This window comes from Photobacterium sp. GSS17, from assembly GCF_028621875.1.
Taxonomy (GTDB): domain Bacteria; phylum Pseudomonadota; class Gammaproteobacteria; order Enterobacterales; family Vibrionaceae; genus Photobacterium; species Photobacterium ganghwense.
In genome coordinates, this window is the sequence record NZ_CP117518.1 from 1,153,154 (window position 1) to 1,268,496 (window position 115,343).

The 115,343-nt window shown below is 49.5% G+C and carries 107 protein-coding genes and 1 pseudogene (2 of these 108 running past the window's edge); 62 read left to right on the forward strand and 46 right to left on the reverse strand.

The genetic code is table 11. The annotated features are described in order from the left end of the window. On the forward strand, positions 1-225 hold the 3' portion of the coding sequence (locus PGW97_RS21685; protein WP_273860644.1) for an alpha-amylase family glycosyl hydrolase. 1,206 nt of this gene lie to the left of the window's left edge; the window shows 225 of its 1,431 coding nt (coding positions 1,207-1,431); its start codon lies off the left edge, out of view; the stop codon is at positions 223-225. 196 nt (positions 226-421) lie between these two features. Here the strand turns inward: PGW97_RS21685 and PGW97_RS21690 are convergent, their stop codons facing one another. Next, positions 422-694, reverse strand: coding sequence for a PepSY domain-containing protein (locus tag PGW97_RS21690; protein ID WP_047886372.1), 273 nt, complete (start codon positions 692-694; stop codon positions 422-424). Positions 695-1,094: 400 nt separating this feature from the next. On the opposite strand from PGW97_RS21690, the gene PGW97_RS21695 reads away from it, so the two are divergent. Beyond that, positions 1,095-2,489 carry a class II fumarate hydratase gene (locus tag PGW97_RS21695; protein ID WP_273859796.1) on the forward strand — a complete coding sequence of 465 codons (1,395 nt, stop codon included), beginning with the start codon at positions 1,095-1,097 and terminating at the stop codon, positions 2,487-2,489. A 263-nt stretch (positions 2,490-2,752) separates the two neighbouring features. On the opposite strand, the gene PGW97_RS21700 is transcribed toward PGW97_RS21695, so the two are convergent. Beyond that, positions 2,753-3,640 (reverse strand): EAL domain-containing protein, encoded by an 888-nt coding sequence (locus PGW97_RS21700; RefSeq protein WP_273859797.1) that lies wholly within the window; start codon positions 3,638-3,640, stop codon positions 2,753-2,755. Positions 3,641-3,972: 332 nt separating this feature from the next. Between PGW97_RS21700 and PGW97_RS21705 the strand changes: the two genes are divergently transcribed. Next, a complete protein-coding gene (locus PGW97_RS21705) occupies positions 3,973-5,652 on the forward strand; it encodes an RluA family pseudouridine synthase (protein ID WP_273859798.1) in 1,680 nt (559 codons plus the stop codon). Positions 5,653-5,891: 239 nt separating this feature from the next. Here PGW97_RS21705 and PGW97_RS21710 read toward each other — a convergent pair whose 3' ends face one another. The 5 genes from PGW97_RS21710 to PGW97_RS21730 form a co-directional block, all read right to left on the reverse strand. Beyond that, complete coding sequence (locus PGW97_RS21710; RefSeq protein WP_273859799.1) at positions 5,892-6,869, reverse strand: D-2-hydroxyacid dehydrogenase family protein; 978 nt, start codon at positions 6,867-6,869, stop codon at positions 5,892-5,894. Between the two features lie 205 nt (positions 6,870-7,074). Continuing rightward, positions 7,075-7,626, reverse strand: coding sequence for a hypothetical protein (locus PGW97_RS21715; RefSeq protein WP_217391668.1), 552 nt, complete (start codon positions 7,624-7,626; stop codon positions 7,075-7,077). Positions 7,627-8,026: 400 nt separating this feature from the next. After that, positions 8,027-8,311 (reverse strand): MazG nucleotide pyrophosphohydrolase domain-containing protein, encoded by a 285-nt coding sequence (locus PGW97_RS21720; protein ID WP_047886044.1) that lies wholly within the window; start codon positions 8,309-8,311, stop codon positions 8,027-8,029. Positions 8,312-8,517: 206 nt separating this feature from the next. Further along, positions 8,518-9,873, reverse strand: coding sequence for an MBL fold metallo-hydrolase (locus tag PGW97_RS21725; RefSeq protein WP_273859800.1), 1,356 nt, complete (start codon positions 9,871-9,873; stop codon positions 8,518-8,520). A 186-nt stretch (positions 9,874-10,059) separates the two neighbouring features. Further along, complete coding sequence (locus PGW97_RS21730) at positions 10,060-10,575, reverse strand: macro domain-containing protein (RefSeq protein ID WP_273859801.1); 516 nt, start codon at positions 10,573-10,575, stop codon at positions 10,060-10,062. 333 nt (positions 10,576-10,908) lie between these two features. Here PGW97_RS21730 and PGW97_RS21735 point away from each other — a divergent pair, with 333 nt between their 5' ends. After that, positions 10,909-11,475 carry a type II secretion system protein gene (locus PGW97_RS21735; RefSeq protein ID WP_217391671.1) on the forward strand — a complete coding sequence of 189 codons (567 nt, stop codon included), beginning with the start codon at positions 10,909-10,911 and terminating at the stop codon, positions 11,473-11,475. 156 nt (positions 11,476-11,631) lie between these two features. Next, entirely contained in the window at positions 11,632-12,513 is an 882-nt protein-coding gene (locus tag PGW97_RS21740; protein WP_273859802.1) for a patatin-like phospholipase family protein, read from the forward strand. 111 nt (positions 12,514-12,624) lie between these two features. Here the strand turns inward: PGW97_RS21740 and PGW97_RS21745 are convergent, their stop codons facing one another. Then, a complete protein-coding gene (locus tag PGW97_RS21745) occupies positions 12,625-13,083 on the reverse strand; it encodes a dCMP deaminase family protein (RefSeq protein WP_047886048.1) in 459 nt (152 codons plus the stop codon). Positions 13,084-13,283: 200 nt separating this feature from the next. Here PGW97_RS21745 and PGW97_RS21750 point away from each other — a divergent pair, with 200 nt between their 5' ends. The 7 genes from PGW97_RS21750 (at position 13,284) to PGW97_RS21780 (ending at position 22,464) form a co-directional block, all read left to right on the forward strand. After that, the gene (locus tag PGW97_RS21750; RefSeq protein ID WP_047886049.1) at positions 13,284-13,961 is read left to right on the forward strand and encodes a type 1 glutamine amidotransferase domain-containing protein; all 678 of its coding nucleotides are present in this window, start codon (positions 13,284-13,286) and stop codon (positions 13,959-13,961) included. Between the two features lie 35 nt (positions 13,962-13,996). Next, entirely contained in the window at positions 13,997-14,437 is a 441-nt protein-coding gene (locus PGW97_RS21755; RefSeq protein WP_273859803.1) for a VOC family protein, read from the forward strand. Positions 14,438-15,037: 600 nt separating this feature from the next. Then, positions 15,038-15,565 (forward strand): hypothetical protein, encoded by a 528-nt coding sequence (locus tag PGW97_RS21760; protein ID WP_273859804.1) that lies wholly within the window; start codon positions 15,038-15,040, stop codon positions 15,563-15,565. Continuing rightward, complete coding sequence (bcsA, locus tag PGW97_RS21765; protein ID WP_273859805.1) at positions 15,562-17,859, forward strand: UDP-forming cellulose synthase catalytic subunit; 2,298 nt, start codon at positions 15,562-15,564, stop codon at positions 17,857-17,859. Before PGW97_RS21760 ends, bcsA begins: the two co-directional genes overlap by 4 nt. Further along, entirely contained in the window at positions 17,856-19,973 is a 2,118-nt protein-coding gene (locus PGW97_RS21770; protein ID WP_273859806.1) for a hypothetical protein, read from the forward strand. The genes bcsA and PGW97_RS21770 overlap by 4 nt, the downstream gene beginning before the upstream one ends. Continuing rightward, a complete protein-coding gene (locus PGW97_RS21775) occupies positions 19,970-20,995 on the forward strand; it encodes a glycosyl hydrolase family 8 (protein WP_273859807.1) in 1,026 nt (341 codons plus the stop codon). The genes PGW97_RS21770 and PGW97_RS21775 overlap by 4 nt, the downstream gene beginning before the upstream one ends. Next, the gene (locus PGW97_RS21780) at positions 20,992-22,464 is read left to right on the forward strand and encodes a tetratricopeptide repeat protein (protein WP_273859808.1); all 1,473 of its coding nucleotides are present in this window, start codon (positions 20,992-20,994) and stop codon (positions 22,462-22,464) included. The genes PGW97_RS21775 and PGW97_RS21780 overlap by 4 nt, the downstream gene beginning before the upstream one ends. Positions 22,465-22,598: 134 nt before the next feature. Here the strand turns inward: PGW97_RS21780 and PGW97_RS21785 are convergent, their stop codons facing one another. Next, on the reverse strand, positions 22,599-23,507 hold the full coding sequence (locus PGW97_RS21785) for an aldo/keto reductase (RefSeq protein WP_273859809.1): 909 nt from the start codon (positions 23,505-23,507) through the stop codon (positions 22,599-22,601). A gap of 138 nt (positions 23,508-23,645) precedes the next feature. Between PGW97_RS21785 and PGW97_RS21790 the strand changes: the two genes are divergently transcribed. From PGW97_RS21790 to PGW97_RS21820, 7 genes are all read left to right on the forward strand, one after another. Next, the gene (locus PGW97_RS21790) at positions 23,646-24,053 is read left to right on the forward strand and encodes a helix-turn-helix domain-containing protein (RefSeq protein WP_273859810.1); all 408 of its coding nucleotides are present in this window, start codon (positions 23,646-23,648) and stop codon (positions 24,051-24,053) included. Positions 24,054-24,197: 144 nt separating this feature from the next. Continuing rightward, positions 24,198-24,551 carry a tRNA-binding protein gene (locus PGW97_RS21795; protein ID WP_273860645.1) on the forward strand — a complete coding sequence of 118 codons (354 nt, stop codon included), beginning with the start codon at positions 24,198-24,200 and terminating at the stop codon, positions 24,549-24,551. An 85-nt stretch (positions 24,552-24,636) separates the two neighbouring features. Next, a complete protein-coding gene (locus tag PGW97_RS21800; protein WP_047886058.1) occupies positions 24,637-25,005 on the forward strand; it encodes a RidA family protein in 369 nt (122 codons plus the stop codon). A gap of 46 nt (positions 25,006-25,051) precedes the next feature. Next, positions 25,052-25,453 (forward strand): NUDIX hydrolase, encoded by a 402-nt coding sequence (locus PGW97_RS21805; protein ID WP_273859811.1) that lies wholly within the window; start codon positions 25,052-25,054, stop codon positions 25,451-25,453. Positions 25,454-25,976: 523 nt separating this feature from the next. Next, positions 25,977-26,213, forward strand: coding sequence for a hypothetical protein (locus PGW97_RS21810; protein WP_217391682.1), 237 nt, complete (start codon positions 25,977-25,979; stop codon positions 26,211-26,213). Between the two features lie 65 nt (positions 26,214-26,278). Continuing rightward, positions 26,279-26,770: a GNAT family N-acetyltransferase gene (locus PGW97_RS21815; protein WP_273859812.1), complete on the forward strand. Its 492-nt coding sequence runs from the start codon at positions 26,279-26,281 to the stop codon at positions 26,768-26,770. A 38-nt stretch (positions 26,771-26,808) separates the two neighbouring features. Beyond that, positions 26,809-27,405 carry a class I SAM-dependent methyltransferase gene (locus PGW97_RS21820; protein ID WP_273859813.1) on the forward strand — a complete coding sequence of 199 codons (597 nt, stop codon included), beginning with the start codon at positions 26,809-26,811 and terminating at the stop codon, positions 27,403-27,405. A 135-nt stretch (positions 27,406-27,540) separates the two neighbouring features. Here PGW97_RS21820 and PGW97_RS21825 read toward each other — a convergent pair whose 3' ends face one another. Together PGW97_RS21825 and PGW97_RS21830 are read right to left on the reverse strand one after the other, a co-directional pair. Then, complete coding sequence (locus tag PGW97_RS21825; protein ID WP_047886061.1) at positions 27,541-27,996, reverse strand: NfeD family protein; 456 nt, start codon at positions 27,994-27,996, stop codon at positions 27,541-27,543. Between the two features lie 16 nt (positions 27,997-28,012). Beyond that, a complete protein-coding gene (locus tag PGW97_RS21830; RefSeq protein WP_047886062.1) occupies positions 28,013-28,966 on the reverse strand; it encodes an SPFH domain-containing protein in 954 nt (317 codons plus the stop codon). A gap of 357 nt (positions 28,967-29,323) precedes the next feature. Between PGW97_RS21830 and PGW97_RS21835 the strand changes: the two genes are divergently transcribed. Next, complete coding sequence (locus PGW97_RS21835; RefSeq protein ID WP_169776047.1) at positions 29,324-29,476, forward strand: hypothetical protein; 153 nt, start codon at positions 29,324-29,326, stop codon at positions 29,474-29,476. Positions 29,477-29,734: 258 nt separating this feature from the next. Continuing rightward, positions 29,735-30,100: a GFA family protein gene (locus PGW97_RS25220; RefSeq protein ID WP_443147141.1), complete on the forward strand. Its 366-nt coding sequence runs from the start codon at positions 29,735-29,737 to the stop codon at positions 30,098-30,100. Positions 30,101-30,262: 162 nt separating this feature from the next. Here PGW97_RS25220 and PGW97_RS21840 read toward each other — a convergent pair whose 3' ends face one another. Beyond that, positions 30,263-32,638: a Lon protease family protein gene (locus PGW97_RS21840; RefSeq protein WP_273859814.1), complete on the reverse strand. Its 2,376-nt coding sequence runs from the start codon at positions 32,636-32,638 to the stop codon at positions 30,263-30,265. Positions 32,639-33,014: 376 nt separating this feature from the next. On the opposite strand from PGW97_RS21840, the gene PGW97_RS21845 reads away from it, so the two are divergent. Together PGW97_RS21845 and PGW97_RS21850 are read left to right on the forward strand one after the other, a co-directional pair. After that, positions 33,015-33,530: a GNAT family N-acetyltransferase gene (locus PGW97_RS21845; protein ID WP_273859815.1), complete on the forward strand. Its 516-nt coding sequence runs from the start codon at positions 33,015-33,017 to the stop codon at positions 33,528-33,530. Between the two features lie 304 nt (positions 33,531-33,834). Then, positions 33,835-34,560, forward strand: coding sequence for a UTRA domain-containing protein (locus PGW97_RS21850; RefSeq protein ID WP_273859816.1), 726 nt, complete (start codon positions 33,835-33,837; stop codon positions 34,558-34,560). A 144-nt stretch (positions 34,561-34,704) separates the two neighbouring features. Here the strand turns inward: PGW97_RS21850 and PGW97_RS21855 are convergent, their stop codons facing one another. From PGW97_RS21855 to PGW97_RS21865, 3 genes are all read right to left on the reverse strand, one after another. After that, entirely contained in the window at positions 34,705-35,094 is a 390-nt protein-coding gene (locus PGW97_RS21855; RefSeq protein WP_053061886.1) for a hypothetical protein, read from the reverse strand. A gap of 97 nt (positions 35,095-35,191) precedes the next feature. After that, complete coding sequence (locus tag PGW97_RS21860; RefSeq protein ID WP_217391688.1) at positions 35,192-35,614, reverse strand: GFA family protein; 423 nt, start codon at positions 35,612-35,614, stop codon at positions 35,192-35,194. A 385-nt stretch (positions 35,615-35,999) separates the two neighbouring features. Then, on the reverse strand, positions 36,000-39,329 hold the full coding sequence (locus PGW97_RS21865; RefSeq protein ID WP_273859817.1) for an ImpA family metalloprotease: 3,330 nt from the start codon (positions 39,327-39,329) through the stop codon (positions 36,000-36,002). Positions 39,330-39,540: 211 nt separating this feature from the next. Between PGW97_RS21865 and PGW97_RS21870 the strand changes: the two genes are divergently transcribed. After that, positions 39,541-40,035 carry a hypothetical protein gene (locus PGW97_RS21870; protein WP_273859818.1) on the forward strand — a complete coding sequence of 165 codons (495 nt, stop codon included), beginning with the start codon at positions 39,541-39,543 and terminating at the stop codon, positions 40,033-40,035. Between the two features lie 347 nt (positions 40,036-40,382). Beyond that, positions 40,383-41,330, forward strand: coding sequence for a CorA family divalent cation transporter (locus PGW97_RS21875; protein WP_047886069.1), 948 nt, complete (start codon positions 40,383-40,385; stop codon positions 41,328-41,330). On the opposite strand, the gene PGW97_RS21880 is transcribed toward PGW97_RS21875, so the two are convergent. Then, a complete protein-coding gene (locus PGW97_RS21880) occupies positions 41,323-41,925 on the reverse strand; it encodes a GNAT family N-acetyltransferase (RefSeq protein ID WP_273859819.1) in 603 nt (200 codons plus the stop codon). The genes PGW97_RS21875 and PGW97_RS21880 overlap by 8 nt on opposite strands. 41 nt (positions 41,926-41,966) lie before the next feature. Continuing rightward, positions 41,967-42,182: a TIGR02450 family Trp-rich protein gene (locus PGW97_RS21885; protein ID WP_047886070.1), complete on the reverse strand. Its 216-nt coding sequence runs from the start codon at positions 42,180-42,182 to the stop codon at positions 41,967-41,969. A 154-nt stretch (positions 42,183-42,336) separates the two neighbouring features. Between PGW97_RS21885 and PGW97_RS21890 the strand changes: the two genes are divergently transcribed. Next, positions 42,337-43,290: a hypothetical protein gene (locus PGW97_RS21890; RefSeq protein ID WP_273859820.1), complete on the forward strand. Its 954-nt coding sequence runs from the start codon at positions 42,337-42,339 to the stop codon at positions 43,288-43,290. A 221-nt stretch (positions 43,291-43,511) separates the two neighbouring features. On the opposite strand, the gene PGW97_RS21895 is transcribed toward PGW97_RS21890, so the two are convergent. Then, positions 43,512-43,712, reverse strand: coding sequence for a hypothetical protein (locus PGW97_RS21895; RefSeq protein ID WP_047886072.1), 201 nt, complete (start codon positions 43,710-43,712; stop codon positions 43,512-43,514). A 552-nt stretch (positions 43,713-44,264) separates the two neighbouring features. Here PGW97_RS21895 and lhgO point away from each other — a divergent pair. Further along, positions 44,265-45,461: pseudogene (gene lhgO, locus PGW97_RS21900) on the forward strand (L-2-hydroxyglutarate oxidase); the annotation flags it as partial. A gap of 654 nt (positions 45,462-46,115) precedes the next feature. On the opposite strand, the gene PGW97_RS21905 reads toward lhgO, so the two are convergent. The 5 genes from PGW97_RS21905 to PGW97_RS21925 form a co-directional block, all read right to left on the reverse strand. Then, complete coding sequence (locus PGW97_RS21905; protein ID WP_047886073.1) at positions 46,116-46,388, reverse strand: hypothetical protein; 273 nt, start codon at positions 46,386-46,388, stop codon at positions 46,116-46,118. 301 nt (positions 46,389-46,689) lie between these two features. Next, positions 46,690-47,457, reverse strand: coding sequence for a hypothetical protein (locus tag PGW97_RS21910; RefSeq protein ID WP_217391694.1), 768 nt, complete (start codon positions 47,455-47,457; stop codon positions 46,690-46,692). A gap of 124 nt (positions 47,458-47,581) precedes the next feature. Beyond that, entirely contained in the window at positions 47,582-48,115 is a 534-nt protein-coding gene (mog, locus tag PGW97_RS21915) for a molybdopterin adenylyltransferase (protein ID WP_217391695.1), read from the reverse strand. Positions 48,116-48,264: 149 nt separating this feature from the next. Next, the gene (locus PGW97_RS21920; protein ID WP_273859822.1) at positions 48,265-49,713 is read right to left on the reverse strand and encodes an NAD-dependent succinate-semialdehyde dehydrogenase; all 1,449 of its coding nucleotides are present in this window, start codon (positions 49,711-49,713) and stop codon (positions 48,265-48,267) included. Positions 49,714-49,978: 265 nt separating this feature from the next. After that, positions 49,979-50,797 (reverse strand): siderophore-interacting protein, encoded by an 819-nt coding sequence (locus PGW97_RS21925; protein WP_273859823.1) that lies wholly within the window; start codon positions 50,795-50,797, stop codon positions 49,979-49,981. A gap of 455 nt (positions 50,798-51,252) precedes the next feature. On the opposite strand from PGW97_RS21925, the gene PGW97_RS21930 reads away from it, so the two are divergent. Next, positions 51,253-51,687, forward strand: coding sequence for a MarR family winged helix-turn-helix transcriptional regulator (locus PGW97_RS21930; protein WP_273859824.1), 435 nt, complete (start codon positions 51,253-51,255; stop codon positions 51,685-51,687). A gap of 209 nt (positions 51,688-51,896) precedes the next feature. Further along, a complete protein-coding gene (locus PGW97_RS21935) occupies positions 51,897-52,499 on the forward strand; it encodes a GNAT family N-acetyltransferase (protein WP_273859825.1) in 603 nt (200 codons plus the stop codon). 7 nt (positions 52,500-52,506) lie between these two features. Here the strand turns inward: PGW97_RS21935 and PGW97_RS21940 are convergent, their stop codons facing one another. After that, positions 52,507-52,911 carry an NUDIX hydrolase gene (locus PGW97_RS21940; protein ID WP_047886079.1) on the reverse strand — a complete coding sequence of 135 codons (405 nt, stop codon included), beginning with the start codon at positions 52,909-52,911 and terminating at the stop codon, positions 52,507-52,509. 258 nt (positions 52,912-53,169) lie between these two features. Here PGW97_RS21940 and PGW97_RS21945 point away from each other — a divergent pair, with 258 nt between their 5' ends. The 3 genes from PGW97_RS21945 (at position 53,170) to PGW97_RS21955 (ending at position 57,345) form a co-directional block, all read left to right on the forward strand. Further along, positions 53,170-54,093 (forward strand): M14 family metallopeptidase, encoded by a 924-nt coding sequence (locus PGW97_RS21945; RefSeq protein ID WP_217391275.1) that lies wholly within the window; start codon positions 53,170-53,172, stop codon positions 54,091-54,093. Between the two features lie 259 nt (positions 54,094-54,352). Further along, the gene (locus PGW97_RS21950; RefSeq protein ID WP_273859826.1) at positions 54,353-55,990 is read left to right on the forward strand and encodes a hypothetical protein; all 1,638 of its coding nucleotides are present in this window, start codon (positions 54,353-54,355) and stop codon (positions 55,988-55,990) included. Between the two features lie 59 nt (positions 55,991-56,049). Further along, entirely contained in the window at positions 56,050-57,345 is a 1,296-nt protein-coding gene (locus PGW97_RS21955) for an alpha/beta fold hydrolase (RefSeq protein ID WP_273859827.1), read from the forward strand. A 186-nt stretch (positions 57,346-57,531) separates the two neighbouring features. Here PGW97_RS21955 and PGW97_RS21960 read toward each other — a convergent pair whose 3' ends face one another. Further along, a complete protein-coding gene (locus PGW97_RS21960; protein ID WP_047886083.1) occupies positions 57,532-58,629 on the reverse strand; it encodes a YdcF family protein in 1,098 nt (365 codons plus the stop codon). Between the two features lie 327 nt (positions 58,630-58,956). Continuing rightward, on the reverse strand, positions 58,957-59,598 hold the full coding sequence (gene leuE, locus PGW97_RS21965; RefSeq protein WP_047886084.1) for a leucine efflux protein LeuE: 642 nt from the start codon (positions 59,596-59,598) through the stop codon (positions 58,957-58,959). A gap of 295 nt (positions 59,599-59,893) precedes the next feature. On the opposite strand from leuE, the gene PGW97_RS21970 reads away from it, so the two are divergent. Next, a complete protein-coding gene (locus PGW97_RS21970) occupies positions 59,894-60,799 on the forward strand; it encodes a LysR family transcriptional regulator (protein WP_273859828.1) in 906 nt (301 codons plus the stop codon). 89 nt (positions 60,800-60,888) lie between these two features. Here the strand turns inward: PGW97_RS21970 and PGW97_RS21975 are convergent, their stop codons facing one another. From PGW97_RS21975 to PGW97_RS22000, 6 genes are all read right to left on the reverse strand, one after another. Then, complete coding sequence (locus PGW97_RS21975; RefSeq protein ID WP_273859829.1) at positions 60,889-62,796, reverse strand: TRAP transporter permease; 1,908 nt, start codon at positions 62,794-62,796, stop codon at positions 60,889-60,891. A gap of 15 nt (positions 62,797-62,811) precedes the next feature. Continuing rightward, entirely contained in the window at positions 62,812-63,750 is a 939-nt protein-coding gene (locus PGW97_RS21980; protein WP_047886087.1) for a TAXI family TRAP transporter solute-binding subunit, read from the reverse strand. A gap of 575 nt (positions 63,751-64,325) precedes the next feature. Then, a complete protein-coding gene (locus PGW97_RS21985) occupies positions 64,326-64,763 on the reverse strand; it encodes a VOC family protein (protein ID WP_273860646.1) in 438 nt (145 codons plus the stop codon). A 218-nt stretch (positions 64,764-64,981) separates the two neighbouring features. After that, the gene (locus tag PGW97_RS21990) at positions 64,982-65,410 is read right to left on the reverse strand and encodes a DMT family transporter (RefSeq protein WP_273860647.1); all 429 of its coding nucleotides are present in this window, start codon (positions 65,408-65,410) and stop codon (positions 64,982-64,984) included. 5 nt (positions 65,411-65,415) lie between these two features. Beyond that, positions 65,416-65,928 (reverse strand): DMT family transporter, encoded by a 513-nt coding sequence (locus tag PGW97_RS21995; RefSeq protein ID WP_217391282.1) that lies wholly within the window; start codon positions 65,926-65,928, stop codon positions 65,416-65,418. 161 nt (positions 65,929-66,089) lie between these two features. Further along, positions 66,090-66,299 carry a hypothetical protein gene (locus tag PGW97_RS22000; protein ID WP_273860671.1) on the reverse strand — a complete coding sequence of 70 codons (210 nt, stop codon included), beginning with the start codon at positions 66,297-66,299 and terminating at the stop codon, positions 66,090-66,092. Here PGW97_RS22000 and PGW97_RS22005 point away from each other — a divergent pair. Next, positions 66,285-66,776, forward strand: a complete 492-nt coding sequence (locus PGW97_RS22005; protein WP_047886090.1) for a MarR family winged helix-turn-helix transcriptional regulator — start codon at positions 66,285-66,287, stop codon at positions 66,774-66,776. The genes PGW97_RS22000 and PGW97_RS22005 overlap by 15 nt on opposite strands. A gap of 86 nt (positions 66,777-66,862) precedes the next feature. On the opposite strand, the gene PGW97_RS22010 is transcribed toward PGW97_RS22005, so the two are convergent. Further along, the gene (locus tag PGW97_RS22010) at positions 66,863-67,804 is read right to left on the reverse strand and encodes a LysR family transcriptional regulator (RefSeq protein WP_047886091.1); all 942 of its coding nucleotides are present in this window, start codon (positions 67,802-67,804) and stop codon (positions 66,863-66,865) included. A 114-nt stretch (positions 67,805-67,918) separates the two neighbouring features. On the opposite strand from PGW97_RS22010, the gene PGW97_RS22015 reads away from it, so the two are divergent. Genes PGW97_RS22015 through PGW97_RS22045 form a run of 7 tightly spaced genes read left to right on the forward strand, consistent with a single transcriptional unit; the run spans position 67,919 to position 73,975 of the window. Beyond that, positions 67,919-68,401, forward strand: coding sequence for a TRAP transporter small permease (locus PGW97_RS22015; RefSeq protein ID WP_047886092.1), 483 nt, complete (start codon positions 67,919-67,921; stop codon positions 68,399-68,401). 2 nt (positions 68,402-68,403) lie between these two features. After that, positions 68,404-69,702, forward strand: coding sequence for a TRAP transporter large permease (locus PGW97_RS22020; RefSeq protein ID WP_047886093.1), 1,299 nt, complete (start codon positions 68,404-68,406; stop codon positions 69,700-69,702). 17 nt (positions 69,703-69,719) lie between these two features. Next, positions 69,720-70,745: a TRAP transporter substrate-binding protein DctP gene (gene dctP, locus PGW97_RS22025; RefSeq protein ID WP_273859830.1), complete on the forward strand. Its 1,026-nt coding sequence runs from the start codon at positions 69,720-69,722 to the stop codon at positions 70,743-70,745. Between the two features lie 58 nt (positions 70,746-70,803). Next, positions 70,804-71,916 carry an NAD(P)/FAD-dependent oxidoreductase gene (locus tag PGW97_RS22030; RefSeq protein WP_273859831.1) on the forward strand — a complete coding sequence of 371 codons (1,113 nt, stop codon included), beginning with the start codon at positions 70,804-70,806 and terminating at the stop codon, positions 71,914-71,916. Continuing rightward, the gene (locus PGW97_RS22035; RefSeq protein ID WP_047886095.1) at positions 71,885-72,184 is read left to right on the forward strand and encodes a (2Fe-2S)-binding protein; all 300 of its coding nucleotides are present in this window, start codon (positions 71,885-71,887) and stop codon (positions 72,182-72,184) included. Before PGW97_RS22030 ends, PGW97_RS22035 begins: the two co-directional genes overlap by 32 nt. Before the next feature lie 17 nt (positions 72,185-72,201). Beyond that, positions 72,202-73,665, forward strand: a complete 1,464-nt coding sequence (locus tag PGW97_RS22040) for an FAD/NAD(P)-dependent oxidoreductase (protein ID WP_273859832.1) — start codon at positions 72,202-72,204, stop codon at positions 73,663-73,665. Further along, positions 73,622-73,975, forward strand: coding sequence for a RidA family protein (locus PGW97_RS22045; RefSeq protein ID WP_047886097.1), 354 nt, complete (start codon positions 73,622-73,624; stop codon positions 73,973-73,975). Before PGW97_RS22040 ends, PGW97_RS22045 begins: the two co-directional genes overlap by 44 nt. A 103-nt stretch (positions 73,976-74,078) precedes the next feature. Here the strand turns inward: PGW97_RS22045 and PGW97_RS22050 are convergent, their stop codons facing one another. After that, positions 74,079-74,981, reverse strand: coding sequence for an N-acetyltransferase (locus tag PGW97_RS22050; RefSeq protein WP_273859833.1), 903 nt, complete (start codon positions 74,979-74,981; stop codon positions 74,079-74,081). Positions 74,982-75,454: 473 nt separating this feature from the next. On the opposite strand from PGW97_RS22050, the gene PGW97_RS22055 reads away from it, so the two are divergent. From PGW97_RS22055 to PGW97_RS22065, 3 genes are all read left to right on the forward strand, one after another. Further along, positions 75,455-79,069 carry a VWA domain-containing protein gene (locus tag PGW97_RS22055; protein ID WP_273859834.1) on the forward strand — a complete coding sequence of 1,205 codons (3,615 nt, stop codon included), beginning with the start codon at positions 75,455-75,457 and terminating at the stop codon, positions 79,067-79,069. A 17-nt stretch (positions 79,070-79,086) separates the two neighbouring features. Next, entirely contained in the window at positions 79,087-79,560 is a 474-nt protein-coding gene (locus PGW97_RS22060; RefSeq protein ID WP_047886100.1) for a hypothetical protein, read from the forward strand. A 154-nt stretch (positions 79,561-79,714) separates the two neighbouring features. Next, positions 79,715-80,266 carry a hypothetical protein gene (locus tag PGW97_RS22065; RefSeq protein ID WP_273859835.1) on the forward strand — a complete coding sequence of 184 codons (552 nt, stop codon included), beginning with the start codon at positions 79,715-79,717 and terminating at the stop codon, positions 80,264-80,266. A 54-nt stretch (positions 80,267-80,320) separates the two neighbouring features. Here the strand turns inward: PGW97_RS22065 and PGW97_RS22070 are convergent, their stop codons facing one another. Then, positions 80,321-81,733, reverse strand: a complete 1,413-nt coding sequence (locus PGW97_RS22070) for an aminotransferase-like domain-containing protein (RefSeq protein WP_273859836.1) — start codon at positions 81,731-81,733, stop codon at positions 80,321-80,323. A gap of 262 nt (positions 81,734-81,995) precedes the next feature. Here PGW97_RS22070 and PGW97_RS22075 point away from each other — a divergent pair, with 262 nt between their 5' ends. The 3 genes from PGW97_RS22075 to PGW97_RS25225 all read left to right on the forward strand — a co-directional run bounded on the left by PGW97_RS22075 (position 81,996) and on the right by PGW97_RS25225 (position 84,866). Then, positions 81,996-83,396, forward strand: a complete 1,401-nt coding sequence (locus PGW97_RS22075; RefSeq protein WP_273859837.1) for a cytochrome ubiquinol oxidase subunit I — start codon at positions 81,996-81,998, stop codon at positions 83,394-83,396. A gap of 29 nt (positions 83,397-83,425) precedes the next feature. Continuing rightward, on the forward strand, positions 83,426-84,433 hold the full coding sequence (gene cydB / locus PGW97_RS22080) for a cytochrome d ubiquinol oxidase subunit II (RefSeq protein WP_273859838.1): 1,008 nt from the start codon (positions 83,426-83,428) through the stop codon (positions 84,431-84,433). Between the two features lie 181 nt (positions 84,434-84,614). After that, a complete protein-coding gene (locus tag PGW97_RS25225) occupies positions 84,615-84,866 on the forward strand; it encodes a DUF2474 domain-containing protein (RefSeq protein WP_443147127.1) in 252 nt (83 codons plus the stop codon). Between the two features lie 124 nt (positions 84,867-84,990). Here the strand turns inward: PGW97_RS25225 and PGW97_RS22090 are convergent, their stop codons facing one another. Then, on the reverse strand, positions 84,991-86,091 hold the full coding sequence (locus PGW97_RS22090; RefSeq protein ID WP_273859839.1) for an alkene reductase: 1,101 nt from the start codon (positions 86,089-86,091) through the stop codon (positions 84,991-84,993). 231 nt (positions 86,092-86,322) lie between these two features. Here PGW97_RS22090 and PGW97_RS22095 point away from each other — a divergent pair, with 231 nt between their 5' ends. Further along, positions 86,323-87,285 carry a LysR family transcriptional regulator gene (locus tag PGW97_RS22095; RefSeq protein ID WP_273859840.1) on the forward strand — a complete coding sequence of 321 codons (963 nt, stop codon included), beginning with the start codon at positions 86,323-86,325 and terminating at the stop codon, positions 87,283-87,285. 157 nt (positions 87,286-87,442) lie between these two features. Here PGW97_RS22095 and PGW97_RS22100 read toward each other — a convergent pair whose 3' ends face one another. From PGW97_RS22100 to PGW97_RS22110, 3 genes are all read right to left on the reverse strand, one after another. Then, positions 87,443-87,916, reverse strand: a complete 474-nt coding sequence (locus PGW97_RS22100; RefSeq protein WP_047886108.1) for a peroxiredoxin — start codon at positions 87,914-87,916, stop codon at positions 87,443-87,445. 322 nt (positions 87,917-88,238) lie between these two features. Beyond that, positions 88,239-89,093, reverse strand: coding sequence for a DeoR/GlpR family DNA-binding transcription regulator (locus PGW97_RS22105; RefSeq protein ID WP_273859841.1), 855 nt, complete (start codon positions 89,091-89,093; stop codon positions 88,239-88,241). Between the two features lie 16 nt (positions 89,094-89,109). Further along, positions 89,110-89,244 (reverse strand): hypothetical protein, encoded by a 135-nt coding sequence (locus tag PGW97_RS22110; RefSeq protein WP_273859842.1) that lies wholly within the window; start codon positions 89,242-89,244, stop codon positions 89,110-89,112. A 183-nt stretch (positions 89,245-89,427) separates the two neighbouring features. Here PGW97_RS22110 and ugpB point away from each other — a divergent pair, with 183 nt between their 5' ends. The 5 genes from ugpB to PGW97_RS22135 all read left to right on the forward strand — a co-directional run bounded on the left by ugpB (position 89,428) and on the right by PGW97_RS22135 (position 94,737). Then, entirely contained in the window at positions 89,428-90,732 is a 1,305-nt protein-coding gene (ugpB, locus tag PGW97_RS22115; RefSeq protein WP_047886383.1) for a sn-glycerol-3-phosphate ABC transporter substrate-binding protein UgpB, read from the forward strand. 258 nt (positions 90,733-90,990) lie between these two features. Continuing rightward, a complete protein-coding gene (gene ugpA / locus PGW97_RS22120; protein WP_273859843.1) occupies positions 90,991-91,872 on the forward strand; it encodes a sn-glycerol-3-phosphate ABC transporter permease UgpA in 882 nt (293 codons plus the stop codon). Then, the gene (ugpE, locus tag PGW97_RS22125) at positions 91,872-92,720 is read left to right on the forward strand and encodes a sn-glycerol-3-phosphate ABC transporter permease UgpE (protein WP_273859844.1); all 849 of its coding nucleotides are present in this window, start codon (positions 91,872-91,874) and stop codon (positions 92,718-92,720) included. Before ugpA ends, ugpE begins: the two co-directional genes overlap by 1 nt. After that, on the forward strand, positions 92,721-93,869 hold the full coding sequence (locus PGW97_RS22130; protein ID WP_273859845.1) for a sn-glycerol-3-phosphate import ATP-binding protein UgpC: 1,149 nt from the start codon (positions 92,721-92,723) through the stop codon (positions 93,867-93,869). It begins immediately after the preceding gene. After that, a complete protein-coding gene (locus PGW97_RS22135) occupies positions 93,862-94,737 on the forward strand; it encodes an HAD hydrolase family protein (RefSeq protein WP_273859846.1) in 876 nt (291 codons plus the stop codon). Before PGW97_RS22130 ends, PGW97_RS22135 begins: the two co-directional genes overlap by 8 nt. A gap of 40 nt (positions 94,738-94,777) precedes the next feature. On the opposite strand, the gene PGW97_RS22140 is transcribed toward PGW97_RS22135, so the two are convergent. Next, a complete protein-coding gene (locus PGW97_RS22140) occupies positions 94,778-96,271 on the reverse strand; it encodes an EAL domain-containing protein (RefSeq protein ID WP_273859847.1) in 1,494 nt (497 codons plus the stop codon). A gap of 999 nt (positions 96,272-97,270) precedes the next feature. Between PGW97_RS22140 and PGW97_RS22145 the strand changes: the two genes are divergently transcribed. Beyond that, entirely contained in the window at positions 97,271-98,053 is a 783-nt protein-coding gene (locus tag PGW97_RS22145) for a TerC family protein (protein ID WP_047886113.1), read from the forward strand. 98 nt (positions 98,054-98,151) lie between these two features. Here the strand turns inward: PGW97_RS22145 and PGW97_RS22150 are convergent, their stop codons facing one another. Further along, complete coding sequence (locus tag PGW97_RS22150; protein ID WP_273859848.1) at positions 98,152-99,099, reverse strand: NADH:flavin oxidoreductase; 948 nt, start codon at positions 99,097-99,099, stop codon at positions 98,152-98,154. A 167-nt stretch (positions 99,100-99,266) separates the two neighbouring features. Here PGW97_RS22150 and PGW97_RS22155 point away from each other — a divergent pair, with 167 nt between their 5' ends. Further along, positions 99,267-100,148 carry a LysR family transcriptional regulator gene (locus PGW97_RS22155; protein WP_273859849.1) on the forward strand — a complete coding sequence of 294 codons (882 nt, stop codon included), beginning with the start codon at positions 99,267-99,269 and terminating at the stop codon, positions 100,146-100,148. Positions 100,149-100,700: 552 nt separating this feature from the next. Further along, on the forward strand, positions 100,701-101,954 hold the full coding sequence (locus PGW97_RS22160) for a YeeE/YedE family protein (RefSeq protein ID WP_273859850.1): 1,254 nt from the start codon (positions 100,701-100,703) through the stop codon (positions 101,952-101,954). Positions 101,955-102,063: 109 nt separating this feature from the next. Here PGW97_RS22160 and PGW97_RS22165 read toward each other — a convergent pair whose 3' ends face one another. After that, entirely contained in the window at positions 102,064-102,489 is a 426-nt protein-coding gene (locus tag PGW97_RS22165; RefSeq protein WP_047886117.1) for an organic hydroperoxide resistance protein, read from the reverse strand. A gap of 173 nt (positions 102,490-102,662) precedes the next feature. Next, on the reverse strand, positions 102,663-104,825 hold the full coding sequence (locus PGW97_RS22170) for a DUF6351 family protein (protein ID WP_217391302.1): 2,163 nt from the start codon (positions 104,823-104,825) through the stop codon (positions 102,663-102,665). A gap of 352 nt (positions 104,826-105,177) precedes the next feature. Between PGW97_RS22170 and PGW97_RS22175 the strand changes: the two genes are divergently transcribed. The 6 genes from PGW97_RS22175 to PGW97_RS22200 all read left to right on the forward strand — a co-directional run bounded on the left by PGW97_RS22175 (position 105,178) and on the right by PGW97_RS22200 (position 112,622). Then, positions 105,178-106,134: a LysR family transcriptional regulator gene (locus PGW97_RS22175; RefSeq protein ID WP_217391303.1), complete on the forward strand. Its 957-nt coding sequence runs from the start codon at positions 105,178-105,180 to the stop codon at positions 106,132-106,134. A 171-nt stretch (positions 106,135-106,305) separates the two neighbouring features. Then, a complete protein-coding gene (gene eat, locus PGW97_RS22180; protein ID WP_217391304.1) occupies positions 106,306-107,739 on the forward strand; it encodes an ethanolamine permease in 1,434 nt (477 codons plus the stop codon). A 122-nt stretch (positions 107,740-107,861) separates the two neighbouring features. Next, a complete protein-coding gene (locus PGW97_RS22185) occupies positions 107,862-109,229 on the forward strand; it encodes a glutamine synthetase family protein (RefSeq protein WP_273859851.1) in 1,368 nt (455 codons plus the stop codon). Between the two features lie 11 nt (positions 109,230-109,240). Beyond that, on the forward strand, positions 109,241-110,629 hold the full coding sequence (locus tag PGW97_RS22190; RefSeq protein WP_273859852.1) for an aldehyde dehydrogenase family protein: 1,389 nt from the start codon (positions 109,241-109,243) through the stop codon (positions 110,627-110,629). An 88-nt stretch (positions 110,630-110,717) separates the two neighbouring features. Beyond that, positions 110,718-111,887 carry an iron-containing alcohol dehydrogenase gene (locus PGW97_RS22195; protein WP_273859853.1) on the forward strand — a complete coding sequence of 390 codons (1,170 nt, stop codon included), beginning with the start codon at positions 110,718-110,720 and terminating at the stop codon, positions 111,885-111,887. A gap of 24 nt (positions 111,888-111,911) precedes the next feature. After that, positions 111,912-112,622: a glutamine amidotransferase-related protein gene (locus PGW97_RS22200; RefSeq protein WP_273859854.1), complete on the forward strand. Its 711-nt coding sequence runs from the start codon at positions 111,912-111,914 to the stop codon at positions 112,620-112,622. Positions 112,623-112,899: 277 nt separating this feature from the next. Here PGW97_RS22200 and PGW97_RS22205 read toward each other — a convergent pair whose 3' ends face one another. From PGW97_RS22205 to PGW97_RS22215, 3 genes are all read right to left on the reverse strand, one after another. Next, positions 112,900-113,655 (reverse strand): PEP-CTERM sorting domain-containing protein, encoded by a 756-nt coding sequence (locus PGW97_RS22205; RefSeq protein ID WP_273859855.1) that lies wholly within the window; start codon positions 113,653-113,655, stop codon positions 112,900-112,902. A 522-nt stretch (positions 113,656-114,177) separates the two neighbouring features. Next, the gene (locus PGW97_RS22210) at positions 114,178-114,918 is read right to left on the reverse strand and encodes a sulfite exporter TauE/SafE family protein (protein ID WP_047886125.1); all 741 of its coding nucleotides are present in this window, start codon (positions 114,916-114,918) and stop codon (positions 114,178-114,180) included. Further along, positions 114,908-115,343: the 3' portion of a GntR family transcriptional regulator gene (locus PGW97_RS22215; protein WP_047886126.1), read on the reverse strand. The gene runs 260 nt beyond the window's last position; 436 of the gene's 696 nt are visible here — the last part of the coding sequence; the start codon falls outside the window, past its right edge; it ends in the stop codon at positions 114,908-114,910. The genes PGW97_RS22210 and PGW97_RS22215 overlap by 11 nt, the downstream gene beginning before the upstream one ends.

Here is a 115,343-nt window from a genome sequence, read left to right on the forward strand (position 1 = left end):
AACCGAGGACAACAACCCGTTTGCGTTGAGTTACCGGAAGGCAACTATCTGGATTGCCTCTCATTGCCCGGAGTCGAAATGACAACATCGCAGGATCGACAAGCACAACTGACCAAAGAAGATAATTTACCCATAAAAACTGAAAGGTTTCTACAATCAACTGATAGTAAAAACGTTTTACTGCTTCCCGGTGGAAGCTGTACGATGCTGATGAAAAAGCAGTGAAACGCTATCTTCAGCACTGAATGCGGAGCGCCTGCGACCACAAAACCGGCGGGCCAACATAAAAGCTAAAGGCGAAAAAAAGCTGCGCCAAAGCGCAGCTTTTCAAAAGACTCAACGATCACAGACTTATACCAAAGCCAAAGCCGTGAATAGGAATACCGGAATACGCCCAGCACAACGTCATCATCGTTGCAGGCTAGTCGCTTTCTACAGCCAGAATTTTTCCGCTAAATAAATCCATCTCTATTTCGACACGTTTTCCCTCAGGGTTTCGTGCTTCGACCTCAATTTCATGGTCATCCCGCTCGATTTTGATCGAGCGAAAATCATGGTATCCCTGATTTTGTAGCAGTCTCATCGCTTTGGGTACCGTCAGCTCTGGTGCGACTGAAGGCTCAATCGGATCCGCCATGGCCGGTACCGCTACTATGCATGCAGAAATCAGGACGGGCATTACAACGTTCTTCATAGTCATGTTCCACCTGCATCCGTACTTCATGTCGCTTCATCATATCAAAATGAAAGCCAAATGTTGCTAAGCACGCACTTTCTTTGATTCGTATCACATCCATGTCCACTAAAAGGTTAATCCTTGACCCTTTATCCCTTTCATTCCCCCCTCACCTTTTCTTCAGCAGCTCCCTGCTGCAGAGGTATATTGATACAAAGCAGACAGTAATAGCATGGCTCGCATTGGTAACGACCAGTGATTTATTTCTTAGAACATGCATAAATAAACATGAACTCACTAAAATCGCTGTCAATAAAGCCAATTACTAAGACAAGCTTCTCTATTCAGGGCGATTTCCACTAAGCTCATGACAACCACCACAACATTGCCAAAGCGTTCACTTTGGCGGGGAGGCAACATGACATCCGGCTTTCGTACAGAAACTGACAGCATGGGTGATGTTCAGGTTCCGGAAAATGCCTTGTATAAAGCGCAAACTCAGCGTGCCATCAATAACTTCCCTATCAGCGGCATTCCCATGCCCGCCCGTTTTATTCAGGCATTGGCTTTTATCAAGCAGGCAGCCGCGCGCAGTAACCTGGAGTTGGCCCTGTTACCCCACGACACCGCGCACGCCATCATTGACAGTTGTCAGGAAATCATTGACGGACAATACGCAGATCAGTTCCCTATCGATGTCTTCCAAACCGGCTCGGGAACCAGCTCCAACATGAACATGAATGAAGTCGTCGCCACTCTGGCCGCTGAAAAACTCAACGCGCCGGTTAGCGCCAATGACGATGTCAACATGGGACAAAGCAGTAATGATGTGATTCCTACGGCCATTCAAGTCAGTGCGGCACTGGCTTGCCACCACCACCTGTTCCCGGCTTTTGAACACATCATTGCGACACTGGATAAAAAAATCTCGGACGTGGGCCATGTGGTCAAAACCGGGCGAACCCATTTAATGGATGCTATGCCGGTAACGCTGGGGCAAGAACTGGAAGGCTGGAAAACGCAGCTGGAAAAAGCGCAATACGGCATTTGCCAATCATTGGAATCGGTAAAGGCTCTTGCTCAGGGAGGCACAGCAGTGGGTACAGGAATCAATACCACCCCGGAATTTGCCGCGGTTTTTGCCAACAATATTTCAGTCTCAACGGAAGTTGATTTCACGGTCAGTGACAACTTCTTTTATAACCTGAGCAGCCAGGATGCCATCGTCAGTCTTTCTGGCCAGCTGAAAACAACGGCTACAGCTTTAATGAAAATTTCCAATGACTTACGCTGGATGAATTCTGGCCCTCTGGCCGGATTAGGAGAAATTGAACTGGAATCGTTACAGCCTGGTTCATCCATTATGCCGGGTAAGGTCAACCCCGTTGTTCCCGAAGCATCGGCCATGGTTGCAGCACAAGTGATTGGTAACGACATGACGATCACCATTGCTGGCCAGTCCGGTAACTTTCAGCTGAACGTGATGCTGCCGGTTATTGCAATGAACCTGCTGCAAAGCATTGAGTTACTGACCAGCGCACTGCATTTGCTGGCAGACAAAGCCATTGCCAGCTTTCGGGTTCGGGACGATAACCTGCAACGTGCCCTGGCGAAAAATCCGATTCTGGTGACGGCCCTGAATCCGTTAATCGGCTACCTGAAAGCGGCGGAGATTGCAAAAAAAGCCTACAAGGAACAACGGGATATTCTGGATGTGGCGGTTGAAGAGACCGAGTATTCACGGGAAGAACTTGAGCAGTGGCTGAATCCAACATTACTGACGCAAGGCGGGGTGAAAGACGGTAAGCATTAGCCATACAGCTGCCAATTTGACACCGTAAAGAAACCTCGGCATGTCGTCAGTTTCAGTGGCTTCGGTGACAGTATTAACATCAACACCATCAAGTAACTTCATTAACAGGCAGCGCGTAAGCTGCCTGTCTCATAGGTCTATTGTCTGCTTCTATTAGCACCTGCTCGTCACCATATGTACCAAACAGCGCGGCGATCCTCAACACAACGCGGTTATCCGGGTACTCGGGCTGCCTGGGTGACAGGAACCCATAAAAGCATCTGTCAGCAAGGATAGAACGGAGAATTTGGTACTGTTAACGATGAAACCGATCCCGTAACAGCCCCTTCTGAAACTGCTCCCGACGGCAAAAGTTTGCAGTCAGTTTGCGGACGATACGCCGGTATCGAGCACGGACGGCCGGTAAAATATCCTTGTAATAAATCGGCTCCCAATGCTTTCGCTAACTCACACGACGGTTGGTCTTCAATCCCTTCAATCAGTACTTGAGCCGATATCGCAGCCGCCACACTCAGGGCTTCGATCATCGGTTGCGTGTCTCCTGCCACGTAGCTATCAAGCAAAGGCTTACTGATTTTCAGCACATCCGGACGCATCGCTGTGGTTCGTGACATTGAGGAAGCGCCCATTCCATAATCATCCACCGCGACTTTCACACCATGACGGCGCAGTGAATGCAATATGCGAGTAAGGCAGTGTTCGTCATCACACGGATGTTCCAGAACCTCAAGGTAAATACACGACGGGCTAAGATTCATCGCAGACAATGTTGTCAGAAGAAGGGATTCAGTATCCTGCCTGGCTGCACTGTCGAGCAGCGCGATAGGCGTGACATTAATGAACAAATTGGTTGGCAGGCCAAGGCGGGCAAAGTTTCGGAGATGCACATTCCGTGACAGACGGTCAACGTTAATGAGATCAACGGTGTGCTCCAGATAGCTTTCAATCACGCTGCCGGTATCCAGACAAAAACCAGAAGCATGCTCAACGCGCAACAGTGCTTCGAAGGCAAAAATTTCACCATCAGGCGTTACGATTGGCTGAAACGCACTTTTTAACACAAAATCCTTGTAAGTGGCGAAAAAAGCACCGTCTTCGGAGCGCCGGATATAGGGGTCCAGTTCCTGACCGGCTCTTAGTATGTTATTCACTAAACATTCATTCCATGAACATAGTTAATCTAACCATAAACGCTACACCACACATAGGAAGTCTCACTCATCAACAGTATAGGACAGGTCACAATTTTTTGTGCCAAGGCCAACATTCCCACTGAATAGAAGCAGGATTTTCCATTATTTTATCTATTTATCAATAAAAAAGCAGAGTGTTTCGCTAACGTCTCACAAATGAGACACCTGTATTGTCCTCTGAGACATTAAAAATCTTTTGGTCATTTGGTGCCAATTTCTCATCTAAGCGGTAGAATGTGCACCTTTTAGTGCCTCACTCGCGGCTTTACGTCTCAGAATTCAGAAATCCTATGCATTCTCCGGAAAAACTGTTTACCCGATTTAAAACTTCCATTGCAGATTACCCCCTGCCTGAACGTTTTACCTTTCCGTTTTATTATCAGCCTCACCCTCTATGTGTGCTGGCTGCGGAAGAACTTCAGGCACATCTGGCCAACCAGACAGACTGGCAGCATAACTTTGGGCTGACGGGCGATACCGACACAGCCATCGGCAAAATGTTGGGGGTACTGCTGGTTGAAAATCAGGACGGAGAAATCGGCTATCTATCCGCGTTTTCCGGGAAAATGGCAGATCAGAATCTGCTGCCGGGTTTTGTCCCGCCGGTGTTCGACATGCTGGCCGAAGACAGTTTTTTCCTGACGGGTCAGAAGGAAATCAACCAACTGACGACGGAAATAAAAGCGCTGGAAGCAGACCCGGCGTTAGCGGAATGCAAGGCTCTACTTACTTCGGAAACGCAAGCTGCGGAGCAAGCTTTGCAGGCACATCGCAGCAACATGGTAGAAGGCAGAAAAGTCCGTAAAGCCAAACGCGCCGCCTCGGCGGAAATGACACCTGACGAACGCAATGCACTGAAAAAACAGTTGAGCCAGGAAAGTGTGATAGAAAAACTGCAACTGCGGGATCTCAAACTGTACTGGGAATCGCGACTGGCTGAGCTTCAGGCTGCATTGGATGCACATCTTGCTGTCATTTCCCCTCTGAAAGAGAAACGCAAGGCGATGTCTTCAGCCTTACAGCAGCAGCTGTTCGAGCAATACCGCTTTTCCAACATTAAAGGTGAAAGCAAAGGGCTGGGCACTCTATTTGCACCCACGACGCAGGGCATACCGCCTGCGGGTGCCGGTGAATGCGCAGCACCAAAACTGCTGCAATATGCGTTTATGAACAGGATGAAACCGCTGGCACTGGCAGAGTTCTGGTGGGGACAGTCACCTAAATCCGAAATTCGCCGCCACCAGCATTACTACCCGGCGTGCCAGGGTAAATGCCAGCCGATTCTGGCTCACATGCTTGACGGCATGGAGGTGGATGACAATCCCCTGCTAAACAATCCGGCAGAAGGTAAATCCATAGACATTATCTATCAGGACGAGCATATGGCGGTGATAAATAAGCCTGCCGAATTTCTGTCGGTACCGGGGAAAACCATTGATGACTCGGTCTTCACCAGAATGCAGCTGGCCTTTCCACACGCAACCGGTCCGCTTATCGTGCATCGGCTGGATATGTCGACCTCAGGGCTGATGGTGATTGCGCTGACCAAGCGTGCTAACAAGAGCCTACAGAAACAATTCATTCAGCGTACCGTTCAAAAGCGCTACACCGCGTTGATTGATGGGGTACTGACCGCCGACGAAGGTATGATCAACCTGCCAATGCGAGGTGATTTGCACGATCGCCCGCGCCAACTGGTCTGCTTCGAACACGGAAAACCGGCTGAAACAAAATGGGAAGTTATTGCTCGTACTGACCGCCATACTAAAGTTCATCTTTATCCAAAAACCGGCCGTACTCACCAGTTACGAGTACATTGTGCCCATAACCTGGGCTTGAATATGCCGATTATCGGCGATGATCTGTATGGCGTGAAAGCAAACCGCTTACACCTGCATGCGGAAACGCTTGAACTGGATCACCCAATCACCCACGATCGTATGCGATTTCAGGTAGAAGCGGATTTTTAAAAGGCCAGATTAATCACCCTTTCTTTTCTGTCCGCCCCCTCTACGCTCAGACGCTTTCCCATGCCATCTCTGGCCAGCGGGAAGGCGTCTGACAGCTAACGTCAAATAGCTGATGGTTAACAGTCGATGGTTAACAGCCGACACCTAGCACCTAGCACCTAGCACCTAGCACCTAGAATCAGTCATGCGAGTTGGCTCGCTGGCTATTCATTCGCTCAAATTGACTTTAGCGCCTGATTTCAGACAAGCACTTCGGAATTAGCAATATTTTCAGGGTGCCTATTCGCAAAGGCAATGACATTCTCAAACGCCTTACGGAAATACAGCTCGTAGCTATTTTGTTCAACGTATCCCAAATGAGGTGTACACAACACATTTGGCAACGCCAGCAGTGGTTCATTCGAAGGCAGGGCCGGTTCCTGCTCAAAAACATCAACCGCGGCACGACGTGAAGGATGGGCAGACAGCACGTTATGCAAGGCTCCGGGCTGAATCAGTTCGGCCCGAGATGTGTTCACCAGTAACGAGTCCGGTTTCATGACCAACAAATCCTCCTCTGTAACAATCCCACACGTTGCCGCATTGAGTCGTAAGTGCAATGACACAATATCAGAGGAAGCAAAGAACACCTTTTTCGAGTCTGCCGCTTTAAAACCGTCCTGTATCGCTCGGATACGCGATGACTCACTGCCCCATATCTGCACATCCATCCCGAATACCTGTGCATAACGAGCAATACGCTGGCCAATCTTTCCATACCCCCAAATCCCCATCACTTGGCCATGGAGGGTGCGACCTAATCCTAGCGTGCCAGATTGCTGCCATTGCCCAAGCTGCTGGTTGGCACTGTATTGCGGAATATAGCGCGACGCAGCCATCATCAGTCCCCAACATAATTCCGCAGGAGCCACCGGCGATCCAATCCCTTCTGCTACTGCCACACCGTGACGGGTACAAGCTTCCAGATCAAGATGATGACTGATCTTGCCCGTCTGGCTGATCAATTTCAGGTTTGGCAAGCGTGACAACAAAGCCTCATTGATTAGGGTACGTTCTCTGATTAACACCAGAGCATCAACATCAACCAGTAACGGAGCCAGTGACGCAGGATCAGCAATAGTACTGTTAAGCACTTTCACCTGATGTCCTTCAAGCATCGCAAAACAGGACAATCCTTTTACTGCATTCTGGTAATCATCAAGCACTGCAACTTTCATCTATCCCTATCCTTGCATCATCCTATTGTGATGAGCAGAAGGTAGCGTTGAAGCCGGATAAAATCCACCTAACCCGTTAAAAACTCAAACATATCGCCCAATAAACATCGCTTACTCCATGTTCGGCCTGTCAATTCAACGGATTGTCAGCACAAACAAAAACGCCCCGGGGAAACCGGGGCGTCATAGTAAGAAAAACCGTCAATTACGCTTGAGTCGCCTCAGCAGGCGCAGACTGCGATTCTTCAGGATTTTTGATCAACTTGTATGACATGATGCCAATCACCATCGCTTTGATGATCATCATTTGCGGATTACCGTAATATCCCACCATACCGACAAACCCGGAAATCAACATCAGCACCCGGTACTTACGCAGGGTCGTCATGTAAATCGCAGCCAGAATGACCGCCAGATCTGCGAACTGGAAGGCAACCGCCAACGAAGGCTCCGCGATGAACGCCGTGACCGCAAAGTACAAGATATAACCAATGCCGGCAGCCATGGCGGCTCCCAATGCAGCCAACCAAGACTTTGGCACATTCATAAAGTCTTTGGCGTAACGGTAGGCATTAATACTGGCGACAGACAAATTCAGGATCACCTTGGCATGCCAGCCCATCAGAACCGACCAGATGATGTCATTCGCTGCTGAAGCAAACGCGGCAAACCGCGTGGCTTTCATGCTGTTGAAAATAGTCAATGAGATATAGAAGGCAACACTGGTCCAGCCCAGCACTTCAGCAAGTACTTCCATTAAATTCACCCAGGAAAGAATTTTGTGCCAGATGGTAATGAGGATACGGTAAAAGCACAACCTAAAACCGTATTCCTATATATAAAAACCACCAAAAAGGAAGGGTAAAGCAGATAATTATCATTTACCGCTATAGTTAAGTGCCTTCGTCGGCCGTGACTTGTCCTGGAGTGACTCAGAATAATGAGGCTCACAGCTTTGAGTATAGAAAGGGCGAGCAAGACTCGTGCTTTTCTACGTCTTGCTGCAAAAAGAGATCGCGGAGAGCAAAGCGTGAGAACAAAGCGCGAGAGCTAAACCAGTGTGCGATGACAAACCAACTATCCCTTTTAACCATCGTGTTAAAGGTTGGATGGAATGCCGGATTTCGTTTTACTCACGCGCTTTTTACGATAGGCAATTAGCGGTTATATTTAGCTTTGTTTAAGACTTCTTTTAACTCGTGCGTCTTTTCCAAATTCACGTCATAGATATTGGCAAGCGCACAAACATAATAAAGAACATCATACAGTTCTTCAGCAATCGTTCCTTTTAATGCGGCCAAATCAGGCTGCCCACCCTTTCCGGCACGAATAGACTCAGCCAGTTCGCCCACTTCCTCGATTAACTTCAGAAAATAATGCTCAGAGTGCTCTGGGGCGTAATCAAATTCCTTAATGTGACTTTGTAGCTCAGATAGCTTCATAACATCCTTTTGTCTTTCAGCAGATTAAATAGCCCGTACCTGGACACTATATCTGCCAAATCAGAATATATTCAATCAATTAACACTAAAAAGTGCAGCTGTTATGAAGATAGAACAGAGGTGGCCAGACTTTCGCTCTCTCTGTTTTAGCTTACCCCTGAAGCGATAGATAAAAAGTAACTGGCACAACGCTCTGCACACATAAACTACAGGCGCAAAATATCCCAGTACCCCGCTACGCTGACATTAAATTTCGTATGCTCCTGCAAATACACCCGCAGGCTTTCAAGCGCTTCATGGTCACCATGAATCAACTTAATTTGCGTTTTCTTCGCCAGAGAGGATTCCTGCAGCCATTTGGTAAGCTCCAGGTAATCAGCATGGCCGGACAAACTGGATATCGCAGTGACCGAGGCTCGAAGCGGAATCCATTCACCATGAATTTTTACTGATTCCACCCCTTCAAGCATTTTCGCGCCGCGGGTCCCCCCCACCTGATACCCAGTGAACAGGACCGTACATTTCGGACTCGACAGCCAGCGCTTGAAGTGGTGTAAAATGCGCCCCCCTGTCGCCATGCCACTGCCGGCAATAATAATATGAGGAAACGCCTGCCCTTCGATTGCTTTCGACTCATCCACTGTGCGGATATAAATAATGGAATGGCTCATACGGTGACATTCATTATGACTCAGCTTGTGTTGATCGCTGAAGCGGCAAAATATATCTGACACTTCGATGGCCATCGGGCTGTCGAGATAGATCGGCATTCTGGGAATTTCCCCGTTATCCATCAGTTTTGCCAGCAAATGCTGAAAGGCCTGCGCCCTTCCCACGGCAAAAACGGGCACCAGTAACACTCCCCCGTTTTTAGCGACACGGTTTACCACCGCAGCAAGTTGCTCGGCAGGGTCCTGGTTGTCGTGCAGGCGATTACCATAGGTAGACTCCATCAATAACAAATCCAGAACCGGTAACGGCCGGGGGGGTCGCATCAACACATCGTTGTAACGCCCTACATCGCCGGAAAAGCCGACACGCTTTCCCTCTGCTTCCAGAATAATACTTGCCGCGCCAAGGATATGCCCGGCCGGTTGCAGATGAAATCGGATATCACCGACTTCCACCTGCTCATCGAAATCAACCGGCTGAAACAGTGTCATACACTCTTCGGCCGTTTGACGGTCGTAAAGCGGTTCAGGGTGTTCATGTTTACCGAGCTTGTGCTTGCTTAAATAACGGGCGTCTTCTTCCTGAATATGGCCGCTGTCAACCAGCAAGATTTGGCACAGTGCTTGTGTCGCATGATGAGTAAACACCGGACCACGAAAACCACGTTTATAGAGCACCGGAATATAGCCAGAATGATCCAGGTGCGCGTGCGTGAGGATGACGGCATCCAGCGAATTGATATCCATCGGCAGCGTTTGCCAGTTTCTTTCCCGTAACCATTTGTACCCCTGAAAAAGTCCACAATCGACCAGTACGCTCGTATTTTTGGTTTCGACAAGAAACTTGGATCCGGTTACGGTTTCAGTACCACCAAGAAACGTAATTCTCATCAGGTCTTCCTCATTTTTCGTCACACTTGATTTGTCTGACAGTCAGCACCACCAGCATTTTTCATCCGCGATGGTATACTCCGCGTTTCACCCACCTGCTGATTTAACCTCTTATACATTCAGGCTTTAAGGCCAATTCAGGTTCACCATGTCATAATACAAGCCTAACAACTGTCTGTTGTTTGTTCAGGGCTGCGAACTCAGGATCTGTTTCCAAAGTGATACCATCGATTTTCCCATCAAATAAAAATAGATTTGCAGATGACTGTACGCCTCACGACGACAGACGGAAAATGCCACTTCAGCGGCTTCATCGTGAGGATAACCATACACACCACAAGAAATCGCGGGAAAGGCGATGGTCTGGCACTGATGCTCCAGAGCCAGTTGAAGGCTGTGCTCGTAGGCGGCTCCCAGTAGCGCTGCAGGATTGGAGACACGGTCATAGACCGGACCAACGGTGTGAATCACGTACTTGGCAGATAAATTGCCGGCACTGGTAATGCGCGCCTCCCCGGTCGGGCATCGGACACCCCCATAGGCGGGCACTTGCAAGCAGGCTTGCCGCAATGCAGGGCCTGCAGCCTGATGAATCGCGTCATCAACTCCGCCTCCACCCAACATAACTGGATTCGCGGCATTGACGATGGCATCCACCTTCGCTTTGGTGATGTCTCCCTCAATGATCATGATTTGGCTCATCCACTCACCTTTCTCTGCCCTGCTTTCATTGTTATCCTGAATGTTTTGACATTAGCAGAAGCGACTCGCTAACAATGTCGGCAAGTTGGGAATCAGCTGGCATTTCCATCTACAAACACTTACTCAACCAATTAAATCAACTGGTTAACTTATCAGATCATCGGCCATCCCTCACTTTCATTCCGACGCTGCATATTTTGGCGTTAAAACCCAGTAAATACCGATATCTTGCATACAAAAGCGATTAAGTTCCTCTTAATACATATTTGATTGCCATATGGTATTTGTGGCGTATAATCCGGCCACTGATTTTTTGTATGATATAAACCCCGAATGAAAGCTAAAGGTTTCACATTAATAGAACTGGTCACTGTTGTTGTGATTCTCGGTATTGTTGCCGTAGTTGCCGCACCTAAATTTTTGGACGCACAAGACGATGCCAGAAACGCGGTACTTGCAAGCATGGCAGGAACCATCAAATCGACCGCTGAAACGACTTACGGAAAAATGGCTATCGAAGGGCTGGAAAATCACCCTTATGTCACAACCCATGACAATGCCGGGCATGAGAACGCATTGGTTACAGACCTACCTTTCAGCCTCTGCAAAATGACATCCAATACCTACTGTGTATTCCGGTTTGGTTACCCTGATTCCGACCCTGTGACCTTATCGAATCTGGTGAAAGGGATTCGAGATTACCGTTCAGACGATTATGATTTCGTCGCGATCTACGGCGACAGCCAAGATATAGAATCCGCCTACATTACCTTCCGTCATAATGTAGAAACAGATTCAAGTAACCAGGAAGTACTGAAAGAAAAGCGCTGTTACATCAAATACACCCGAGCAATGAAGGTGGGTGACCGCCCAACAACAGAAGTCATTCCTTGCGTGTAATACCGTTGAAAACTTTCTGATCCCCCCTCTTTTCTATAACAACAGCCATCGATTGATGGCTGTTTGTTTTTACCTATCAAATCAATAAACACGACCAATTTTTCCTGCCCGCAGTTCGTGCGTATTCTTCTCGCATTACAAGAATATGAGGTCAGTATGCAGTTTGAAAACAGCCGAGCGCTTATTGTCGAAGGTGGCGCAATGCGGGGAATTTTTGCCAGCGGCGTCCTGGATGCCTTTATGTCAGAAGGGCATCGTCCCTATGACTTTGCGATTGGTGTTTCAGCCGGGGCATCTAATCTGTTGGGCTATGTCGCCGATGCGCCTCAGCGCAGTTATCAGGTCATTACTGAACTGGCTATCAGTCGACGGTTCTACAATCCGCGTCGTTTTCTGAAAGGCGGCGATCTGGTGGACGTGGAATGGCTGTGGACAGAATCTAATCGCCGCTTTCCACTCGACAAGCAGCAACTGTTTAGCGCAATTCCATTCTGGGCAACCATGACAGATGTGAATACCGGTAAGGCCAACTACTACCGTATTACCGAGCACAACATGCACCAAGCCATGGTGGCGACAGCAGCGCTACCGATTGCTTTTAAAACGACACCCTGTTTTTCAGGGGGGTGTTTTACTGATGGGGGTGTCGCTGATTCTATTCCGGTTAAAGAAGCCTACCGACGCGGAGCACGAGATATCACCGTGGTGTTATCTCATCCGCTCAGTTATCACATGCCGCCGAACCGCCACCCGTGGGTCATGAAAACGCTGCTATCCCGGTATCCGGGTGTAGCGGAGGCTATGGCACACCGTGCAGAACGCTACAATGCATCACTGGAGTTTATTCGGACCCCGCCGCGAGACGCGACAGTCAGAGTCATTGCCCCGCCGGAAAACTTCGCCGTCAAACGCCTCACAATGAAACGTGAGCGACTCGATGAAGGCTACCAGATGGGAATAAAAGCCGGGCAGGATCACATCATGAACTTACGGGGAAAACACGGGCTGACCCGTGAAAACTGTCACTTTTGCTTCTAACAGCAGCAAAACAGTGCGACAAAAAAGCCACCTTTGCTACTGAGGCATAAGGTGGCTTTCATACTGACAAGAGATGGCTCAGTCATTTATCTGACCAAGCCCGAGAAACGTTTATTGCGGGCTCTTGAGTGCCAGTCCTTCCAGCGGCAGCCAGTCAATCGCGACACCCGCTTGCTGGAACATTTCTTCGCTGACTTTGATTTTCTCACCCCAGCGAGACAGGAAATCGTCCGTCTGCTCAGGACAATGCACCGTTGAAATCCCCGTCTGGATAATTTTGGCGGCGCAGTTCGGGCAAGGGAAATGCGTCACCCAGATATCACAACCGGCCAAATCCCGTTTCGCAAACAGAATTGCGTTCTCTTCGGCGTGCAGGGTTTTCAGGTACTTCATTTCGCGCTCATCGGTGTCGGCACTGTCTGAAATACCGTGCGGATAACCGTTGAAGCCAACAGAAACAATGCGATTTCCCTGGGTGATCACTGCACCAACCTGCGTCGAGGGATCTTTACTCCATGAACCAACCAGCTCGGCCATCTGAAAAAAGCGCACAGCCCACTTAGAAATCATGCTCGTTACCTTAATCATTCACTATGAGGGTATAAACTGGCTTTATTTTGCAAGACTTGCCCTTTCTTCTCAAGCATATCCTGATGATAAAGGTAAGTATTTACTTGCGTGATGTTCACAGAGTTCTCCTTCAAAGTAACGAACCCAGCCGTGATCAACTAAGCTTTCGCTGTATCTCACTCGAAGAAGGGATGTCAAACATGAAAAAAGCACTGATAGTCCTTACCAGCCATGCTCACATGGGCGATACCGGTACACAGACCGGCTTCTGGCTTTCTGAACTGACCCACCCTTACTATGCCATGGCCGATCAGGGGATTCGGGTCGATGTGGTCTCGATTGACGGCGGCGAAACACCGGTTGATCCCAAAAGCTGGGATGAAGAGGATCACGCCAATGCACGTTTTCTCGCCACGCCTGAACTGGTCGAACACCTGAAGAACAGCGACTCTCTTGCCAGTGTGGATATCGGCGAATATCAGGCGATTGTGTTCGCCGGTGGCCACGGCACCATGTGGGACTTTCCTGACAGCAGCACCGTCCAGCAAGCGGCGGTAAATATGGCTCAGCAAGGCGGCGTAGTCGCAGCCATCTGTCACGGGCCCGCCGCATTGGTGAATGTGACCCTCCCTGACGGAACGTACCTGATTGCCAACAAACGCGTGACCGGATTTACTAACGAGGAAGAAAAAGAGGTGGAGCTGACCGATGTGGTGCCTTTTCTCCTTGAAGATCAGCTGAAAGCAGCCAGCGCCGTGTTTGTCAAAACCAGCCCCTGGACCAAGAACGTGGTCGTGGATGGCAAACTGGTCACCGGCCAGAACCCACAGTCCGCTTTCGGAGTAGGTGAAGCAGTCGCCGAAATACTGTTAGAATAGACATCAAAACCATTTGGATAACCACAGGAAATACAATGGAATATCTACACACTATGGTGCGCGTCAGCGACCTTGACGCTTCTCTGGACTTTTACTGCAACAAGCTGGGATTGGTTGAAGTTAACCGAAAAGAGAGTGAGAAAGGCCGCTTCACACTGGTGTTTTTGGCTGCACCAGGTGACGCAGACCACGCAAAAGCACATCATGCGCCGCTACTTGAGCTGACCTACAACTGGGATCCTGAAGCGTACACCGGTGGCCGTAACTTTGGCCACCTGGCTTTCCGTGTCGATAATATTTACGACCTGTGCGCCCACCTTCAGGACAACGGTGTGACAATCAACCGTCCGCCGCGTGATGGCTACATGGCATTTGTCCGCTCTCCGGATGGCATTTCCATTGAGCTGCTGCAAAAAGGCGAAACACTGGCACCGGCTGAACCATGGGCATCCATGGAAAACACCGGCGAGTGGTGATCTGAGCGGTAATCAGGTTTTCCTGAGTCAGCTACAGTGACTTAAAGGCGTGTTTACAGGCCTCGAGCGTCTGTCCTTGAAACTCTGGCCTGGAAGTTCGGATTAGCAAGACGATTTGGTCACCAAGACGCTCTTGCGCGTCAGAAACTTCAGGTCAAACTCCAAACTGAGTACGCCTTACCCGGTACGGTACATGCCCGATGCGCCTGTCATTAGGCTGCTATCAGACTGGCTCTATCAAGCACCCGCCATCAGGCAGCTTTTAATACGTATTTTATTGAAGCTGCCTGTTATCTCTCTGCCTGCTGTTTCATCTCTCTGTTTTCTTTGAACCGTTTTGCATAAACTGTTTTGCTTGAACCATTTTGTTTAAACTGCTGTGTTTGAGCTGTTTTCTTGCTATCCACTTTTCGACTCGTTATGTTCCGTGGCTTTCGAGTTCCCCTCTCTCTACTGATTCAAATGTCAGTATCTTTTACACTTTCTTTCATCAACGTGTTCAGCCTTAAGAAAAATTCTCATAAATCAGTCGGCTAGTCAGGATTGAAAATATGGTGGCGTTCTTGCATAGCCCCGTTCAGGAGCATCAAGGAGGCACTTATGAGTTTACGCAGTATCCTTGGCATTGTTGTTGGGGCGCTCAGTCTGACCGGGTGTCAGCTGACTCAGTCCCAGACAGTCAGTCATACGTTCAATGATCCCGTCACAATCCATGACTATCAGCTACCTGTCTATCCAGAAGGGCAAAAACTGCTGACCAATTACCGGCAGCGCAGAAACGAAGAGCTATGGTTCTGGTCTGAGCTGGGCAATACAACTTTTCAGCGCGGTGAAAACCTGATCGTACAGGTGGTGTCGAAAAAACCACTGGAACAGCCTCCCTCGCTTTTCGCCTTTGCCATGCCGCCAAACCCCGGTGAGCGTAAGTACAACGCAGTCGGCCCCTACCAGCGTTGGGTCAACGTCATGCCCAACGGTGACCGCTGCGTTTATGCCCAACAGCACACCCGCAAGATGGAGCAGTGGTTATCCATTTTTATCCATTATTGCGCCCCTGAAAACCGTCACAGTCTCACCTGGCTGGATGAGCTGAAACCCAGTTTCTATCTGGAGGACTTTCCGTCATGAAAACCCCGAATGCACTGTCCGGAATGAAGTGGTTCACTGCCATTCTGCTGTTTGTCGCGATTACCGGCCTGGCAACCGTGAACGTCTCAACGGAAACTCACCTCTGGCTGTCAGCCTCTGCGTTTGTCATTGTGATGCTGGGGATGAACCGCAGCGACAGAAACATGCTGAACCTGATCATGTTGATCACAGGCGCGCTGATTTCGCTGCGCTATATCTGGTGGCGCTACGACCAAACTCTGCCATGGGAAAGCAGCATTGATATGCCTTTTGCGCTGGCGCTATTCATCACCGAAATTTACGGCATCACCATCTACCTGCTAGGTATGTTCGTAAACGTACGCCAGCGTGAGCGGGACATCGTACCAATTGACGAAAGCAAGCCTCTTCCCGTCATCGATGTATTCATTCCAACCTACAACGAATCGCCTCGCGTGGTACGGCCAACAATCTCGGCAGCGATGCAGCTTCGCTATCCGGGGACGGTTAATGTCTGGGTGTTGGACGATGGCGGCACGGCGCAAAAGCTGAACGACCCGAATCTTCAGCGTGCCAATGCGGCTCGTCAGCGGACCAATGACCTAAAACAACTGTGCCTGGAATTGGGAGCCAACTACCTGACCAGACCGGCTAACCTGAACGCCAAAGCCGGGAATATCAATCACGCGCTCAAACACAGCTCCGGAGAGCTGATTCTGATTCTGGACGCTGACCATGTGCCCACCCGTGATTTTCTGGTCAATACTGTCGGCATGTTTCAGCAGCAACCCCGTTTAGGATTTCTCCAGACACCGCATTTTTTTGTCACTCCAAATCCCATTGAGCGAAATCTGGGCATAGAGAACAAGGTGCCGGCAGAAAACGAAATGTTCTATAACCGCATTCTGAAAGGTATGGACTTCTGGAATGCCAGTTTCTTCTGTGGTTCAGCCGCCATCATTCGCCGCAAGGCACTGGTTGAAGCTGAGGGGATCTCAAGCAAAACCATCACTGAAGATGCCGATACCGCGATTAATATTCACGCCAACGGATGGGACAGCGCCTATATCAACAAGGCCATGATCGCAGGCCTCTCGCCTGACACATTCGGGGCGTATGTGGCCCAGCGTACCCGCTGGGCACAAGGCATGCTGCAAATTTTCATGCGCAACAACCCCCTTCTGAAGCGTGGGCTGAGCCTGCCGCAGAAGCTCTGCTACCTGAACTCAACCCTATTCTGGTTTTTCCCGCTATTCAGGGTCATTTACCTACTAGCCCCCTTGTGCTACCTGCTGTTTGACCTGCAAATTTTCGTGGGTAACGCGAACGACTTTATCGCTTACGCCATCCCTCATCTGATCATCAGCATGGCTATCAACCAGCACTTATTCGGCAACTCGCGTAACGCCTTTTTCTCCGAGCTGTACGAGACCATACTGGCGCTTTTCCTGCTGTTACCAGTGCTGTCGGTACTGGTGAACCCGAGAAAACCAAGCTTTACCGTAACTCCGAAAGGCGAAACCACTGACCATACCCACTTTTCGTCATTAACTCCTGTGGTACTGGCACTGATCGCGATCATCGGTACCGCAGAAGCCTGGGGGATTTATCGGATCTACCAGTACCCGGTCGAGCAAGGGCAACTCACAGTCGTACTGGTCTTCAACACCTTCAACCTGCTGATGTGCCTGGTCTGCCTTGGTGCCATGGTGGAAAAACGTCAGCGTCGTTTTGAACCCCGGACTCGCTGTGAAACCCGGGCATCGGTCAGCATCAACGGAGAATCATCCGATGCACTGATTGAAGACGCATCGATCAGCGGTGCCCGGCTGACCATTCCTTCGCTGAGTCAGCCGCTGCAACCGAACGATGTAATCCAGCTAGTTTGTCTGGCTGAGCAGCCGAAGTCTTCACCTCAGCCTGATACCGAGAGCTATCCGATAAGTGACAACATTCACGGCAACACCGCCGGTAAAAGCTCAGACAAAATGCACCTGAAACCGCATCGCCTGGCACTGCGGGTGCATCAAGTTCACGCCCTGGCAACCGGGCAAACCGTCAATTGCGAGTTGATGGATGCCGATGCCAAAGCCGCGCAGATTTTTACCAGCATGACCTTCGGCCACAGCCAACGCTGGGCGAAACGCCGCGAGTTTGAAGCTCAGCAGCGCAAAAGTCTGCCCCATGCGTTTGCCAGTTTCTGCAAGCTGGCCTTCCTCGGGCTCACCCAGGCCATCACTTCAGCAGGCAATCGTCAGGATTCTTCCGGCTCAGCAGCTCACCACGACAACCCAACACAGGATGTACGCCAATGAAACGCATATTGCTTTTTCTTGTCTGTTGCCTGATCACTGCCGCCAGTCAGGCTGAAACCATTCGGGTGCCGTTTCAATATCTGTTACCGGATGGCCGGGATCCGATGCTGCGCGGGCAATGGGATAAGATCAGTTTCCCGATCACGGTGCTGGATCACCAGCAAGCAAACGCCATTCAGCTATCGCTGACCCTCAGTCATTCGGGCAATATTGATCTGGCTAATTTATGGCTCAATCTTGGTGAGAAGCCACTTGCCAATATTCAGTTGCACCCCAGCGGCGAGCCACAGCAAATTAAGGTGACACTGCCACCCGAACTGCTGAGTCGGTATGGCAACATGATGACTATTTCGGTGCGCCACCAGCTACCTGCGTCACTGACAATGACCGAACAGCGAATTGATGCATCAGAAGCTGTAACCGAAATTCTGGCATCGCAGTCATTCTATGAACTGGATTACCGCGACACGAATAGCTCACCGACACTGGCCACGTTGGCCGGGCTGATAAAAAGCGGTCAGTTGCATGGCCAGACACTGACGATTGTCAATCTGCTGGAGGATAACCCGCAGGCCGCGCTTACTGTCGCGTCTCACTTGGTTCAGGGTTGGACACTACGCAGCGGTAGCGACCAGTACCAGTATGCCTACGACAACCTAATCGGCTCAGACTCTGGCCTGTCGAACAACAATTCAGCACTGTCAGACAGCGATAAAGTCCAGTTGATCTTCGGATTACCAGAAAACCTGCGACATCAGCATGCCATCCCGGATACCATGACTGACAGTATCCATGGGCCATTTCTGGCGGTTTTCCGCCAGCCTGAAACCCGCCAATGGCGGCTGATTATCTCTGGCCGCAATGCAACGGAGCTGTTACAGGCATCACGGTATTTCGCGACCCCTGACTACAACCTGCCCCCTCAGGTATTCACTCAGATCAGTGAACAGCCGCTGGTCCGCCCAATGCAAATGGCAAGTCAGGATCATTTCCGCATCGGCATGTTTACTCAGCAAAAACAGTTTGGGGACGAACCTTTAATGCTGCCCCTGATGATGCCGGCCAACATGCTGGTCAATCAGGACGAAAACGCGCAGATCAATCTGGTGCTGCGCCATCCGAAAGTTGATCCCGGTGAAGCCGCCATGATCATCCGGGTCAATGGTGAATATGCTAACAGCATGCCTATCCGTGCCAGTTTCTGGCGCCACACTCAGCACTATCGCCTGACGTTTCCAATGCGCCAGCTGCGTCCGGGACTCAACACTGTCAGCGTCGAGCTGTACGGCCCCGAACAACGGGTCACTTACAATCAGGGCTCAAGCTATACGCCGTTTATCGCGCAGATTGACAGCCATTCCACCCTGAAATTGGGTGCCTGGGTAAATTATCTGGCGGAGTATGAACATCAGCTGCCGCCGGAGCAACTGCTGTTTCTCAGTGCCAACAACGGTCGTGATGCACAATTCACCCTCCACTATGAACAAGACAGCACCCTGTCAGCGGTGTGGCAACTGCTGAGTCACCTGACCCATCAGGCACGGCAACCAATGACAGACTTGCTGCTGACCACCACGTTGCAACAAGTCCGCCCGGTGAACCTAACGTTTGATGTGGGCAGGGAAAACCGGGGCACTGAATCATCCGTTACAGATCAAACCGGTGTGTTCAGTCGTCTGCGCCAGTTCCTACTTCACACCATGAATGCAGATAGCACAGGGGAAGCCGACAGCGTTGATGCAGACAGCGTTGATGCAGACAATCGGGTTCAGCCTGCGGCCTTCTACCAGTTTTCGCAGTCGCAGCCAGCACTGAGTATGCAGGGACAAGCGGATTCCATGGCTCGTCTTACCACCGACATCAACGGCTGGCGCAACATTTTCTTCAGCGCAATGGATGAAGCGGCACTGAATGAAGAAATGGCGTTATATCTCAGCCAGGAACATCCGGCTTCATCTGGCAGTATTGAACTGGCCGTTCACCGCTATCAGGACGATCTGCAACTGGCGCGGGCCGGTTTCATTGCTTATCCGTACATGCTGCCACTGCTGTTGCTGCTGCTTATCCTGCCACTGGCATTGCTGATGCACCGTAGCCTGGAGAAGACGCGATGAAATGGTTTCCGCTTGTGCTGGCCACGTTACCGATGCTGACGCACTCATCGGTTGAAGCGAAGGTGCACGGTTGTAACATTCAGGGCGATCAAAAGCTCTGGACGTATTATAAGCAACGTTACATCACGCCTCAGGGACGAGTCGTGGATAACGGCAATGACAGTATCAGCCACAGCGAAAGCCAAGGATACGGCATGTTAATGGCCGCCTTCTTCCACGATCACGACACCTTTAAACAGCTCTGGCAGTGGACTCGTTCTACCTTGCAGCGTGATGAGGATGCCCTGTTTGCCTGGAAGTGGCAGCCTCAACCACCCCATGTCCCCGATCCGAACAATGCCAGTGATGGCGACATTTTTATCGCATGGGCATTGCTGAAAGCCGATGAAGCCTGGCCGGACTATCAATATCGGGAACAGGCCAAAGCCATCATTGATGCTCTGGCGAAAAGCCATATTGTGACACTGGATAATGAACTGGCTTTACTGCCGGCAAGCTACGGGTTTGCTCACCCGACCTCAACAGTGGTCAATCCGTCATACTGGATTTTCCCGGCATTTAATGCGTTCAGACAATTCAGCCCGCGCTGGTCCGCACTCAGCGAAGGTGGGTTGGCATTACTGGATAAAAATCAGTTCGGGAAGTATCACCTGCCGGCAGACTGGCTCGAATTTCAGAATGACAGCTGGCAACCGGCACAGCAGTTCCCGTCCCGGTTCAGCTATTCCAGCTATCGAATCCCCCTTTATCTCATTTGGGGCGGCTACGACAGCGCGATTAACGACCATTACCGCAGCTGGTTGCAACAAAATAACCGCGCCTGGGTAGATGTTAACTCCGCTCAGATGGCCGACTACAAAGCCCCTAACGGGGCCAATGCCATTGCAACGCTGGTGCAAATCAGCCAGGAGAAATACAAGCATCGCAACGCACTCCCCCATCCGGATGCGAATGACGATTATTACTCTGCCAGCCTGATCATTTTTTCTCATATCGCTTTTCACGAGAGGTATTGCCAATGAAACCTTTGACTTTCGCGTTGCTCGCGGCCACTCCGGTAATGGCCGCCGAGCAAGCTCAGGTCCAACTGCTGGAACGCCAGGTGTCGGTGGAAGTCGCCCCGCAGCGTACTCAATCCCAGTTTGATGAAACACCTATCTGGAAAATTCTGGAAAAAGAAGGTTGGCAGGCCGCACAGCAGGCAGCGGCAAACAATAAAACATCTGAAAAGCTGAACACTGAAATCAGCTATCAGGAGGCGCTTAACCAACTGACTCAGGCCGTCAAAACTCATCAGAATGAGCAAGCCCGCCAACTGCTGGCTGCCCATCCTGACTGGGCCAGCTGCCAGCGAATCCAATGGGCGTGGCTGGATCTGCAGCAGGAGGTCGCAACCGGATATGGCCCGAAAGCCAAACAGAAGTTCACCCAAATTCTGACGGCCTGCCCGGATCACGGCCTGAGTACCACACAAAAATTGCTCGGCTGGACCCGCAATACCCATGGCAGTGATATTCTGGCCCGCTACCGCCAAAGTGCTGGCTATCAACCCGAGGCGTACAACAAACTGGCCTATCAGGTGCATTTAACGCAACTCGGGCAGGCCAGACTCAGCACCGCAGATGCCGACGCGGCCGGAAAACAGATCACACAGCTCCGTGATGCAAAAGGCGCAGAAATGCTGGGCTGGCAGTATTACCGTCAGAAACAATACAGTCAGGCGCTGATGTGGTTTGACCAATCCATACAATGGACCCGGTCGGGTTCAGCGGGGACGGGACAACCCAACAAAAAGCAGATTGAAGGGAAAATTCTGACCCTGCAACAGCTGGGTCGCAGCGAAGACGCGTCCCGGTTGCAGCAACAATGGGCCAGCCGGTATCCGGCGTTGAAAAAGCTCAATGCTGGCGAGGGCTCACCACAACTCACCAAAGTGTGCAAAAGTGAACCTCAGGCTTGTCTGGAACTGCTGTATCAGCAACCGTCAATGACCGCCAGTCAGTACGCACTGGCCGGTTGGCAGTGGTACAAGCTCGATCGCCCGTTGACAGCCAAACGTGCTTTTGAACAAGCCCTTGAAGCGATGCCGGGCAGCGACAAACAGTTTCAAGATACACAATACGGCTACACGCTTGCCCTCAACAAAGCTGGCTTTGAGCAACATGCTGAGTTCCTTGCGAACAAACTGACAGATCCGCAGCGCAAGATGCTGTATGCCAAGCAGCGTGAATCCAAGGCCATTCTTAACGCGTACGAGCAGCAGAATTATCAGTTCGTAATAGAACACAGTGAAGCCTTTGAGGACAGTTTTGGCAAAGAAGTAGGACTGACTGAGATTAAAGGCTGGGCATATTACAACCAGAAGCAAAACACCAAAGCTGTAGAGACCTTCCGCAAACTGGTTGAGGCCTACCCTTACGATGAACGATTCCAGGATGCGTTAAAAACTGCTGAATGTGCGCAGAAGAAGAGTTACAAACTGTGTTATTGATGCTGCCACGAACACGCTGAAACCGCTCTCTTTGATTGACATAAATAAAAAGGGCCTGCTGCTGGCCCTTTTCTTTGTCCGGTCAGTTACCGGCATACTTAGACATCGGATTGGCCAACCGCCATGAATCAGGCTTAAGGCACACCATGGCCTTTAGAGGCCGCCCAGACGCGGAACCATTGCTCGCGGGTCAGCTCAATGTCGAGCGCATCCACGGCAGCCTGAACACGTTCAATTTTGCCCGAACCAATGATCGGTAACGGACGAGACGGCAGTCGACGTACCCAGGCAAAAATCACCTGATCGATACTGGCCGCACCGGTTTCTTCACGAATGGCTTCCAGTTCGTCACGCACCCGAATTTGTTGCTCAGTCTGGCCGGAGAAAATCGCACCGCCCCCCAGACAAGACCAGGCCATCGGTTTGATGCGCTTCATTTGCAATTGATCCAGCGTTCCGTCGTGGCACACCTCAAAATTCAGCGGATTAATTTCAACCTGATTAGTCACCAGAGGTGCATCCCAGCGTGATTGCAGCAGGTCAAACTGAGCGGGCGTAAAGTTAGACACACCAAAGTGGCTGACTTTCCCCTGCTGCATCAGTTCAGCAAACGCCTCAGCAACTTCATCCGCATCCATCAGCACATCCGGTCGATGAATAAGCAGCACATCGATGTGATCAACATTCAGACGGGATAACGAATTATCGACAGATGCCAGAATGTGCGCCTTGCTGGTGTCATAGTGATTAATTTTGCGCTCCGGAAACGCAGCACTGCACAGCTTGATATCGCATTTAGTCACGATCTCAATCTGATCACGCACTGACGGCTCTAACGCCAGCGCCTCACCAAACAGACGCTCACAGCTGTAGTCACCATAGATATCCGCATGATCAACAGTCGTAATGCCCAGCTCAATGTGTTGTTTTAAGAATGTCAGTCGCTCCTGAGGCGACATTCCCCATTCCGCCGTACGCCAGTAACCCTGCACCAGTTCAGAAAATTGCGGCCCCTGAGGCGCAATCTCAACCTTTGCTACCATGTTGGTAAACTCCTTGTCAGTGAGTCCACACCCGACCCTCTCGGGATGAACTCGCAGATAAATCTTGCCCTCATCCTAGGCTTGTTTCGGCCGTGTCGCAATGCTATAACCCTTCAGCTTCGAACCGGAGTACGAATTATGTCTTTTGCCGAACGCCTTAAATCCCTCATTGGTGAAGAAAGTGTCAGTGGCTTTGCCCGACGTGTGGATATCAGCGAAGCGCTGATCCGAAAATACCTAAAGGGCAGTGAGCCAAGCCTCGCCAAAGCCAACCAGATTGCCATGAAAGCCAATTGCTCCCTGGAGTGGCTGGCAACCGGCTGCGGGTATCTTTATCGTCAGGCTGAAGTGGTAGATAAAATCGCGCTGTATGCTGCCTTTTCGCACTTGTATGGCCGAGAGCCCAGCGAAACAGAAGCCGAAAAGCTAACAAAAATGGTGACCGGCTATCAGTATTTACGCACCCACAAGAAAGTCGATGGCTATCTCGATATTCAGGGCATGGCAACGTTTCTGCAACTGGCCAAACAGGACGAACCCGAGTGAGCCCGAGATCACACACCAAACATTATCATTGAAGTAAAGGTAAACGTTCGTTTTGTTCCAATTTGTACCGCAGGTCTTCTAACCGGCGCCCCATTGGGTATAAGATAATGGCGCATAATGCAATTTTGGAAGAAGGATATTCTGATGACACCCGCCCCGGTCAAACCCCTTGTTACCATCAATGACCTCGACAAGCTGGATATCCGCGTCGGTACAATCACCGCCGTCGCCGACGTTGCCAAATCAGACAAGCTGATGAAATTGACTGTCGATTTCGGCGATCACACCCGTTCGATTCTAGCCGGAATCAAACAAGAACGCGCCAATCCGGCAGAAATCACCGGTAAACAGGCATTGTTTGTGGTTAACCTACCGGAACGCAAAATGGCGGGGGAATTATCGCAGGGCATGCTTTTTGACATTGGGTATGCCGACGGTGTCATCCCTTGTCTGGCCATACCGGAATCCACCCTGCCAAACGGAACCCGGGCTGGTTGAATTATCCTTCTCCCCCTATTCAGAGATAAGCCGCTGATAAGTTTTGCCAAATTGGCGACATCTAAAAACACAAAAGGAAGTTCCCATGAAGATTCACCGTATTAACCCTTCAAAACGCTGGTCAGATATCACAGTCTATAACGGCATTGCTCACTTTGTAGAAGTGGCGGACTCTGACACCAGTGCCGACGTAAGCGGTCAGGCACAGCAAATTTTCCAGCAAGCAGAAGCAATGCTGGCCAAAATCGGCAGTGATAAATCTCGTATCCTGTCAGTTACTATTTACCTGACTGACTTTGCTAACTTTGATGCACTAAACGAAGCATGGGAAGCCTGGTTGCCGGAAGGCTGTGCGCCAAGCCGCGCTTGTGTGAAAGCCGAGCTGGCTGATCCGAACTATCTAGTAGAAATTGCTTTTGTTGCTGCAGCCGGTGAAGAATACCTGGCCGACTAAGTGCGGGTAACTGGCTGAAATATAAAAGAACGAGAAAAAACACACGATGAGTAAACTGATAGATAAACTGGCCTGGATCTTTATTCAGGACGGTAAATTACTGACAGTGCGATCTAAGGGCAAAACCCTCTTTTATCTGCCAGGCGGTAAACGCGAGCCAGGTGAAAGCGATGAGCAGGCGCTAATCCGTGAAATTCGCGAAGAACTGTCTGTTGAGTTGCTCCCAGATAGTATCCGTTATGCCGATACCTTTGTCGGTCCGGCCGACGGAAAAGCCGACGATGTTTCTGTTCAGCTGACCTGTTACTTTGCCGATTTCAGCGGCGAACTCAAGCCTGATGCTGAAATTGAAGAATTACGTTATCTGAGCTCTGCCGACGAAGCTGTCTTTTCCAAAGCAGCCTGGATTGCCGCTGAGTGGCTCAAAGAGAAATCATTGATTCACTGAGCGCGTTGTGCCTTTTCGCACAGCGCCAATATGGTGGTCTGATCCTGTTTTAGCGCTGCCTTTCAGCCCCTGTTCGCCACTTAAACAGGGGTTGTCTCCGCTTGGTGGCATCTCCCTTTATTTACAATTAGCGTAATAATTAAATTGGGGGACTGCCTCGATATAGGGAAATACGCCGACTAAGACTTACCGACTTACCAGTAGGCTGATACCTACTGGCCATCTAAAAAGCCTGACTCTCCTCTCCCATTTCAATAATATATAAATGCGCGGTTCCGCAGATGATTAAATGATCTAAACCGAAACTTCTCAGAGGTTTTATTGGCAACAGGTCAAGTTAATCACTATTTTTTGAAGTGGCTCTGCTAAGGTCTTTTTTATAATGACCAGCATCCGTTATTCCTGTATTACTGCTTACTGCCACACAAAAATTTAAATTATCGCCGATGGTCAGGCATCATTTTATGACAGGCGAATCGAGTGCAGTCGTCTAACCCATTTTATCTGTTCTTAAGGAGAGCATATGGCGTTTTCAGATGCCGAAAGAGAGGCACTATTAGCGGTCAAGGGCGTTGGCCCTACCGTATTGAAAAGATTTGAAGAAATTGGAATAGATACTCTTTCTGACTTAGCTACTTATCAGGCTGATGAAATTACAGAAAGAGTGGCGTCCATGTTGAGAACAACGTGTTGGAAAAATAGCCCGCAAGCTAAAGCAGCAATTGAAGCCGCTATTTCTCGGGCAAAAGAAGGGATGTAGCCACTATTGGCTGGCATATCTACCTCAAAGCCATTGAATACGGCCCCTGCTCCGGGAAGGAACAAATGGACATCGAAAAACAGAACATCAAAGAAATAAACATCGATGATACAAACATCGAGGCAGCAAAAATCTCAGATTTAGATTCAATCGTTGAGCTTGTCGAGCGGGTATCTAACTCAAACATCCTCCCGCATTTTAGTGAAGAAGGACGACTGTTTTTTACATCAAAAGTGCTCCCTGACATCAAAACGACTTTTGACGATACTCGATTTCAACGCTTCAAACTCACTGAACATAATCAACTAATCGGTTTTGGGGCAATGAGAGACCATGACTATATTACGCATTTGTTCATTGATGATGATTATCAGGGAACCGGGTTAGGTAAACGACTGCTTCACCACCTATTGAAACAGTCACCGTCCGGTGAAGTGCGGTTAAGGGCTTCCGTGAACGCCGTCAATTTTTATCAAGCTCAAGGTTTCGAAGCAACGGCTTCTGAATCTGAAGTTAATGGCATCAGGTTTGTGCCAATGCGATGGACATGCTCATAACGACAATGACGTCATGGTTAACTCAGGAATGTATTAACATGGATGAACATAGAGATAAATGGCGAAAGTTCTACGAAAAAGCTTTAAACCGTCCTCATTCAAAAAGAACTGAACAAGCGGTTAAATTGAATATGTCATCACAAAAGGTTGCCGTTGACTGCGGCTGTGGAACCGGCAGTGATATAGAATATTTGAACAGTCAGGGATATCTGGTTCATGGATTTGACCTCAATCCGGATTCAATAGCCATTTGTCGAGAACGCTTCGAGGGTAATTCACAAGTTCATCTTTATGAGTCATCATTCGATCGCTTCAACTACCCAAAGTCCGGAGCGGTAATCGCAAATGCCAGTCTGTTTTTCGTAGAGAAAGTGCATTTTCAAACTACTTGGAAAAAGATAACCTCATGCCTGGAAATAGGCGGTGTATTTGTCGGTGATTTTATGGGTAAAAATGACTCATGGTCTTCTCATTACAACCAGGCTATCACGTCACTCACTAAAGAAGATATCGCTGCACTCTTCACAAACTTTGATATTATTCAACTTCAAGAACGCGATGAGGACGGAACAACAATGTTAGGCGAATCAAAACATTGGCACATTTATTCCGTTGTCGCTATAAAACGTGCTTAATACGTTTCTAATAGACATAAAACTCCACATTCAGGTAGAGAAAACGTCCAAATCACTCCAGACTGTTTTCAAAAAGTAAATAAGCGCGTTAAAAATGTCTCTCTAACGCGCTTAATTACAATATCGGTTCAGGATTTACTTAGTCGCATCCACCCACATCACCCCCACCTCTTTTTTGATGACGGTGACCTGCGTTCCCGCTTTCAGAGGAGAACGGCTTTTCAGTTGCCAGTTAATGCCAGAGTAGGCGTAATGGCTCAGCCCTTTATCATCAACATCACTTTCCAGTGTAAAGGTCAACTCAGCAAAATCCGTTTGAATATCTTGTGTCCCCCGGTTCTCTTGCAGCCGTTTTAACGGTTTCCACAGAATCACAGCCAACACGGCGGTGATCACGGAATTGCTCCAGAGCGCTGTAGTCAATGAACTGTCTAGTACAGAGAAGTTCATCAGCAACCCGGATATAAGCAACGAGAGCCCGAGGAAAAGTAAGATAAAGGTCGACATACCCAGCACCGCTACCTCAATGATTAAGGCGATAACGCCCAAGATCATTAATACTTCGGGTAAATTGTTGGTTATGAATTCCATCGCTTACTCCAGAGACTTACTGTTTCTGTTTCTGATTAATCGAGTTAATGATCGACATACCTTGTGCCACTAGTGCGCTGGCGTCTGTGCCGCTATCTGGCAGCAGAACAACGGAAGACTCTTTGGCAATCGCTTCTTTCGCCGCAATCGCTTTGGTCGCGAGATCCAACTGAATCGCTTTCTGGCCTTCCTCTGTGTTAGCCGCTTCACCTACTTTTCGCAACGCATCCGCCTGAGCTTCAGCAACCGCAAGAATAGCTTTGGCTTCACCTTCTGCCCGCAGAATTTGCTCTGCTTTATCAGCCTCTGCCGCTAGCACTTGCGCCTGTTTCTTACCTTCAGCGACGTTAATAGCTGCTTGTCTGTCACCTTCTGATTCAAGAATTTGGGCACGTTTGACCCGCTCAGCTTTCATTTGCGCTTCCATGGCTTCCATAACTGAGTTTGGCGGCACTATATCTTTGATTTCATAACGCAATACCTGAATCCCCCAAGGCTCAGAGGCTGAGTTTATTGCTGTCACAATGTTGGTATTCAACATGTCACGTTCTTCAAAGGTTTTATCCAGTTCCATCTTACCCAACTCAGAACGCATCGTCGTTTGCGCCAGTTGCGTAACGGCAAACACATAATCGTCGACACCGTAAGTCGCTTTGTATGGGTCAAGCACTCGGAAATAGAGCACGCCATCGACGATCAGTGAAATGTTGTCTTTGGTGATTGCTGATTGCGACGGCACGTCCTGCGCCTGCTCTTTCAGGCTGCGGTCTGCGGCAACCCGGTCGATAAACGGTACAATGAAGTTTAGTCCGGCTTCCTTGGTCGACTGATACTTCCCGAAACGTTCGATTAACCATGCCCGGTTCTGTGGCACAAACTTAACGCTATTTTTTAGTAGAACTAAAACAAAAATTAATAGGAAAACCTCAACATTCAGAACAACGTCGAGAATTTGGAATACTGGATCCATATTACCTTCCTCAGTAACGACTAACCATCTTACTTTAGTAACGGTTAGTGCCTGTTATCATTGATATTTAATCATCTCACACCATACCACTAAGACACTGTGTACACTATAGAAAATGACAAAATACAGCGAAATTATGCTTCCCAGAAACAGCGAATATGTATTAATAAAGCTTTAAATTAATTAGAGCTCATCCTTTTATTACCGATTATTTTATTCATAAAAGACAAAAACAAAAATCAGATAAATTAATTTCATCACCGTGATAAATACATTGATTAGATAAGAAATATAACTTCTGATTAAATGCGCGAATAGATACTTCATATAATCTATTTTCTTAATCAAGGTGATAAAATGTTTTCTATTGATGAAGTTGTTGTTGCAACTAAAGGCGTTGATCTTGGTAAAATGGTTGTTGCTGGCCTGAGCAGTGGCGGCTACTACGTGCATGTTAATGTTGAAGGCATGACGCTGACTTATCCTGCAAAAGATCTACAGAAAGCATAATTTCATTACCTGCTTTATTTATTAAAGGTAGCCAAATGGCTGCCTTTTTTATTTTCAAACAAAGCAATATAATCATAGAAATTAACCAAACTCTGATCACACTTTATTTTTCATTTAAAAATTTGTGAGTAATATCTAAAAAAGCATGCCTAGACGTCGCTTTCTGCAATAGCTTTCTAATACTTATTTATCATGGGTGTTTAGACAGGAGGCAATTTGGTTCGTATAGCATATAAGGGTTCCTGTTTGTGCGGCGATGTGCAATTTGAAATAACGGGTAGCTTTCAGTCATTTTATCTTTGCTACTGTCAACATTGCCGGAAAGACACAGGCTCAGGGCATGCATCCAACTTATTTTCCAATACTGCCACGTTGAACTGGTTGCAAGGTGCTGACTCAACAACGACCTTTCAGCTGCCAGATACGCAACATATAAAGTGCTTTTGCCGTAGATGTGGCTCAGCGTTACCCTATCAATCTGAAACATTGGGCATTGTGGTTCCGGCGGGATGCCTTGACACAAATGTTGAGCTTCGGCCCACAGCGGCTATTTTTACCAGCAGTAAACCTGGCTGGGCGGCACATCTTGATGATTTACCGAGTTTTGACCTGTTTCCGTCTTAGAAATCTGAGCATAAAAGCTTATCATTTAACACTATTCAATTAACGCTATTCATAAATAGTCTTAGCTATCTGGCGGAAAGAAACATTAAAAAAGGTTCTGGATCACCTCCAGAACCTTTTCGTTTCATCTCACTCAGAGAAAGTCAGTGACGTACCAAAGGATCAACGTCTCAGAGCATTCAGTTTCATCTGTGCCTGCCCCAACACCGACTCGACCGGATAGGTGCCATCCAACGATGCCTGCCCCGCCTGTTTCCCGGTCATGATTTCAATAGCGTCAGTCACATGGCTGATTGCCCAAATATGGAACTCGCCTTTCTCTACAGCCTCAACCACATCCTTACGCAGCATTAAATTGTGCGCGTTCGACTGCGGAATAATGACGCCTTGTGCGGCATGTCGCCCTTTAATGGTACAAACATCAAAGAAGCCCTCAATCTTCTCATTTACGCCGCCAATTGGCTGAGCCTGACCAAACTGGTTCATCGAGCCGGTAATCGCCACATCCTGACGAAGCGGGATTTGCGAGTATGCTGACACAATTGCACACAGTTCTGCCATTGAGGCACTGTCACCGTCTACCCCACCATAAGACTGCTCAAACGTAAGGTGAGTCGTCAACGGCACCCGGCTGCTGCGGCCAAAAATAGAGGCCAGGTAAGCAGAGAGAATCATGACGCCTTTGGAGTGGATCCGCCCGCCAAGATCGACACTGCGTTCAATATCAAACACCCCGCCTTCACCGTAGGAGGTTGTTGCCGTGATCCGATTCGGTGCACCAAACTGATAGTCAGAGGTAGAAATAACAGACAAACCATTAATTTGCCCGACAACTGCCCCTTCCGTGTCAATCAGGGTGGTACCGTTGGTAAACGTCTGCATTACATGATCTTTAAGACGACTTACCCGCTTTTCCTGACTGTGCAACGCCTGTTCAACATGGTTCGCACGAATCATGGTGGCATTCGACGACTTCGCCGCATAGTTAGATTCGCGCAGCAGATTAGCAATATCTGCAGAATGCAGTGACAGTTTATTCTGATCATCCGCCTGACGAGAGCTGTACTCGATGATTCGGGCAATCGCTTTACGATCACAATGCAGCATGTTGTTGTCATTCACAATGCTGGAAATGAACTTCGCATATTGCGCTTCAGATTCATCAGTACGGCACATCTCATCTTCAAAATCCGCCGTGACCCGAAACAGTTCACTGAATTCCGGATCATAATGCTGCAGCAACTGGTAAGTCTGATAATCGCCGAACAGAATAATTTTTACCGACAGTGGAATAGGCTCAGGATCCAGAGAGATTGTACCGGACAATGTCACCTCTTTTTCCAACGAACTGACACTCAATTTACGCGAACGCAGCGCCCGTTTCAGGCCATCCCATACATACGGACGTTCCAGTACTTTTACTGCGTCCATCAGCAATACCCCACCATTTGCGCGGTGCAGACTGCCAGAGCGAATCAATGAAAAGTCCGTAAAAATGGTGCCTTTGTATGTCGCATTTTCCACATAACCAAAAATCGAGTGATAGTTCGGACTCTCTTCCACCACAATCGGGAATTTAGTTTCTGTATCATTCGCCACCAGCACATTCACCTGATAGCGCCGCGGCATTTTCTTATCCAGCGTTGCATACGCCAGTGCCACATCTTCCTCACTCTCTTCCAGGAAGATATCGAGGTTTTCCAGAATATCCTTACGCATCGCCTTGAGGTAGTTTTTCACCTCCGGTAAGGATTTGTATTCAATCAGCAAATCATGAATAAAGTGAGACACCACTTCCAGTGCGATTTCTTCATTTAGCTTTTGCATTTTCTCAGAGAAATCTTCTTCCAGTTCCGTCAGCTCTCGAACAATACTTCGCAGCTTTTTCTCCAGCGCGTTGATCGTGTCTTCAAACACCTTTTGCTCTTTATCTGACAGCTGGGCAAATGATTCTTCGGTATGCGGCTCTTCACCGTTCAGCGCAACCAGCTGGTATTCACCGGCCATAGTCACGGTCAGGCTGATACTGTGTTCCTTGGCTTCCTGAGTCAGGGCCAGCAATGCACCTTGTTGTTTCTGATCAAGCTGGTTTTTCAGCTTTTCAGAACGGCTATAGTACACCTCATTGTCGAATGCGAGCGGCAAAGCTTTTACCAGCTTGGTCATCATTTTTTCGACATCTTTTTTGAACTGCGTACCACGGCCAGCCGGCATCTTCAGGACTTTAGGATTGCGTGATTCTTCAAAGTTGGCGACATAACACCAATCATGCTGCGGATGACCGCTGCCGTTAGGATCGTGGCGATTGAGGTAACGCAGCACCATCGTACGCTTGCCCAGACCATTGCGCCCAATCGCGTAAATGTTGTAGCCCTTCTCCTTAATGGACATGGCAAACTCAACCGCTTGCTGCGCACGTTCCTGCCCGACTATCTCGTCCAGCGGCGTTAAATTCTTGGTCGACTTACAATCTTCAGGTAAGCCATGTAATTCTGATGCCCGATACAGTTTGTCACTGCTCAGTGTTTTAATTGTCATATGGCTCCCTCCATTACATTCTTTTCAATCAGTGTAGACAGCTAATTATTATTTTTTAGTGACTTAAACGACGTTTAGCAGGCAAAAATGCATCCCCGACCATCTAACCGCTGAAAAAACAACCAATAATTATGCAGTTTCCCTCTCTTTTATGATTGTTTTTTCAACTTACAGATGCCCGAAAACTGATCGGAGCCTGACTGTCTGCATGACCATTCTTTAAATAAGGTTTAATACACAACAATCATCGAGACACAAATTTAACGCCAAGATCAGAGACAAAGTCTTACTTTATTCCTGTCATTCGCTATGATAAATCCGCCTGGCGATTTCGCCATTTTGTTTCTGTGAATTAACTTTCGTGAAGAGGGAATCGATGCGCTTAGATGAGTTTACTGAACAGAATTTTGACCAACTCATTCAATGGATCAATTCAGAAGAATTAAATTATTTATGGGGCGGTCCAAACTATACATTCCCGCTGACCCATCAAAAAATCCGCCAGCATTGTAGCAAACAAGATGTTTTTCCTTTTCTGTGTACACTCAAAGGGCAAAACGTTGGCTTTGTGGAATTAATCAAAAAGACTGATCACCATTTTCGTATCTGCCGGGTATTCATCGCTCATCAATACCGCGGGCAAGGATTGTCGGCAAAAATGCTTAACCAACTCATAGCAAAGGCCAGAACAGAATTCAATGCAACGCACCTGAGTCTGGCTGTCTTTGAACATAATAAAGCCGCCAAACATTGTTATGAATCCTTGGGGTTCAAAACCGTATCCATTGAAAAAGGAACCCGATCATTTCGAGGTGAAAATTGGGATCTTGTCTTGATGGATAAGGCGCTGACGCAGAAAACATCTAAAGAAAATGCCTTAAAGGAAACATGACGTCAGAGTTGATTGTAATAACGGATTTTAAATGCGGTTAAGTTATGAGTGAGCGGCATCACCCCGAAAATAACGCAGGGTTCAATATAAATGTTGTCATACAACTGACATCCCTTCGTTACATTAAGCAGGTATAAGTAAGTCCCAATTTACGAATGAATAAAACGCTCTGGACTAGTCCACACACGCTTTTCTGCAGACACATTCGATTCCACGGTCTTTACAGCCGCACCACGGCTTCCTTTATGCGATGACCTTCCTGACTAAAGACAAAACCTTACCCTGAGCCACGCACGGAGACATGATGAAAATAAACGGCACGTCACAACTGGCCACGATTCGGGATACCTTAACGCAGCAAATCGACAGTGGTTTCTTCGCGGCAAGTGCTAAGCTGCCTTCGGAACGAGAGCTCAGCGATATATTCGAAACCAGCCGTATCACCGTCAAAGATGCACTGATGGCGCTTGAAGCCGAGGGTCGCATTTACCGGGAGGAACGACGCGGCTGGTTTGTGGCATCGTCAGAACGTCTTCGCTATAACCCGCTTAGCCGTTCTCACTTTCATAAGATGGTAACGGAACAAAACCGGGATGCCCGAACCGAGTTGCTTTCTGTCAGTTCATCCCCTGCTAACCAAGAGCTGATGACCGCGATGGAACTGAACGGGCTGACAAAAATTCACCATGTCCACCGGCTCCGTTTTCTCGACAATAGGCCGGTGCTGTATGTTGAAAACTGCCTGATTGCCAGCCACTTTCCCGATGTTCTGAATGAAGACCTGACCCGCTCACTGACTGAACTCTATCGGGAGCGATATGGCTATACGACCTGCCGTTCGCGATTTGACGTCTTCCCCACGGCTGCCAAAGGTATTGTTGCCAAAAAGCTGAACCTGGCCGAAGGGCAAATGGTACTGAAGATACGCCGTATCAACTACAACCAGCATGGCACAATCATTGACTGTGAATATGAGCATTGGCGCCATGACGCGGTCGCGATTTATATAGATAGCGAGTTTTACAGATAACAGATCACAAATGAAAACGCCCGGCTGATACCGGGCGTTGTTCATGCTGACGTTGTCTGTAGAGGCTGTCTGAAAAGACTGTTTCTAAAGAGCGATTTAAATAAGCTGTCTTTAAGAGATACCTTAAAAGAACGAGCTAAAAAATTATCTTGGGCGGTTTACGTACTCGTAATTGTCGCCACGTTTTTTGTAATAATGATTATCAATAATTGCGTAAGTGGCTCCGGCTATAATTGCAAATGTCGCAATTTCCGGTAAACGACTACGGTGATAGTGATAATGTCGTGGACGCTCTTTTACCACAATAACATCACGATGACGGTAGTGATCATGGTGACTATGATGGTAATTATGGTGGTGTTTTTTATGGTGCTTGTGGTGATGATTTCCTTTCGCCATCGCCTCACCAGGAACCGCTAAACCGAATGTCAGAATCATTGTGGCCAGCATACCGCCTTTCAGCACTGAGCGACCTGCAGAGCTGGATTTGCTCGGGTCATGCTGGCTCCGGTTGATAGTAAACCAAGGTTTCATACGACTACTCCTAACGTTATAACGATAGGATAGCGGCCCTAGTGAAAAACAATGTTTGCCCAATGTAAAACTACGTCAGGATTCTGCAAAATTTCCCTTAATTCGGGGCGAACTTGGCGAAAACTTCGGCTTCCGTCATGACCTCAGTTTCATTGCTAAATGTGTAATATTGCGGTTTTTTGTCGATGAAGATCTGATGATCCATGACAAGTTCCGGCTCTTGGTCTAATAACCCGGCAGACAAAATATGCTGACCATTTGCCTTCAATTTGTAAAAAAGGTGGGTACCACACTCCTTACAAAAAGCACGTTCTGCCCACTCTGACGAGGAATAACGGGTGATATACTCTTCTCCGGTGAGAGAAACATCCTGCCCGCCATCAACCGCCAGTAACGGACCACCGCCCCACTTACGGCACATACCACAATGACAAGCACCGACATGCAGTGTACCACTGCGCGTTGCAACCCCGACGTTTCCACACAAACAGCGGCCGCTCAGGTGTGTTTTTCCTTCCATTATCCTTTCTCCATCTGGTTCAACGGAGCTGGCTAGCTCCGAGAAAAAACGGGTGAATAGACAGTTAGCCTTGTCTTCCTATTCAGACATTTTAGCAGCATTTACTAATCAACTCGTGCCCACAAACCCTGTTTTGCAAATCCAGTTTTACAACAATGGCTAACATGTGTTGCCAGTATTCTGTTGCTCGCCAATATGAGTACGACTGTCTATTTACTCATACGTTCCCAGTTTTTGACTTGCCGCTACTTCCTTCCCGCGGATTAAAATCTGGTGCTTCTGCTACCCGACTCACTCTGCCTATCATTCGGTACAACATTACACAAAAAAGCCGGAAGAACACTTCCGGCTTTTTTCAAAATTTACAGACAGCTGAGGTACATTATCATAATTGACATTGCGTCGGAGATGACAGGTCACGCGGCCAGCGTGTTGTTCCGTCGGTAATGTTCAGCGGCAAAAACTCCAGGTCTGCGCTCATCCCTGCCGATGGCAGATCGGTTTCCAGCACGTACATTCCCGGTGTGACCGCCCCAGATTTCGCATTCAACGCAACCTGTGAGGCCGCCAGACTGCTGTAGCGCAAGCCGAACATGTCAAAATATGGCCGCCAATCCTGATCGGTCAGTTGACTCAGGGCCACCAGCATGAAGTCATTACCCGGTATCTCCTGCACCGTCTTATTACCGTAGGTCAGATGCCCCGAATACGGGAACAGACTGAATCCGAGGCGTTCACGGTTGGCCAGCCAGTCATTTTCGTTACCGGCAAACTGACCAAAAATACGGCTGTGCTGGTAGAGCAAAGTAAAGACATGGAAGCCGTTATCCAGACGGGCACCGCCTGTCAGCAATTGCTTATCAAGCCGCAGTGCCATCTGAATGTAGAAAGCCATCCGGTAGCCATTGTGAACGGCATAATCATTGCTTTGCCAAGGTACAGTGAACCGATCCGCTCCACTGTCCATGACTTGACAACGGCTATCCACAACCACTCGCTCACCCTGGGTATTCGTGACACCAGCAGCATCAGACATGAACACATAAAACAGGTCTTTATGATTCATGTGGCCATCAGTGATTGTCGTACTTTGCCCATCACGCTCGTAATGCGTTTTCCACTTCACGAAATAAGGAAAAATGTTGTTGGAGTTTTCACCGGCACGGGAACCATACTCCGACCAGGTATCACGATTTCCCTCAGTCACATAGTGCACATTGAGACGCTTGGTTTGCAGATTATGGCCGAGTTCATGGTTGTCACCCCAGCCGGTCGGATCAATCTCCCAAGCAGCATCCCACGGGTTGCCGCTACACCCACTGCCACAGTGCGCGTTCTGATCGTAGTTGGCATGCTGAATAATGGTGCGAGTATGCATTTTAGTGTCATAGCAATCATCGCGGCCAAACAGGGCTTCACAGTTCATACGTACGTCAACAGGTAACGACTGCTCCAATGTTTTCCCCTGTACCTTGTACCCTGCCAGTGTATAAACGGCATTGAGGTGATCTTCCTCAATCGCTTTGAGTAAGTCATCAACGGTTGGCATCTGGCCGCCCAAGGCATCAAGAAAACGATCTCGACGTAAATGCTGCTCTGCACCATCAGTACGCAGATCAACGTGCGGCAGTTCAGTCGTATTCAGCGTGTCATTGAAGCGGGCAATTTCGTGCGGATCACTGAAATCCATGATCGTCGGATGCTGTGCGACACCTTGCGCTGCAATTGTGACACTGACCGGAGAAGCCGAGCCTTCCAGATACAGGTAGACCGGACCACCGTAAGGTGTAGAAAAGGTGACAGTTTCACCGGCAGCAATGGACAGACGCTGCTGTGCCAGTTCTAGCGGACCACGGTACACTTTCTGCTGGTAAGCACGATTTGTATTGCTGCGGTGATAATTCAGCTTAATGCTGGCAGTAGCAGAAGAATTGTCCTGACGGGTCAGGGTAATTGTCTGCCCCGGCAGCGCGTACCAGCCTGTGGTTGTCCACTGTTTCGTATAAGGTACCGAAAAAGTTCGTTGGGTATTCACGACTGCAGGGTAGCGGTAATGAGCATTTGCACCTTTTACAACCTGACTTTTATCGGTGACAAACTCTCCCAGATCCGGTTGCGCCAGGTTATGGGCCCGTTTGTAGCTGACCACCCAGTCAGCGAACATTGCCTGTTGCCAGGCTCCCTGCTCTGACTGGTCAATCGGGTAATCAATCGATGCACGGTACTTATCGGCCAACAACAGCCCGGCACTGATCAACCGAAACTCGTCTTTGGAAAACGCATCCAGGCCATAGCTGTCCATGGCAGAGACCGACTGACGGTACCAGTCTGCTGCAGTTTTAAATGCCTGATTGAAGGCCACGTCATCACAGTACAGGAAGTTTTTGTTACAGCTATCCAGTACCGAGATATCAAACGCGCCCTGCTCCAGTCGCGGTAACAGTTCAGAGACTGCGCGAAGAGTTGCCGGCAGTGATTTTTGCTCTTCAACTGACGCGTTGGCCGCATGGTGCTCGCTCCAGTAATTCCCTTCCCCGGCAAGGCCCATGTAGCTGTATAGCGGCGAAGCCATCGGGCTAGCAAAGCGTTCATGGTTCACCACGATAATCGGGATCTGCCGCTGCTTGGCCTTTTCTATCGCCGCAGCCACGCCTGCGTAACCCCTGCCGTCCCGATCAATATCGCTGAAAATGATCATATCCGGTTGCTGGGTATCAATGCAGGCTGACAGCGCTTCATATTCGCAGCTGTTAGGCGTATTTATCGTGTGGTTATTCGGGTAAAACTCATTCAGCCATTTACGGATGTTCTCATTGTGCGGAAAGTACCAGCTGTCAGCACGGCTCGAAACGTGGCTGGTTATCACTTTCAACGGTTCGGTAGTCATTTCATTGCGACGAGTCAGCCAAACGACCAAATTATTCAGTAACGTATCGGTTTGCGCATTCCGGTCAACCGAAAACATGTTGCCAGCCATTGCCATATAGCGATGACCATTTTGCTCACCCGCATAAATCAGCCCTTTCGCTGAGGGCCTACCGGCTTCATTCTGCGTTGATCGCAATACTTCGACGTTAGACTCCGGCAGGAAAGAAGTGAAAGTAATACTGTCATGTGTCGGATGCCAAGAGATGGTGTCGCCGACACCTTGGTAAAACTGTGGAATCAGTGACGCCTGACGAGCCGTCGCAAGCTTTAGCTGGTCAAGGCTGTATTCAATCAATGCATCTGCCGATGCCAGCGTATGATCTTCCTGGGAAATCGCCTGTTCAACCAGCGATGTCAGTGAAGGGGGGATTTCACAATCACCGGCAATTGCACCGGTCACATACTGCTGGCTATCCGGTTGCCACTGACCGTTGCAGCCTGCAATACCATTCAGTTTGTAGCCTTCATCAACAGCAACATCAAACGTGTAGCGTTCTCCCGCTTTCGCCTTTACTAATTCCGGCGTGATAGTGACCTTATCAGACACCTTTACCGAGATCAGATAAGAGGGCTCTGGAGTGGTATCCGGATCAGGTGTAGTCTCAGGTTCTGATGGCGTTTCCGGCTGAATATCGCCCTGATTTTCTGACTCGTTACCGTTCTGAACAATTCCACCCGTTTCTTTATCCGTTGTCACCGGCTCGTCTCCACCCCCGCCACCACATGCGGCCAGAGGAGTCAGCGCCCCGAGAAGTAACAACTGCTTTATTGCCAACCTCAGTTGCATATTTGCTCCTGTATTTATAGTTATTTACTGTTTGATCAATATCACTGCTAATAGTGATGATTAGCCGTAATAAGTCAAAAAATTCAGGAGATTACTGGCTTAAGATAACAATTTTATGCTTTAACTAGACTGCCATTTAATTTGTCAGGCCCTCATGCCGCGTCCTGCCCTTTCATTCCTTGAAAGGCAATGGTAGATTATCCGCAAACATATGAAACTTATTTCAATTTTATTATCTGATTGGGAATCGGTTCAGGAGAGCAATATGCTAAAACCAATACGGTTAATAAAGCGGTCGAAACTTGCAACTACTGCCTTGCTGGCCAATGGGATACTGGCATCAGGTACCACCATAACGTCGGTTGCCATAATGGCTTCAAGCGCCGTGCAGGCCAATGAAATTACCCAAACACAGCAACTTTTTGAACGTCAGATTCAAGCTCTTATGACCAGTGACTACCAGCAATTTACTGACCAGACCACGCCTGAATTTAAAAAAGCGTTGGCAGAGTCCCGCTTCAACATGCTGACTAAAACCTACGGAAAAAAACTGACCGGCGGTTATCAGGTGGAATACCAAGGTGTGACTGAACAAAAAGGTTACGACGTATATTCCTGGAAAGTTTCTTATTTTCAAGGTGGCGCGAGCAATCAGTACCGCATAGTATTGGAAGGGGAAACACTGGCCGGATTCTGGATTCAGTAGCAGCCTGATGAACCGGGTTGATTCCAGCCGGTTGCACAATCAGGCTGGGGCACGCCGAATCTGAATTAACATTATTCAGCTCATACCCATGAGCTGTATCGGTTTTATTTCTCTGTTTTATCTATTACTCCCCATGCAATTCCCCGATGTTTATCTTCGTCTTCCGTGTTAAACCATTAACAAATGATTTTGCTAACCTGCTGTTATATGGTTAATTACGCAAATATATGGTTAATTACAAAAAGTCCGGTTTGATAACAACCTGAAGCCACAAACAATAATCCATCAAATATACCAAGCCATGTTGACCGTCAGTCATTGCGCCGCCACACTGCAAGGGAAGAACTATGAAAGACTTTATCATTGCGAGTTGGGACTTTACCCAATCGACACCCTCCCCGAATCAGGATGATTCCCCACAGCTCAAGCCCGGTATCTGGTTTCACTGTCAGCGTGACCACCCCGATTTGCCCGCCTGGCTGACCAGCTTACAAATTCCCGTGCCTCTTGTGCATACTTTGCTGGCCAATGACACCCGCCCTCGTTTTGAGAAAATCGACGAGGACGTCTTCTTAATCATCGTACGTGGTATCAATTTAAATCAGGATGCTAAACCCGACGATATGCTGAGCCTGCGCTTTTTATGGTACAAAGGCATGCTGATCAGCACCCGAAAAGTCTCATCCCGTGCGGTTTCTATGGTATTGGATCTGCTGAAGGCCGGCAGCGGACCGAAGACCTTACCGGCCATTCTGAGCACCTTGCTGCTGGAAGTGCACCAGCTGATTGCCAACTTTCTGGATCCGATTGAAGACACAATTGATGAACTGGATGTTCTGAACATCGGCAATGCGAAAAAGGAAGCCGAAAACCTGAACCACAATTTACACCGCTTGCAACGGATCCGGCGCTACCTGAAACCTCAGCAGTACGCGCTGCAGGATCTGCTCAATGCCAAGCTACCTTGCCTGCATGAACAGCGGTTGATCATGAAAAACTGCAACGACGTGGCTCAGCGTACCCTGGAATCGGTGGAGTTTTACATTGAGCAAATCAACGGATTCTTTATCGCCCTGTCACAGCACCAGTCAGAGCGCATGAACAAAAACACCTACCTGTTTTCAGTCGTCGCCGGGATTTTCCTGCCTGCGGGTTTCCTGACAGGATTACTGGGGGTCAACATTGCCGGTATGCCTGGCACGGAAAATCCTTATGCCTTCCTGTGGTTCACATTAGGTCTTATGGGCACTATTGCGCTCGAGGTACTCGTGCTGCGAATGCTGAAATTTATCTGAAACCGTCTGTTTTCAGATTGTGATAGTCCGCCTGTGATAAACCGTAGTACAGGCGGTCATCAAACCCGTTTTCCAGCTTGTAATACGCCGGAGAACAGCCTTCCTTAAAATACCCGCATTTTTCCAGAGTTTTATAGGAACCGATATTTCGGCTGTAACAATCAGCTGCCAGCTTGTGTGCACCGAGTGCTTCAAAGCCCAGCGTAGTTAGAAAATGACACAGCGCGGTCGCAATCCCTTTCCCCCAGGCGTATTCCGGCAGTTGATAACCAACGTCATAATTGCCTTCCAACATCAGGACTTGCGCCAGACCGCCCATGCCCATGAACCGCCCTTGCTGATCGCGCACAATCACTGTCGGGCTTTCCGGCCAGGTTGCCGTTGCAATGGATTCCTCGGTATCCGTAATCATCGATTCAAAATAAGCCCGGTAGACTTCTTCTGGTGCCGGTGCGAAAAACAGATACTCCGCAACGTTCGGGTTATCCAACATCGCAATCAGGTCATTCACGTCATCACTACGGATAAGGCGGACTGTATATTCAGTACCGAGGGGAATTGTTCTTCCCTGTTTGAGCAAAGTAAAGGGGCTCATCGTCTACACTTCCATTCTGACCCGCCTTCAGTAAAAACGGGCTATTTCCATCCAATTAACCACTGGCTGCTGTCTTTCAGTTCCCGCCAGTTGATTTCACACATACGGTGGTTCATCACAGCCTGAATTACGCAGCGCGTCACCTTTTGGTGCTCATCAAATTCCACGTCAATCACCATGAAGTGGCGCTCTTTGTCACTGACTTCCACCTTGGTCCATTTGCTGCCATACAAGGCTTTAGGGTGAATACGGTTCATCGCTGTTTCCTCTCATCACTGACATCGCCATACACATCAATACAAAAACGACAATGCCGAGCCATTACAATCCACCTCAATTGCTAGGTGTTTTTTAAATCTCTGTTGCAATCGCTCATCCTATTCTTATACGCATATTTTTCAGAGCAATGTCATGAACAAAACCGTTATCGCACTTTCTCTTGCTATTTCACTTACAGCCTGCGGCGGCGGGGGCTCCGGTCAGCCGTCTGAGCCGGGAAAAATCACACCACCGCCTCCAGTCAAACCGGAAGCCACCATCGATGTCGCCTTCAAGGACGCCACCTTCGACGCGGCGACACTGGCTTCTTTACAGTACCGGGTGAGCGAGTACAGTTCGGCGTTTCCACCGCAGTCCACTGACACTACAAAGCCAGATAATACCATATTTTTCAAAGAGGTATATCGCAAGCTAGCGGCTGATGAGGTAGCAGGCATTGGCGTGTTAAACGAGCTGGAAAATCAGGGGCTCGGGACCGATTTGTTTGAAATGACCAGCATTGATTACAGCGACGCCGGACTGACACAAGAAAAGGAACGTGACACTCATTTTGGGGCCCGAATTGAAAATGGTCGCTTCCTGACATTCCTGGACAATACCTCTTTATTCCGCCAGCCTTGGGCCCTGCCGGAGTTTCCTGCCACCAGCGAAGCCGCAAAACAACTGGCTGAAAGTGGTCGCGAAGTGTTCCACATGGATCTCAGCGCAATGACCCGAGCAGAAATCATTGATTTTATGGAAGATAAAGAGATTGATAACAGTGAAACCGCCGCTATTAATACTTGTTCAACGCTCGATGTGACCCGCACTCTGCAAGTTGAGAACAACAGTACAGAGGTCGTGATGGTGAATGGTAAAGGCATCGAGACGATGAAAATGCATGTTATCGACCGGATTGAAGGCAAATGTCGACTTTTTGATGGCGATGAGATCGAATTTGGTCAGTTTGCCAATGACAATCTCGAAGGCATGGCCATCTGGGTCCACCCAGCCATCGGAATTGTTAAAGCCGTAGAAACTAACGCCAGCCGTCAGCAATCGGCAGTACTGGAACTCACTGGTTATACTCTTAACAACGCATTCTAAGATTCTGATTTCAAGATTGTTTGAATTCTATCTTCGCATAACCTGAAGGGCCTCCGGGCCCTTTTTCGTGCGTCATAATAACTTGTTTTCCGCCGTTCACACTTCACTCTTAAGCACATCATCTCTGAGCGTCTTCTCGGTGCTTCTCCTGAGTCCTTTATTGCCTACTGACCGCACTTTCCATCTTTGGCTTCTCCTGTGCGTCCATTTCGGGTTAGCACTCAGTGTTTACGGCGCAATTTGTACAGTACCATCAGTAATACCGAGGCAACGGCAACCGTGGCAACCACAAAGATATACAGCAACATCTCTCCGTACTGACTGTTATGAAACAGAAGGTAACCGCTATAAAACAACACAAAATACAGTGAAATCACAATGAACAGCTTGTACAGATGACTATCGTTCAGATTTCTTAACATGGCCGTATTCCCCCATACCGGATAATCCTTAGCGGGCTAATTTGAGTATGTGCGGCCTTGGTGTGACCTGCCAGGATGCTGTAACAATTTATGTCTGGACATACATTTTCCAGACAATGACCAAGCACCCACCACATGCTGATCTAAGCCCACAACCTGATATCCCCGTATTGCAATACGACCATAGTCACAGACTGATCCCAGTCTATTTATTCAACTATCAGCTGTTAGATTTCTCACAATTTCCTCATCGTTTTCCACGCTTTACCGCCTGACTCACCACAATAAAAAAACTCACGGAAAAGACCTTCAGTAAAGTCTAAGCAGCAGAATATATTAAGGATTTTAGAGAGTTTCAGGGAGCCCGCAACATGTCGACCACAGCGTTACTACTGATCGGAATCGGGCTGGTGATCAGAATCGCCGGAGTTGCTGTCTTTATCACACTATTTTTTATCACCCGACGGCATGATGCCTCACAGGTTTCGGCAGTATCTAAAGCAAATTCATAATGTTATGTCTTACAACTACTGCTGACAAAGAAGGATAACTATGGAACAGATTTACGATTACATCATTATCGGCGGCGGGATCGTCGGTATATCCACTGCGTGGCAACTGCAGCAACGCTGCCCGGATAAACGCATTTTGGTGGTCGAAAAAGAGGATACTCTCGCCCGCCATCAGACCGGACATAACAGCGGAGTCATCCATGCCGGGGTCTATTATGCGCCCGACAGCCTGAAAGCCACGTTCTGTAAAGAAGGCGAGCAAGCAACCAAAGCTTTTTGCCGACAGCATGACATCCCGGTAGAGGTGTGCGGCAAGTTACTGGTTGCGACCAATACCGACGAGTTGGCAAGGATGGATGCTCTGTACGAACGCTGTCTGGAAAACGGCATTGACGTAGAAAAATTGGATGAGGCGACGCTCAAGTCCCGCGAACCAAACATTACCGGGTTAGGCGCAATTTTTGTAGCGGCGACCGGTATTGTCGACTACCGTCTGGTCACTCAAAAAATGGCTGAAGCATTCGTAAGCCTTGGCGGGCGCATCGCCCGGCGGAGTGAAGTGATATCGCTGCACGAGTCTCCGGAAACGATTCAGGTTGGCTGTAAAAGCGATGGGCAGCCGTTTATGCTACGTACCCGCTTTCTCATCAGCTGTGCCGGATTAATGGCTGATCGAATCACCCGGATGCTGGGGCTGGATACTGATTTTCAGATTATCCCCTATCGCGGTGAGTACTACCGCCTGGCGCCACAACACAACAAGATTGTGTACCACCTGATTTACCCCATCCCGGATCCTGAACTGCCGTTTTTAGGCGTCCACTTAACCCGCATGATTGATGGCTCCGTCACTGTCGGGCCGAATGCCGTTCAGGGCTGGAAACGGGAAGGGTATGGGACGTTGAACGTGAGCGCGCGGGATATTACCGACATGGTGCGTTTCAAAGGTTTCTGGAAGGTCACGGCGAAACACCTGAAAACCGGTCTGACAGAAACCAAAAATTCCTGGTGGAAACCGGGTTACCTCAAACTGGTCAATAAATACTGCCCGCAACTGACGACGAAAGATTTACAACCCTATCCGGCGGGTATCCGCGCTCAGGCCGTATTGAGTGACGGTACTCTGGTGCATGATTTTCTGTTCGCCGAGAGCCCTCGTAGCTTGCATGTCTGTAACGCTCCCTCTCCGGCTGCAACGTCAGCCATCCCGATTGGTCGCTACTTGTGCGATAAGATTTTAACTGTGCAGCAGCCCGATACCACGTCTCACACACAGCAGGCAGGTTCAAAACCTGATTCAGACAGTACAGCTGATCCGTATGCTAAACACAATCAACACCGCAGTTCCATCTCTGGCCCTGACCAAAGCCAAGAGCAAAGCCAAGAGCAAAACACTTTGGAATCCCAGGAAGACACTAAGAAAAAGTCGGCGTCAATCCCTGCGTCATCGTAACCCTTAACGATTATTGGCCACGGCTTCTCGACTCGGCAGATAAATGATACAGCCCACACCGTCACCAACAGAGGCCCACAGAGATAGCCCGATCGGCTGTCTTTTCAGGGCCAATAACATGACAAAAGCACATTGCGCACAATCGTAGGGATGAGGGCTGAAGAGAAATCAGGCTAGAACGCGGCGTTGGAACGAGCTTATCTGCTGAGAAAAAAATCGAAACATAGTTCTTTGACCCAGAAAGGATTTAACAAAATATCAGCAAGTTTTACAAAAGTGATCATTGCGCATTTTTTGATCGAAACGTATGATTCGCGTGCTTCAAATATGTTGTTCCTTAATCGATTTATTGCTGCGCCTGTCTGGGAATTGACAGGCGTTTTTTTTATGTGCCGCATCCCAGGCTAAACATCATTAAGGAACAAACACGGGTTTTACTCAGTCCCACTGATCCCGCATCATCCAGGCACCGACAAAGAACAGAATTCCACCCGCAGAGACAATCATCTGATACTTGCTTTTCATTTCTGCAACGGTTTGTTCCGGTGAGACCTGCGCCAGCGCATCGGCGCCGCCTTTCATCATCACATCACCGACTTCCACGATCACATGGCTGCTGCCCAGTAATCCGGCAAACGCGACGCCACCACACATCAGTGACACCAATCCCAGCAACAAAGAAATATATCCCCATGTCCGTTTGAAATTCATTTCAGGCTCCTTTTTACATCTTGGAGAAGTCGTGCGTCGAACAGACTAATGGCAGCGAGAAAATATAAAGAAGGCAAGGTGACTTCAGCCATTAATCCGACAGACGCGGCTACCACAACAGCAATTGATAAAATTATGAAGAACACTCTATATGGATGTAACGACTAATGCAGGCAGGGATTAAATTTTTCGGAAGAATTTTGACATTGTCCTCATTTTTTTGATGAGGAATATCTGTACCGCGCCAAGATGGGTACAGATATTCAGACAGGAAAGAAAAGACTAACAGACGCGTGTTTTATTACATCAGGGTTTCATCAACCCAATAGCGCGATCCGGAAATACTGGCGTTCAGCAGTAACCCTTTTTCACCGATTTGATAAATGGCCATACCACCGTTGTATTTCGCGGTCATCCCTTTACTCTCATCCCCCGCTACGGCACTCACTTCAGAAGTCGCTTCCCAGCCATCTTTCACGAAATTTTCAAACGTCGCTTTATCTTCGAACAAAATGACTTGCTGATAAAACTTGCCGCCCAGCCCGGCAGCGAGACCGGCTCCAAACATTTTCATGTACGTACGTTCATCAGTTTCGCGATTAACCGCGACCCCTGCCCCTTGGTCGGTATGAAGCAAGAGTGAAAACTTACGAGAATCAAACACAGCGTAACCATAAGCCTGATCAAACAACAATTTTGCTGACGGTTGCTCGTTAAACAGCCTGACCAGTGCAGTATCAGACATCGTATCTAACGCCAGGCGTGCTTCTTCCGGCGTTTCCGGTTCCAACATGTCATCAAGTTTGGCATCTGCAGCATCCAGCCACTCTTTACTCTTCTTCACCGATTCATCTGTCCACTCACCCGCGGTGTTGTAGGCATCTTTTCCCCACTCAGACACAGAATCCCAGGTCTCTTTTGAGAAATCGGCCACATTATCCCAGGCTTTTTTGGAGCCTTCGCTAACTTTTTCTCCCAGCTCAGACGCCGATTTTTTGATTTCTTCCCAACTGGCATAAGCCGGAGCCGTCGCCAGAATCACCGTTAATGCGATAGGTATCATTTTCATGTTTCCTCCCCAGGGCGAAGATAAAGAATGCGTACACCCGGCCAGAATTTCACGGATACCCAAAGTGTTTTTGGGGATCCAGACAAAAAAGCCAGGCATTACGCCTGGCTTTCGGGAAACCTTGTTACTTTTGTTTCGGACGGAAAGGCTTAATGACCTCTTCGTTACATTCCAGGTATGGCCCTTCCATCAGGTCAATACAGTAAGGAATAGCCGGGAATACGGCATCCAGGCACTCACGAATCGACTTTGGTTTACCCGGCAGGTTGACGATCAGGCTGTCGCCACGCAGTCCCGCAGTCTGGCGGGACAAAATTGCCGTCGGTACGAATTTCAGCGACTCAGCTCGCATCAGTTCACCGAAACCAGGCATCATTCGGTCACACACCGCTTCGGTCGCTTCCGGTGTCACGTCACGTTTCGCAGGGCCAGTACCACCAGTAGTCACGATTAAACTACAGTCTAGTTCATCAGCCATCTTGATCAACGTGGCTTCAATAACGTCCTGCTCGTCTGGAATCACTTCGTAAACCGGTTCCCATTCAGAGACAAGATACTCACTCAGCGTATCAATGATTGCCTTGCCCGAAATGTCCTCGTAAACGCCCGCACTGGCTCGGTCACTTACCGTTACAATACCGATTTTTGCTTTTGTCATGCGTGATTCCTCAGGCTGTGCCTATTCAGTTTCCTGTAAAAACGGCCAGCAAGCACTGACCGTAATATCAAACAATTCCTAAGTGTAAGGAATATTGGCAGAGGGATAAACACTTTCCCTCTGCAAATGGCGACTTTAATACCAATGAGTTACAGGCCACCCATCAGGGTGTATTTGGTATCCATAAAGTCTTCAAGCCCCTGACGTGCGCCCTCACGGCCCAGCCCGGATTCCTTTACGCCGCCAAACGGTGCTACTTCGGTCGAGATTAGCCCTTCGTTGATGCCAACCATGCCGTATTCCAGCCGTTCACTGAATGTAAACGCGCGGGACAGTGACTGAGTATAAGCGTACGAGGCCAACCCTGAGTCGGTATGGTTGGCACGGCGAATCACCTCGTCATCATCGCTGAAACGGAACAATGCAGCGACCGGGCCGAAGGTCTCTTCACTGGCAATGCGCATATCATCTGTCGCATCCGTTATGACCTGGGGCGGGAAGAAATTGGTGCCTTCCGGCTGCGGCTCACCAAAGGCCAATGTGGCGCCTTTTGCCAACGCATCATCAATATGGCTCTGCACTTTTTCGACAGCAGCCTGATTAATCAGTGGGCCAATTTTCGCATCCGGATCAAAACCATCCGCCACTTTCAAGGCTTTGACTTTTTCCACCAGCTTCTGGGTAAATGCGTCATAAACGCGATCCTGCACATAGATCCGGTTTGCACAGACACAGGTTTGCCCCGCGTTGCGGAATTTGGCAATCATCACCCCTTCAACTGCCGCATCCAGATCGGCATCGTCACACACAATAAACGGTGCGTTACCACCAAGCTCAAGAGCCATTTTTTTCACCGTCGCGGCAGATTGCTCCATCAGCAATTTACCAACAGCCGTCGACCCGGTGAACGATATCTTCTTCACGACTTTGCTCTCAGTCAGTGTGCCACCGATGGCTTTCGCATCACCGGTCAACACGCTGAACAACCCGGCAGGAATGCCTGCGCGCGAGGCAAGCTCAGCCAGCGCCAGCGCGGTCAGAGGGGTATCCGGCGCCGGTTTCAGAACCACGGCACAACCTGCCGCAAAAGCCGGGCCGCATTTACGGGTGATCATTGCGGCCGGAAAGTTCCAGGGAGTGATCGCCCCGACAACCCCGACAGGCTCTTTGCTGACGAGAATTCGGGAATTAGGCTTGTGACTTGGAATGATCTCACCATAGGCACGCTTAGCTTCTTCCGCAAACCACTCAATAAAGCTAGCGGCATAGGAGATTTCACCCTTAGCTTCATTGAACGGTTTACCTTGCTCGGCAGTCAGAATCGTGGCCAGATCATCGGTATTTTCGACGATCAGATCGAACCATTTACGCAAAACGGCAGTGCGCTCTTTGGCTAATGTTTTTTTCCAGGTTACCATCGCTTTTTCAGCAGCATGAATGGCCGACAGGGTTTCATCCTTGCCCAGCACCGGAACGTGGGCTATGACCTTGCCGGTTGACGGGTTAATCACTGGCATAGTGGCTTCATCCAGAGCCGTCACCCAGTTGCCTGCCACCAGGCAGGCTTGTTTTAGCAAGCTGGTATCATTGAGTTTCACGATATATACCTTCATGGTTTGAAAAATCGTTATACGACAAGCATAAAAGGAATTTATCGGAGTTTGAACCGGATTATTCTCAGGGATTATGTAAACCGAACCACGGTTACAAAAATTGGTTCAGCCTTAAGCAATTTACAAACAATAACGCCGACGATTTACCCAGCCACATACCATTCCATACAATCCCGTACACATCCTCTTTGGCAGCTCGCCTCTGCCGTTCTTTCAGTCAAATCTTGTCATTGAATGTTGCTCTGCTCGGTTATAACGGATTAGCCTGTTTTTCCATACCAAACCGATCGGCATCCACACCGCGTTTCCAGTAACCCACCGCAAACATCTGATGCCGGGGAACACCAATCTCGTCCTGAAACAGATTCCGTAGCGGTCGTATTTCTCGCGCTTCGAGCCCCATGAACACAACCGTGTCGGTTGTTAAAGATTCCCGGAAACCTCTTACCGTCTCCACAAGTACATTTTCCTGGTTTTCCAATACCCAATGTAACCGGGTATTCGCCGACACTTCTAATGCCACCTTGTCTTCTTCATGCGGCACGATGATCACGGCATCAATGCTTGCTAACGGCGAAATACGCTGACTGTAAGCAGCCACTGCATTCAGGGAGGTAAGATCACCCAGTAACACGTAGCGAGGCGCGTCCCAGATATCCAGCTTTTTCGGTCCCGGTCCGGCAATGCCGACTTTATCTCCCGGCTTTGCCGTCTTGGCCCAGTTCGTTGCCGGTCCCTGATGGCGGTTAACGACAAAATCGAGCACCAACTCAGTGGTTTCAGGATCAAACGCCTGAATCGTGTAAGAGCGCATGGTCGGACGCGGTGTACGGCCAAGATCCAGCTCCGGTTCATCACAACCGGGATCAGGTAAAATCACTTTCACATACCCGCCCTCCTCACCGGCCGGGAGCGTGTGCAATGCCTCGCCCGCCACCGTGATGCGCTGCAAGTGGGGAGACAATGATTCCACGTTAACCACTTCGGCCAGTCGTGCACGAGGGCGGCGCGGAGTGGCGGCGGGTTGTCCTGAATCAGAAACTTGTGATGTATACGTAGCTTGCTTCATTTTCTCTCCTGAGGAACCTGTCGAGCATTCTGAGTATGCTGTGTCATGTTGCGCTTAAGCTGCCCCCACTATGTTCAGCAAACCTACCCTCTGGAACCGCTAAGCTCTTATATATGAGCTCTTGTATGTGAGATCTTATAAACAAGCTCTTAGACACAAGCTCTGATATATCCGCTCTGATGAACGTCGCTGCTGTAAAGACCTGTCTATAAAATTCGCAGTATGCTTTTGGGTGGAGAAAGCAATTTAGTGGTTTAAGCAACACGGAAACGGGCAGTATGAATTCAGTCACCTTTGTCATCATTCACAGAGAACGCCCCCATCAGGCATCCATTGCTGACAAATCGCACTGAAAGACTATTGTCCCGCCGGCACTTGGTTGATAAAATCAACTATATTGATTTTTGGTTGATAATGTCAACCATATTATGTGTTCACATTACTCAGGAGCCCCTATGAGCAATCAGTCCCTGCCTGATGTCGTCATGGCCCTCTCCCGTGGATATCGACTGAATATCCGCCAGTCAATAAATGCAAAAGCCTTAGGTTTGAACGGCATGCATGCCCAGTGCCTCAGGATCATTGCCACGACACCCGACTGTACGGCCAACCACATAGTCAGCATCATGCATCGAGACAAAGGGCAAATTGCCCGGCTAGTCAAAGAACTGATCACTATGTCACTGATTGAGAAGCACCCGAATCCAGCCGACAAACGCAGCCAGATTCTGACGTTTACCGATGATGGCCATGCGCTGATGAACAAGATCCACCTCGCCGAAAAACAATTGGATAAACAAATGTGCGAAGGATTGAGTACGCAAGACATCGACGCTTTCAAGCGAATATCTGCGCGAATGGTTGAGAACTTGCAGCGAGACGACGGATAATTCAGCAGGCGTGCAGGCGTGCAGGCGTAGGTTACACGTCCGGTTGTCTCTAGCGCCACATATGCACATACACTCACACAACAGGAAGAAATCGAGTATACTGGGCAGTATTTTCGTCACGCCGTTTTTGAATACCTGACAGCATGAGCGAATATTCGGTGCATGCTGCCTGAATAAAGGATTTCACAGTAAAAAGGGATGATACACAGATGAGAGACAACAAATGGCTTCAGGACATCGAACTTGAGTCCGAGACAGTCAAACTGATACCACTGCAACCTGAGCATGCCGATGCACTTGTCTCGGCCGCCTCTGATGGCGAGTTGTGGACGTTATGGTACACCAGCGTACCGAACCAAGTGTCAGTCAACCAGTACATAGATAAAGCGCTTACAGACAAACAAAACGGCGTGGCCCTGCCCTTCGTCGTGATTGAAAAGTCGACAAATCAGATCATTGGTTCGACCCGTTTCTGCAATGCCGATTTAATCAATCATCGGGTCGAGATCGGCTACACCTGGTATGCAAAGCGTTTCCAACGTTCTTCTGTCAATACTGAATGTAAGTTGTTACTGCTGAAACACGCTTTTGAGCAGCTTGAGGCAATCTCCGTTGTCTTTTGCACACACTGGCATAATCAGCAGTCCCGAGCCGCGATTGCCCGTTTAGGTGCCAAGCAAGACGGTGTACTGCGTAATCACCAGAAAATGAAAGACGGTTCCTATCGCGATACGGTTATCTTTTCCATCATCGATCAAGAATGGCCAGGCGTTCGTAACCACCTGACGCACAAACTATCTTCTCACCGCTGAGTACAGGCTATTTCCTCTGGCTAAAGGTTGCAGCAAGTCGCTGATACTCAGACAGCGCGATTCTGTCAGCATCAATACTGACAGGCGCGTTGTCTATGGCATACCAGTTCACTTCATCCGCTTCCAGTGCCTTCATGTCGCCCGACCAGGCATCAACAACGTAGTAGTGAATCAGTTGAAGTTCTGATGTCGGGTGGTACAGCGAACATAAATACCGGTACGATTCCGGCTTCACCGCCAGCTCTTCTTCCAGCTCTCGAAACAGCGTGTCGAGTTGCTTCTCCCCGCTTTCCATATGGCCGCCAGGAATACAGATCAATCCCGGATCACAAGCTTTCTCCATCGAGCGGGTTTCCAGCAAAACCTGCTGCTGATCAATCAGCAGAAAGGACACACATTCATGAACGTTCAATAGCTACACTCCTTGTTCGGGATAAGATATCAGTATGAAATCAGTGATGTTTAAGCTGAATCATGTCTGAGTTTTCCTCACAAAATAATGAGTGTAACGGGCAGAGTCAAAAAAGATTCCACAATCGCGACAATCGGATACCGGTCAGCGTTAAACGAAAGATCGCAGACTGTTACGGCTATGGGTAAAGTTTGCTTCCGATATCTTAGTCAATTATCCTGTGCTCAAAGGATCAACCCACACAAGATAAGGCCAATAATGAAAAGTTCGCATTCATACCCTATCGGCACACCAGGGCAGCCATGGGGCGACAAGGAAAAACAACAATGGTTTGAGCAGGTCACCATCAAACGCTCTTATCAGGAAGAAGTCGTAAGCAAAATTCATGCGCTGGAAAAGCGTTTCGATCTTTTCCAATATGGCGCCCTCAGTTACAACCCGGAAAAATATCCGCTGTTTGCCCTTAAAACCCGTCAATGGGATGAAAGCAAACCGACGGTTTTAGTGACTGGCGGTGTTCACGGGTATGAAACCAGCGGTGTACACGGTGCCCTGCAGTTTCTGGCTCAAGAAGCCGAGAACTACACCCAGCATTTCAACATTGTTGTAGCGCCTTGTGTTAGTCCTTGGGGCTACGAGACCATTAATCGCTGGAACCCGAAAGCCATTGATCCCAACCGTTCGTTCTACGAAGACAGCCCGGCAGAAGAATCTGCATCATTGATGAAGATGGTGAAAGAGCTGGGGACCGAGATTCTTGTTCACATCGATCTGCACGAAACCACAGATACCGATGAAGAAGAATTCCGCCCGGCACTGGCTGCCCGTGATGGTAAAGCATACATTGAAGACAGCGTTCCGGACGGTTTTTATACTGTAGGTGATACTGAAAATCCGCAGCCTGACTTCCAGAAAGCCATCATTGACTCGGTGCGTCAGGTTACGCATATCGCACCGCCAGATCAGGACGGCAACATTATTGGCAGCCCTGTGGTCCAGGAAGGGGTGATTAACTACCCGCTGAAAGCACTGAGTCTCTGTAACGGTCTGTCTGACTGCACGTACGGCACCACAACCGAGGTGTATCCGGACAGTGAGAAAGTAACACCGCAAGAGTGTAATGATGCTCAGGTTGCAGCCATTGTCGGCGGCCTGAACTACGTCATCGCGCAAATGAAGTAACTCGCGGTATAACCTGACGGCTCAGTTTAAATCTTGATTGTCGGCATGATGATCGGATTGAAGATACTCTGATTTAGCATTATCTGCTGAGCCGTTTTGCTGCTGTCCAATAAACCCGTACAATAAACCCTTAATGTCACGAAGCTGCGAACTTGCAGTCACTCATCTTGTTCTAAGATTTATCTGCATATAGACCTTGTTATCACCTGACCGCGTTGCCACGACAAACCAGAGAACAACACAGACCGGATGACAAACCATGCGCTCGCTGATTTCTGCCATTTTGCTGTTTAGCCTGCTTGCCTGTGTGACCCAGTCTCCGGTTGAACTGCTTAGCGACCTTGGCGAACCCAAGCTGGTCAGCTGTCATCACATGCTGAGCGATTTCAAACGCGAAGTGCGGCGCCAGCAGGTGCAGGATGCCCAAGTGGTGACGACTGACGCCATCCCATTTCTGGCTTTCGATCGCTTCAGCCAGTCCGTATTACTGGACGTCAAAACGCAAAAAGACAAAGAACAGTGGCTGACCTACACCGCACGGCTCGCGAAAGAACAACGGCATGCAGAGTTCCGTAATCTGGTCGCGAATCATTCATTCACACGTCTCTTTACCGCAAAGGCTAAGCACACCTTTGATCTCAACCAACTAGATAGCTGCGCTGATTCACTTACCCAAGCGGCGAAAAACTCATCATTGCGCGCATCGAAAAAGGACGAATTTTGGGATCACATTCGCTCATCCGCACCTCCCATCCCCTCAGATTACGAGCCCTGGCTGCGTATTCTTGGGGTTTATCCGGTGGCGGCCCGATTCGCCCATTCCAGCATCCTCAAAGAGCAGGTCCGTATCAAAGCCGGTTTCGATACGGCTTACGCTAGGGAGACAGACCACTCCCCCGCCTCAGACAGACCTCCGGGGGAAGAAAAAGTCATCACCTATCAACTATTTGATGACAATGAGAACCGCTTGAATCATGCGACCATCCAACAATGGTTTGCCGAGGCCCAGACCACGTCCTCCCTGAACTGGCCGCAACTTAGTCAGCAACAAATTCAGCGCTTGACCCACTATTATGCGCCGGACATTCGTATCGACACCCTGTCGGATGATGATCGCCCCGGCACCGTTGGCTATTTCACTACCCCGCAACCCGAAGTCGCCACCAACCGACCTGCGGTTTACCTGGGACACAGTTACACCCGTTTCCACCAGCAGATCCTCCTACAACTGCATTACAGCCTCTGGTTTCCTCGTCGTACCCCCCGACGCCCGGTGGATCCTTACGCCGGACCATTTGACGCAATACTGCTCAGGCTGACACTTAATCAACAGGGGGAACCCTTAGTGCTAGACAGCATTCACCATTGCGGCTGTTACCATATGGTCTTTAACCTTAACGACGCTCTCACCTTTGTTGAGACTCAACCCGGTACAGAAGTTCCTACCAGGCGTTCGGTGCTGCTCTCCGAGACATTACCTAAAGATACGCAGCACTTATCAGTGACACTGTCACATAGTGAGCACATGATCAAACATATAGACTGGCAATACAGGCAGACTAACCCAGACGCCGATCACCTTTCGGCACCCGCTACAGTCCACCTAGCCCCCCTTGCCTATCATCAGCTACGCAATTTGCCCGTTCCGGACTCTCTGATTCAAACAGGCTCTCATAAAAGCTTGTTTGATGAAAATGGCTGGCTGCTGGCCAGCGAACGACTGGAAAAAAGCTATTTATGGCCGTTTGGTATTCCCTCTCCCGGCATGATGCGCCAATGGGGTCACCATGCTACGGCTTTCATCGGGATGCGCCACTTTGATGACGCCCGGATGTTTGAATCGCTGCTTTCCTACCGCCATAGAAATCCTACTGCTTTTCAGACCGGGTTGCGGTAGGATAGCCGTCATTCAACACACAATCAGCCTGTTGTTTTCACAAGTAAAAGGAGAAACGCGTGCAAACTTCCTTCATTGATGGTGATTTACTCTATCGCCAGCACACTTTTGAGCTTCCACTCGATTACAATCAGCCACAAGGCCGCCGTATCTCAGTCTTTGCACGCGAGGTGGTTGATTTAGCGCGGCAGGATGCGGATTTACCGTGGCTGGTGTATTTGCAAGGTGGTCCGGGTTTTCCGTCTCCACGTCCTGACAGCCGATCTGGCTGGCTGAAACGTGCCCTGCAGGAATACCGGGTGCTGCTGTTGGATCAACGAGGTACCGGCAACAGTACGGTCATCAGCCACCAGACCCTGGCCCATCTGTCTGCACCAGATCAGGCCGAGTATTTGTCGCATTTTCGTGCTGACAATATTGTGCGCGACGCAGAAGCAATCCGTGAATCACTAGGCGTGAAACAGTGGGCGATTCTGGGACAAAGTTTTGGCGGATTCTGTTCACTGACCTATCTGTCATTTTATCCGCACAGCCTGAGCCGCGCGTACCTGACCGGTGGCGTGCCGTCTCTGAGCCGCCATGCTGATGATGTGTATCAGGCAACCTACCAACGTGTTCTGGATAAAAACAATGCCTTCTTCGCCCAGTTCCCACAAGCTCAAGAGCAGTGCCGAAAAATTGCCGATTTTCTGCTAAATAATGATGTTCGACTTCCTAACGGCCAGCGATTTACTGTTGAGCAGTTCCAGATGATTGGCATTAACCTTGGCCGCAGCCACGCCAATCTGCCCATGTACTACCTGCTAGAAGACGCGTTTGTCACAGCAAGCGGGCAAGAGACACTCAGCTATAGCTTCCTCAATGCTATGCTGGCAGAGCAGTCGTATCAGACCAATCCGATTTACGCGATTTTGCATGAGTCCATATATTGTCAGCAGAGCGCCTCAAACTGGTCTGCGCACCGTGTCCGGGACAGCTATCCGCAATTCCATTACGCGTCAGGCAAACCTTTCCTGTTTACCGGTGAGATGGTCTTTCCGTGGATGTTTGATCAGTTTGCCTGCCTAACACCGCTTAAAGATGCCGCCGCTATTCTGGCCACTAAGCAAGACTGGCCGGCTCTATATGATATTGAAGCTCTGGCAGAGAATACCGTCCCTGTCACCTGTGCGGTCTACGCTGAAGATATGTATGTAGAGATGGATTACTCGCTGGAAACCCTGCGCGGCATTCCAAACAGCAAAGCTTGGATCACCAACGAGTATGAGCACAACGGCCTGCGCCAGGACGGTGAAACCATTCTGAACAAGCTGATTGAAATGGGTAACGCTATCGAGAATCTGCCGCGCGAGTAAGCATCGCCAGGCTGAAAAATGCCCATATCTGTTCGATATGATCACTGACCTGATTCAGCTTAGGACTCGATTTCGAACGGTTCAGTGACATGAAAAAGGCCACCAACGTGGCCTTTTCTTCATTACAAGTTATTCAATAGATCTTTCTTCGCTGTATCCCTCTCCACCAGCTTTAGCCCGTTTCGATCAACGTGACTCCAGGGGGTAAGAACGATAACTCCACATACCGTAGGTACGAAGCGCATCTCGGTAGATGCCCAACAATTCACTATCACTGGCTTTCGCCAACTCTTTCAGCGGCTTGTCCGGATAAGCAACGGTATCAAATGTGATTCCCTGAGGGCCCGTTTGCCAGCTTGCGATCTCAAACAGCGCCTGGCCACGACGCACATGGCTGGCTGAGCTGATGATAGTTGCGTGCTTAATACCATGCCGTGCCAGTGCATAGCTGCTAAACAGGGCATTATCCACTGTGCTGGTGGCGTAGTTTTCCTCGATTAGACGGTCTTTGCTAACGCCTTTAGCAATCAGCCAGTCTGCCATCAACTTACCTTCGGTTTTATGATTTTTCGGTACCCCGCCCGTCAGCACAATCAGCGCGTCCGGGTTAGCTTTTGCCATCGCTAAAGTCGTTTCCAGACGTTCAATCAGAATTTGATGCATTGAACCGTCAGGGTTCAGCGCATAGCCTAAAGTCACAATGGCACCTTTATCTTTAAGTACGCCACTTTCAGCCTTCTCTTTAAGCGGTGTATCCAGAATGCGGTCAACCGTTGAAAAAATACGCTCAATGTCCGCTGCTCTGCCAGCATTCAGTTTGGTCAACGTTTTCATGTGCGCTTTCGTTGCTGCATCGTTGCCTTTGTATCGCTGCCATACCGCTAAGTACGCATGTAAATCAACATCATCCGGCGCAACCGTCAGTGCTTGTTCAAACAACTCAATCGCTCTGTCGACATTTTTGTTATAGATCTGAGCATTTGCCGCTGAGATCAACAGGTCGGTGCGGTACGGCTCTAAGGCATATGCCTCCAACAAACGGTCTGTGACTATTTCCATGTTACTTGGCATTTTTGCGGTAAAACCCGCATGAGAAATCCGCGCCGGAGATTTAAACGCCGTTACCGCGTCTTCCAGTAACTGATCAACAACCTGCCGTTTCGTTACAAACTGGGCATGCTCAACAGTAGCTTGAACGGCTGAAGAATTCTCTGCCAGTACAACTGGGGCGGCGCTTAATGCGATGACACTACCAAGGGCCAGGGCGATAATGTTCTTTTTCATGAAGAAATCCTACGGGGGAGAAAAATACGACTTATGTCTCTTGTTTTTTTGCAGTCTATATTTAGAAAACGAAAAAACTGTGACAAAGAGCAAATGCCACCGTATCGCCACCCATTAATTATTAAAAATATCAATTTGCATCACAAAATAAGAGTGCAGACACATCGTAGAACAACAGTAAATTAACGATGAGAAATAACGGTCAACCTCCCTTTTTAACGACCTTCACGCCATACCTTGCAATAAAAAACGGCCACCAGGGCCGTTAGATTTTTTAATTTATAAGGTTGAGCAGAACAGGCTGCCGGTTTAAGCGAATCAGAACCGCTAGCTTAAACTCGCCAAACGTGCAGCAAATCCGACAAACAACAGCCCCAGCAGGCTATTACCCAGTTTCGACAACGACTGATTATTACGAAACACCTGAGTCAGTGATGAACCGAGGAAAATCAAAAAGCTCAGATAAACAATGCTGAACACTTGTAAAATAGCCGCAAGGATAAGGTAAGAAATCCACGTGTGTTCATAGGTGTAGTCAATGAACTGAATAAAAAACGACACATAGAAAAGAATCGCCTTGGGATTGGTCAAACTCAACGTCAGTGCTTTACCAAACACATTTTCCCGTTTTACCGGCAGCGCTTCCCCTTGTTGCGCAACATTTCGGTTAAACCAATAGTGATGGATTAATTTGATTCCCAAATACAGCAGGTATGCCGCACCCAAATAACGAATAACGGTGAAAAGAACGGGTGATGCCTGAATCAGCGAAGCAATGCCAAGATAAGACAGAAGAATCAGTATTGCATCACCAACAAGCACAGCCGAAGCCGCCTTATAACCGGATTTTACGCCATACGTTGAGCTCGATTTCAACACATACAAAGAGTTTGGGCCGGGGGCGAGAATAATCATGGTCAATCCCGCTAAATAAGTCCAAATATTGATAACGCCAAACGCTTCTAACATGCTCCCTCACCTACAAAAAACAAACAATCCGATAACGGATTTGTATCGCAAATGCTGCTTAAAGTCTATCCATTATATGGACAAGGTATTCTTTCTTGATGGGCAAGCCAGTCAAGCTTGCTTGAGCGCTTTTTCGAAGCTCGTGATCGTGGCTCTGCCGAGCATCAAACTGAAACTGTGATCATATTCCGGTCTTCACTCTTTCGGACTTCGTAATATTGAATTGCTGTTGCAACCCGTTTTAAAAAAGTTAGATTGGTATCTCTATTCTCATTTGTGGTTAGCATTCAAACAAATGGATATTAAGCGCCTGCAGTACTTTGTTGCCCTGGTAAAAAACGGTAACTTCACCAAAACGGCGGCTCAACTGGATATTGCTCAGTCGGCACTCAGTGTCAGCATGCAAAAACTGGAGAAAGAGACCGGCCTGAAACTGATCAACCGAAACAAACGGCAGGTTCAGTTAACCTCCGATGGTCGTCGTTTGCTGTTTCATGCCCGTCGAATTCTGGAAGATGTTGAACAGGCAGAGTTGGAAATTGAAGAACTGAAAGGGTTGGAACGCGGAGAAATCCATTTTGGCGTTTCGGCAATGCTGGGCTCTTATTTCCTGCCGGCAGCTTTGTCTGCCTTTAGTCAGAAATACCCCAACATTCGCATTCATGTGCAGGAGCATGGTACCGCCACGCTCGAAACGATGCTGCTGGACGGTGAACTGGATCTTGCGTTTGTCCGGACCGACAAACCCGTAGAACAACTCAGGTATGTCGCACTGTGTCCGGAAGAGATCATGGCCTGTGTGAGCGAAGACCACTCGTTTGCCCAACTCTCGAGTATTACGCTGGAGCAATTCTGTCAGCAGCCACTGATATTGTTCCGGGAAGGATATTTTCTGCGTGAAGCCGTCAGCCGTTACTGTCGAAAGTATCATGTTAAGCCCGACCTTCGCTTTGAAACCAACCTGATTGAACTTGCCAAAGATCTGGTCAGAAACTCTGTTGGAATCAGCACTTGCCTGAATCTGATCATCAGTGACAACGACCCGTTAGTCTGTGTCCCCTTCAATCCCGCCATCAAAGTCGAGTTTGGTATCGGCTGGAAAAGTAGCCATTATTTATCGCAGGCCGCCCGTACCTTTATGGCATTCATGGAAGAGTGGTATCACAAACACCCTTCTCGTCCTGCGGCAATCAGGGCATAACCCTCACCATTAAAAATGCCCCGCAGCATTACCTGTCCGGGGCACTTTCATTACACATTTAGGCACACACCGCCATTCAACGTGACCGCTTACCCCTGACTCACTTTCAAAGCCTGACGGCGTGGCAGAATCTGATTGAGTAGCGTCAGAACCGCAATGCCCACGCAGGCTACGATGTTGACCAGGTCGTAATCGAGAAATGCTAAGGCTAATGCACAAACAAACAGAATGCCGCGCGACAACCATGACAGCGGATTGAACAGGCGTCCTTCAATACTCCCGGCAAACGCAACGATCAACCCCAGTGTATAAACCACCGAAAGAACAAAGGCTCCTGTGGAAAAATCGTTGAACCAGACAAGATGCCCGTGTGCCATCATCACCGGAATCAAAAAGAATCCCTGCGCCAGTTTCATGGCTTGCACGGCTGATTTCATCGGGGAAGCATTGGCGATACCCGCACCAGCAAAAGCGGCAAGGGCAATAGGCGGCGTGATATTGGATGTCTGAGACAACCAGAACACTATCATATGTGCGGCAAGCAAACTCACACCCAAGTCCATCAGCGCCGGGACAGCCATCACTGACAGCACGATATAGGCCGCAGTCACAGGAAGTCCCATCCCCAGAATCAACGCCGCCAGCGCGATAAGCCCCATCACAGACCACAGTTGGTTACCGGACATCGCCAGTAAGAACTGGGTAAACTGCAGACCAATCCCCGTCTGGCCAATCACACCAACAATAATCCCCGCACAGGCACAGGCTACCGAAATCGGCAAAGCCATCAGCGCCCCTTCCTTCATCCCCTGGAGGATCAGCGGAAGCGTGACTCGGGTGGATTTACGTACCATCGCTGCAGCCAGGATCGACGCACATCCGGCAATCCCCACTAACACCGGCGAGTAGCTCATCATCAGCAGAATAGTGATAAAAATCAGCGGTGCCAGGAAATGCCAGCCACGCACCAGTACCGTTTTGATTTTTTCGGTCTGTGTCATGCCCTGCAGCCCAAGCTTACACGCCATCAGGTGGATATAGAGCAAAGATGACAAGAAATACAGGGCTGCCGGTACGATGGAAACCAGCAAAATGTCCGAGTAAGCGATACCGGTAAACTGGGCCATCACAAATGCCCCGGCGCCCATCACAGGCGGCATAATCTGCCCGCCCGTTGAGGCGGCGGCTTCAATACCGGCGGCCTGCTCTGGCTTGTACCCCAGCTTTTTCATCATCGGGATGGTAAGCGAACCGGTTGTCACCGTATTGGCAATGGCAGAACCGGAAATTGATCCCAGTGCAGCGGAAGCCAGCACGCTGGCTTTGGCGGGACCACCCCGGTATTTACCGGCCAGAGCAAAGGCACAATCAATAAAAAACTGACCCGCGCCCGATACCTGTAAAAATGCCCCAAACAATACAAACGTGAACACTACGCCGGCAGCAATACCGAGCGGTGCACCGTAAACACCATTCGTGGAAAAGATATGAAAACGAATCATCTCTTCAATGCTGAAGCTTTTACTGGCAATGGCGTCCGGCAGCAAGGAACCAAATAGCGCATACAGAATGAACAAGATTGCCAGGCAGGACATGACCGCACCAACTGTACGCCGGGTCGCTTCCAGCAGGGCAAGCAGGATGATGACTCCGGCCACTTTGTCACTGGACGATAAGCCATCCAGCAAAAAGCTCATGTCGTCATAATCAAACACACTAATATGCCAGGTCGCCCAGATGGTCAGCACAATACAGGCCAAATCCGCCAGTCGACCAGACAGATACAGGCCCGTGTGGTGCCGTTGATGAAAAGCCGGTTTAACCAGAAAAATCAAAACCAGCACCCAACTGATATGAATTGGGCGAAATATCGGTGCCGCCAGTGTAGCGGTTACACCCTGCCAGATTTGGAAAGCCGACAATGCCACGGCAGCGACGGCGGCTAACCCAATCAGCCGCTCAGTCACCAGAACATTCCAGTTTCTACTCTTACTCATTCCCTGCTCTGCCTTTTATTCGTTGTGCTGCAACTGCTCTTGAAAATATTTCTTCGAGCCGGGATGCAATGGAACCTGGCTTAACTGATTCATATTTTCGACTGTGGTGAATTTGGCAACACTCAGGGCGTTGTTGAGCGCTTTTGAGTTTTCAAAGATCACTTTAGTCATGTCATAGGCCAACTTATCATCCATACGCTGATTCACCACCAGCACGTTCCACACCGCAGGAGCTGTAAACTCGCCGACCCCGTTATACACACCCGGTTGAATCGTTACGGACTGATAAGCAGGCAGGGATTTGGAAATGGTGGCCATATCCTGATCCGTGAAATTCAGAATTCGGATATCCCGGGTTAACGCCAATTCCGTGATCGCTCCTAAACCGGAACTGCCGACAAAAACACCCGCATCAATCTGGCCATTCGCAAGCGCTTCTGTGGTCGCAGAAAAGTTCAGTGACTGCACCGTCATACTGGATTCATCAACTCCCAACGCCGCCAAAATGCTTCTTGCGCTCACTCGGGTACCCGAACCCGGTGCGCCCAGAGAAACTTTTTTCCCTTTCAGATCGGCAAGGGTATGAATGTCCGAATCTGCCGGAACGACAAACTGAACCACATTCGGGTACAGGGCTGTTAAAACCGCGACGTCCAATTTTCTCGGAAATGGCTTTTCACCGTTCTGGGCCTGAATAACGACATCTCCCATGGCGAAGCCCACCAGTTGCTTGTCCTGCACCACTTTAATGGTGTTTTCCACTGAAGCAGCCGTGACCTCTACCCGCATATTAAAATCCGGCAGATTTTCACTCCACAGTTTTGCCAGTAGGCCACCATAAGGGTAATACGTACCGCTCTGGCTACCGGTTCCAATCGTGAAATTTTCAGCATGAGCCATGTTCATTACGCCACACAGGCCCAGTGCCACCAGCGTTTTTATTGTTTTTTTCATTCTATCCTCACGTTATTGATCTGCATCAAACCCCAAATTCTTTACACATTATTAACCAACGTGCAATCTATCATCATGGCTTTTGAGAACCCTCTTAATAAACTCGGTGCAATAAAATCTGCAAAATGCCTCTTTCAATACGCTAAACAGATAATAAAAATCGATTTTGTGGATAATCCGGCTCAAAATGGCATGCAAGAAAATACCTAATTCACACCACTCACCTTTATACTAGGTAAACATTTTCACAACTTGTCGTCCCCCTGAGCACCATCAGCGATTGGTTATTAACAACTCAGCGCAAATCTCAGTCATATATAGATCCAGCGGAGAAAATGTGTCGTGTATGAAAAAATCAGGGGAAATAAAGGGGGAAATAGCCTTTGTGGAAAAATACTGTTCGGGGATAAAAATATATCGAGGAAAAAAGCGGAATGAATAACAATACGGAAAACGTTTAATCGACTGACAAAAGCAAAAAAGCAAAATAACAAAGCAAGACTTTCCCGTTTAAAAGTCCGTCTCGTCATGACTAAGTGGGAAGTGAAAGTATTCCCTAAGCTATTCCCCCTGCGTTACTCAATCACCAACCTGCCGTCTTCATGAAACTGCCAGAAATCGGCGTAAGCGACTTCCCAAATATGACCATCGGGATCAGAAAAATAACCACTGTAGCCACCCCAAAATACGTCCTGAGCCGACTTTATGATTGCACCGCCAGCTTGTTTTGCTTGCTCCAGAACAGCATCAACCTCTTCTCTGCTGCGAGTATTGTGTGCGAGAGTCACGCCACTAAAACTACCTGCTGGGTGCTGTAACACCAGATTTTCCGAAATATCCTCAGCCAGTTTATCGAAGGGATAGAGCGCCAGACAAACGCCCCCCGTCTGAAAAAATATAATGCCTTTCTCTGGTTGGCCAGATGTCGGAAAACCTAAACCATCATGGTAGAAACGGTAGGATCGCTCCAGATCCTCCACTCCCAGCGTGACGATACTGATCCTTGGCTCCATCCTAATGCTTGATTCCATCATCGACTCCTGGCAGCTGCGTAAAAAGTGCTCTCAAAGTGAGCGATAAAGCGCCCCAAAAAATTAGCCTTGGACGCGTCTTTACAGTGTAAAACCCTATTTGGGCTCTTGCTTGTTTTCCTCTTTCTCGTTTTGATTGACCTGACGCGTGCTCGTTTGCAGCCAGCTCAAAAATCTTTATTGAGCTGATGTTTTTGCGGCTATGACTTTTTCCGTGTCAGGTAAATACCAGCTAACACGAGCACTACCCCGGCGATTTTCATACCGCCCGGCATCTGTTGAGCTGAAACCCAGTCCAGCGTCACCGCTGAAATCATTTGTCCGCCAATAACCAGAATCGCTGCATTCATCGCGCCCAATTTAGGGAAAATATAGCTGCTCACAGCCACAAACAACGCGCCAAATACGCCACCTAAAAAAGCATGCGGTGGTAAATCTGCCACTGTCCACTGCGTCCACTGCCATCCGGCCAGCACTGTCAAAAAAACCGTCAGGACACTGAATCCGATCACATGATTCCAGAGTGAGGCTTTAAAAGCGCCTGTTGATACACTCAGCTGACCATTAATAGTACGTGCGGTACCAATCAGGATGCCGTTCAATAATGCAATAACCATAAGACTTAACATGTCTGTCACCCAAATAAAATCAAGACACTGCCCAGCAAAACAAGGGCCACGATCAGTAAATCCGACCCACCAATTTGTCTTTGCCGCGTTCTGAGTAATCCAAAGTGATCGGCGACCATACCAAACACAATCTGCCCGACCAAACCCAGAGAAATTGTCGCTGATAACGTCAGTCCCCCATTGATAGCGGTTGCCGCCAATATGACCGTAAACGCCCCCGGAATACCGCCGAGGTAAAACCAAATCGGTACTTTAGCCGTTTGCGATGTATGGGCTTGGTTTTCTTCACTCTGTCGCGGCGTTTTGCTGCGCTGCAGTACCAACCACATCATCACAAGCGCAACGGCAGCACCGACGCCATGTGCCACCCAAGATGCAAACATCGGGCTACTGGTTTGCGCGAGTTGGCTGTTGGTTTCTATCATCAACGTCAGCAATCCCCCTCCGATCAGCGCTAAGGCGATTGTGCCGACTGATTTCGCCAGTTTGGTATCGGCTGCCTGATTTATCTGTTCCATACTTTTTCCGCACGCTTCATGTAAAAACACCTTTAAACCAATCATCTACCTATGACACCACTTCCGGAGATACCCTTACAGTAAGTATCTCTAACTAGATGTATCTTTCAAAAAAGATATCTGCATGTTAGGTTTCAGTCTTAAATTCATCAAGTATCTTTTTAGAAAAGTACTTTTTCTTGAGGGAAATAATGGTGCTGATAATAAAAATGGGGTGTTGAGAGCAAAAAGGCGTGAGGGCTGATAACCATTTGACCACCTGCGTGGCGCAACCTCTCAACATCGAAAGCGGTGCTGGCGTTTAGCTCATCAATTAAGTATCTTTCTAATGAGTAATTACTGTGTGAGACGATAAATTGAATAACGATCATGTAGATAGAGTGCTACAGCAGTGGCAGGCCTGTCGTCCGGATCTCGATTGTTCACCAATGGGCATCATTGGTCGCATGAGCCGCATGCAGCGCCTGATAGAAAAGCAGCTGATAGCGGTTTTCAAACAACACAACCTGAATTCAATTGAGTTTGATATTCTGGCGACCCTAAGAAGAAGCCAGGTTCCGCTGACCCCTACCGATTTGTACCAGACATTGATGCTGTCTTCGGGAGCCATGAGTACCCGCATTGAACATCTGGTTCAGCGAGGCCTCATCCATCGTCAGGCCAGCGATCAGGATCGTCGCAGTTGTACCATCACCCTGACAGATGAAGGGATGGATGTGATCAATAAAGCGGTCGAAGCGCACGTCGCCAATGAGCATGCGTTGCTTAAGCCATTGAGCAAAGAAGAGCAAGATCAGCTGGCAGATCTGATGCGCCGCTGGTTGCTGAGCAACGAAAACGGGTTATAAATTTACTGAAGAAACGGAGCTGAGAGCTCCGTTTTTGTTTGTCCGAGAGATAACCACTGCCTGCATATTTCCTCGGACTCGCTTGCTTAAGCTCGACTTGAAAAACGATGCGTGGGCTCAATAAACTTTTCCAGTCCAGCATGGATATTTTCCACAAACGCTTGCGCAAGGCGGGACAAGGGCTTGTGCGACGGTGTAATGATCGCATGCTCGAAAATAACCTCCGGAATAAAAGGCCTGAACACCACATCTCCATGACCGGATTTGCTGATGGTATAACTGGCAGCACTCATCGGATCACAAATGGAACAACATAACTGGTGTTCCACAAACTCAAACCCTGAGATGTAATTCTGTAGTTCAAAGCGGGGATAATAACGAGCCCCGTTTTCGTCAAACAAGAAGCGCACCAGTTCGCTGGTCGGATGCTGAGAGAAAAGCGTCGCCAGCGGCACATTATCGAGATCTTTGGGTGTGATGACCTTTTTCTGAGCCAGCGGATCATTTTTGTGTATCGCGCACACCCCTTTGAGCCGAATAGGCTCAACATTGATGGAATCACGCTCCTTCGGCATTTCCGCATAACCGATATCATACTGCTGCGAAGCGACCCAATCGTGCACGATCATCGAGCTTCGCATCATCATGGAGACATTGACATGAGGCCGGTCTTTGACGAAATCAGCAATCACATGCGGCATGAAATACAGTGATGCTGCCGGCATACAAGCAACCCGCAGGCTTCCCCGCGACAGATTTTTCACCTCTGCCATCAACTGCGATGCGCGCGTCAGGCGTTCCAGAATCGCTTCGGTCTCTTCCAGCAGGAAATAGGCTTCCGGTTTGGGAATCAGCCGCCCCTTGTTACGCTCGAATAGCTTAAAACCCAGCTCATTCTCCAGGCTCACCAACATGGCGCTGACAGCAGGCTGCGTCCGGCACAATGCGCGAGCGGCGACCGACACAGACCCCGAGCGCATAACAGTTCTGAATGTTTCCAATTGCTTAACGGACAAATTGGTATCCATACCTCACCCTATAAGAAAAAATTATGGAATCAGAGAAATTTTAAATTTGTTTCTATTGGTTGTCAGCATTAAATTAACAACGTATTCACAAAAGCAACAATAAGGAAATGTGCTGTGGAGCGATTGTTCAGATACCTGCTAACCGGACTAATGGGCATTGTAGCCCTCTCTCAGTTCGTTCAGGTGGTAACCCGATACATCTTCGAAGTGCCAATCATGGGACTGGAAGAAACCATCATCATCCCCACCCTGTGGCTTTACATGCTGGGGGCCGTGAATGCCTCGCGGGAAGATACCCAGATCCGAGCCAATGTGCTGGAGATCTTCATCAAAACCGAGCGAGGCCACACCATTCTGGCTCTGATCGGCGAAGTGATCAGCTTTGTGATTTCTCTCTGGCTCACCTACTGGGCGTGGGATTATTTCAAATATGCCCTGCGAGTATGGAAGGAAAGCCCGACCCTTTATATCCCAACGTTTTTCCATGAGTGCTCGTTGTTTCTTGGCCTGCTGCTGATTTCCGGCTTTATCGGGCTTCACATTATCAGACTGGTTCGTCAGTTGACGTCCCCTCACTATTCCGTGGAGAAAGCATAACAATGGTTGAAGTTGCACTGTTTGCAGTAGGAGCACTGGTACTCCTGCTCACTATCGGCGTTCCATTGCCGTTCTGCTTCGGCGGCGCCCTGATGATCATGACCTATTTCGGCGATATCTCGATGAAAGGCAACATGATGTGGGGAACCGGCCAGCTTACCAACCCTATCCTACTGGCTATCCCGTTATTCGTGCTGGCTGGCACGATCATGAGTCAAAGTGGTATCGCGGCCAGTTTGTTACGGTTTGTGAATGTGTTTGTCGGGCACATCCGAGGCGGGCTGGGTATTGTCGCCTCAGTCAGCTGCGCCATCATCGGTGCCATTTCCGGCAGTGGCCTGACCGGGGTTGCCGCGATCGGCCCGCTGCTGATTCCTGAGATGGAAAAACGCGGCTACCCTCGCGCTTATGCGACTGCGCTAATCGCGAACTCGTCGATTCTTGGCCTGCTGATCCCTCCCAGCGTCACCATGATTGTGTACGGCTGGGTTACCGATACGTCCATCCTGGCCTGCTTTCTGGCCACGCTGGGACCAGGCCTGCTGGTGACGTTCAACTTTGCGGTGATCAACCTCCTGATGGCGCGCAAGTTCCCGCTGGTTCTGGAAGAGAAGCTACCTTTCGGCGACATGCTTAAAGAAGCATCATCGCGCACGGTTCACGCCATCCCGGCGTTGCTGATGCCGGTCATCATTCTGGGTGGTATTTACGGCGGGATCATGACACCCACAGAAGCCGCAGCCGTGGCCGTGATTTACGCGGTACCCGTCGGTTTCATGATCTACAAAGGGCTGAACTGGAAATCGCTGCTGGCATCGGGCAAAGAATCGGCCACGGCAGTCGGTTCCATCATGTTCATGATTCTGTTCAGCCTGATCCTGAGCCAGATGTTTGTTGTGGAAAATGTGCCTCAGGAGCTGGTTGATACCATCTTCGGTATCACAGAAAACAAAGCACTGCTGCTGATTTTCATTAACATCCTGCTGTTTTTGGTCGGCATGGTCGTCAATGACATCACCGCCATCATTTTGATTGCGCCTCTGCTGCTTCCGCTGATGACTGCGATTGGCATCAGCCCGATTCAGTTCGCAGCCATCATGGGGGTTAATACCGCGATGGGCGGCGTGACACCGCCTTATGCTTCGATTCTGTACCTTGGTGCCCGCATCGGTAATGTGAAATTCGCCGAAGTGGTTGGCCCGGCAATGATGCTGATTCTATTCGGCTACTTACCAGTGGTGGTCCTGACTTCCTTCTGGTCTGACTTATCACTCTTCCTGCCAACCCTGTTTGGCTACTGATAATAAGGAAATTGATTATGAAATTGACAGGCAAGTTTACTCACAACATGACACTGAAGAAGATCGCCCAGGCTCTGCTGCTTGCTGCTGCTACCCTGAGCGTCCTACCGGCAACGGCTGCCACATTAAAAATCAGCCATGTCCGTCCGCAAGGGACCGTCATCGATAACGACATCAAACGCATGGGCGAAGAAATTAACACCGCCACTGACGGCGACGTGAAACTGCGCATCTATGCGGCCAACGCGCTGGGTGATTACACCTTGGTGCAGGAGCGCATTTCGGTCGGGGCAATCGACATGGCTGTTCAACCGGCATCCACAGCAACAGACCGTCGCATGCAACTGGGTTTACTGCCATATCTGGCCACCAACTGGGAAGAAGCACAGAAAATTTATGGCGATGGTGCGCCGGTTCGTGAAGCGATGGAAGAGCTGTTTACCCATCAGGATATCACTCTGCTGGCTGCCTACCCGGTCTATTTTGGTGGTATATCACTCAACCGTGATGCCGTCGAACCGGGCCAGCCAGATGTCAGTAAAGGCATTAAACTGCGCGTTCCGCCAATCAAGAGCTTTCAGCTGCTGGCTGACAATGTCGGCTACATCGGCTCGCCACTCCCCTTTTCGGAAGCCTTTACCGCGGTTCAGACCGGTGTAGTGGATGGCGTAATTGGCTCCGGTGCGGAAGGGTATTACGCATCATTCCGCGATGTCACGAAGACCTATATTCCGCTCAACACCCACTTTGAAATCTGGTATCTGATGATCAACAGCGAACGATTCCATGATCTGTCTGACAAAGAGCAGGCAGCACTGAAAGCAGCCGCGGCCAATTTCGAGCAGCGTCGCTGGCAGCAGGCGGAGCAAGATCAAATCGCTAATGAGAAAAAACTGGCAGATAACGGCGCGCAAATCATTCAGGTGACACCACAACAGCTTGCTCAGACGTCAGACAAAGTACGTCGTACCGTCTGGCCTGAGATCCTGAACGATATCGGTGCCGAGTGGAGTCAGGCCATCGTTGATAAAGCCCTGAACTAATCCCTCCCTAGTTGCGGAGGGCCTCTCCTCCGCAACACTCAGACATAAGAGATATTTCATGAAACCGGAATATACCATTATCGGCGGCGGTATCGTGGGCTGTGCGGTGGCTTTTGGCTTGCTGAAAGCCGGTCATCAGGTCACCGTTCTGGACGGAGGCGACAGCGATCACCGGGCTTCCCGCGGCAATTTTGGCCTGGTGTGGCTCTCCTGCAAAGGGCTGGATGCGCCACATTATGCCGCCTGGACCCGTCGCTCGGTCGGCATGTGGAAAAATCTGGCTGCCGAGCTGGCAGACATCAGCGGTATCGACGTCAAGCTTGTACAGAACGGCGGTTACGACTTCCACTTCAGTGAAGCTGAAATGCTGGCGCGCGCCGCCCAGTACGAGAACATCCGCGCGGCCCTTGGGTCCGACCATCCTTACGAAGTGTGGGATCGTGAGCGGTTGATTCAAGAGGAGCCGGAAATCGGTCCAGACGTCATTGGTGCCATTTTTGGTGCAGAAGACGGCCACGTAAATCCGCTCAAGCTCCTGCATGCTTATACCCAGGCGATCCTGACATTAGGCGGCAGGCTCATCACCAAGGTGCAGGTGGAGCACATCACACAGAATGCCGATGGCCGTTACGTGGCGCAGCTCACTGACGGTCGCGAATACATGAGTGACAAACTGGTGCTCTGCGCAGGTTTAGGGGCAGCCACGCTCGGCCCGCAACTTGGCTTTCAGGCACCGGTTACCCCGCAAAAAGGTCAGGTTCTGATCACCGAAAAACTGCCGCCACGGCTCAAACGGGCGTCAGGACTGATCAGGCAGGTTGACGAAGGTGGGATTCAGATTGGGGACTCCAAAGAGAACGTCGGCTTCGACGAGGAAGACACCCTGGATATCACGGCCGCCATCGCTGAGCGTGCGATCGCCATTTATCCGTTTCTGGCCCAAACCAAGCTGATCCGCAGCTGGGGGGCATTAAGGATTATTTCTCCGGATGGGCTGCCGATTTATGAGCAGTCAGCATCCCATCCCGGTGCTTATCTGGTGAGCTGCCACAGTGGCATTACCCTCGCCGCAGCCCACAGTTACCTCTTACCACAGTGGCTGGAAAATGAAGCCAGCCACCCTGACCTGGAGCTATTCAGTGAAAAACGATTCCAGCTTTGTGAGGCTTGATGGTGCCTCTAACTCCTCTTCTAAGGTTGTTTTTTACTGGGAAGGCGAGGAAATTCGAGCGAACAAGGGCGATACCATTGCTGCGGCGTTGCTGGTCGCAGGGATACGCTCAACCCGCACCACACCGGCAACCCAGTCAGCCAGAGCCCCCTTCTGCATGATGGGGAGCTGCTTTGAATGCCGTGTTGAGGTGGATGGCGAGCAAAACGTTCAGGGATGTATGCGTCTGGTTGAGCCCGGCATTCAGGTAAAACGCCAGCGGTACTAGGCCAAAAGGGAAAAATTATGCGTAATGTCGATGTTTGTATTATTGGCGCAGGCCCGGCCGGTATGGTCGCCGCAACGGAATGCGCGAAAGCAGGTGCCAGCGTAGTATTGCTGGATGAGCAGCCCCGTCCGGGCGGGCAGATTTACCGGGCGATTTCAACCCAAGGACACCCGATGGGGGATGTACTGGGTCCGGACTATCTGCATGGCAGCACGCTGCTACAAGCATTCAGTGAAGTACAACTGGACTACATCAATGAGGCGACTATCTGGCGCGTTGATCCGGACAGAACGGTGTACTGGAGCCGTCGGGGCAAAAGTGAAAAGCTCCACGCCAGGCGAATTATTATCGCTACCGGGGCAATCGAACGCAGCTTTGCATTCCCCGGCTGGACACTACCCGGGGTGATGACAGCCGGTGCCAGCCAGATTCTGCTCAAAACGTCAGGAATCGCCCCTAAAAATGCCGTAATGGTCGGTACCGGACCGTTGCTGTATTTGCTTGCAGGGCAGTTGATTAATGCCGGTGCCACCCCCGCGGCCATTGTCGATACTCAATTGCCGACCAGCTATCTGAAGGCCAGCCGCTATCTGGCCAACGCGTTGTTTGGTCACCAGTATATCGTGAAAGGTCTTAAACTCCTTAAGCAGATCAAACAAGCCGGGATACCGCATTATACGCAAGCGAACGATATCCGGGCTGACGGCGGTGAGCAGCTGGAACAACTGACATTTAACATCAAGGGCAAAGCACATACCCTAACGACATCAACAGTGCTGAGCCATATCGGTGTCATTCCGAATGTCCAACTGACCCGCTCTATGGGAATCGACCACGAGTGGGATTCTCAGCAACGCTGCTGGAAGCCGACTCTCGACGAAACCTTGAATACTTCCCTGGCGGGCATTGCCGTTGCGGGTGATGGCTGTGGTATAGGTGGGGCAAAAGTGGCTGAAAAACAAGGCCATTTGGTTGCAATCGACGCCTTGCATGCGCTAGGCTACCTCCCTTCTGAACGGTGGCAGCAAGAAACGCAGCGCCTTATTTTGGCAATTCGAAAAGAACTGGCCATTCGTCCTTTCCTGGATACGTTATATTCGCCTCCTCAACAGGCGCTGACGCCAGAAGACAGCACAATTGTCTGTCGGTGTGAGGAAGTGACAGCCGGGGACATTCGTAAGATGGCCAGAAATCACTGCAACGGCATCAATCAGGTCAAAGCCTTAACCCGCTGCGGAATGGGCCCCTGTCAGGGACGCTACTGTGGCTCAACAGTGGCGGAAATCATGGCGGCAGAAACCGGTAAAGAGCCTGCTCTGGTAGGATATTACCGGATTCGCCATCCGATAAAGCCCCTGAAACTTGGCGAATTAGCCAGCCTGGCACCATCAGAAAAATCTTATATTCAGCCCTACAGAAAAGTGAAGGAACAACATAATGACAATTATTCAACGAAAGCACACGAATCAGCGCATGAGTAAGATCGTGATCCACAATGACACTGTCTACTTGTGTGGCCAGGTAGGTGTTGCGGGTACCAGTGTTGCCGAGCAAACGGCAGAAGCACTACGCCGGGTTGAAGCGCTGCTGATTGAAGCCGGCTCTGACCGCAAACATGTGCTGCAAACAACCGTATGGCTGGCCGATATGAACGATTTCGCCGAAATGAATGCAGTGTGGGATGAGTGGTTCGAAGAAGGCTACCAGCCGGCTAGAGCTTGTGGCGAAGCCAAACTGGCACGCCCTGAGCTGAAAGTTGAACTGCTGGTTACAGCCGCCGTCATCAAATAAGACCGCCTTTTGCGTTCAGAATCGCAGGGTTAAACGCCAAGGCGTTTTCTTACAGCACCCAAATAGGGCCAGATGGCCCTATTTTCTTACTTTCCCTACCACTTTATGAACGGGCCCATACGGTACGAATCGTCTTAGTCGTGAACCCGGCAGCCTTACAATTTCGACTACTAATGGTGTCCGGCATAACATCGGTGAGAAAATGCGTGACTTTAGCCGCTTTGGCATCCTGAATGCGAGCATGCAGTAATGCGGTTTGACATCCCTTGCCCCGATAAGCTTCCTGCGTATACGCATTCGCGAAAATCGCGACACGACGATCACTCTCTTTCCTGATGTTCAAAACCGTATCTGATTTAGCCTCAGCTCCTGTCTCTCGTGCAATAATGACAGTATCATCCAGTTTATCACTGACGGGAGAACAACGACTCATGCCATTATCGACCAGGTATGACGTTGCCCAGGCACAGGGCTGGTCATCATAAAAGGCGACAAAGCAACGAAATTGCTCAGTACAGTAGTACCGCCGTTTTTCTTCCCAGACAGTCTCGCTGCACTCCACACCGGCTGTTTGCAATAAAGCCAGAAAATCATCCACTTTTTCACACTCCCACCGCTCAACCCTGATTTCCTGTTTTATTGGCGAAGCCTGGTAACTCTCTGCCCTCATTGCGAGAAACTCATGCGAGTAGGCTGGCACAAAACGGTGTTTCATGAGGCATTGAGAAAGAGAAAAATCCGTTGCCGCGGGTTCAATACTGATTTCAGGCGAAAGATGGTCAGGATACAACCCAAGCACCTCTTCAATATCTGATTCAGCGCATTTCTGATGAATAACCACGTGATTATCGTAGCGGCGGGTCGGATCAATATAAGCCGTCATTCCCGGTTTTCGTAGCAGTGTCAACTGGCTGGGCCGGCTCGTAGATAAGGTGCGTGTATTGTTGAAACAAAAATATGAGGTCAATGCGTGATTAAACCATCCATGGGTATCTGTAGCCGTCATTCCTTCTCCAATAGAATCTTCACATACTATTTATACCTTTCAGCGAACCGCATGATGGCACAATAAGCAACTAAATGGGTATGGTTTTTGTTCCAAGGCAGCCAACATTGATTCAGTGACAGGCATTATTCCGCCACTTAACGACTGCTCAAAGCTCAAATTTCAAGTTGGTATAAAGATCACACTGAAGAGTCAATAATCGTGCCTAAAACGCATACTATTGAGCAACAATGTAATCCTTTGCATTTCAAATCAAACATTAAGCACAAATTATTGATAGGTCACATCAATAACAGAGAGTTATGACCAACATACATCACAATAAAAAGAGAAACGATGTAACAAATGCGCGTTTTTTTACTTGCTCGCCTGTTGATTGCAATTTTTCGCAAATATGCAGTTAACTGCCTATAAAAAGATACCTATATTTCCTCTCTGATTTTTCAGTCATACCTATATCAGAGGAAGATAACGTGAAGCACCCCTACCTGTTACCCTTGAGCTTGTTCATTGCTCCGGCAACGATGGCTCAGGTTGAATACTTATCGCCAACTTACCTTGAAGCTGTATCCAAAGATCTGGCAGCTATGAACCAGACCGCCATAGCGAAAAGTATCGCTGTCAGCCGCAGTGCAGGCATCGCTACACCAAGTCAGGTAACGATCACCGAGATCAATGCTCACTCTTTCCCAACAGTAAGCGGCTTCTTCAGTGTACGAGACAGTGAAGGTGAACATGTATCTGGCCTAACTTCCTCTGACTTAGCATTAGCGATTACTCACCCAGCACTGACAGAGCGACAGACTCCTTTAGACATTTTTGTCAGCGAAATCGGTTCCACCTCGACGAAAGCTGACATTGCTTTTGTCATCGATTCGACGGGTTCCATGAGTGGTGAAATTAATACAGTAATTGCCAATATCCGTGAATTTGTGGATGCACTGGCCGCTGCCGATATTGATTACCGACTGGCCGGGTTCTCGTTTGGTGATGAAGTTCCTTACCGCAAGAAAATCAGCTTTACCAACAATGCCGATGCATTTAAAAACTGGGTATCGTCCCTTGTCGCTCATGGTGGTTCAGACTGGCCGGAAAACCCGCTGGACTCGATTATCTCAGCTGGTTCAGAGTTAAGCTGGCGGGCTGATGCGCAGCAAATAATCATGCTCATAACCGATGCCCCGGCTCATGTGGCGGGTGACGGCGGCGACAGTGATACAACGGCAACGTTTTCACTGGCTGCCCTCTCAACCCAGCAACAAGCCGTTTACTACTCATCCCCTGAGTCACAATATCTCTCTCTTGGCACCAGTCTGAACTGGCCTTTCAATGGCGATGTTCTGCTGTCACAACTCGGTGATGCCGTTCGCAGCAGCTATCAATTCAGCTTTACCGATCCTGTTGGTCTGCACGACGGACTGACCCGCCAAATGATTATTCATCCTAATGGTCAACCTCTGATCCGCGATCAGGCTCCTTATACCCCGGATCTGAAAACAGGGCGTTTTCCGTTAGTTGTGATGAATAATGATCCGGAACCTCGGGCAATTGCATCGGCTCAAGTCACCGTGACGGACAAAGATGGTAACAGCACCACTTACATCAGCGATGGTACCGGAACTGTGGATATTGAATTGACCGGGGATCAGACCTATCAAATCACCGCTGGATTGACCGGTTTTTACGCACCGCAGGAAATGACCGTCACAACCACAGTCAACGACAGTGGTGACATTGATATCAGCGTTGAGGAACTCTCATTCAACCTGGCTCTGTTAACTGTGGCTGAAATCAAAGCCAGCGTGAGTAAACGACTCAATCAAATAAAAGCCTTTGGACCCGCGCTTATCAGCAATGCGCCATTTGAGGCTGAAGCCAATACGGCTTTAAACTGGATTTCAACCATTCCGGATCACTCCGACGAGCTTGGTGATGGCCCTTCCGATGCCCAGCAAGAAGGGTTAAAACGCATGGATATTGCAACCCAAGCCGTTCATAAATCGAACCAGTACATTGAAAATGATGTCAAGATTATCGGTGGCAGCCTGGCGAAAATCGTCATGACCTTCCTTGACCTCAACTCTACTTTCACAAAAATTGAAGAGCAGCTCAGAACTGTGGCCGGCAAGCTGGATCCTGCCGCAGCAGACTGGGCTATCATTCGCTGGACTTATAGCCAGGTCAAAGAGTTACTCGAGATAACAGCATCCAGTCTGGGACAACTCACGAAAAATCTCAGTAACTTACTACTTGATGTTGTGAAAATGAACCTTGAAGAACAACATCATGGCCTGGTGACGGAGCTGAAAACCTTACTGGCTGTCGCAACCACCAATCCTAATTTACCTCTGATTGAAAACATGGCACAGCAAGCCGCACTCGACTTACTGATTCCTATCTACGCCAATGGTGCAGATACGAAGTTTGAGAAATCAATCGGGGTTCACTCGAACATCACGACATCCCTGACGGCAGACGCACTGGCTTACCGACTCAATCAGGCTAACCAGTCGCTGAATCAGATGCTTAAGCAAGCGGAAGCCGTCAAATCCACCTTAGCGAATACCAGTAAACTCAGTGATATTATTGGCGTTATTGGTGGAGCTGTCAGTTCCATCGACAGCACGCTGGATATCCTGCCAGCCAGCATCGCAAATACCATTCCTGCTTTGGCTACCGTGAAAACAGCCCTCAGCGCCTTGGATAAAGGTTTGAAGGTGGGTGATATCACGGTTTCCGCGACTAACTCTGCTGTCGCGTCTTCACATTTCCTTGTGCTGGATTCACAGATTGAGAATGTCATTGAGCGAACTTCCGACGGCGCAGACTCTTCGATCAGCCCTTACCGTGCGATGAGCCGAACTTCGTTCGCTTTTGCTGACAAAAAACTGGAGCAGTTAAACACTCAGCTCACGACGAAATCGATCCCGGTAACCAGTGCCACACTCGATGAACACTTCATTCAGGCTAATCAGTTGCTGAGCGATGGCAAGCTAGACGCATTCTTTGATTACTACATCAACAGCCTCACGCCGGCGGTCGACAATGACCAACAAAATATTTCTGCCATGATGGCATACATCATCAGTGCCGATCAGCTGGAAAGGCAGTATGGCAGACCGGGTAACTGGGATGCACTACGCACGGATGCACTCACTGCTGCCATTAATCTGAAAATACAAGCGATCAGTAATAAACTGGCTATCGCTGCCACCTTGCTGGAGTTAGGTACCTCTGATCCGGCTCAGGAAAAAGCACTGACCGCTCAACTGTCAGAAGCACTGACTCACTGGCAAGCAGAGAGCACCATTTTGACCGCTAAAGTGGCAGAAGCTCGTTTAAGAGCCGATGGCTTTACCTCTAATGAAGGGCTGTTCACCATTGATAAAGTCAACGTCAGTAGCCAGCCTGAAAATGGGCATACCCTGTTTACTGTTACTGTCTCCCTGGAAAACATCGGGGACACTAATGCCAACGCGGTAACCCCAAGCATTGTGGCGAATACACTGACTTTCATCAGCCATTCAGCCCAAGACAGCAGTACTGACTACGCAAACGGTGAGAGCTATCAACACACCTTCGTTTATTCGAATGAGAACAATCCAGAGCTGGATAAACACAGCCTGGATATCACACTCACGCAAAACTTTACCAACGAAGTGGTCACCGACAACAAAGTGGTATTTGCCTATTTGCCGACGATCGACAGTGACAAAGATGGGATCCCTGATCATATCGAAAATCAGTACGGCTTCGATCCTCAAGACGCGACCGATGGTTACAAAGATCATGACAATGACGGTGTGAACAGCTCTACAGAATACCAGCTAGGTCTGGACCCTCTAAAAGACTTCTCAACCGGCTCAGACAAAGCGGATTTTGACGTTTATCTATCGATGCTTATTCCTGGAAATGGCCTGGCCGGGGATGTTAACCAGGACGCTACAGTCGACACCCTAGACTATGACCATCTAGTTGAGATGTATGGTCAGAGTACTCAGGCAAATCCGAAGCTGATTCTTGGTGACTTTAACCGGAATGGAAAAATTGATCTGTTCGATCTGACTATTGTTAAAAAATCGATGTAATTTAAGGGGATACTACAATGAGAAAAAGTCTGCTAATTCTTGCTACATTGCTGCTCTCGGCGTGTAACTCCGATGACAATAGCAACAGCAATAATGACAACAGCACGCCAGATACCGGTGGCGTTGGAAAACAATATGCGAGCAAAGCACTGGGACCGACTCAGTTGAACAATACTGTTTCTATGGCGTTGATTGTCAGCCCGAATAACCCCAACGAAACAGTTTCGGGTCAGCCTGCAGTGACTTTCAACCAGCAGAACGGTCAGTTGACCATTACTCAGGGGCAAGGAATACGGGCCGCAGAAGCAACGTTCTTGCTGATGAATGAGCAAACCTTAGCAAGTAAGAGTTGTGGATATCTGGAAGCGATTGAACAACCAGCCTCTGGATGCATCATGACAATTTCAGCTGATGACCTGAGTAAAATCCATCTCAGTGCAATACAACTGTTTGACCCACAAGGAAATCTGATCACTACGTCTATTCAGTAGTTGATGACGTAAAAAACAGTAAAGCGTTTCATCTTGCGCTAGGAGAGCTTAGGCTCTCTTAGCGCACATTAGCGTAGAAGATTCGTGTGAAAAGGGCCAAGCTAAATAAGCGAAAATAATAAAGTCCAAACAAGATAAACATGACAAGTGACTTATGAAAAAAACCTTTGTAATCATAGCGATCAGTTTTTCAGTTATTGCAGTCAGCCTGTATTTTACGTTCAGACCCAACGTAATGACACTGACCAACACACTGTTACCAGCACAGATTGAGCTGATCTCGCCGCTGACATCAAGCCCATCAGCGTCAAATTCTTCGGCGTCAAATACGTCAGCGTCGAGCCGTGTCATTGACACCGAACTAAGAAACTACCAGATCAATCACCACTACTATGCCTTGAGCCAGCAGCAGGTTGATATTGTCAATCAAGCACTTGAAGCATTTGATCACTTCCTGGCGACCTGTAAAAGTGTGACTCGTCTTCCCTCTGAGCGACACAATCAACTAAGACTGAATATTGAAAATAATGAGCGGATTGTGACCTATCAATTTTCCCAAAGCGATGATCAGCATTATTGGCTCGAAACCACGAATATGGTCAAAGAGACAGTGATGAGCTCGCCAAGAGCCAGGCATTACCGGTGTCCGGACAATTCGGCCATTTTTCAGATCTTGCACGCACTGCCAGGGGCAAACATTGAGTAATGAGGCCGTTAGCACTGGCACCTGAGGCTTTGCATTTGTGCCAGTCCAGTGTGACTAACCCAATTGTGCTTTTATCAGTTCTGCAAGCCGGATGATCGCCTGCGCATGGGCATCGTTTAGCGGAAATGACGCGTTGAATCGGAAACAATGATTAAACTGCTCGCCAGTCGCAAACATCCGGCCCGGCGCAATACTGATATTTTCAGCCAGTGCAGCCTGGTAAAGTTCTGTCGCATCTATGGATGGTGGCAGTTCTAGCCATAAAAAGTAACCGCCGTCTGAACGGTGTATTTTCACCGTGTCAGGCAAGTGAGCTTTCAGACACACATAGTTTGCTTGCTTGCGCTGGCTGAGAGTACGGCGTAGTTGGCGTAAGTGACTGCCGTAGTTGCGGGTGGTTAGAAAATGAGCCAGCGCCAGCTGTATTGGCACACTGGTGGCAAGAGTGCTCATCAATTGCAATTTCTGAATTTTCAGCGCTTGTTTTCCTGCGGCAACCCAGCCGATACGAAACCCTTCCACCAGCGTTTTGGAAAACGAAGAGCAATGCATGAATTGCCCCTGTTCATCGAAAGCCTTGGCGGGCAACGGTTTACTGTCACCGATATACAGCTCGCTGTATACATCATCTTCAATCAGATGTACCTGATACTTTTTCAGCAACGCGGCCAACTGCTGCTTTTTCTCAAGCGACAACGTATAACCCAACGGGTTTTGATGATTGGTCATCAACCAACATGCTTTCGCAGAGTGGGTTTGCAGTGCCCGCTCCAGGGAGCCCAGATCAATGCCTTCCTGCGGGTGAGTACGCACCGAGATAGCTTTCAGCCCAAGGTTTTCAAGCGCTTGCAGCGCACCGTAAAACGTGGGTGATTCAACAACCACCCAGTCACCGGGTCTGGTCACTGCACGCAGACTCAGATTCAGTGCCTCTAGCCCTCCAGCGGTAATCACGATTTCATCCGGAGAGATATTCATTCCCTGCGCGGCATAACGCTGAGCAATCAGCTGCCGCAGTTCCTCGTTGCCAGGTGGCAGGTTGTCGACCACGCTGGTCAGCGGCATGGAGCGCACCGCTGCCGTCAGTGAGCGATTGGCTTGCTGGCGGGGAGACAGAGCCGGATCCAGGTAGGCATGACCAAAACTAGCCATGCGCGGATTGCGGATAGCCTGCAGCACATCGAAGATAAAATCGTTCACGTCGACCGACTCAGTCGACAGCACGGCAGCAGCTTCCTGTACTTCAGCAACCGGCCTGATTTCAGGCGCAACCCGGTAGCCCGAGCGAGGATACGAGACGACCCACCCCTGACTTTCCAGTACCTGGTACGCCTGCAGTACGGTCATCAGGCTCATATTGCCATGTTCCGCCTGTTTACGCAGCGATGGAAGTTTGTCCCCGGCCTGCCAGACACCAGTATGAATCTGCCGTTGGATCTGTTGCACCAGTTGTTCATATTTCGCCATAACCGCACCTGTTCGTATTTCTTTCTGCTGGGGCTAACTTTTGTGGTCGGGCTAAGTACTCGCCTGCCTGCTTTGCTTTGATCTGCTTTACCTGACCTTACTTGCTTTACTTACCCTGGTTTGAACTCACTCAGCCTGAGAACAACTATAACACTATGATGAAAAAATCTGTTATAGATTAACAATCCTGTTCTGTATCTATGCGGGAAATGTACCACCGCCTACCATGCCACCACCTTCCATTTTTAAGCACAGGTAGTACATGTTAGGTTTAGATGCTTACATGTTGGCACGAATCCAGTTTGCCTTTACGGTTTCGTTCCACATTATTTTCCCCGCCATCACCATTGGCCTCGCCAGTTATCTGGCCGTCCTTGAAGGGTTATGGCTGAAATCCCGCCACCCGGATTACAAAACCCTTTACCATTTTTGGTCCAAAATTTTTGCGGTTAATTTCGGAATGGGCGTTGTGTCCGGGCTGGTCATGGCTTATCAGTTCGGCACCAACTGGAGTGGATTTTCCGAATTTGCTGGCAGTATCACCGGCCCTCTGCTGACCTATGAGGTACTGACAGCCTTTTTCCTTGAAGCCGGATTTCTCGGGGTCATGCTGTTTGGCTGGAATCGGGTCGGCGACAAACTCCATTTCTTCGCCACCTGCATGGTTGCGCTGGGCACGCTGATTTCCACATTCTGGATTCTGGCGTCAAACAGCTGGATGCACACTCCACAGGGCTTTGAGATTCAAAATGGTCAGGTCATTCCGGTCGACTGGCTGGCGGTGATTTTCAACCCATCTTTCCCATACCGTCTGGCGCACATGGTAATTGCGGCCTTCCTGAGCAGCGCACTGTTTGTCGGTGCGTCTGCCGCCTGGCACTTACTCAAAGGTAACCGCTCCTCTGCAATCAAACGGATGTTTTCGATGTCATTGTGGATGCTGTTATTGACGGCGCCTATTCAGGCATTTGTCGGTGATTTGCATGGTCTGAATACCCTGCAATACCAGCCTGCCAAAATCGCTGCCATTGAAGGGCACTGGGACAACAGTAATGGTGAACCTACCCCGCTGATCCTGTTTGGCATGCCGAACATGGAAACAGAACAAACCGATTACAAGATCGAGATCCCCTACCTTGCCAGTTTGATCCTGACGCACAGCCTCGAACAGCAAGTTCCGGCACTGAAAGAGTTTGCACCGGAGGATCGGCCGAACTCCCCCATCGTCTTCTGGTCGTTCCGCATCATGGTTGCCCTTGGCCTACTGATGATTCTGCAAGGAGGCATCAGCCTGTGGTTACGGAAAAAGGGCACCCTCTACTGCAGTCCCCGCTTCCACCGTTTTGTCCTGATGATGGGACCAGCCGGACTCATTGCGATTCTGGCCGGATGGGTAACCACCGAGGTAGGCCGACAGCCCTGGGTCGTTCATGGCCTGCTCAGAACACAACATGCGGTATCCGCCCATGGTGATTTGCACATGAGTATCAGCCTGCTCACTTTCTTTGTGGTCTATTCCCTGGTGTTCGGGGTCGGGTATTTCTACATGATCAATCAGATCAAACAAGGCCCTGACGATCCTGACACCAGCCTATCTGATACTGGCACAAACGCAAAACCAAACACGACACATGAACCGCTGTCCCTGTCAGGTCGGCTTTAGCCGCTCGGGATCACTAAAGGAGCACAACGATGGGAATTGAACTTGCCGTGATTTGGTTCGGCATCATCATTTTCGCCACCCTGATGTACATCACAATGGATGGCTTTGACTTGGGTATCGGGATACTGATGCCATTAGTAAAAAACCGTGACGAACGCGATCTGATGGTCAACACCGTCGCCCCGGTTTGGGACGGTAACGAAACCTGGCTGGTGTTGGGTGGCGCGGCGCTGTTTGGCGCTTTCCCACTGGCTTATGCCGTCATCATTGATGCGCTGACCATTCCACTGACCATCATGCTGATTGCCCTGATTTTTCGTGGTGTTGCGTTCGAGTTTCGCTTTAAGGCGTTACCGGAACATCAGACTTTCTGGGATAAAGCCTTTATTATCGGTTCCATTGTCGCCACTTTCTGTCAGGGCATCGCGGTCGGTGCGGTCATTGAAGGCTTCCCTGTTGCAGGCAGAACCTTTGCTGGTGGTGGTTTCGACTGGCTGGCTCCCTTCCCGTTATTCTGCGGGCTGGGCCTGGTGGTGACCTACGCGCTATTGGGCTCGACGTGGCTGATCATGAAAACCGAGTCAGCACTTCAACAGCAGATGTATCAGGCAACACGATATTTACTGATCGCATTTCTTATTGCCATGATCGTTGTGAGCTTGTGGACACCGTTGGCCTATCCATCGATTGCCGAGCGTTGGTTCAGTATGCCGAACCTGTTTTTCCTCGCACCCGTACCGTTGCTGACCGGTTATTGCCTGTGGCGGATTCATACCGCCATACAACAACAAGGGCAAACCAGCCCATTCGTTATGGCACTGCTACTCACCTTTCTGGGCTTTAGCGGGCTTGGCATCAGCTTATGGCCAAACATCATTCCACCGGAAATCAGTATCTGGGAAGCGGCGGCACCTCCTGAAAGTCTGGGCTTTATGCTGGTTGGGGCGCTGTTCATTATTCCATTTATCCTGGGATATACCTTCTGGACCTATCACGTGTTCAGCGGCAAGGTAAAAGCCGGCGAAGCCTATCACTGATGCCGAGAGAGACTTTTGAACTCGCATTCAGGATTCGGGACGTTGACGAGTTTGAACGTTAAGATCATCTTCAACCGAAGAATATGAACAGATAAGGATTGAGGGCCGTTCGCGACCGCTTGCTGAAAGGCAATGACAGAACGGCCCTCAACAAGGTTCTCTTTCATAACGGAGAGATAATATGAGCAAAATCGATGCCCGCACGCACCAAGAATTGCCAGACATAACCGGGACAGGCCAACCCACTGCCGCTGCCACTTTCGAGACCAAGGCCCTAAGAACGGCCAATGCCAGTCGCCTCCAAAAGGTCAGGCATCCGGTAATCCGGCAAACAGCGTGGCTGGTATTGATTTGGGTATGTAGTGTCACTGCACTGGGCATGGTGTCAATGGGGTTTCGTTACCTGATGAACGCCGCAGGTTTTCAGTCGTAATGCGCTCACCCTATATCAGTCACGACTCAGGCTTTGAGTCTCCTCAAAGCCTGAGTCGTTTTTTCGGCGTAAGTGTAGCGCTGCGCTGATGCTCGCAAAAGCCGTGAACTATCAATGTTGATCGTCAGTCCTGATAAACCGGATAATCGGTGTAACCTTGTTCATTGCCACCAAACAAGGTACCGACGTCACTGATCTCACTCAGTGTCAGATTATGCTCAAGGCGGTAAGGCAAATCCGGGTTGGCGATGAACTTGCGGCCAAACGCCACAAAGTCTATCAGCCCCTTTTCAAGCAACGCTTCCCCTGCGGCTTTGCTGTAGTTGCCAGCCACCACAATTGCACCCTCAAACAGTTCTCGCAGTGCATACCGAAACGTTTCAGGCACTACCGGTGCATCTTCCCAGTCGGCTTCTGCCAGATGAATATACGCCAGCCCTAACTGATTAAATGACTCCGCAGCCAGTAAAATGGTATCTGTGGCTTCACTGTCGTTCATCCCACGCTGCGTGATATAAGGCGCCAGGCGAATACCAACCCTATCAGCTCCGATAGCCTCACTGATAGCTTGAGCGACCTCAACCGCAAAGCGAATCCTGTTTTCCATCGAACCGCCGTATTCATCAGTACGATGATTCGAGGTGCGACGCAGAAACTGATCGATCAAATAGCCATTGGCACCATGAATCTCCACCCCGTCAAATCCCGCCTCCATGGCGTTAATTGCCGCCTGACGATAGTCTTCGATAATGTCTTCAATCTCTTCTTTTTCCAACGCCCGGGGAACCGGACAGTCCAGCATCCGACCCACACCATCATCACCGACAACCCAGACCTGCGCATCAGGCGCAATCGCCGAGGGTGCCACTGGCTTACCATCCGGATGAAACGACGGATGCGACATTCTGCCCACATGCCAGAGCTGAAGGAAAATCTTACCACCTGCCTGATGCACCGCGTCAGTAACCTGACGCCATCCGACGATCTGCGCTTGCGAGTAAATTCCCGGCGTGAATGAGTACCCTTTCCCCTGCGGTGTAATTTGCGTGGCTTCCGTCACAATGAATCCGGCACTGGCACGCTGCGCGTAATACTGCGCCATCATCGACGTCGGAATATCGCCCGGTTGCGCAGTGCGAGACCGAGTCATCGGAGCCATTACAATACGATTTGCCGTGGTTGTGGAGCCAAGAGCCTGTTGAGTAAATAACGTGTTGTAGGTCATAACCTTTCCTGAATAACTGATGGGTCTTTGATTCAGTCTATCTATTCAGTTAAATTTGATAATACCCTAAGATATGAAAACACTATTCATAAAATCTAAATAGTGTTCGTTAAAGCTGAACACGCTTTGTTTAAATTGAATGCTCTTCGTTGAAAATGAACAGCAAGAGCCATTCTCAGAAAATCACTGAAAAAAACAGTCAGATGAGAACGGTCTTATGAGAAAAACCCCATGAGCAAAGTCGACGACATGGCCCTGTTTGTACAGGTGGTTAAAGCGAACGGATTAGCCGCCGCCGGACGGCAACTCGGCTTGTCCCCGGCCAGTATGACCGCCCGAATAAACCGGCTTGAACAGCGCTATCAGACGCGCTTGCTCAATCGCAATACACGCAGTATCACCCTCACCCATGCCGGAGAACGTTTTTATCAGGGCTGCCTGCGCGTCTTGGATGAAGTGGCCGCGACAGAAGCCAGCCTGTCAGAAACAGAGGCGTTATTATCCGGCACACTGCGGATCTCCGCCCCTTCAGATTTCGGACTGCAATATGTGGCACCGGCACTGGCCGCGTTTGTTGCTCAACACCCGCAGGTGATTCCCCATCTCTATCTCACTGACGGGGTGGTAAAGCTGGTGGAAGATGGGTTAGATATGGCAATCCGCTACGGCAACCTGCCTGACAGTAACCTGATTGCTAAACCACTGGCAGACAACCGACGGGTACTGTGTGCGTCACCAGCCTATTTGCGTGCCTATGGTATGCCCATCCATCCTAACGATCTCCTTGAACACCGCTGTCTGGTGATGGAGCGCCACGGCGAGCTGCTTAACGAATGGTATTTCCGTCATAATAACCAATTGTTGTCACTCAAAGTGACACCGGCAATGGTTTCCGGTGATGGCGGATTGATCCGGGCTTGGGCGCTGGCAGGATGTGGCATTGCACTGAAATCACTCGTGGATGTTCAGGCTGATGTCAATGTCGGTAATCTCCAATTGCTGTTCGAAGGCCAGGTGAAAGGGTTTAGCTACATTGATTCAGAAAAAACAGATTCGGAAAAAACAGATTCAGACAACATAGGCTTGCAGGCAATTTTTCCAAGCCGAAAATTTCAGCCCCGACAAGTACGCGCATTCACTGAGTTTTTTGAGTCATGGCTGCAGTCATATTCTCCGGCAGAGCGCTCTCAATGAGGCTCACTCCTTTGCTGGGAATAATGTCTTCGGGCTTACCGTTAAGCGAGTCGAAAAACGCGTTGAAGGCATTGCGCACATAAAAAAACGGAAGCCTTGGCTTCCGTTTTTCGTGATGGTGCTTAAAAGCAAATACTGAATTCACACCAGCACTGAATTACAGGCTCGCCAGAATAGTTTCTGCTTTGCTCGCTTCAAATTCTTTTGGCGCTTCAACGTTCAGCAGCGTCACCACACCGTCTTCAATCACCATCGCATAGCGCTGCGAACGGACACCACCAAATGACTCAGTATCCATCTCCAGGCCCAGAGCTTTGGTGAAGCTGGCATCGCCGTCAGCCAGCATCATGATTTCAGAGGCATTTTGTGCTTCGCCCCATGCTTTCATCACAAATGCATCGTTGACAGAAACACAGGCAATCAGATCCACGCCTTTATCCTTAAGCTGGTCAGCCAGTACGACATAACCCGGCAGATGCGCTTCTGAACACGTTGGTGTGAATGCACCTGGTACAGCAAACAGTACCACTTTCTTACCGGCAAACAGCTCGGTAACTTCGTGGTTGACCATACCGTCTTTGGTCAGTTGGCTCAGGGTCGCTGCCGGTAGTTTTTGGCCTTGCTCGATCATTGTTATTTCCTTCATTGGATAAGCATTTCTACAGTCTAGTCTTTAATTAACACGATAAACACTGAGAGACATTACGGTTTTTATTCGAACCCGACACCATGTGTAAGCTTTCTGCACATCTTCTCAGATAACCGAATCAGTGAAGATAGAGAAAAATCGCCCCGTGATGGCGAAATTACCCCGTTATCAGGCTCTTTTTCACCCTCATTGATATCTCTCAATAAGTTTTTCAAAGGCAAGTTGTCACAGTATTTCTGATGCAGTTTTCAGTCATTCTTTTACCTGATCTTAAATTCCGCTCTTCATATCTTGTTGATGACGCTTAATCCTGGTCACCACTGAAAACCCGATCAAAGCTGTGCAGTGGTGCAATGATCGCGTTTGCTTTACGCTGCCATTTTGTTCTGTTGGCCACCAGCCATGTTTGCTGTGAGCCCGATAGAATCGCCTGGCTAACCTTTGCCTCTCGAAGCTCATACTCCATAGCAAACGCCGTGCTGACTGAAGCTATTTCGACATCACCCGCTGGCAAATTATCGGTGCATAAATATTTAGCTGTGCCTAAACATTTTGCCGTGCCTAAAACTGTCTCTGAGCCTGAAGCTTTAGCCGGGTCAGGGGCCAGCAACTTTGACGCCGAAATGTGGCTCACTGCGGCGCAACCGATGATACCGATATCGGCATAAAACTGGCCGAAAAACGACGCGACTGTATCTCCGACAATATCCCGGTCATTGCACCGTATTCGTCCGCCGGGCATCCAGGTTTCGATCTGGGGAAACCTGGTCAGAATTTGTGCGGCTTCAAAATTGTTAGTGATCACCCGCAAACTTTGTAAATGCCCCAAATGTTCAGCAATGGCCGCGATTGTGGTGCCAATCCCCAGAAAGATCGTACTGCCATCCGGAATTTCCCGCACAACCGCTTGAGCGATACGTTGCTTCTCCGCCTGATGCGTTACTTGTCGGGTCACGTAACTGCGGTTGCTCAGGGAACCCGGCAAACCAACCCCTCCATGGTGCCGCCTTGCCATCCCCAAATCGCACAGCGCATTGATATCCCGCCGAATGGTTTGCGTCGTCACACTAAACGCTGAGGCCAGATCGTCAATCGAGCAATATTCCTGTTGATTCAGCAGCTCAACAATGTGCTGTTGGCGAATATTCAATGGTTCCATCTCGTGCCTTGTGTCCTTACCCACTCCCCATGCGTTCAGGATGAATGGCCTGAAGCGATCGCATGCAGAAGAAAATGACTGGCAGGCTGACAGAGTTTTGTGACAGCAGGATTGCATCAAACGAACCGATAACACGTTCATATATGTTCATTTTACTGTCATTGAAGCGTCATCAGAGTTCTTTAGGTTTCATATGAACATTTTCAGGAATGTGCTTCTGCCCGTCTATTTTCAAACGACTGGCTGTACGTCAGCCCGGTTCAGGAACGAAGCGCATTCCACACTTTTCATCAGCGTCTAAACGTTAAGGGAATACACAATGTCGGGGAAAAAAATGTCTATGAAGCACCTCGTGGGACTGGCGGTCACCGCTGCGCTGGCCAGCGCCAGTGTTCAGGCCAAAACAGAAGTTGAATGGTGGCACGCCATGGGCGGCGCGCTAGGGCAGAAAGTCAATGCAATCGCAGCCGACTTTAATGCCAGCCAGTCTGACTATGTGATAAAGCCAGTCTACAAAGGCAGCTACGCCGAAACCATGACCAGTGCAATCGCCGCATTTCGCGCTAAAGAACAACCAGCTATTGTCCAGGTGTTTGAAGTAGGTACTGCCACCATGATGGGTGCCGAAAAAGCGATTTACCCGGTTTATCAGCTGATGGAAGACACCAAAGAACCTTTCACTCCGGATAACTACCTGGCTGCGGTGACCGGATACTACACCACCAATGACGGCAAGATGCTGTCGATGCCGTTTAACAGCTCAACACCGGTACTGTATTACAACAAAGATATGTTCCAGAAAGCCGGTATCACTCAACCACCGGCAACCTGGAAAGAGATGGATGCCATTTCTCGCAAACTGATTGAATCCGGTGCGAAATGTGGCTTTACCACCACCTGGCAGTCCTGGACTCAGATTGAAAACTTTGGAGCCCGCAACAACCTGCCACTGGCCACTAATAACAACGGCTTCAAAGGCAATGACACCGAGTTTACCTTCAACTCTGAGCCATTCATCAAGCATATCGCCCAGATTGGAGAATGGTCGAAAGAAGGTATCTTTAAATACGGTGGTCGTCAGTCGGACGGTATGCCACTGTTCTACACGCAAGAATGTGCAATGACCATGGGCTCATCAGCGGGTCTGGCGGGTATTAAAGAAAACATGAAAGGCATCAACGTTGGCGTTGCACAGTTGCCTTACGACGATACCGTTATCGACAAACCTCAAAATACCATCATCGGCGGGGCTTCGCTGTGGGTACTGCAGGGCCATACGAAAGACGAATATAAAGGCGTTGCCAAGTTTTTCTCTTACCTGTCGAGCCCTGAAGTTCAGGCCGATTGGCACCAGTTCTCCGGTTACCTGCCTATCACTAAACAGGCTTATGAGCTGACTCAGAAACAAGGCTTTTATCAGTCGAACCCGGGGACTGACACCGCGGTCTTGCAGATGACGTCTTCTGCACCGACAGCCAACTCAAAAGGGCTACGTTTCGGTAACTTCCTGCAAACCCGTGACATTATCAACGAAGAGTTGGAAGCCGTCTGGGCGGGCAAGCAATCGGCAAAAACTGCACTCAACAACGCCGTCCGCCGGGGCGATGAGCAGCTTCGTCGCTTCGAACGTACCCAGTAAGTGAATCCCGGGCTCTGATACATTGCTGGCTGCAATCGCGGTCAGCAATATTACCTGATGCCTGACTAAGACTGCTGGCTTTATGAATCGACAGCTGTATGAATCGGCAGCTTTACGAACCGCTGGCTGTATGAACAAGTGACCAGCAGCCACCGGAACACTTCTTACCAGCCCCTGCCCCTTGCGTCTGAAGCTAAGACTAAGGCTGAAGCTAAAGCTGGTCATACGTTTTTGATTTTACCTTTTTTGGTATCCGTTATGTCTTCACAAGTCATTTTTAAACACAAATGGCTGCCCGTTGCGCTTATTACGCCTCAGCTCATCATTACTGTGGTGTTCTTTATCTGGCCAGCCGGGCAAGCGGTGTTTCAATCTTCACAATTAGAAGATGCCTTTGGGATGAGCCGCGAATTTGTCGGCTTGGAGAATTTTATCAAGCTGTTCAGCGACAGCTATTATCTCGGCTCTCTGCTCACCACGCTTCAGTTCAGTATCAGTGTTGCGGTACTGGCCCTTGTTGCTGCGCTGATCCTGTCTGCCGTTGCGGAGCAAATCGTGCGTGGAGCCATGCTCTATCGTACTTTTCTGATCTGGCCCTATGCGGTTGCTCCCGTGGTTGCCGGCTCACTGTGGTTGTTTCTGTTTGATCCGACCATCGGAATCATTACCGCCATGCTTGAAACTATAGGCATCGACTGGAATCCGACCCTGAACGGCACTCACGCCATGTGGATGGTGATCATCACCGCGACCTGGAAACAGGTCAGCTATAACTTCCTGTTCTTTCTTGCCGCGCTGCAATCAGTACCTAAATCCCTGCTTGAGGCCGCTGCGATTGACGGCAGTGGCCCGCTAAAGCGCTTCTGGACTATCAGCTTTCCGTTGATTTCTCCGACCAGCTTTTTCCTGCTTGTCGTTAACTTTGTCTATGCCTTTTTCGATACTTTCCCAATCATTCACGGGATGACGCAGGGCGGACCGGGTAACAGCACCTCCACTCTGGTGTACAAGGTGTACAACGACGGCTTCATTGGTTTGGACCTGGGCTCGTCAGCGGCGCAATCGGTCATCCTGATGGCACTGGTTGGCGTGCTGACTGTGTTCCAGTTTAAATATGTTGAGAAGAAGGTAGCGTACTGATGGTAGAGCGAAGACCCCTGTTTACAATTTTCTGCCATCTGTTACTGATACTTGGCATTGTCAGTATCGCCTTACCGGTTTGGCTGGCTCTGGTGGCGACCACCCACGAAAACACGGCTTTTGCTACCGGCACCCCCCTCTGGTTCGGGGATCTGGGCTTTTCTGTCTTTGGTGAGCTGTTTCGCAACGAAAGTGCATTTAACAACAGTGAACTGCCTATTACGCTGATGCTGGTTAATTCCCTGATCATGGCACTCTGCATTACCGTCGGCAAACTGAGCATCTCCATTTTATCGGCATATGCTGTGGTATTTTTCCGCTTTCCCGGTCGTATGCTGGCATTCTGGATGATCTTCTTCACGCTGATGCTGCCGGTTGAGGTGCGAATCATGCCAACCTTTGAAGTGATCGCTAACCTCAACATGCTGAACTCGTTTTACGGCCTGACCATCCCGTTAATTGCCAGTGCAACCGCCACTTTCCTGTTCCGTCAGTTTTTCCTTACTGTGCCTGCCGAACTGGTCGAAGCGGCACGTATCGATGGCGCCGGCCCCATTAAGTTCTTTTTTGACATTCTGTTGCCGCTGTCGCGCACCAATATAGCCGCGCTGTTTGTGATCACCTTCATTTACGGCTGGAACCAGTATCTCTGGCCACTGCTGATCACAACCGATAGCGACTACTACACCATCGTCATGGGAATCAAACAGATGCTAGGCGTCGTCGATGGTGTGATTGAATGGAACAAGATTATGGCAACGACCCTGATTGCGATGCTGCCCCCGGTCATTGTGGTCATCGTGATGCAAAAGGCATTTGTCAAAGGTTTAGTGGATTCGGAGAAATAAATGGCAACGTTAACCCTCACAGACATCGCAAAAAGTTACCCGAACGGCTATCAGGCGATCAAACAACTCAACCTGACTATCGCTGACGGCGAGATGGTCGTGCTGGTCGGCCCGAGCGGCTGCGGGAAATCCACCCTGCTCCGGATGATTGCCGGGCTGGAGGAAATCACCAACGGCAGCCTGAAAATCGACAGCCGGGAAGTCAACCATCTGGAACCGGGCGAGCGTGACATCGCCATGGTCTTTCAGAACTATGCGCTTTATCCGCACATGTCGGTGTACGACAACATGGCTTATGGCCTGAAAAACCGTAAAACACCCAAAGCGGAAATCAAGCGGCTGGTCACCGAGGCGGCGACTATGCTGGAGCTGTCTCACCTGCTGGATCGCAAACCGAAGCAATTGTCTGGCGGCCAACGTCAGCGTGTCGCCATGGGTCGGGCCATTGTCCGCGAGCCGAAGGTGTTCCTGTTCGATGAGCCTCTATCCAACCTTGATGCCAAGCTGCGGGTACAGATGCGCCTTGAAATCAAAAAGCTGCAACGTCGTCTGGGAACAACGTCAGTCTATGTCACTCACGATCAGGTTGAAGCCATGACCCTTGCCGACAAATTGGTGGTACTCAACAAAGGGAACGTTGAGCAGGTCGGCACACCACTGGACCTTTACGATAATCCGGCATCGGTGTTTGTGGCCACTTTCATCGGCTCTCCCTCCATGAATATCCTTGACGCGGAAATCACCTCACAGGGAATCCGGCTGTCTGACAGTGCCATTTTGCCAATCGATACAGGTGCCCTACCGCAAGGAGCCGTGACTCTCGGCCTGCGCCCTGAACACCTGGTTATGAATCCGCAACATCCTTGGTTCCATGTTGATGTCGAGTTGATTGAGTCGCTTGGTGCTGACCTGCTCCTTTATTGCCAGGTGACTAAAAGCGGAAACCAGAATCCTGCTCTGATAAATCAATCAGACCACACCCCGCAAAAACTGGTTATGCGAGTGGAAGGCCATACAAAAGTCGTTATTGGTGATAAGTTTGGCGTTGGGATTGCACATAAACACCTGCATGTATTCGATAAACACACTGAGCAACGCATCCACTGGGATCCGGCCTGCTCTGACATCAAAGAGGTGATGAATGCCTGAACCGCTAACGGCATTACCGGCCGACACAGCACGGCAGATAAAGTGGGTATTCACTGACGTCGACGATACACTGACCTGGGAAGGACGCCTGCCTTCCCAAACACTGATAGCGCTTGAACAACTGCAGCAGGCTGGTATCCATGTCGTTGCGGTGACCGGAGCCTGTGCCGGATGGTGTGATCATATCGCCAAACTTTGGCCTGTTCATACGGTGATCGGCGAAAATGGTGCTTTCTGGATGTCTAAACGTGACGGGCAGTTCATCACCCGTTTTGCCTCCTCACAAGCTATTATGCAAGCCAATCAGAATGCGCTAAAAAGGCAGATTCAGGAATTACTGAACCAGTATCCGGACATCGGACTGGCAGCGGATCAGCCACTGCGATTCTGCGACGTGGCTGTGAATATCGGTCAGGATCGGCCTGCGGTCGACCCGGCAATTTGTGCTGACATACTGAAAAATATCCATGCGATGCGGGTTAATGGCCAAACCGTGCATGCCACCCAAAGCTCCATTCATATCAATGCCTGGGTGGGCGAACACAGTAAACGGGTAAGCAGCGAAGCCTTGTTGGGGACATTATCGGTGGCATTGCCGAGTACTGTATCAGCTCGCTTATCGGCTGACTTATCGGCGTCGCAGCCGCCTCTAAAAGCGAATAGCACACCGCTCGTTTATCTCGGCGATTCACTCAATGATGAAGCCATGTTTGAATGGCTGCCACTGACCATAGGCGTCGCCAATATTCGTCAGTCATTGCCCAACCTGACGCACAAACCGACTTATATCACTCGCCAACCCGGGGGGTTAGGGTTCGCCGAGTTTGCCGACTATTTGCTTCAGGCTCGGCAAAACTCGGATAAATGAGAGCGCTAAGTCTATGCACAAGGCGGCCTTAGCCCAATACCTATGAAAGGGAGTTTATGCTGGCGGGCCGCCTTTTTTGTTCTGCATAGTTAAATCGGGTTTGGATTTGGGCAGTCTGTGTTGAGTCTGTCTCTGTATCCTGAGAGAGGATATAACGCCGAATGAACTCATCGATACTGACCGGCGCTCCAAGCAGGAAGCCTTGCAGATAATCCACCCCTTTTCGGCTAAGGTAATCCGCCTGTTCCTGCGTTTCGACACCTTCAGCCACCACTTTCAGGTTCATCCGCAATGCCAAGTCCAGCACATTCTCGACAATATGCCGGGTAATCGCGTTACTGCCAATCAACGAGACAAAGCTCTTATCCACTTTCAGAAAATCGACATGGTAATTTTTCAGTGTTGTCAGACTGGAATAACCGGTGCCAAAATCATCGACCGCAATTTTGACATCGCAATCCGAGAGCGCCTGAAAAAACAACTTGGCTTGCTTTTCATCCTGAATAACCGAACGTTCGGTCAGTTCAATAACCAATTCAATCTGCCGCTCAGCGAATGTGCTCAGAAATTGCTCACAGCGCCGCACAAACGACATATCTTCACAATGGGCTGCACAGATATTAAAGCCAATATGAAATCCTGATGGCAGCAGCTCGCCAAGGCCAAGAAAATCACGTTCAACCTGATCCATCAGCTGCAGGGTCATGGGCTTAACTAACCCGGTTTCTTCCGCCAATGGAATAAAGTTATCCGGCCTGATTGCTCCGAGTTCCGGGTGGTTCCAGCGCGCCAGCACCTCGCCGCCAATCAATGTCCCTTGCGGTGAAAAGATGGGCTGTAAAAAAGGAACAAACTCCTTTTTCTCCAACCCCCTGCGAAGTTCAGCCACCGGAGAGGTCGACTGGCTCAGACGCCAATAAGCCAGGAAAGAAAAAACCGCGCTCACCACCAGATACCAAAAGGCACTGAGGCGGTAATTCCCCAGAGCATAACCAAGAATATAATTATCAGGGATGTAAGCATTTACCTTGTACTCGTACTTTTCAGACGCCAGTGTATCTGATGCCTGAACCGCGCCCCCCCGAGTAATCTCGCCTGACTCAGTCAGCCATTGTCCACCCACTTCAAAGCTCATCAGAATATCCCGGCTGCTGGTATAGCGAAGTATGTTTTCAATGTAATAAATGCTGATGCCAATCAGCACTTCACCTTCGGTCAAGCGATGACGGTAACCCAGAACAGATGCGTTAGGAATGCCTGAATTCACAGGCAATAATTGCAGTGTGTGCTCAGTAAACTGAGCGCTAGTGGCTTCGACAGTATTATTGGTGCCAGTCGCGAGTGCCGTATCTCCCCCTTCATACAATGAACTACACATCTGCTGGCCGTCTGTAACCAGATTGATCGTTCTGACATCAGGCACCGTGGCAACCAGGTTTCGCAATATCGGAAGTGCCCGACTACATTCTGCTCCTAGAAGAGGTGCCGCGCTTTCCGCGGCAAATTCAGCATTGGCGATAGTTTTATCAAACACGTAGGTAGCAAGTGACAGATCGACATGCACTTGCTGCCGAACAACTCTTTCAGCCTGTCGAAGCAATTGAAAAATACCCAGCGAGAAACACAGTAACCCGATAAGCAGCGCACAGCCTACACGTGCACATCTGTTTTTAATCAGCGGCTGACAAAGCGTTTTCATTTGTAATAGAAATAGTGACAGAGGTTCGAATCATAACCACATATACCAAATTGGAATACGTCGAGGTTCATTGTTTTAAATGAAACGAAAAGAAATTTACGCCGAATATGAACACCGATTAACAGTGGCATTTAATTGCTAAAGATCTTTCACTCTCCCAAAACAGCCACAATTAGCATTACGTGTTTTACATTAGCCACTTTAAACAACTCTATTAGATCAGGGGGATATAAATAAATGTTGCTTTTAATTTGATATATGCAGATGTACATCTCAACGTTATCACTTCTGCATCACTCTGATTCCAATGGATACCTTCGAGTTATTGCGCTCCGCTGCCACCCGAATATTTCATTGGGGGATAGATAAACTTGTTGCCACCGCCCGCTCAGGCTCATTTCGGAATGACATTTACTTATACGGAAATTCTGAAATATAACAAAATGATCAAGCTCAACTACCTGTTTACTGTTATTTTCAGTTTACACTCTATTAACCATGTACTGTTTTTCTATTAGCTATCTGTTTTCTTATTGGCTATGAGATTTTTCATCTGCTATTCAGTGCCATGAATTCTTGAGGCTCTATTGTCCTGCTTATTGTTATTTACTTATCTGGTTAACAAATAAATAGTTTTCAATGCAATCTGGAGTCTGTGATCTGTCTTTCCTACGATTATTATGGTTACAATTTGACACAATTATTTCTCTTGCTAAAAATTCGGTGTGGTGATTTACTCATACTTCCTAAGCAACAGAGGTATTAAAACTCCATGGACGATCCCCTTAGTCGATCGTGTTACTCCCCTGCTTCCACTTTCCTGGAGGCAACAACATGTTAGAACTCTTCATGCAACCCGAAACCTGGGTGGTGTTCGCAACTTTATTTGCTCTTGAACTTGTGCTCGGCGTAGATAACGTTGTTTTTATTTCCGTTTTGTGTGAGCGTTTGCCACTCCATCAACGAAAGATGGCACGTAACCTGGGTATTGCCCTGGCCGTGGCGGCACGAATTGGTCTGGTCTTTTCGATCAGCTGGGTCATGTCGTTAACTCAACCACTCCTGACAGTCGGTGATCTCTCACTAACCGGTCGTGCTTTAATCATGATTGGTGGTGGTGCTTTCCTGCTGGCAAAAAGTGGTAAAGAGCTGTGGTCATGGCTGACACAAGTCGAAACTCACCATTCAACTCATGCGCGAACCGGTATCGTGGTGGTTCTGCTCCAGATCCTCGCCATTGATGCAGTGTTCTCGATGGACTCGGTGATTACCGCCGTCGGTCTGACCAAAGAAGTTCCTATCATGGTGGCAGCCATTGTTTCCTCCGCGATAGTAATGGTCTTGATCGTTGAAAAGGTGAATAAAGTTGTCAACGAGTACCCTGGGTTTAAAACACTGGCACTGATGTTCCTGGTATTGCTGGGTGGCTTGTTAATGGCGGAAGGCTTTAATCTTCATATCAACAAAGGCTATGTCTACTTTGCCATGGCGTTTGGTATGGTGATGGAACTGTGTCATATCCAGCTGAGAAAAAAGCAGCTGCAACATGCTAAAGCAATGAGCCAGCACGTTGTTTTGCCAGAAATCAGCCAGAACCGCTTGCTTAACCAATCGTAAGCGGACACGGGGCATAAGAGAAAGGTCTGGTTTGAAACCAGACCTTTTTTAATGGGTATAAACTTCGTCAATTCACTGATGGCGTCAGCAGCACAGCTTTATGCCGGCTCAGGCTCCCGACTAGGTTGCTTCATTTGCTGCCAGGCAAAACCTTCAGGGTCATGAAGAATCGCCCGCCCGACGGCGGCTAAGTCGAGCCATTGTTGTTCAATCGCGTGATCAATGAAATCGCCCTCTTCGATACCGCCCACACCAATCACAGGCACTCCCAAGTCAGCCGCTTTAATGTATGCTGACTCTTCAACCAGATACCCCTGCCCTCGACGTTGTTTAGGTCGGTTCCAGCCGCCAATACCTGAAGACACATCCAGTACATCGAGCCCGGCTTCAGTGAAATAACGGCAGGTTTCCAGCATCTGGTTTTGGGTGAGCCCTTCTGGGTATAGATCCTGACCCGGAATACGCGCCATGATTGTCAGGTTAGTGTGTTGTGCGATTCCCTGAATGATTTCCACCATTAATCGGGAGCGATTGCGCTGGTCACCACCGTACTCATCCTCACGTTGATTGGTAATCGGCGAAAGAAACTGATTCAGACCGTAACCATGCGCACAGTGGATTTCGACAAAATCAAACCCCGCTTTTTCTGCACGCATTGCGGCCTCTATGAATCGCGTTTTCCACAGCTCCACATCTTCACGAGTCATCGCTCTCGGTTTTTCCAGCACCCGATCATACGCAGGCACTGTGATGCCGGATGGCCCCATCAGATCGCTGCAAATGACTCTGGGTGCTTTCCCGCCACAGTGGGTTAACTGCAACCCCGCCAGCGTCCCCTGCTGTTTTATAACATTGGCAATCTCACTCAGCCCTGGCAGGCAGACATCACTGTGTGCGCCAAGCTGATTGGTTTCACTGCGGCCTGAGAGGTCCACAAACGAGTATTCCACCATCAACAAGCCAGGATTTGCCTTGGCTAGGTTCGCATAATGGCGAAGCGTCTGCTCGGTTGCCAACCCTTCCACATTGGCGGTTTGCGATGCCATAGGAGGCACGACAAGTCTGTTTTTCAGGTGCTTACCTGACACTGTTAACGGCGTAAATCGGTTCACTTCTGCTGCCCTGATTGTGTCTTTGGGTTTTTATTGTATATTGACCTTTGACTACAATTAAGAAACACAAAACCAACAAGTGTTTCCACTTTGGAATCATTATGAAAATTGAAGACTTGCACCTGTTTGTCGAAGTCGCGAAAGAAGCCAGCTTACGAAATGCCGCAGTTCGGCTTTCCATGCAACCGGGAACACTGTCAAAAGCCATTAAAAGAATCGAAGACTATTATCAACATGAACTGTTTGACCGCACAGGTCATGGCTGGCAACTTACCCCAGCCGGCAAGTTACTGCGTGAACGCGCTGTCGAGCTACTGGGAATCCATGAAAAAATCGAATTTGAACTGGGTAACCCGAGACGCTGTCACGTCAGAGTATCTGGACCGGCGGGAGTGCTCGCCCATTATCTGCCGACAGTGGTAAACCGGTTAAGCACACATCAGGCCGATCACAGCCTCGACATAAAAATTGCGCCCGATCTGTCACCCTTACTGAAACATCAGGTGGACATTGCCCTAACAACAACACTGGCGGGCCAATCTGTTGCACTACCCTCCATCTACAGCGAGAAAATATGTGACGTTCCCTTTGTGATTGTTGCCAGCAAACATCACCCTCTCGCCATTCATGTTGCCACTCACTCTCAGCCGATTGATATCCAAACGGTCTTAACCCATCCGTTTATTGTTCCTTCCCATCCGGCGTACGGACATACTGTCGAAAACAGCAGTGAAGACGGGTGGTTTGATTCAGAATTTAAGCGCAAAATTACCGCAAGAGTGGATGATATATCGACGCTGATCGCCTTGGTGAACACTCAACCCTGGTTAGCATATATGCCGCAATATTTAGCGGAGCATGAACAACTGCCGATTATTACGACCCGAGGCTGTCCGTACGCTTGCGTGCAGTCAATTTGGTTGTGCCGCCAGAAGAATGTGCAGTATCACTGGATTCACCAGCTCTTTCAGGAAGAGGATTAAGAAGGCAGCATGGATATAACCTGTCTGTACTAAAAAGAAACCCCTTTGCAGGGGCTGCTCATATTGTCTTCCAGTGATACATCGAGCAAAGGCTAGGTTAGGTCAGGTAGAACACGGCATGTTGCTGAGTGCTGTTTTAAATCACGGCCTTTGAAAAAGGCCAACTCAATCACATTGATTGACTAAACGATATTTATCTATTTTTTCATAACGTTAACGGTAAAAAGAGTATCTTTCCTATGCCACCACACGCAATACCCATTTAGGACTAGAAGGCGTGTACCAGATCATAAAACATGCGTATTCAGAATAGTGGTGAGACTTAGGCCACTCAACGGATCCTTCCCTCAACCCAAGCCAGCAAAAAGCCTATTTGCAATAACCGTTAAGAGTGTCACACCAGCAATATAACGCTACGCATGGTCATATAATAAATGGTTATATCAATAGCTGGATTTATGCCTAAACAAAGAGAATAATCCTCTCCTTCACTCACACCTACTCACTAGCGTACCCGCTCGTTAATCGCTTTAGTTATTTTTGGTTATCACTATGAACAAAAAACAGGCACTGCTTGCCAGTCTCATCACCCTCAGTTCGCTCACCCTTGGCGCGGTTTTCCTTGAAAATACATCGCTGTTTTTACGTCTGTTGTTCGGTCTGAGTCTTGGATTTGCGTTAACCAAAGGTTCCATTGGCTTTGCCGGCAGTGTGAACCGCGCTTACCGACGTGGCTCGACACAACTCCTGCAAACCCTGATGTTCATGTTCGTCGTCACTGCAATTATCAATGCCGGTTTGTTGTTCAATGCAAACGTCGCGGATTACGATTTATGGGTGAACCCTATCAACCTGGGGCTGGTGCTGGGTGGCGTCATGTTTGGTGCCGGTATGAGCTTCTCGAGCTGCTGTGCAACCGGTGTGATGGTTGAGATGGTGAGCGATGTGCCAAGGGCGTTAACCACCCTGATCTTTTTCGCCGCCGGGGTGTTTCTGGGCTTTCCGTTGCAAGCGACTCAGTCGTGGATCACCACAACGGCCATCTCGACACCTAGCTTTGCCGGGAAAGGGGTATATATGCCGGATCTGTTCACCTGGGGACCGTTAAACGGCTACTTCATGTCAGTGATAACCACCATTGTTCTGGCCTCTGTCGTTGGTTACTTAGCGAAAATGTACCAGAACTACCGCCATGCTAACGGTACCTTCCTGGGTGTTGACGGCGAAATTGCCCGCCAAAACTTGGCCAACAACGATAAACCCCAGCATTTTTCGCTGTTTAGCGCAGAGACATATCGCCGCTGGTTCGGCAACATCTGGGAAATGAAAACCGCAGCACTGGTGATTGCGCTGATCTTCGGCATCATGATGGTTTCGACCGGGGCCGGTTGGGGAGCCTCTACCCCCTTTGGAATCTGGTTTGGTAAGGGCTTGATGGCACTGGGAGTGAGCGCAGAGACAATCGCCGACTTTACCCACCGCCCAGCTGAGATCTTTACCACGCCATTTTTCAGCCACAGTATTTCTGTTCAGAACCTGGCCATTATGCTGGGCACTTTAATCGCGGTGCTATTTCTGGGCAATTTCTCTTTCTCGTTCCAGCTCAACCATTCTGCGAAACAATTTGCCCTGTTCGCGCTGGGCGGTCTACTGATGGGACTGGGCACTCGCCTTGCCAACGGCTGTAATGTCGGTGCTTTGTTTACACCGATCGCAAACTTCTCACTCTCTGGCTGGGTGTACCTGCCGTTTTTGATTCTTGGCGGTATTCTGGGGAACACGTTTCACCGAGTGGTCATCCGATAACTGGCGAAACAACAAAATGCAGTAAGACGAGAAAGAAGACAAAGGCAGTGAAAACTGCCTTTATCGTCAATGATGATGATCGCTTTCTGGCACAGCGCCATCGGTGCTTCTACACCACGGTTAGACGCACATCGACATTGTTGCGTGTTGCATTTGAGTATGGGCAAACGATGTGCGCCTTATCGACCAACTCTCGCACCAACGCTTTATCCATACCGGGGACATTGACCCGTAATTCCACCTCAATACAGAACCCCTGAGGGATCGGGCCGATTCCCACCAACCCTTCAATGGAGGTGGATGCTGGCAGACTGACTTTCTGATTAGCCGCTACCAGCTTCAGCGCACCGGTAAAACAGGCGGCGTAACCTGCCGCAAATAACTGCTCAGGATTGGTGCCCTCACCACCCGCGCCCCCCAACTCCTTCGGGGTGGATAAATGCAGATCAATCTTGTTATCAGCGGACGTCGCATGGCCATCACGGCCACCAGTGACTGACGCTTGTGCGGTGTACAGAACTTTATCCAATGACATGCTTCACACTCCTTGATCGAATAAACCAACGGGGATAACTGGTTCCAAGTATAGGCAACAATCTCACTGCAACCATTTCCTGGTCAATTTTCCCGCTTCCCTTGCATGACTGCGTGACTGCGTGACTGCGTGACTGCATGACTGCATAACGCCATGACTGCATGACTGGCCGGTTACAACGCCTTTGGCCTGCCCATGTCGCCAAGTCGGTAATCACACACGCCGTCTGGGAAGATTTGTTGCAGTTCATCCATTTTTGCCGAAACATCCCAGTCGCCGTACATCCCCTGCGCTGCCGCAACGTCAACCGGAATGGTATAACACTTAAAAATGCTTCCTTCCCACGGCGCACCGGCCTTTATCCGGCTGTTGCTGTACATAGGATAATGTTGTGTGCAGCTTCCTTTTTCCTTCTGATTCCATTCCCCATCAAAGACGCCGTTTCCGGCAGCCATGATGTTCCCCTCCTGATCAAAACAGGTATCCTGGGCAACATTGGGCCGGGCGATACTGACCCTGTCTTCATAAGGCAGATTCTCCGGCAACTTATGCATATTCGTCAGCCATTGATCCATCACCTCATACGCTTTTTCTGTCGGGTTGTAATGTTTATCGGCAATCCAGATCACATGATTACGATAGGTTTTCTGGTCGTTGAGTATACGCAGCCGGCTGACAAACGAAGCGGATGTATGATGCATATTGAGTTCATCTTCCAGATAATGCCGGACATCCAGAATCGGCAGGTTAATGCGGCCAATAAATACCTGACCATATTCATACGCTTTGTTCATAGCGACCAAAGACCCCGCCTGACGTTTAGCCAGCGCCCCGTCAAGCTTCGTGATGTTCTGGTTTCCCCAGATTGACAGCCAGAGAGGCGGAATACTGGAGCCAAGGCTGAGCATGCGCTCCGGCTCCATCTGGGAAGGCGCTTTCCAGGCTCCGATCCGCTTGTTGAGATCAATAAAATCATCCAGCGAAATCTGGTGACTGAGCAGCGCCTGTAGCCCGTACTGCACGCCAACGTTATCCCAGGTGGTTTGCCCGAAACCGTGCTCATCCTGACCATACACGTTCACCATGTCCTGCCAGTAGCTCCAGTTGACCTTACCGACCACAGAGTGATGAAAGAAAGGCTTGATAAAACCTTGCCGCGGATTATGAATATAGCTGCTCAACCCGAGATAACCGTTAATACACTCATTGTTCCCTTTCGGAAACTCTGGTAATTCCCCGCGCGCCAGCTGATTGACCGGCAACAGCCAGCCATATTTCTGCTCGGCTCCGCTGATGGCCCGCAGCCCCTCAATATTCTGGCGCTGATGCCAGTCCTGCCAGTGATCTTTGTTATAGGATCGGAACGTGAAATAGTTATTCAGCAGATCGCAATCCAGCGCATAAATTGAAACGCTGACCATATCCGGGTACGAATAGAGCGGAATCAGACCGTCAAGAATACCCTGGCTGTTCTGCCCGATGAGGTACTGCGCCAACCCGCCTCCCGACCCACCAATACCGACGGTATACAATGGCTCGCCAAACAGAGTGACGAACTGGGTTTTAACCCGTCTGGCCGTATCTTCTGCCAGCAGCATATTATAGCCATAACTGGTTTTATTACCGCTTGAGCTGACAACCGCGTACCCTTTTCTTAATTGCTCCAGCTCTTTATTCACCAGACGATGAAACTTAATTCGCCCCTGCCGGAAACCAATTCCCGAGCCCCCTTCGAAGTGATAAATCAGCCGGTTATTCCACAATGACGCACCATTCTGCACACCAATTTCTTCCGGTGAAATCGGCATTGCAATTGCGTAGACATAGCGATTGATGGTGCCCTGCTCTACCCGTACCAACAACGCATCATCGGCGATCGGCGCTTGTCTGAGCTCTTCTTCCGTCATGGGTTGAATGTCGTTATCCGCATCAACCAGAAAGTAAAGCAACTGTGTTTTGGCCGCACAATCTTTCGAGTAGCCCACCAGCTTAGTGCCATCCTGACTGTCATACACCGGGACACCCAGCCCTTCCTGATTATCCACCAGCGGCTGTCCCATCCCGGAATCCAGCGTCATGCAGAAAAAGGGGTACTGATTGGGCCCGGAATACAGCGACGTAACAGGGCCAACCTCACCAATTTTAATAGGGAATGGATAGGTTTCGGCCGGTCTTGGCGTTTCACTGATATGGTGTTTCACATCAAGCAGATAGCTTTTTTCCGGCGTAGCGATGGCTTTCACCTGCCGGGCAATCAGATTGTCTTGTCCGGACATTTGCCCAACAACAATGATCGCGGCTAACAGACAAGCCAGTACAATAATGATTCTCTTCATAAGAACATGCCTATTTCGACACCTTATCAAAGAGTGTAGCGAAACTGGGCATTCATAATCCTAAGACTTGAGCACGCAGATATGACTGAATAAACAGAGAGAACTGGTTTTTTATCAGGAGGAAATAACAATTCGACGATTTATAACGTCCAGTTATTCAGTCAGGCAAGATGCCAGAAACTAACCCTATGAACGGAAAGAGTTTATTGAATAGATCATCAATTGCAGCCCGGAGATATTGGCATTACTCTTATTTTTGATATGTGCCGGTTGTTTGCAGGATGCAAGGCAGTGAGCACACTCGTTAAGTCAGGTTTAGGGAATGAACCGTTACATCCACAGGAAGGAAACATTGAAAATATTCGGATTTGATCTTCGCGCCCTTGAGGTTTTTGTCACCACCGCCCAGACCGGCAACATGACCCTGGCCGCCAACCAGCTACGGCTGACCCAGTCTTCCGTATCACAAACTATCTCGACCTTAGAGAACAACCTGAATGTCGAATTGCTGGATCGCACCGTGCGCCCGATTGAGCTAACCGTAGCCGGTCGCTACTTTTATGATCAGTCCTGCCATTTACTCTCTCAGGCAGAAAAAACTCATCATGTAATGTCCAAAGGCGACTTTCAGAAATTGCATCTGCTTCGGATCGCTATGGTCGATTCGCTGGCCACCTCGCTGGGCGCCCCGTTGGTGGATGTGATTAAGCGCCACACCGAAAGCTGGACCATCAGCACCGGACGCTCTCACATGCACGCTCAGGCCTTGTTGTCCCGGAATGTCGATATCATTATTTCTGATGATGCGCTGGAGGATAACGAATTTCTCAGCCGCCACCGGATTTTACGGGAACCCTTTATTCTGGTTATCCCCCGCCGAGAAACCCGCCGGTTTGCCTCTTTCCAGCAACTGATCCGTGAACTCGACTTTGTCCGTTACACCAGTGATTCCCTGATTGGAACAACCATCGAACGGTACCTGCGCAGGCAAGGCGTGTCGGCACCAATCCGCATGCAGCTGGACAATACCTTCGCGCTCCTTTCTAGTGTCGCTGCCGGTCTGGGCTGGACTATCACTACCCCGCTCTGCCTGTTTCAGAGCGGCTTATTCCGCGATCAACTCACCTGCCTGCCTTTGCCCTCTGATGAACCCTTACAACGAAATCTGACTCTGGTCAGCCGCCATAACGAGCTGGGTAATCTGCCACAGATTCTGGCCGCTGACAGTCGCCAGGTCATGCATGACAAATTCCTGCCGAATGTGCTGCGTGAGCTGCCCTGGCTCGAAAAAGACTTACACGTCGGCTAAACCCAACAAGATTGCGTGGGAGAAGCCGTCCACGCCGTACTATTAGAGAAACTTATACTCTACTGTTAGCGGAACTGATTCTTGTTGCGGACTGATAAAAATCGCCACTATGTTAATAACATGTAACAAAAAGTGCGAATGACTTTATCAACCCGTTCATAAGGAAATGTTATGTCTGACAGCAACCATCAAGCAGTCAAGAGTAATGCCGTTTCTGACGATTACCTGAGTAAGCGTCAACTGAAGAAAGGGGTCGCAGGCTGGATTTTATTAGCCAGCCTGGGCGTGTCATATGTGATCTCCGGAGACTTCGCCGGGTGGAACTTTGGCCTTGAACAAGCCGGCTTCGGGGGCATGTTCATTGCGACCCTGATCATGGGCCTGATGTACATCTGCCTGGTACTGAGCCTGGCCGAACTGTCCTCCTCCATTCCGACGGCCGGTGGTGGTTACAGCTTCGCCCGCCGCGCTTTAGGTCCGCTGGGCGGCTTTCTGACCGGCACCGCAATCTTACTGGAATATGCCATCGCCCCTGCGGCTATCGCGATTTTCATCGGTGGGTACGTTAACGAGCTAATTGGTATCGACGGCCCTGTCGTTTATGCCGCTTTCTACTGCGTGTTCGTCGGCATCCACCTCTGGGGAGCCGGAGAAGCCTTGCGCATTATGATGGTGATCACCGCGCTTGCTGTCGTTGCAGTGATTGTTTTTGCTGTGGGTATGCTGCCTCATTTTGATGTTAATAACCTTTTCACTATCGCAGCAAACCCGGAAGCAGCAGGGGCGAGCAGCTTCCTGCCGGAAGGCTATGTCGGCATCTGGGCGGCATTGCCATTTGCCATGTGGCTATTCCTGGCGGTCGAAGGGGTTCCCCTTGCCGCAGAAGAAGCGACCAACCCTGCGAAAGACATGCCACGCGGCATTATCGCCTCCATGCTGGTACTGCTGGTGTTCGCTGCGCTGGTCTTGTTCCTGGTACCGGGTGGTGCCGGTGCTGAAGCCATGAAATCACACAGCGCACCTTTGGTTGGGGCTCTGCAGGCTGTTCACGGCACCGATTCACTGGCCGCCAAGTTCGTCAACATCGTCGGCCTGTTTGGTTTAATTGCCAGTTTCTTCTCCATTATTTACGCCTATTCCCGCCAGGTGTTTGCCTTGTCTCGCGCTGGCTACCTGCCCCGCTTCCTGTCCTTGTCCGGTGAACGAAAAGTACCGGTTTACGCCCTGATCGTACCGGGCGTGCTGGGTTTCCTGCTGTCGTTGTCCGGCGAAGGGGATCTGATGATCACCATGGCGGTTTTTGGCGCTACGGTTTCCTACGCCCTGATGAGCTTGTCTCACATCATCCTGCGCCAAAAAGAACCGCAACTGGAGCGCCCTTACAAAACACCGGGCGGCACCCTGACTTCCGGCATTGCGCTGGTACTGTCTCTGGTCGCACTGGCATCGACGTTCGTGGTCAGCACCCAAGCCGCCTTGTGGTCAGCCCTGTTCTACGTCGTAATGCTCACGTACTTCCTGCTTTACAGCCGACACCGCATTGTTGCCAATGCCCCTGAAGAAGAATTTGCCCTGATTTCGAGCGCAGAGTCTGAACTCAGCTAATACTTTTCTTATAACAATCAAACTGATAAGGACGGATGTCACAAAACAGACCGTGCTGCCGTCCTTGCAAACACAACATAACCTACAGGCTCAGGAAAGAGCCCTCCGGATGAGAGGTATACATGGAACCAAGAAATGTTAAAACAATCGCTGATGCAATGGCTATCGTGGAAGAGCGTTCGCTGACGCACATTAAGGTTGGGCTGTTTGATAATGACGGCATCATGCGCGGCAAATACATGTCGAAATCGAAATTCTTTTCCTCCCTTGAAAACGGATTTGCTTTTTGTGACGTCGTACTAGGTTGGGATTCCAAAGATCAGCTGTACGACAACACTCGCTACACCGGTTGGCACACCGGTTATCCCGATGCCCCAGTGCGCATCCTGCCCCACACCTGCCGGGAAGTGCATGGCGAAGAGGGAATGCTGCTATTTATTGCCGAGTTTGACGGTGAAGCAGAAAAAGTCTGCCCGCGTGGGGCGTTGCGCCGAACACTGCAAAAAGCCGACGCAATGGGGTTCGATGTGTTTGCGGCTCTGGAATACGAATTCTTTATGTTCAACGAAACCCCACATTCCGCCCGTGAGAAAGGATTTAGAAACCTGGAAACCATTACTCCAGACTGGTTCGGCTATTCGATGATCCGCAATTCGGTACACTCCGGGTTGTATCAGGACATCTTGCAGATGAGTGAGCAAATGGACTTCCCGATTGAGGGCATCCACTCTGAAACCGGACCGGGCGTGCTGGAAGCCGCGATGGCGGTGGATGCGGCGGAAGCCGCCGCAGATAAAGCGGCCCTGTTCAAAACCTTTATGAAAGTGCTGGCACAAAAGCGCGACCTGCTGGCAACGTTTATGGCCAAATGGTCGGGCGACTACCCGGGACAAAGCGGTCACATCCATGTCTCGCTGAAAAATAAAGATGGCTCATCTGCGTTTTTTGACAGCAGCCAGACCCACTCCATGAGCAAAATTCAGCGTCATTTTCTGGCCGGTCAGCAACGCCTGATGCCAGAGTTTCTCTGCCTCATTGCCCCGACAATTAACAGCTATACTCGAATGATTCCTGGGTTCTGGGCTCCCACTCACGCCACCTGGGGGGTGGAAAACCGCACCACAGCGCTACGCGTGATCCCTGGATCTGAGAAATCACAACGCATCGAGCACCGCCTGGGCGCCGCCGATGCCAATCCTTACCTGTCGCTGGCCGCGGCTGTCGCTTCCGGTTTATACGGCATCATGCAGGAGTGGGAACCGTATGAGCAAGTAAAAGGCAACGCTTATAATCAGCAGCATGCACCGGAGCTTGAGCTTCCCCGCACCCTGTGGGATGCCGCCCAGCGCTTCAAGCAATCGGAAGCCGCCCGCACCATGTTCGGTGATGAGTTTGTCGATCACTTCGCTGCCAGCCGCGAATGGGAAGAGCGTGAATTCAGAAAACACGTGACCGACTGGGAAATGGATCGCTACTTTGAAATCATCTAGGGAAGACAACCATGACTACGATGCAACACACGATTTCACCGATTGACGGCAGTGTTTATGTCAGTCGCCCGCTGGCCACTCAGGCCAATATTGAAACCAGCCTGAAACAAGCAAGCGATGCCCGCCCCCACTGGGCACAGACGGCACTCAAAGAACGACAGGCTATTTGCAGTAAAGCCATTGACTGGCTTGAACAGCACAAGCCAGTAATTAGCGAGGAAATTTGCTGGCAGATGGGACGCCCTGTTCGTTACGCACAGGGGGAAGTAAATGGTCTGGCAGAGCGTGCCCGCTACATGATTGAAGTCAGTGAAAACGCGCTGGCACCGCTGACACTTCCGGAAAAAACCGGTTTCACCCGCTATATTACCCGCGAACCGGTTGGCGTTGTTTTTGTGATAGCCCCGTGGAATTACCCGTACCTGACCGCCATTAACAGCATTGTACCGGCACTACTGGCCGGAAACTGCGTTATCCTGAAGCATTCCGCCCAAACCCCTCTGTGCGCGGAACGTCTGGTCGAAGCGTTCCAGGCGGCCGGACTGCCCGACGGCGTTTTCCAGTACCTGCACTTAAGCCATCAGGACACCCAATCGATCATTCAGTCCGATCGCATCAACCACATCGCCTTTACCGGTTCGGTGCAAGGTGGCGCACAGGTCGAGCAGGCAGCGGCAGGCCACTTTATCGGTGTCGGGCTTGAACTGGGCGGCAAAGATCCGGCCTATGTCCGGGAAGATGCCGACCTTGATCAGGCGGTCGAAACGACCATTGACGGCGCCTTTTTCAACTCCGGTCAGTCCTGCTGCGGGATAGAACGCATTTATGTCCATCACAGCCAGTACGATGAATTCGTCCGGAAGGCGGTTGCACTGGTCAAAACCTACCAGCTGGGACGTTCAGATGAGCAGGACACCACACTGGGGCCACTGGTACGCACCAGCGCGGCGGATTTCGTACGCAGCCAGATTCAGGACGCGGTCGCGCAGGGTGCCATTGCCCACATTGACGAAGCCCTGTTCCCGGCCAGTCAAACGGGCACTCCTTATCTGGCGCCGCAACTGCTCACGCAGGTTGACCATTCAATGCGGGTGATGAATGAGGAGTCATTCGGTCCGGTGGTCGGAGTCATGAAAGTCAACAGCGACGAGGAAGCTATCGCGCTGATGAATGACAGCCAGTTTGGCCTGACCGCCAGCATTTTCACCCGCGATATTCCGACCGGTATTGCACTTGGCGAGCAACTGGACACCGGCACATTTTTTATCAATCGCTGTGATTATCTCGATCCGGCCCTGGCCTGGACCGGCGTCAAGCATTCCGGCCACGGCTGTACGCTGTCTGAACTGGGTTTTGACGCGCTGACGCGACCTAAATCCTTCCATATCAAACATGCCTGATAACACCGGCAATTCGCTAACATTATCACTTTCAGTTACAAGTCGACAGGCCGCTTTCCGGACGGAAGGCGGCGACAAGGAGAGCACCATGCAACTACAAGGAAACTGGAACTATCCCACTTCGATTACAGTCGGTGAAGGATGCCTGGCTCAAGTGGGGCAAGCCTGCCAGCAGGCTGGCATTACTAAAGCACTGCTTGTGACCGACCCCGGCCTGGCCGACCTTCCGATGGTCGCCGCCACACTCGATTACTGCCGCCAAGCGGGGATCGAGTGTGATATTTTCAGCCGTATTCAGGGGAACCCGACCGGCGAGAATGTCGAAGACGGTCTGCAAGTGTATCGGCTGGGGCGGTTTAATGGTGTGATTGCCTTTGGCGGCGGTTCCAGCCTGGATGCTGCAAAAGCCATTGCCCTTATGGCAGGCCAGACGCTGCCGCTCTGGGCGTTTGAAGATATCGGTGATAACTGGCTTCAGGCCGATGCTTCGGCGATTGCGCCCGTGATCGCGATTCCGACTACCGCCGGCACCGGCTCTGAAGTCGGGCGGGCCTCGGTGATTACCGATACCCAACATCACGTCAAAAAAATCATCTTCCACCCGAAAATGCTGCCGGTAAAAGTCCTGTTGGATCCTGCCGTTACTGTCGGCCTGCCGCCACATATTACCGCAGCAACAGGGATGGATGCCCTTTCACACAATCTGGAAGCCTTTTGCGCCACCAGCTATCACCCGATGGCGGAAGGGATTGCTCTGGAAGGGATTCGCCTGATCAAGCACTACCTGCCTGAAGCCATTGAAAACGGCGGGAACATTGAAGCCCGCACCCAAATGCTGGTTGCCTCCAGCATGGGAGCAACGGCGTTCCAGCGAGGTCTGGGAGGCATGCACGCGATTGCGCACACCCTTGGGGCGCTGTATGACAAACACCACGGCCTGCTCAATGCCATTCTGATGCCTTATGTCCTTCAGGCCAACCGGGTCGCTATTGAAGATAAAATCACAAACCTCGCCCGCTATCTGGATCTGCCTGAACCGGGTTTCGATGCCTTTATGACCTGGATACTGGATTTCCGTCAGGCGATGAATATTCCGCATACTCTGGCAGACATTGATATCACGCTGGAAGATGCCCAGCGGGTCGGTGAAATGGCCGTGGCCGACCCTTCCGCCGGAGGCAACCCCATCGCCTTTTCCGCAGACGTTTACAGCCGGATTTTTACCGATGCGGTCATCGGCCGACTGAGTGAGTCCTAGTTCAAGCCAATAAAAGGAAACGTAATGAAGATCGGAATACTGCAATGCGATGATGTCACTCCTGAGTTACAACGGCTACATGGCAATTATCCGGCAATGTTTGAAGCTTTATTGCATGAACAGGATGATTCACTGGAGTTAATTTTTTACCGTGCGCTCGACGGGGAACTGCCGTCAGACATTGATGAGTGCGATGCGTACATGACGACCGGCAGTCGCCACAGCGTGAATGACCCGTTTCCCTGGATAGCCAATTTGCTCGACTTCGTACGGCGTTTACATGATCAGGAAAAAAAGCTGGTCGGGATCTGCTTTGGTCACCAGCTTATTGCCAAGGCGCTGGGCGGCGATGTAATCCAGGCGCCTCAGGGCTGGGGAGTCGGGGTAGCCACCCACAGCCTGCTGCAGTCGCCAGACTGGCTGGATGAAGAGCAATGCCTTCCTGAAACCCTGTCACTGGTTGTCAGTCATCAGGATCAGGTCGTCGGGTTACCAGAAAACAGTGAAGTGCTGGCAGGCAGTACGTTCTGCCCCAATTACATGATTCAGATTGGCACCCACTTTTTAGGTGTACAGGGTCATCCGGAATTCAGCAAAGCGTATTCCCGGGATTTGATGCTCTATCGGGAAAACATTTTGCCCAAGCCGGTGTTAGATAATGGATTAACTTCACTGGAAAAACCGGTCGACAGCCAGCAGGTCACCCGTTGGTTACTGGATTTTCTACGCCGTTAACGGAAGACGTTGATTCAGTCTGAAGGCAGACAGTGAATCTAATCCGATCAGGGCAACAGATACGATCATTGTAAAAACGCAAAGCCGGTGCGAGTTGCACCGGCTTTTTTTGGCTTGTAGCGCGATTGATTGGCTGTTCATTACTTGCAACTTGTCATGACTTACAACTTTTCATACAGCGCTGCTTGCCTGTTAACTTGCCTATTCAGACCAGAGTGGGCAGATCAGTGTAGACAGGCCAGCAGCACTTATTTGCTGGAAAATTGAACCAAAACACTCAGGCGAGAAGCGCTTGATTCGCTTTCCCGTGCTGGCGACGGGTGCGGCGCCAGCCAATAAAGCCCAGACCCGATGCCATCAGCAGCAGACTCGCTGGTTCTGGGACAGGATTAGGGTAACCGCCGTACGAGTAGTCCAGCCCTGCAAGACGGAAGTCAGACAACCCAACCCCGGACAGTACAATATGTTTGACGTAGTCTTCGCCCTCAAAATCCCAGTACTGGTTATCGAAGTTAAACGCATCCGGAGTCAGCTTATCCAGTAACGTATCCAGATGAAGCAGATCCGTATTCACATTCAATTCAAATTCCGGATGTCGGTCATCAATGATAAAGGCCGTTGCCGCTTCAAGCAGAAGATCAAAATTATTGATATACAGACCATTCACCGTTGATGGGTGATTGAAGCTCAATACTAAAAACTCCCAGCCATCGACTTTATCGTGATCATCAAAGACATTGCCGATCCCCTCTACAAAATTTGCCGGAATGGTGTTTACCCCAATTCCCCGATTGCCGGAAGAAAGCTGTACTAATGACTGATCGCCCGTGATGAAGGAATGGTTAGCAATGTTCCCCGCACCATCAATGAAATAACGGTAGGATGAAAAAGTAATATCACCGACAGTCGCTGACTGTTGCCCATTCAGACTTGCGTAAGAGCCATCCGTGAAATCCAAATACGTAGCCGATGCGTTCATTGAAGTACCGGCAAGTGCAAGAGTGAAAAGACCAGATTTAATATATGAGTTCATGGTGTTGCTCCTTTATTGGTATTTATATTGTTTTTGCGTTTTGGTAAGTCTTAAAAGCATTATGCGTACCAATATGCAACCCACTGAAATCATTATGTATTAATTTTCAGGCAGTGTAGTATGTAAACTTTACATACAATACGATCTCTCTTTTCTTTCCTTTTTAAATCCATGAGTTATGTAAGGTCTCCGTCCTGAAACGCTTGTCTCATGCGGAAGAAACGGTGCCAGCAGCAAGACCAAACGTCAATTTATCCAGACAGCGATGCTGTAAAACATTCCGACACCACAGGAAACCTCTGCCGTACAACAGTTTCTAGTCAGAGCTTCACCTAAACAATTAATGGCATTTCCTCTGCACATAGCTATTTCACGCACACAGTTAGCCCATGCACGCAACTACCTCATGCACGCAATTAGCCCATGCACACAGCTATCCCAGCCACAGGCCTGGCAATCAGAGGAGATAAAAAATAAATAAAAACTCAGTAACGGAGAAAGGCGCTAGCAATAAATGAATAATTAAAACAGGCCATTATAAATCAGTTTTAATCCTGAAAAGAACAGGAAGAAATAACACGTTTTATACAGCACTTCCTGATTAATTTTATCCAGTAACATCACGCCAAGTTTGACGCCTAATAATGCAAAAGGCACTAATACTAGCGACGACATAATATTCTGCATATTAATTAACCCAAGGCTGACATAGGCCGTAAGCTTAAAGTAGTTAAGGATTGCAAAAAACCAGACAATGGTGCCTATCAGTTTCTTTTTGTCTAATGTCTGTGGTAACAGATAAATACTGACCGGGCCACCACCAGCATGGATTGCTGTACTAGAAAAGCCGCCGACTGAACTCCAGAGAAAAGCGGATACGGTACCACCCGGTTTACTCTGTTCCTTTTTAAAGACATACAACAAAACAAATACAATAGAAATGGCACCAACCAGAAGCTGTAGCCCCGCACTGGATAAACTGGAGAGCAAAAGTGCCGCCATAAAGACACCAGCGATACCCCCAACCAACATCTTTCTCAGATGTGGCCAGCTGGCATTGTGAAAATGATAGCGAATCGCAGAAGCATCCATCACCATCAGAATTGGCAGTAATATCGCTGCGGCTAAGCTGGTTGATATCGTCAGTGCCATCATAGGCACCACGATATCTCCTAACGCGCCACCTAATCCCCCTTTACCAATGCCGTACAATATGACGGCAGGTATTGAGATCAGATAAAAAAGCGGATCATCAATCAACATCAGAACTTATCCTTTTCGAGAATATAGATTCAAAATCCACGTTTTCGGCATCAAACTCTTTAAGATCAAGATTGCTGTTAAGAGACTCAAGATGAAGCCGCATTGACTCTCTCGCGCCCTGATGATCCTTTTTTCTTAAAAGGTTTAAAATATCGGTGTGCTCTTTACAATGGCAGCTGCCTTCACGCTTGATACTGTACATGTTAAATACCAGTGAGGAACGCCCCAGCATTTCTTGTAAAGATTTCACCAAAAACTGATTCCCGCAGACTTTGGCTAATTTAAGGTGGAAATTTAACGAGCAATCCAGCGACTTCGCATATTCATCATTATCAATTGCTGCCTGTTCATCAGCGATGTACTTCTCAAGCTCTGCAATATCTTCCGCCGTTATTTTCTGTGCCGCCTGGCTGGTTGATTCTTGC

Excerpts from the sequence above, each read along its gene's own strand:
- PGW97_RS21825 (WP_047886061.1), bottom strand. The coding sequence starts at position 27,996 with ATGGAATTCATAACCAACAATTTACCCGAAGTATTAATGATCTTGGGC.
- PGW97_RS21820 (WP_273859813.1), top strand. The coding sequence starts at position 26,809 with ATGGATGAACATAGAGATAAATGGCGAAAGTTCTACGAAAAAGCTTTA.
- PGW97_RS21860 (WP_217391688.1), bottom strand. The coding sequence starts at position 35,614 with ATGGAAGGAAAAACACACCTGAGCGGCCGCTGTTTGTGTGGAAACGTC.
- PGW97_RS21935 (WP_273859825.1), top strand. The coding sequence starts at position 51,897 with ATGAGAGACAACAAATGGCTTCAGGACATCGAACTTGAGTCCGAGACA.
- ugpA (WP_273859843.1), top strand. The coding sequence starts at position 90,991 with ATGTCTTCACAAGTCATTTTTAAACACAAATGGCTGCCCGTTGCGCTT.
- PGW97_RS21960 (WP_047886083.1), bottom strand. The coding sequence starts at position 58,629 with ATGAAAAAGAACATTATCGCCCTGGCCCTTGGTAGTGTCATCGCATTA.
- PGW97_RS21795 (WP_273860645.1), top strand. The coding sequence starts at position 24,198 with ATGACACCCGCCCCGGTCAAACCCCTTGTTACCATCAATGACCTCGAC.
- PGW97_RS21950 (WP_273859826.1), top strand. The coding sequence starts at position 54,353 with ATGCGCTCGCTGATTTCTGCCATTTTGCTGTTTAGCCTGCTTGCCTGT.
- PGW97_RS22210 (WP_047886125.1), bottom strand. The coding sequence starts at position 114,918 with ATGTTGATTGATGATCCGCTTTTTTATCTGATCTCAATACCTGCCGTC.
- PGW97_RS21750 (WP_047886049.1), top strand. The coding sequence starts at position 13,284 with ATGAAAAAAGCACTGATAGTCCTTACCAGCCATGCTCACATGGGCGAT.
- PGW97_RS21885 (WP_047886070.1), bottom strand. The coding sequence starts at position 42,182 with ATGAACCGTATTCACCCTAAAGCCTTGTATGGCAGCAAATGGACCAAG.
- PGW97_RS21810 (WP_217391682.1), top strand. The coding sequence starts at position 25,977 with ATGGCGTTTTCAGATGCCGAAAGAGAGGCACTATTAGCGGTCAAGGGC.
- PGW97_RS21990 (WP_273860647.1), bottom strand. The coding sequence starts at position 65,410 with ATGTTAAGTCTTATGGTTATTGCATTATTGAACGGCATCCTGATTGGT.
- PGW97_RS22135 (WP_273859846.1), top strand. The coding sequence starts at position 93,862 with ATGCCTGAACCGCTAACGGCATTACCGGCCGACACAGCACGGCAGATA.
- PGW97_RS22165 (WP_047886117.1), bottom strand. The coding sequence starts at position 102,489 with ATGTCATTGGATAAAGTTCTGTACACCGCACAAGCGTCAGTCACTGGT.
- PGW97_RS21840 (WP_273859814.1), bottom strand. The coding sequence starts at position 32,638 with ATGACAATTAAAACACTGAGCAGTGACAAACTGTATCGGGCATCAGAA.
- PGW97_RS21995 (WP_217391282.1), bottom strand. The coding sequence starts at position 65,928 with ATGGAACAGATAAATCAGGCAGCCGATACCAAACTGGCGAAATCAGTC.
- PGW97_RS21870 (WP_273859818.1), top strand. The coding sequence starts at position 39,541 with ATGAAACTTATTTCAATTTTATTATCTGATTGGGAATCGGTTCAGGAG.
- PGW97_RS21890 (WP_273859820.1), top strand. The coding sequence starts at position 42,337 with ATGAACAAAACCGTTATCGCACTTTCTCTTGCTATTTCACTTACAGCC.
- PGW97_RS22060 (WP_047886100.1), top strand. The coding sequence starts at position 79,087 with ATGAGAAAAAGTCTGCTAATTCTTGCTACATTGCTGCTCTCGGCGTGT.
- PGW97_RS21735 (WP_217391671.1), top strand. The coding sequence starts at position 10,909 with ATGAAAGCTAAAGGTTTCACATTAATAGAACTGGTCACTGTTGTTGTG.
- PGW97_RS21725 (WP_273859800.1), bottom strand. The coding sequence starts at position 9,873 with ATGAGAATTACGTTTCTTGGTGGTACTGAAACCGTAACCGGATCCAAG.
- PGW97_RS22205 (WP_273859855.1), bottom strand. The coding sequence starts at position 113,655 with ATGAACTCATATATTAAATCTGGTCTTTTCACTCTTGCACTTGCCGGT.
- PGW97_RS21710 (WP_273859799.1), bottom strand. The coding sequence starts at position 6,869 with ATGAAAGTTGCAGTGCTTGATGATTACCAGAATGCAGTAAAAGGATTG.
- PGW97_RS21720 (WP_047886044.1), bottom strand. The coding sequence starts at position 8,311 with ATGAAGCTATCTGAGCTACAAAGTCACATTAAGGAATTTGATTACGCC.
- PGW97_RS22020 (WP_047886093.1), top strand. The coding sequence starts at position 68,404 with ATGGTTGAAGTTGCACTGTTTGCAGTAGGAGCACTGGTACTCCTGCTC.
- PGW97_RS22100 (WP_047886108.1), bottom strand. The coding sequence starts at position 87,916 with ATGATCGAGCAAGGCCAAAAACTACCGGCAGCGACCCTGAGCCAACTG.
- PGW97_RS22195 (WP_273859853.1), top strand. The coding sequence starts at position 110,718 with ATGCAACTACAAGGAAACTGGAACTATCCCACTTCGATTACAGTCGGT.
- PGW97_RS22150 (WP_273859848.1), bottom strand. The coding sequence starts at position 99,099 with ATGGCATCGCAAACCGCCAATGTGGAAGGGTTGGCAACCGAGCAGACG.
- PGW97_RS22050 (WP_273859833.1), bottom strand. The coding sequence starts at position 74,981 with ATGACGGCTACAGATACCCATGGATGGTTTAATCACGCATTGACCTCA.
- PGW97_RS22185 (WP_273859851.1), top strand. The coding sequence starts at position 107,862 with ATGGAACCAAGAAATGTTAAAACAATCGCTGATGCAATGGCTATCGTG.
- PGW97_RS21845 (WP_273859815.1), top strand. The coding sequence starts at position 33,015 with ATGCGCTTAGATGAGTTTACTGAACAGAATTTTGACCAACTCATTCAA.
- PGW97_RS21855 (WP_053061886.1), bottom strand. The coding sequence starts at position 35,094 with ATGAAACCTTGGTTTACTATCAACCGGAGCCAGCATGACCCGAGCAAA.
- PGW97_RS22105 (WP_273859841.1), bottom strand. The coding sequence starts at position 89,093 with ATGGAACCATTGAATATTCGCCAACAGCACATTGTTGAGCTGCTGAAT.
- PGW97_RS22170 (WP_217391302.1), bottom strand. The coding sequence starts at position 104,825 with ATGAAGAGAATCATTATTGTACTGGCTTGTCTGTTAGCCGCGATCATT.
- PGW97_RS21880 (WP_273859819.1), bottom strand. The coding sequence starts at position 41,925 with ATGAGCCCCTTTACTTTGCTCAAACAGGGAAGAACAATTCCCCTCGGT.
- PGW97_RS21695 (WP_273859796.1), top strand. The coding sequence starts at position 1,095 with ATGACATCCGGCTTTCGTACAGAAACTGACAGCATGGGTGATGTTCAG.
- PGW97_RS21690 (WP_047886372.1), bottom strand. The coding sequence starts at position 694 with ATGAAGAACGTTGTAATGCCCGTCCTGATTTCTGCATGCATAGTAGCG.
- PGW97_RS22095 (WP_273859840.1), top strand. The coding sequence starts at position 86,323 with ATGAGCAAAGTCGACGACATGGCCCTGTTTGTACAGGTGGTTAAAGCG.
- PGW97_RS21830 (WP_047886062.1), bottom strand. The coding sequence starts at position 28,966 with ATGGATCCAGTATTCCAAATTCTCGACGTTGTTCTGAATGTTGAGGTT.
- PGW97_RS21800 (WP_047886058.1), top strand. The coding sequence starts at position 24,637 with ATGAAGATTCACCGTATTAACCCTTCAAAACGCTGGTCAGATATCACA.
- PGW97_RS21835 (WP_169776047.1), top strand. The coding sequence starts at position 29,324 with ATGTTTTCTATTGATGAAGTTGTTGTTGCAACTAAAGGCGTTGATCTT.
- PGW97_RS21755 (WP_273859803.1), top strand. The coding sequence starts at position 13,997 with ATGGAATATCTACACACTATGGTGCGCGTCAGCGACCTTGACGCTTCT.
- PGW97_RS21875 (WP_047886069.1), top strand. The coding sequence starts at position 40,383 with ATGAAAGACTTTATCATTGCGAGTTGGGACTTTACCCAATCGACACCC.
- PGW97_RS21970 (WP_273859828.1), top strand. The coding sequence starts at position 59,894 with ATGGATATTAAGCGCCTGCAGTACTTTGTTGCCCTGGTAAAAAACGGT.
- PGW97_RS21745 (WP_047886048.1), bottom strand. The coding sequence starts at position 13,083 with ATGATTTCTAAGTGGGCTGTGCGCTTTTTTCAGATGGCCGAGCTGGTT.
- leuE (WP_047886084.1), bottom strand. The coding sequence starts at position 59,598 with ATGTTAGAAGCGTTTGGCGTTATCAATATTTGGACTTATTTAGCGGGA.
- PGW97_RS22190 (WP_273859852.1), top strand. The coding sequence starts at position 109,241 with ATGACTACGATGCAACACACGATTTCACCGATTGACGGCAGTGTTTAT.
- PGW97_RS21790 (WP_273859810.1), top strand. The coding sequence starts at position 23,646 with ATGTCTTTTGCCGAACGCCTTAAATCCCTCATTGGTGAAGAAAGTGTC.
- PGW97_RS21910 (WP_217391694.1), bottom strand. The coding sequence starts at position 47,457 with ATGAAAATGATACCTATCGCATTAACGGTGATTCTGGCGACGGCTCCG.
- PGW97_RS22000 (WP_273860671.1), bottom strand. The coding sequence starts at position 66,299 with ATGATCGTTATTCAATTTATCGTCTCACACAGTAATTACTCATTAGAA.
- PGW97_RS21850 (WP_273859816.1), top strand. The coding sequence starts at position 33,835 with ATGAAAATAAACGGCACGTCACAACTGGCCACGATTCGGGATACCTTA.
- PGW97_RS21705 (WP_273859798.1), top strand. The coding sequence starts at position 3,973 with ATGCATTCTCCGGAAAAACTGTTTACCCGATTTAAAACTTCCATTGCA.
- ugpB (WP_047886383.1), top strand. The coding sequence starts at position 89,428 with ATGTCTATGAAGCACCTCGTGGGACTGGCGGTCACCGCTGCGCTGGCC.
- PGW97_RS21865 (WP_273859817.1), bottom strand. The coding sequence starts at position 39,329 with ATGCAACTGAGGTTGGCAATAAAGCAGTTGTTACTTCTCGGGGCGCTG.
- PGW97_RS21975 (WP_273859829.1), bottom strand. The coding sequence starts at position 62,796 with ATGAGTAAGAGTAGAAACTGGAATGTTCTGGTGACTGAGCGGCTGATT.
- cydB (WP_273859838.1), top strand. The coding sequence starts at position 83,426 with ATGGGAATTGAACTTGCCGTGATTTGGTTCGGCATCATCATTTTCGCC.
- PGW97_RS22075 (WP_273859837.1), top strand. The coding sequence starts at position 81,996 with ATGTTAGGTTTAGATGCTTACATGTTGGCACGAATCCAGTTTGCCTTT.
- PGW97_RS22160 (WP_273859850.1), top strand. The coding sequence starts at position 100,701 with ATGAACAAAAAACAGGCACTGCTTGCCAGTCTCATCACCCTCAGTTCG.
- PGW97_RS21895 (WP_047886072.1), bottom strand. The coding sequence starts at position 43,712 with ATGTTAAGAAATCTGAACGATAGTCATCTGTACAAGCTGTTCATTGTG.
- PGW97_RS22145 (WP_047886113.1), top strand. The coding sequence starts at position 97,271 with ATGTTAGAACTCTTCATGCAACCCGAAACCTGGGTGGTGTTCGCAACT.
- PGW97_RS21925 (WP_273859823.1), bottom strand. The coding sequence starts at position 50,797 with ATGAAGCAAGCTACGTATACATCACAAGTTTCTGATTCAGGACAACCC.
- ugpE (WP_273859844.1), top strand. The coding sequence starts at position 91,872 with ATGGTAGAGCGAAGACCCCTGTTTACAATTTTCTGCCATCTGTTACTG.
- PGW97_RS21715 (WP_217391668.1), bottom strand. The coding sequence starts at position 7,626 with ATGGAAGTACTTGCTGAAGTGCTGGGCTGGACCAGTGTTGCCTTCTAT.
- PGW97_RS21815 (WP_273859812.1), top strand. The coding sequence starts at position 26,279 with ATGGACATCGAAAAACAGAACATCAAAGAAATAAACATCGATGATACA.
- PGW97_RS22070 (WP_273859836.1), bottom strand. The coding sequence starts at position 81,733 with ATGGCGAAATATGAACAACTGGTGCAACAGATCCAACGGCAGATTCAT.
- PGW97_RS21945 (WP_217391275.1), top strand. The coding sequence starts at position 53,170 with ATGAAAAGTTCGCATTCATACCCTATCGGCACACCAGGGCAGCCATGG.
- PGW97_RS22130 (WP_273859845.1), top strand. The coding sequence starts at position 92,721 with ATGGCAACGTTAACCCTCACAGACATCGCAAAAAGTTACCCGAACGGC.
- PGW97_RS22010 (WP_047886091.1), bottom strand. The coding sequence starts at position 67,804 with ATGGATACCAATTTGTCCGTTAAGCAATTGGAAACATTCAGAACTGTT.
- PGW97_RS21785 (WP_273859809.1), bottom strand. The coding sequence starts at position 23,507 with ATGGTAGCAAAGGTTGAGATTGCGCCTCAGGGGCCGCAATTTTCTGAA.
- PGW97_RS21775 (WP_273859807.1), top strand. The coding sequence starts at position 19,970 with ATGAAATGGTTTCCGCTTGTGCTGGCCACGTTACCGATGCTGACGCAC.
- PGW97_RS21930 (WP_273859824.1), top strand. The coding sequence starts at position 51,253 with ATGAGCAATCAGTCCCTGCCTGATGTCGTCATGGCCCTCTCCCGTGGA.
- PGW97_RS22155 (WP_273859849.1), top strand. The coding sequence starts at position 99,267 with ATGAAAATTGAAGACTTGCACCTGTTTGTCGAAGTCGCGAAAGAAGCC.
- dctP (WP_273859830.1), top strand. The coding sequence starts at position 69,720 with ATGAAATTGACAGGCAAGTTTACTCACAACATGACACTGAAGAAGATC.
- PGW97_RS21805 (WP_273859811.1), top strand. The coding sequence starts at position 25,052 with ATGAGTAAACTGATAGATAAACTGGCCTGGATCTTTATTCAGGACGGT.
- PGW97_RS21730 (WP_273859801.1), bottom strand. The coding sequence starts at position 10,575 with ATGAGCCAAATCATGATCATTGAGGGAGACATCACCAAAGCGAAGGTG.
- PGW97_RS21980 (WP_047886087.1), bottom strand. The coding sequence starts at position 63,750 with ATGAAAAAAACAATAAAAACGCTGGTGGCACTGGGCCTGTGTGGCGTA.
- PGW97_RS22200 (WP_273859854.1), top strand. The coding sequence starts at position 111,912 with ATGAAGATCGGAATACTGCAATGCGATGATGTCACTCCTGAGTTACAA.
- PGW97_RS21780 (WP_273859808.1), top strand. The coding sequence starts at position 20,992 with ATGAAACCTTTGACTTTCGCGTTGCTCGCGGCCACTCCGGTAATGGCC.
- PGW97_RS22110 (WP_273859842.1), bottom strand. The coding sequence starts at position 89,244 with ATGAACATATATGAACGTGTTATCGGTTCGTTTGATGCAATCCTGCTG.
- eat (WP_217391304.1), top strand. The coding sequence starts at position 106,306 with ATGTCTGACAGCAACCATCAAGCAGTCAAGAGTAATGCCGTTTCTGAC.
- PGW97_RS22030 (WP_273859831.1), top strand. The coding sequence starts at position 70,804 with ATGAAACCGGAATATACCATTATCGGCGGCGGTATCGTGGGCTGTGCG.
- PGW97_RS21760 (WP_273859804.1), top strand. The coding sequence starts at position 15,038 with ATGAGTTTACGCAGTATCCTTGGCATTGTTGTTGGGGCGCTCAGTCTG.
- bcsA (WP_273859805.1), top strand. The coding sequence starts at position 15,562 with ATGAAAACCCCGAATGCACTGTCCGGAATGAAGTGGTTCACTGCCATT.
- PGW97_RS22040 (WP_273859832.1), top strand. The coding sequence starts at position 72,202 with ATGCGTAATGTCGATGTTTGTATTATTGGCGCAGGCCCGGCCGGTATG.
- PGW97_RS22090 (WP_273859839.1), bottom strand. The coding sequence starts at position 86,091 with ATGACCTACAACACGTTATTTACTCAACAGGCTCTTGGCTCCACAACC.
- PGW97_RS21740 (WP_273859802.1), top strand. The coding sequence starts at position 11,632 with ATGCAGTTTGAAAACAGCCGAGCGCTTATTGTCGAAGGTGGCGCAATG.
- mog (WP_217391695.1), bottom strand. The coding sequence starts at position 48,115 with ATGACAAAAGCAAAAATCGGTATTGTAACGGTAAGTGACCGAGCCAGT.
- PGW97_RS22065 (WP_273859835.1), top strand. The coding sequence starts at position 79,715 with ATGAAAAAAACCTTTGTAATCATAGCGATCAGTTTTTCAGTTATTGCA.
- PGW97_RS21905 (WP_047886073.1), bottom strand. The coding sequence starts at position 46,388 with ATGAATTTCAAACGGACATGGGGATATATTTCTTTGTTGCTGGGATTG.
- PGW97_RS21985 (WP_273860646.1), bottom strand. The coding sequence starts at position 64,763 with ATGGAGCCAAGGATCAGTATCGTCACGCTGGGAGTGGAGGATCTGGAG.
- PGW97_RS25225 (WP_443147127.1), top strand. The coding sequence starts at position 84,615 with ATGAGCAAAATCGATGCCCGCACGCACCAAGAATTGCCAGACATAACC.
- PGW97_RS21770 (WP_273859806.1), top strand. The coding sequence starts at position 17,856 with ATGAAACGCATATTGCTTTTTCTTGTCTGTTGCCTGATCACTGCCGCC.
- PGW97_RS22045 (WP_047886097.1), top strand. The coding sequence starts at position 73,622 with ATGACAATTATTCAACGAAAGCACACGAATCAGCGCATGAGTAAGATC.